The sequence below is a fragment of the Martelella sp. HB161492 genome (assembly GCF_013184775.1).
Taxonomy (GTDB): Bacteria; Pseudomonadota; Alphaproteobacteria; order Rhizobiales; family Rhizobiaceae; genus Martelella.
Genome location: NZ_JAATVV010000005.1, coordinates 288,358 through 396,477, shown reverse-complemented (window position 1 = coordinate 396,477; position 108,120 = coordinate 288,358). Strand labels below are relative to the sequence as shown.

At 59.0% G+C, this 108,120-nt stretch carries 96 protein-coding genes and 3 pseudogenes (1 of these 99 only partly in view); 33 read left to right on the top strand and 66 right to left on the bottom strand.

Annotated elements, in window-relative coordinates; genetic code table 11:
* Nucleotides 1-566 precede the first annotated feature (566 nt).
* Nucleotides 567-914 (top strand): annotated as a pseudogene (locus tag HCK86_RS11150) (integrase core domain-containing protein); the annotation flags it as partial.
* 242 nt (nucleotides 915-1,156) lie between these two features.
* Here HCK86_RS11150 and HCK86_RS11145 read toward each other — a convergent pair.
* From HCK86_RS11145 to HCK86_RS11115, 7 genes are all read right to left on the bottom strand, one after another.
* Complete coding sequence (locus HCK86_RS11145) at nucleotides 1,157-1,978, bottom strand: enoyl-CoA hydratase/isomerase family protein (protein ID WP_176084521.1); 822 nt, start codon at nucleotides 1,976-1,978, stop codon at nucleotides 1,157-1,159.
* A 189-nt stretch (nucleotides 1,979-2,167) separates the two neighbouring features.
* Complete coding sequence (locus HCK86_RS11140) at nucleotides 2,168-2,815, bottom strand: acyl-homoserine-lactone synthase (RefSeq protein WP_176084520.1); 648 nt, start codon at nucleotides 2,813-2,815, stop codon at nucleotides 2,168-2,170.
* Nucleotides 2,816-3,044: 229 nt separating this feature from the next.
* The gene (locus HCK86_RS11135; RefSeq protein ID WP_176084519.1) at nucleotides 3,045-3,776 is read right to left on the bottom strand and encodes a LuxR family transcriptional regulator; all 732 of its coding nucleotides are present in this window, start codon (nucleotides 3,774-3,776) and stop codon (nucleotides 3,045-3,047) included.
* Between the two features lie 930 nt (nucleotides 3,777-4,706).
* On the bottom strand, nucleotides 4,707-5,885 hold the full coding sequence (locus tag HCK86_RS11130) for an aminotransferase (RefSeq protein ID WP_176084518.1): 1,179 nt from the start codon (nucleotides 5,883-5,885) through the stop codon (nucleotides 4,707-4,709).
* A gap of 105 nt (nucleotides 5,886-5,990) precedes the next feature.
* Nucleotides 5,991-6,614, bottom strand: a complete 624-nt coding sequence (locus HCK86_RS11125) for a nuclear transport factor 2 family protein (RefSeq protein ID WP_210259884.1) — start codon at nucleotides 6,612-6,614, stop codon at nucleotides 5,991-5,993.
* 68 nt (nucleotides 6,615-6,682) lie between these two features.
* Nucleotides 6,683-7,534: a bifunctional 5,10-methylenetetrahydrofolate dehydrogenase/5,10-methenyltetrahydrofolate cyclohydrolase gene (locus HCK86_RS11120; protein ID WP_176084517.1), complete on the bottom strand. Its 852-nt coding sequence runs from the start codon at nucleotides 7,532-7,534 to the stop codon at nucleotides 6,683-6,685.
* Nucleotides 7,534-8,298 (bottom strand): IclR family transcriptional regulator C-terminal domain-containing protein, encoded by a 765-nt coding sequence (locus tag HCK86_RS11115; RefSeq protein ID WP_176084516.1) that lies wholly within the window; start codon nucleotides 8,296-8,298, stop codon nucleotides 7,534-7,536. Before HCK86_RS11115 ends, HCK86_RS11120 begins: the two co-directional genes overlap by 1 nt.
* A 119-nt stretch (nucleotides 8,299-8,417) precedes the next feature.
* Here HCK86_RS11115 and HCK86_RS11110 point away from each other — a divergent pair, with 119 nt between their 5' ends.
* Genes HCK86_RS11110 through HCK86_RS11075 form a run of 8 tightly spaced genes read left to right on the top strand, consistent with a single transcriptional unit; the run spans nucleotide 8,418 to nucleotide 16,283 of the window.
* On the top strand, nucleotides 8,418-9,215 hold the full coding sequence (locus HCK86_RS11110) for a creatininase family protein (RefSeq protein WP_176084515.1): 798 nt from the start codon (nucleotides 8,418-8,420) through the stop codon (nucleotides 9,213-9,215).
* Nucleotides 9,215-10,504: an amidohydrolase family protein gene (locus tag HCK86_RS11105; protein WP_176084514.1), complete on the top strand. Its 1,290-nt coding sequence runs from the start codon at nucleotides 9,215-9,217 to the stop codon at nucleotides 10,502-10,504. Before HCK86_RS11110 ends, HCK86_RS11105 begins: the two co-directional genes overlap by 1 nt.
* Complete coding sequence (locus tag HCK86_RS11100) at nucleotides 10,501-11,892, top strand: FAD-binding oxidoreductase (protein ID WP_176084513.1); 1,392 nt, start codon at nucleotides 10,501-10,503, stop codon at nucleotides 11,890-11,892. Before HCK86_RS11105 ends, HCK86_RS11100 begins: the two co-directional genes overlap by 4 nt.
* Before the next feature lie 48 nt (nucleotides 11,893-11,940).
* Nucleotides 11,941-12,522 (top strand): NAD(P)H-dependent oxidoreductase, encoded by a 582-nt coding sequence (locus tag HCK86_RS11095; RefSeq protein WP_176084512.1) that lies wholly within the window; start codon nucleotides 11,941-11,943, stop codon nucleotides 12,520-12,522.
* Between the two features lie 28 nt (nucleotides 12,523-12,550).
* The gene (locus tag HCK86_RS11090) at nucleotides 12,551-13,357 is read left to right on the top strand and encodes an ABC transporter ATP-binding protein (protein WP_210259883.1); all 807 of its coding nucleotides are present in this window, start codon (nucleotides 12,551-12,553) and stop codon (nucleotides 13,355-13,357) included.
* Nucleotides 13,350-14,207, top strand: coding sequence for an ABC transporter permease subunit (locus HCK86_RS11085; RefSeq protein WP_176084511.1), 858 nt, complete (start codon nucleotides 13,350-13,352; stop codon nucleotides 14,205-14,207). Before HCK86_RS11090 ends, HCK86_RS11085 begins: the two co-directional genes overlap by 8 nt.
* A gap of 43 nt (nucleotides 14,208-14,250) precedes the next feature.
* Entirely contained in the window at nucleotides 14,251-15,408 is a 1,158-nt protein-coding gene (locus tag HCK86_RS11080; RefSeq protein WP_210259882.1) for a hypothetical protein, read from the top strand.
* A complete protein-coding gene (locus HCK86_RS11075; RefSeq protein WP_176084510.1) occupies nucleotides 15,405-16,283 on the top strand; it encodes a bifunctional 5,10-methylenetetrahydrofolate dehydrogenase/5,10-methenyltetrahydrofolate cyclohydrolase in 879 nt (292 codons plus the stop codon). The genes HCK86_RS11080 and HCK86_RS11075 overlap by 4 nt, the downstream gene beginning before the upstream one ends.
* On the opposite strand, the pseudogene HCK86_RS11070 reads toward HCK86_RS11075, so the two are convergent.
* Together HCK86_RS11070 and HCK86_RS11065 are read right to left on the bottom strand one after the other, a co-directional pair.
* Nucleotides 16,259-16,534, bottom strand: a pseudogene (locus tag HCK86_RS11070) (tautomerase family protein); the annotation flags it as partial. The gene HCK86_RS11075 and the pseudogene HCK86_RS11070 overlap by 25 nt on opposite strands.
* 54 nt (nucleotides 16,535-16,588) lie before the next feature.
* Nucleotides 16,589-17,332, bottom strand: a complete 744-nt coding sequence (locus HCK86_RS11065; protein WP_176084508.1) for a GntR family transcriptional regulator — start codon at nucleotides 17,330-17,332, stop codon at nucleotides 16,589-16,591.
* Nucleotides 17,333-18,115: 783 nt separating this feature from the next.
* On the opposite strand from HCK86_RS11065, the gene HCK86_RS11060 reads away from it, so the two are divergent.
* Nucleotides 18,116-18,730 carry a response regulator transcription factor gene (locus HCK86_RS11060; protein WP_176084507.1) on the top strand — a complete coding sequence of 205 codons (615 nt, stop codon included), beginning with the start codon at nucleotides 18,116-18,118 and terminating at the stop codon, nucleotides 18,728-18,730.
* 33 nt (nucleotides 18,731-18,763) lie between these two features.
* On the opposite strand, the gene HCK86_RS11055 is transcribed toward HCK86_RS11060, so the two are convergent.
* The 3 genes from HCK86_RS11055 to HCK86_RS11045 all read right to left on the bottom strand — a co-directional run bounded on the left by HCK86_RS11055 (nucleotide 18,764) and on the right by HCK86_RS11045 (nucleotide 23,126).
* Complete coding sequence (locus tag HCK86_RS11055) at nucleotides 18,764-19,717, bottom strand: glycosyltransferase (RefSeq protein ID WP_176084506.1); 954 nt, start codon at nucleotides 19,715-19,717, stop codon at nucleotides 18,764-18,766.
* A gap of 286 nt (nucleotides 19,718-20,003) precedes the next feature.
* Nucleotides 20,004-22,613: an ATP-binding protein gene (locus HCK86_RS11050; RefSeq protein ID WP_176084505.1), complete on the bottom strand. Its 2,610-nt coding sequence runs from the start codon at nucleotides 22,611-22,613 to the stop codon at nucleotides 20,004-20,006.
* Nucleotides 22,614-22,616: 3 nt separating this feature from the next.
* Nucleotides 22,617-23,126, bottom strand: coding sequence for an oxidoreductase (locus HCK86_RS11045; protein ID WP_176084504.1), 510 nt, complete (start codon nucleotides 23,124-23,126; stop codon nucleotides 22,617-22,619).
* Between the two features lie 370 nt (nucleotides 23,127-23,496).
* Between HCK86_RS11045 and HCK86_RS11040 the strand changes: the two genes are divergently transcribed.
* A complete protein-coding gene (locus tag HCK86_RS11040) occupies nucleotides 23,497-24,405 on the top strand; it encodes a MurR/RpiR family transcriptional regulator (protein ID WP_348641067.1) in 909 nt (302 codons plus the stop codon).
* A gap of 21 nt (nucleotides 24,406-24,426) precedes the next feature.
* Here the strand turns inward: HCK86_RS11040 and HCK86_RS11035 are convergent, their stop codons facing one another.
* From HCK86_RS11035 to HCK86_RS10970, 14 genes are all read right to left on the bottom strand, one after another.
* Nucleotides 24,427-25,140: an aspartate/glutamate racemase family protein gene (locus HCK86_RS11035; RefSeq protein WP_176084502.1), complete on the bottom strand. Its 714-nt coding sequence runs from the start codon at nucleotides 25,138-25,140 to the stop codon at nucleotides 24,427-24,429.
* A 29-nt stretch (nucleotides 25,141-25,169) separates the two neighbouring features.
* Nucleotides 25,170-26,063, bottom strand: a complete 894-nt coding sequence (locus HCK86_RS11030; RefSeq protein WP_176084501.1) for an ABC transporter substrate-binding protein — start codon at nucleotides 26,061-26,063, stop codon at nucleotides 25,170-25,172.
* Nucleotides 26,064-26,076: 13 nt separating this feature from the next.
* Nucleotides 26,077-27,225 carry an ATP-binding cassette domain-containing protein gene (locus HCK86_RS11025; RefSeq protein ID WP_176084500.1) on the bottom strand — a complete coding sequence of 383 codons (1,149 nt, stop codon included), beginning with the start codon at nucleotides 27,223-27,225 and terminating at the stop codon, nucleotides 26,077-26,079.
* A gap of 4 nt (nucleotides 27,226-27,229) precedes the next feature.
* Complete coding sequence (locus HCK86_RS11020; RefSeq protein ID WP_176084499.1) at nucleotides 27,230-28,063, bottom strand: carbohydrate ABC transporter permease; 834 nt, start codon at nucleotides 28,061-28,063, stop codon at nucleotides 27,230-27,232.
* Entirely contained in the window at nucleotides 28,063-28,962 is a 900-nt protein-coding gene (locus HCK86_RS11015; protein ID WP_176084498.1) for a sugar ABC transporter permease, read from the bottom strand. The genes HCK86_RS11020 and HCK86_RS11015 overlap by 1 nt, the downstream gene beginning before the upstream one ends.
* A gap of 23 nt (nucleotides 28,963-28,985) precedes the next feature.
* Entirely contained in the window at nucleotides 28,986-30,242 is a 1,257-nt protein-coding gene (locus HCK86_RS11010) for an extracellular solute-binding protein (protein ID WP_176084497.1), read from the bottom strand.
* Between the two features lie 57 nt (nucleotides 30,243-30,299).
* The gene (locus HCK86_RS11005) at nucleotides 30,300-31,736 is read right to left on the bottom strand and encodes a Xaa-Pro peptidase family protein (protein ID WP_176084496.1); all 1,437 of its coding nucleotides are present in this window, start codon (nucleotides 31,734-31,736) and stop codon (nucleotides 30,300-30,302) included.
* A gap of 465 nt (nucleotides 31,737-32,201) precedes the next feature.
* Nucleotides 32,202-34,979, bottom strand: coding sequence for an NHLP bacteriocin export ABC transporter permease/ATPase subunit (locus tag HCK86_RS11000; protein ID WP_176084495.1), 2,778 nt, complete (start codon nucleotides 34,977-34,979; stop codon nucleotides 32,202-32,204).
* A gap of 80 nt (nucleotides 34,980-35,059) precedes the next feature.
* Complete coding sequence (locus HCK86_RS10995) at nucleotides 35,060-37,249, bottom strand: NHLP family bacteriocin export ABC transporter peptidase/permease/ATPase subunit (protein ID WP_176084494.1); 2,190 nt, start codon at nucleotides 37,247-37,249, stop codon at nucleotides 35,060-35,062.
* Between the two features lies 1 nt (nucleotide 37,250).
* Nucleotides 37,251-38,528, bottom strand: a complete 1,278-nt coding sequence (locus HCK86_RS10990; protein ID WP_176084493.1) for an NHLP bacteriocin system secretion protein — start codon at nucleotides 38,526-38,528, stop codon at nucleotides 37,251-37,253.
* Between the two features lie 103 nt (nucleotides 38,529-38,631).
* Nucleotides 38,632-38,847, bottom strand: coding sequence for a hypothetical protein (locus HCK86_RS10985; RefSeq protein WP_176084492.1), 216 nt, complete (start codon nucleotides 38,845-38,847; stop codon nucleotides 38,632-38,634).
* A gap of 91 nt (nucleotides 38,848-38,938) precedes the next feature.
* On the bottom strand, nucleotides 38,939-39,325 hold the full coding sequence (locus HCK86_RS10980) for a hypothetical protein (protein WP_176084491.1): 387 nt from the start codon (nucleotides 39,323-39,325) through the stop codon (nucleotides 38,939-38,941).
* 30 nt (nucleotides 39,326-39,355) lie between these two features.
* Nucleotides 39,356-39,703: a hypothetical protein gene (locus HCK86_RS10975; protein WP_176084490.1), complete on the bottom strand. Its 348-nt coding sequence runs from the start codon at nucleotides 39,701-39,703 to the stop codon at nucleotides 39,356-39,358.
* 343 nt (nucleotides 39,704-40,046) lie between these two features.
* Nucleotides 40,047-41,987: a sensor histidine kinase gene (locus HCK86_RS10970; protein WP_176084489.1), complete on the bottom strand. Its 1,941-nt coding sequence runs from the start codon at nucleotides 41,985-41,987 to the stop codon at nucleotides 40,047-40,049.
* Nucleotides 41,988-42,161: 174 nt separating this feature from the next.
* On the opposite strand from HCK86_RS10970, the gene HCK86_RS10965 reads away from it, so the two are divergent.
* Nucleotides 42,162-42,902, top strand: coding sequence for a response regulator transcription factor (locus HCK86_RS10965; RefSeq protein ID WP_176084488.1), 741 nt, complete (start codon nucleotides 42,162-42,164; stop codon nucleotides 42,900-42,902).
* A gap of 122 nt (nucleotides 42,903-43,024) precedes the next feature.
* On the opposite strand, the gene HCK86_RS10960 is transcribed toward HCK86_RS10965, so the two are convergent.
* Nucleotides 43,025-44,272 (bottom strand): argininosuccinate synthase, encoded by a 1,248-nt coding sequence (locus tag HCK86_RS10960; RefSeq protein ID WP_176084487.1) that lies wholly within the window; start codon nucleotides 44,270-44,272, stop codon nucleotides 43,025-43,027.
* Between the two features lie 128 nt (nucleotides 44,273-44,400).
* Here HCK86_RS10960 and HCK86_RS10955 point away from each other — a divergent pair, with 128 nt between their 5' ends.
* A complete protein-coding gene (locus tag HCK86_RS10955; RefSeq protein ID WP_176084486.1) occupies nucleotides 44,401-44,871 on the top strand; it encodes an Lrp/AsnC family transcriptional regulator in 471 nt (156 codons plus the stop codon).
* A gap of 104 nt (nucleotides 44,872-44,975) precedes the next feature.
* On the opposite strand, the gene HCK86_RS10950 is transcribed toward HCK86_RS10955, so the two are convergent.
* From HCK86_RS10950 to HCK86_RS10905, 10 genes are all read right to left on the bottom strand, one after another.
* Entirely contained in the window at nucleotides 44,976-45,305 is a 330-nt protein-coding gene (locus tag HCK86_RS10950) for a hypothetical protein (protein WP_176084485.1), read from the bottom strand.
* Nucleotides 45,306-45,498: 193 nt separating this feature from the next.
* A complete protein-coding gene (locus HCK86_RS10945) occupies nucleotides 45,499-46,092 on the bottom strand; it encodes a peroxidase-related enzyme (RefSeq protein WP_176084484.1) in 594 nt (197 codons plus the stop codon).
* A gap of 1 nt (nucleotide 46,093) precedes the next feature.
* A complete protein-coding gene (locus HCK86_RS10940; RefSeq protein ID WP_176084483.1) occupies nucleotides 46,094-46,573 on the bottom strand; it encodes a CMD domain protein in 480 nt (159 codons plus the stop codon).
* Between the two features lies 1 nt (nucleotide 46,574).
* A complete protein-coding gene (locus HCK86_RS10935) occupies nucleotides 46,575-47,168 on the bottom strand; it encodes a 2-hydroxychromene-2-carboxylate isomerase (protein WP_176084482.1) in 594 nt (197 codons plus the stop codon).
* 7 nt (nucleotides 47,169-47,175) lie between these two features.
* A complete protein-coding gene (locus HCK86_RS10930) occupies nucleotides 47,176-48,627 on the bottom strand; it encodes an NAD(P)/FAD-dependent oxidoreductase (protein WP_176084481.1) in 1,452 nt (483 codons plus the stop codon).
* A gap of 65 nt (nucleotides 48,628-48,692) precedes the next feature.
* Nucleotides 48,693-49,766, bottom strand: a complete 1,074-nt coding sequence (locus HCK86_RS10925; RefSeq protein WP_176084480.1) for an ABC transporter ATP-binding protein — start codon at nucleotides 49,764-49,766, stop codon at nucleotides 48,693-48,695.
* Between the two features lies 1 nt (nucleotide 49,767).
* Nucleotides 49,768-50,553, bottom strand: a complete 786-nt coding sequence (locus HCK86_RS10920) for an ABC transporter permease (protein WP_176084479.1) — start codon at nucleotides 50,551-50,553, stop codon at nucleotides 49,768-49,770.
* Nucleotides 50,554-50,564: 11 nt separating this feature from the next.
* Nucleotides 50,565-51,551, bottom strand: a complete 987-nt coding sequence (locus HCK86_RS10915; protein WP_246739549.1) for an ABC transporter permease — start codon at nucleotides 51,549-51,551, stop codon at nucleotides 50,565-50,567.
* A gap of 68 nt (nucleotides 51,552-51,619) precedes the next feature.
* A complete protein-coding gene (locus HCK86_RS10910; RefSeq protein ID WP_176084478.1) occupies nucleotides 51,620-52,720 on the bottom strand; it encodes an extracellular solute-binding protein in 1,101 nt (366 codons plus the stop codon).
* Between the two features lie 135 nt (nucleotides 52,721-52,855).
* Nucleotides 52,856-53,611 (bottom strand): aspartate/glutamate racemase family protein, encoded by a 756-nt coding sequence (locus HCK86_RS10905; protein ID WP_176084477.1) that lies wholly within the window; start codon nucleotides 53,609-53,611, stop codon nucleotides 52,856-52,858.
* A gap of 386 nt (nucleotides 53,612-53,997) precedes the next feature.
* Between HCK86_RS10905 and HCK86_RS10900 the strand changes: the two genes are divergently transcribed.
* Together HCK86_RS10900 and HCK86_RS10895 are read left to right on the top strand one after the other, a co-directional pair.
* Nucleotides 53,998-54,459: an Lrp/AsnC family transcriptional regulator gene (locus HCK86_RS10900; protein ID WP_176084476.1), complete on the top strand. Its 462-nt coding sequence runs from the start codon at nucleotides 53,998-54,000 to the stop codon at nucleotides 54,457-54,459.
* A 10-nt stretch (nucleotides 54,460-54,469) separates the two neighbouring features.
* Nucleotides 54,470-55,540, top strand: a complete 1,071-nt coding sequence (locus HCK86_RS10895) for an NAD/NADP-dependent octopine/nopaline dehydrogenase family protein (RefSeq protein ID WP_176084475.1) — start codon at nucleotides 54,470-54,472, stop codon at nucleotides 55,538-55,540.
* Here the strand turns inward: HCK86_RS10895 and HCK86_RS10890 are convergent.
* The 7 genes from HCK86_RS10890 to hutI all read right to left on the bottom strand — a co-directional run bounded on the left by HCK86_RS10890 (nucleotide 55,537) and on the right by hutI (nucleotide 62,119).
* On the bottom strand, nucleotides 55,537-55,953 hold the full coding sequence (locus tag HCK86_RS10890) for a type II toxin-antitoxin system VapC family toxin (protein ID WP_176084474.1): 417 nt from the start codon (nucleotides 55,951-55,953) through the stop codon (nucleotides 55,537-55,539). The two genes, HCK86_RS10895 and HCK86_RS10890, sit on opposite strands and share 4 nt — an antisense overlap.
* Complete coding sequence (locus HCK86_RS10885; protein ID WP_141149801.1) at nucleotides 55,950-56,198, bottom strand: type II toxin-antitoxin system VapB family antitoxin; 249 nt, start codon at nucleotides 56,196-56,198, stop codon at nucleotides 55,950-55,952. Before HCK86_RS10885 ends, HCK86_RS10890 begins: the two co-directional genes overlap by 4 nt.
* A gap of 84 nt (nucleotides 56,199-56,282) precedes the next feature.
* Nucleotides 56,283-56,840, bottom strand: coding sequence for a HutD family protein (locus HCK86_RS10880; RefSeq protein WP_176084473.1), 558 nt, complete (start codon nucleotides 56,838-56,840; stop codon nucleotides 56,283-56,285).
* Between the two features lie 3 nt (nucleotides 56,841-56,843).
* Entirely contained in the window at nucleotides 56,844-58,517 is a 1,674-nt protein-coding gene (gene hutU, locus HCK86_RS10875) for a urocanate hydratase (protein WP_176084472.1), read from the bottom strand.
* 17 nt (nucleotides 58,518-58,534) lie between these two features.
* Entirely contained in the window at nucleotides 58,535-59,335 is an 801-nt protein-coding gene (gene hutG / locus HCK86_RS10870) for an N-formylglutamate deformylase (RefSeq protein ID WP_176084471.1), read from the bottom strand.
* Nucleotides 59,336-59,345: 10 nt separating this feature from the next.
* On the bottom strand, nucleotides 59,346-60,872 hold the full coding sequence (hutH, locus tag HCK86_RS10865) for a histidine ammonia-lyase (protein ID WP_176084470.1): 1,527 nt from the start codon (nucleotides 60,870-60,872) through the stop codon (nucleotides 59,346-59,348).
* On the bottom strand, nucleotides 60,872-62,119 hold the full coding sequence (gene hutI / locus HCK86_RS10860; RefSeq protein ID WP_176084469.1) for an imidazolonepropionase: 1,248 nt from the start codon (nucleotides 62,117-62,119) through the stop codon (nucleotides 60,872-60,874). The genes hutH and hutI overlap by 1 nt, the downstream gene beginning before the upstream one ends.
* A gap of 444 nt (nucleotides 62,120-62,563) precedes the next feature.
* Here hutI and efeU point away from each other — a divergent pair, with 444 nt between their 5' ends.
* From efeU to HCK86_RS10840, 4 genes are all read left to right on the top strand, one after another.
* Entirely contained in the window at nucleotides 62,564-64,174 is a 1,611-nt protein-coding gene (gene efeU, locus HCK86_RS10855; protein ID WP_176084468.1) for an iron uptake transporter permease EfeU, read from the top strand.
* Nucleotides 64,158-65,363: an iron uptake system protein EfeO gene (gene efeO, locus HCK86_RS10850; RefSeq protein ID WP_176084467.1), complete on the top strand. Its 1,206-nt coding sequence runs from the start codon at nucleotides 64,158-64,160 to the stop codon at nucleotides 65,361-65,363. Before efeU ends, efeO begins: the two co-directional genes overlap by 17 nt.
* 87 nt (nucleotides 65,364-65,450) lie before the next feature.
* The gene (locus HCK86_RS10845; protein WP_176084466.1) at nucleotides 65,451-66,698 is read left to right on the top strand and encodes a Dyp-type peroxidase; all 1,248 of its coding nucleotides are present in this window, start codon (nucleotides 65,451-65,453) and stop codon (nucleotides 66,696-66,698) included.
* Nucleotides 66,699-67,263: 565 nt separating this feature from the next.
* Nucleotides 67,264-68,997 (top strand): hypothetical protein, encoded by a 1,734-nt coding sequence (locus tag HCK86_RS10840; RefSeq protein ID WP_176084465.1) that lies wholly within the window; start codon nucleotides 67,264-67,266, stop codon nucleotides 68,995-68,997.
* Nucleotides 68,998-69,024: 27 nt separating this feature from the next.
* Here HCK86_RS10840 and HCK86_RS10835 read toward each other — a convergent pair whose 3' ends face one another.
* Nucleotides 69,025-70,002, bottom strand: a complete 978-nt coding sequence (locus HCK86_RS10835; RefSeq protein WP_176084464.1) for an oxidoreductase — start codon at nucleotides 70,000-70,002, stop codon at nucleotides 69,025-69,027.
* A gap of 74 nt (nucleotides 70,003-70,076) precedes the next feature.
* Complete coding sequence (locus HCK86_RS10830) at nucleotides 70,077-70,556, bottom strand: MarR family transcriptional regulator (protein ID WP_176084463.1); 480 nt, start codon at nucleotides 70,554-70,556, stop codon at nucleotides 70,077-70,079.
* A 213-nt stretch (nucleotides 70,557-70,769) separates the two neighbouring features.
* Here HCK86_RS10830 and HCK86_RS10825 point away from each other — a divergent pair, with 213 nt between their 5' ends.
* The 8 genes from HCK86_RS10825 (at nucleotide 70,770) to HCK86_RS10790 (ending at nucleotide 77,981) form a co-directional block, all read left to right on the top strand.
* A complete protein-coding gene (locus tag HCK86_RS10825) occupies nucleotides 70,770-71,846 on the top strand; it encodes a cupin domain-containing protein (RefSeq protein ID WP_176084462.1) in 1,077 nt (358 codons plus the stop codon).
* Complete coding sequence (locus tag HCK86_RS10820) at nucleotides 71,843-72,427, top strand: maleylpyruvate isomerase N-terminal domain-containing protein (RefSeq protein WP_176084461.1); 585 nt, start codon at nucleotides 71,843-71,845, stop codon at nucleotides 72,425-72,427. Before HCK86_RS10825 ends, HCK86_RS10820 begins: the two co-directional genes overlap by 4 nt.
* A 33-nt stretch (nucleotides 72,428-72,460) precedes the next feature.
* Nucleotides 72,461-73,162 carry a fumarylacetoacetate hydrolase family protein gene (locus HCK86_RS10815; protein ID WP_176084460.1) on the top strand — a complete coding sequence of 234 codons (702 nt, stop codon included), beginning with the start codon at nucleotides 72,461-72,463 and terminating at the stop codon, nucleotides 73,160-73,162.
* Nucleotides 73,162-73,809, top strand: coding sequence for a maleylacetoacetate isomerase (gene maiA, locus HCK86_RS10810; RefSeq protein WP_176084552.1), 648 nt, complete (start codon nucleotides 73,162-73,164; stop codon nucleotides 73,807-73,809). Before HCK86_RS10815 ends, maiA begins: the two co-directional genes overlap by 1 nt.
* A gap of 69 nt (nucleotides 73,810-73,878) precedes the next feature.
* Nucleotides 73,879-74,865 carry a TRAP transporter substrate-binding protein gene (locus tag HCK86_RS10805; RefSeq protein WP_176084459.1) on the top strand — a complete coding sequence of 329 codons (987 nt, stop codon included), beginning with the start codon at nucleotides 73,879-73,881 and terminating at the stop codon, nucleotides 74,863-74,865.
* Nucleotides 74,862-75,356 (top strand): TRAP transporter small permease subunit, encoded by a 495-nt coding sequence (locus tag HCK86_RS10800; RefSeq protein ID WP_176084458.1) that lies wholly within the window; start codon nucleotides 74,862-74,864, stop codon nucleotides 75,354-75,356. Before HCK86_RS10805 ends, HCK86_RS10800 begins: the two co-directional genes overlap by 4 nt.
* Nucleotides 75,353-76,615: a TRAP transporter large permease gene (locus HCK86_RS10795; RefSeq protein WP_176084457.1), complete on the top strand. Its 1,263-nt coding sequence runs from the start codon at nucleotides 75,353-75,355 to the stop codon at nucleotides 76,613-76,615. The genes HCK86_RS10800 and HCK86_RS10795 overlap by 4 nt, the downstream gene beginning before the upstream one ends.
* Nucleotides 76,616-76,769: 154 nt before the next feature.
* Nucleotides 76,770-77,981: a 3-hydroxybenzoate 6-monooxygenase gene (locus HCK86_RS10790; RefSeq protein ID WP_176084456.1), complete on the top strand. Its 1,212-nt coding sequence runs from the start codon at nucleotides 76,770-76,772 to the stop codon at nucleotides 77,979-77,981.
* A 42-nt stretch (nucleotides 77,982-78,023) separates the two neighbouring features.
* Here HCK86_RS10790 and HCK86_RS10785 read toward each other — a convergent pair whose 3' ends face one another.
* From HCK86_RS10785 to HCK86_RS10770, 4 genes are read right to left on the bottom strand one after another with little or no spacing between them, the layout of a single operon-like run.
* The gene (locus tag HCK86_RS10785) at nucleotides 78,024-79,370 is read right to left on the bottom strand and encodes a hypothetical protein (protein ID WP_176084455.1); all 1,347 of its coding nucleotides are present in this window, start codon (nucleotides 79,368-79,370) and stop codon (nucleotides 78,024-78,026) included.
* Nucleotides 79,360-80,571 (bottom strand): HlyD family efflux transporter periplasmic adaptor subunit, encoded by a 1,212-nt coding sequence (locus tag HCK86_RS10780; RefSeq protein WP_176084454.1) that lies wholly within the window; start codon nucleotides 80,569-80,571, stop codon nucleotides 79,360-79,362. The genes HCK86_RS10785 and HCK86_RS10780 overlap by 11 nt, the downstream gene beginning before the upstream one ends.
* A gap of 10 nt (nucleotides 80,572-80,581) precedes the next feature.
* Entirely contained in the window at nucleotides 80,582-81,778 is a 1,197-nt protein-coding gene (locus HCK86_RS10775) for an FtsX-like permease family protein (RefSeq protein WP_176084453.1), read from the bottom strand.
* Nucleotides 81,762-82,445 carry an ABC transporter ATP-binding protein gene (locus tag HCK86_RS10770; protein WP_176084452.1) on the bottom strand — a complete coding sequence of 228 codons (684 nt, stop codon included), beginning with the start codon at nucleotides 82,443-82,445 and terminating at the stop codon, nucleotides 81,762-81,764. Before HCK86_RS10770 ends, HCK86_RS10775 begins: the two co-directional genes overlap by 17 nt.
* Before the next feature lie 202 nt (nucleotides 82,446-82,647).
* On the opposite strand from HCK86_RS10770, the gene HCK86_RS10765 reads away from it, so the two are divergent.
* Together HCK86_RS10765 and HCK86_RS23940 are read left to right on the top strand one after the other, a co-directional pair.
* Complete coding sequence (locus tag HCK86_RS10765; RefSeq protein WP_176084451.1) at nucleotides 82,648-82,950, top strand: hypothetical protein; 303 nt, start codon at nucleotides 82,648-82,650, stop codon at nucleotides 82,948-82,950.
* Nucleotides 82,951-83,164: 214 nt separating this feature from the next.
* The gene (locus HCK86_RS23940; RefSeq protein WP_210259880.1) at nucleotides 83,165-83,488 is read left to right on the top strand and encodes a transposase; all 324 of its coding nucleotides are present in this window, start codon (nucleotides 83,165-83,167) and stop codon (nucleotides 83,486-83,488) included.
* Here the strand turns inward: HCK86_RS23940 and HCK86_RS10755 are convergent.
* The 6 genes and pseudogenes from HCK86_RS10755 to HCK86_RS10730 all read right to left on the bottom strand — a co-directional run bounded on the left by HCK86_RS10755 (nucleotide 83,481) and on the right by HCK86_RS10730 (nucleotide 90,789).
* Nucleotides 83,481-84,278 (bottom strand): (S)-acetoin forming diacetyl reductase, encoded by a 798-nt coding sequence (locus HCK86_RS10755; RefSeq protein ID WP_176084450.1) that lies wholly within the window; start codon nucleotides 84,276-84,278, stop codon nucleotides 83,481-83,483. The genes HCK86_RS23940 and HCK86_RS10755 overlap by 8 nt on opposite strands.
* 71 nt (nucleotides 84,279-84,349) lie before the next feature.
* Nucleotides 84,350-85,741 (bottom strand): NAD-dependent succinate-semialdehyde dehydrogenase, encoded by a 1,392-nt coding sequence (locus HCK86_RS10750; protein WP_176084449.1) that lies wholly within the window; start codon nucleotides 85,739-85,741, stop codon nucleotides 84,350-84,352.
* A 43-nt stretch (nucleotides 85,742-85,784) separates the two neighbouring features.
* Nucleotides 85,785-85,913: pseudogene (locus HCK86_RS24295) on the bottom strand (hypothetical protein); the annotation flags it as partial.
* A gap of 683 nt (nucleotides 85,914-86,596) precedes the next feature.
* Nucleotides 86,597-88,009, bottom strand: coding sequence for an anaerobic sulfatase maturase (locus tag HCK86_RS10740; RefSeq protein ID WP_210259878.1), 1,413 nt, complete (start codon nucleotides 88,007-88,009; stop codon nucleotides 86,597-86,599).
* A 59-nt stretch (nucleotides 88,010-88,068) separates the two neighbouring features.
* Entirely contained in the window at nucleotides 88,069-89,067 is a 999-nt protein-coding gene (locus HCK86_RS10735; RefSeq protein WP_176084448.1) for an HAD family hydrolase, read from the bottom strand.
* 75 nt (nucleotides 89,068-89,142) lie between these two features.
* Nucleotides 89,143-90,789, bottom strand: a complete 1,647-nt coding sequence (locus tag HCK86_RS10730; protein ID WP_176084447.1) for an arylsulfatase — start codon at nucleotides 90,787-90,789, stop codon at nucleotides 89,143-89,145.
* A gap of 447 nt (nucleotides 90,790-91,236) precedes the next feature.
* Here HCK86_RS10730 and HCK86_RS10725 point away from each other — a divergent pair, with 447 nt between their 5' ends.
* A complete protein-coding gene (locus tag HCK86_RS10725; RefSeq protein ID WP_176084446.1) occupies nucleotides 91,237-93,042 on the top strand; it encodes a hypothetical protein in 1,806 nt (601 codons plus the stop codon).
* Nucleotides 93,043-93,308: 266 nt separating this feature from the next.
* On the opposite strand, the gene HCK86_RS10720 is transcribed toward HCK86_RS10725, so the two are convergent.
* The 10 genes from HCK86_RS10720 to HCK86_RS10675 form a co-directional block, all read right to left on the bottom strand.
* The gene (locus HCK86_RS10720) at nucleotides 93,309-94,274 is read right to left on the bottom strand and encodes an NAD-dependent epimerase/dehydratase family protein (protein WP_176084445.1); all 966 of its coding nucleotides are present in this window, start codon (nucleotides 94,272-94,274) and stop codon (nucleotides 93,309-93,311) included.
* Nucleotides 94,267-94,839 (bottom strand): TetR/AcrR family transcriptional regulator, encoded by a 573-nt coding sequence (locus HCK86_RS10715; RefSeq protein ID WP_176084444.1) that lies wholly within the window; start codon nucleotides 94,837-94,839, stop codon nucleotides 94,267-94,269. Before HCK86_RS10715 ends, HCK86_RS10720 begins: the two co-directional genes overlap by 8 nt.
* A 356-nt stretch (nucleotides 94,840-95,195) precedes the next feature.
* Nucleotides 95,196-95,729: an AAA family ATPase gene (locus HCK86_RS10710; protein ID WP_176084443.1), complete on the bottom strand. Its 534-nt coding sequence runs from the start codon at nucleotides 95,727-95,729 to the stop codon at nucleotides 95,196-95,198.
* A 41-nt stretch (nucleotides 95,730-95,770) separates the two neighbouring features.
* Nucleotides 95,771-96,979 carry a hypothetical protein gene (locus tag HCK86_RS10705; protein WP_176084442.1) on the bottom strand — a complete coding sequence of 403 codons (1,209 nt, stop codon included), beginning with the start codon at nucleotides 96,977-96,979 and terminating at the stop codon, nucleotides 95,771-95,773.
* Nucleotides 96,980-97,096: 117 nt separating this feature from the next.
* Nucleotides 97,097-97,903 (bottom strand): nucleotidyltransferase domain-containing protein, encoded by an 807-nt coding sequence (locus tag HCK86_RS10700; protein WP_176084441.1) that lies wholly within the window; start codon nucleotides 97,901-97,903, stop codon nucleotides 97,097-97,099.
* Nucleotides 97,904-97,964: 61 nt separating this feature from the next.
* Entirely contained in the window at nucleotides 97,965-99,902 is a 1,938-nt protein-coding gene (locus tag HCK86_RS10695; RefSeq protein WP_176084440.1) for a beta-galactosidase, read from the bottom strand.
* A 37-nt stretch (nucleotides 99,903-99,939) separates the two neighbouring features.
* A complete protein-coding gene (locus HCK86_RS10690) occupies nucleotides 99,940-101,046 on the bottom strand; it encodes an ABC transporter ATP-binding protein (protein WP_176084439.1) in 1,107 nt (368 codons plus the stop codon).
* A gap of 18 nt (nucleotides 101,047-101,064) precedes the next feature.
* Nucleotides 101,065-101,919 carry a carbohydrate ABC transporter permease gene (locus HCK86_RS10685; protein WP_176084438.1) on the bottom strand — a complete coding sequence of 285 codons (855 nt, stop codon included), beginning with the start codon at nucleotides 101,917-101,919 and terminating at the stop codon, nucleotides 101,065-101,067.
* A 1-nt stretch (nucleotide 101,920) separates the two neighbouring features.
* Entirely contained in the window at nucleotides 101,921-102,814 is an 894-nt protein-coding gene (locus HCK86_RS10680; RefSeq protein WP_246739548.1) for a sugar ABC transporter permease, read from the bottom strand.
* Between the two features lie 127 nt (nucleotides 102,815-102,941).
* Nucleotides 102,942-104,177 (bottom strand): ABC transporter substrate-binding protein, encoded by a 1,236-nt coding sequence (locus HCK86_RS10675; RefSeq protein WP_176084436.1) that lies wholly within the window; start codon nucleotides 104,175-104,177, stop codon nucleotides 102,942-102,944.
* A gap of 114 nt (nucleotides 104,178-104,291) precedes the next feature.
* Here HCK86_RS10675 and HCK86_RS10670 point away from each other — a divergent pair, with 114 nt between their 5' ends.
* The 3 genes from HCK86_RS10670 to HCK86_RS10660 all read left to right on the top strand — a co-directional run.
* Entirely contained in the window at nucleotides 104,292-105,167 is an 876-nt protein-coding gene (locus HCK86_RS10670; protein WP_176084435.1) for a helix-turn-helix domain-containing protein, read from the top strand.
* A gap of 278 nt (nucleotides 105,168-105,445) precedes the next feature.
* Nucleotides 105,446-106,510 carry a dipeptidase gene (locus HCK86_RS10665; protein ID WP_176084434.1) on the top strand — a complete coding sequence of 355 codons (1,065 nt, stop codon included), beginning with the start codon at nucleotides 105,446-105,448 and terminating at the stop codon, nucleotides 106,508-106,510.
* 77 nt (nucleotides 106,511-106,587) lie between these two features.
* A protein-coding gene (locus tag HCK86_RS10660; protein ID WP_176084433.1) for an ABC transporter substrate-binding protein crosses the window boundary here: on the top strand, nucleotides 106,588-108,120 show its 5' portion. Its footprint extends 69 nt past the window's final position; the window shows 1,533 of its 1,602 coding nt (coding positions 1-1,533); it begins with the start codon at nucleotides 106,588-106,590; the stop codon falls past the right edge of the window.

Sequence of the window (108,120 nt, the reverse complement as noted above, 5' to 3'; positions counted from 1 at the left end):
GAGATCGCGCTTCGACATGCCCGCCCGCGTGGCGATATCGGTGGTCGTCGCCCGGGCGAAGCCCTTTTCGATGAAGACAGTCATGGCGGCGGTCAGCAGCAGCGCCCGCCGGTCATCATCCGCAAGTGTTTTCGGTCGGCCACGGACGGCCGGCGGCTTCGGTGTTGCTGACATGATCGGGAGGGCTCCACTTTGCGGAACCATTTTAGTTTCGTATTTATTGATGACAAGCTCTCCTTCACAGGAAGGCTGGAGCAATGAATATGCAGTGAAACTGGTCGATCTCATAAATGGGCAAGGCCGCACCTGAAGCTTAACCGCCAGGTTACGGTCGTAGATATGGCTCGGGTAATCTGAACAGCTAGGATAAGTGGAATTTCTGCCTGACTTCGGCTTAGATGCCGTTAACAGGAGATACCATGACGAGACGACCACGCCGGAACCATAGCCCGGCTTTCAAGGCCAAGGTGGCGCTTGCCGCTATCCGAGGTGAGCAGACGCTGGTGGAATTGTCCCAGCAGTTCGACGTGCACACCAACCAGATCAAACAGTGGAAAGACCAGCTCCTTGAGGAAGCTCTGGCCCGTTATGGCAAACCAGACATCTTCAATACGGACCAGGTATCGCAGTTTACCTCTGTCGACTTCACGGCGGTGCTGAAGAAGGCGGAAATCGCCATCTCGATGGATGGCAAGGGTTCGTGGCGGGACAATGTCTTCGTCGAGCAGCTCTGGCGTTCGATCAAATACGAGGAAGTCTACCTCCACGCTTACAAGACCGTGTCCGAGGCCCGCGCTGGCATCGGCCTCTATCTGACATTTTATAACACCCGAGGCCCACATTCATCCCTTGGCCGGCAGACGCCGGATCAGGCCTACTTCAACGCGCTGACGCCGAAGATGGTGGCGGCATAATCGAGGCGGAAATCCACTTAGAAAAACGCCCGAAACTGTTCAGACAAACCGAGCCACCTCTGTCAGGAGAACCGGAACCCGGGGACTATCAGAGCCATAATGGCGGCCACAAAGTGGACCACAGTCGGGACCGCCATAGGCTGTCATGGGCATATCCAATTTCCTATTTCGCTAAGTTGACGGTGCATCGGAAACTGTTGCGGTGGCGGCGCGCTGCCGCCACCGCTATGAAAAACAAGTTTTCAGGCGGACTGAAACAACGAAACGTCGCAATTTTCTAGCAACTCGCGTCGATGAGGATCGCTCTGACGGCTCGCCTTGCCTCGTTTCATCACTCGAGCAAGTAACGAAAGTCTCTTTTGGGTAACTTCGTCATGCAAGAGCTGAACAAAGATCTCATTCTCCAGAGCCACCCTTTCATCCACGCTGTTTTTCTGGTGAAGGAGCCATCGTGTCTTTCTCAACGATTGACGTGGAAGCTTCGCCAATCGGGTAGCAATAAGACGTGCTTCTTGCTCAAGATCGCCGTGGTCAACTATCTCAGAGACGATTCCGGCGGACTTGGCATCTTTGGCTGAAAGCGCCTTCCCCAGAGCAAAAATGCTGAATGCGTTTCTGAGCCCGGTCAACTCTGGCAATATCTGGCTTGAAGCAGATTCTGGTACCAACCCCCATTCTACGAAAGGAGATCGGAATTCACTCGCAGGCGATGCTAGCACAACGTCAAAATGAAGAAGCATTGTCATGCCAATTCCGATGGCAGGCCCGTTTACTGCCGCGACCAAAGGTATTTGCGAGTTGATCAATGCGTCAAAATACACCCTCGACGATCGGTTTAGTTCGTCCAGGTCAGCCGGGTTTAAGAAGGAGCGTATGTCGCTTCCATCACAGAATGAGCGCCCACTGCTGGTAAATAACACACAGGCGATTTCTGGGCTTCGATTTGCCTCCTCAAGGATATTCGAGAGCTCTTGAAATGTGGCTGTTTGAAATCCCGGTTCCGTTGTCGTCCATTGAAAAGCAACGACCAAAAAACCATCCGCTTTCTCGATTGTTAATGGCATAGATCTTCCCCCTCATGTTCATTGCAGACGGGGATATCCTGAAGAGTATCATATGCACGATAAACATGCATTGCTGTTTCGGCTTGTCCCAGCCTCACTGAGATCTGCAAGGCAAAGTCTAGAAGGTCTGCCAGATATCTCTGGTCAATTTTCCGGACGGCTAATTCGTTGCCGGTATGTCCTTTCAAATCAGAGCGCTGCTTCATGGAAACCTCCAGTCTCAGCGAGAGAACCAAGAAATTGCACGACTGGCTCGTCAATACCGCGATAGCGTCGAACGGATTTTAGGGTTGCCTCATCAAAGTTAACCAGGCTTGCGACGATTTTTTGATTTCCAATTTGCGTTTCGAGCCCAAGGGGCTGCACGAAGAAGCCAAGTTGCAGTGCCCGTAAAACCCAAATTGTTTCAAATTCGATGATCACTTTTCGAATGCCTGAAGCCAATCCCCATTCGATAAAGCCGACCATCAATTCGCTCCCTACCGAGCCGACTTCCCTTCGGCTCTGCCGATGCGAACGATCAACGCAGTAGCGCGTCAATTCGTAGATATCGGGCCCTCTCGGAAAATCGACCATGCAGAGCTGCGGGAAGATATCAGCCAGAAGATGCGGTTTATCCGTCGGAAGCATCCGTTGATAGCCGACAACACGGCCATCACGAACTGATAGGTGATGTATAGCATCGTCTGTGTCGAATTGATCCATTTCAATATTTTTACTTTCGACAGCGATATCCCACCGTAGTTCGTCTATGAACACTTTGTGACGCAGTTCAAATGCTTGATCCATTAAACTTTTATAGTTGTTCGTGTCTTTCCCAGATATGATGTACATCATGTCGTAATCCCCCATTTGGATGTCTGGACGGACACATAATTGAGGGACCATATGCTAAATATAAATGTGCGATCGCAGGAATTGAATCTAATAGAGAAATGAGATATAAAGAAAGAAATATAAGTTAATACTTACAAAATGAATTTTCAGAATATTTATATTGATTTTGTGGCAATTTTTCATGAGCGGGCTGTATCTGATTGCGCGCGGTTGGGCGAAAGGGGCAGGGTTATGTAATGTAGCCTAATCTAAACGCATTTGCGATCGCTTGAGGGCGTGTAACAGCGCCCAGTTTTCGGTGCACGCTTGCAAGATGGCGATCAGCTGTGTGTTCCGATATGTTCAAGATCATTCCAATTTCCCATTCTGTTTTGCCTGCGGCGACCCATTTGAGACATTCCAGCTCTCGTGGTGATAGCGCTACCCTTTGGCGCTCGTTTCGAATGTTATTCAATGTCATGGCTTTCGTGACAGAGTAAGTACTCGCTAGCGCTACCATTCCACGTTCAGAAGGAGACAGCTCCGCGTGCTCGCCGGCAAGCGAAACGGCTGCTACAAAATCTGTCGTCCAAAGTGGTACCGCGAAGCCTTCATTTAAGCGGAATTCGGTCGCTTCATCCATGACACGTCGGCCGACCGGTCCGACGGGAGAAAAGTCAGAGTTGTGTATCTCTGACCAGAGAAACGGCGTAGAGCTTCGCTTGATCCTTGCAATAACTGGGTCGACCTCCATGTAGCGTTTGTTGATATAGCGTTCCAGCCAGCCAGGATCGAAGCCTGAAAGAAGAAATCTACCTTTCAGATTTTCTCTTGTCTCTCGTCCTCCAGGCATAGTTCCGGCAATCAAACAGGTAAGGCCGAATTTTGAAGTAAAAGCAGTCAGTGCAAACATAAGACTGTCGGATGTCTGGCATCTGTCAATTTGAGCTATGACCTCAAGCGTTTTATCAAAATCGCTCACGATCGCCCCTCCCCCCCCAAAGAAACGTAATCTGCACCCTAATTATTATTAATTTTCTGTAATGTTGCTGTCCGACCGCAAGTTGTAAATAGCCTAATTTAGCAATGGCTGCCAACAATCGTGAAATTTATTCAATTTTGTCGTTTTGTAACAGAAATGTGAATGGTCGAAGACGCTAAACTTGTCGCCAAGATTTCGAGGCTCCGCATTGAGGAGCCGAGTCAAGTTCGTGGTATTGTCGCTTGAACCGGATTTCGGCGAGCCAGACATTCGACATCAACCCAATCAGCATCGGTTTCCGCCACAGATCCTTACGCGTGCGGTCTGGCATTACCAGCGGTGCAATCTGAGCCGGCATTAAGTCGAGGAAATGCCACTTATGAGTGGTATGTTGGCGCGGCTTCCTTTTCGAGGAAATTTTGCAAAACTTCTGCGACAAAGGGGATCAGACGCCCGCTGGCGGCGTTGATGAAGTGCTATTGCTTTGTTCACAAAATTCGTTCTAAGAACAGCGCCTGACCATTCCTAGGACGGGAGTGAGCCATTCAGAGCCAACTATCGCCAGAAGCGTCACAACGATTCGTCTAGATGCACTCAGCTACCCGCAATCGCATTTCAGTTCCTTCGCGCTGCGGCTCAACGCAAACAATTCACCCGATCGCTTCGAAGCGTTCGGTGTCTAGAAAATTGCGTCTGGCATTGCTAGAGAATTCCAACATCGCCGTACGAGTCACGCTGCTTGGACGCCCGCCGCTTGCACCTCACCTGAACTCTGAGATCGAAACCATTACCGTCTCGACCAGTTTTAGCGTGCGGCTGATTTATGAGAAAGTAGGCTATAGTTGCGGCCGCGGCAGTGCTTACGATGTCGTCAAACACCTTCGACCCTCAAACGCGCCGCCAGTATGAGTTATTTACTCGTACGTTCACCTATGACCACTGCGATGGCAGACGCCGGGAAAGGCTATCGATGATAGCGGCGTCCGCATTAGCAAAGGCGGCACGGATATAGGCTTCCTGCCCGGCGCCGAAACAGCTGCCGGGCAGAACCAGGACACCGTAGTCGCCAGCAAGGCGGCGAGCGACATCCATGGCATGTTCATCGCCAAAGGGATGCCTGAGATAGGCAAAATAGGCGCCGATTGAGACGATCTTCCAGTGTCCTTTGGCGGCGATCACCCGTTCGAAGGCCACACGCCGCCGGTCGATTTCATCGCGGTTGCCGTCGCGCCAGGATTTCAGCGCGTCAATGGCGCCAACCAGCGCATGCTGGACCGGGCGCGGTGCACAGATCTGCAGATTATCCATGACCTTGGCGATTTCGGTCATGATCCGTCCGCCAGCGGCAATGGCACCGACGCGATGACCGGGAATGCAATAGGCCTTGGAGAAACTGTAGATGTGGACGAAATTGTCGCGCCAGTCCTGATGGGCGAAGAGACCGTGCGGCGGGCCGCTGCCGGCCGGCAGAAAATCGCGGTAGGTCTCATCGATAACCAGCACGATTCCTGCCTTGACGCAGTGTACGAATAGAGCATCGATAAGGGTTGACGGATAGATGCCACCGCTCGGATTGTTGGGCGTCACGATGAAAATCGCACGGGTCTTCTCATGCGTTGCAGCCTCGATCGCCGCCATGTCGGGGAGAAAGCCGGCTTCAGGATCACCATCAACGACGCGGACAGTGATGCCAAGCATGCGCAGGGTCATGTCGTGGTTGAAATAATGCGGGCCGATCAGGATGACTTCATCGCCGGGCTGCGCCAGCGCAAGCGCCATGACGAAGAAGGCCTGATTGCCGCCAGCAGTGATCTGCAAATCGGCCGCGGCAACATCACCGCCATAAACGCTATTGATATCAGCGGCCAGCGCATCGCGCAGCACGCGTTCCCCCTGAATATCGCCGTAGCCCGCAAGGGCTGCGTCGCCCGCCGTTCTAGCAAGGGCGACCAGCAGATCGCCATGCGGTGCATAGCCGGGCACGGCCTGGCAGAGATCGAGAACCGGACCGTGGCGGCCATCATAGGCTGTAAGCGCCTGACGCACCGCCGGGATCGGCGGCGCATCCATGGTTTCAACGAATGGGTTCAGCTGCGGTTTCGGCGGCATGGGATTTTCCGGGAACAAGAAGAAAGGCCTTTCGGACTTATCCCTTCTTGTCCCTCAGGAAAAGGGGCTGGGTCATCACGCGGTCAATCTGAACCGCCCAATGTTCTAGCCGTTACATTCGTTAACCGGAGCTGCCTTGACGATAGGAAAGCAGGACGCCCATTTCTCTGTCCGCGCCGGCCAGGGCGTCAGCGTTTCGGGGTCCTCTTCCAGTTGCAGCACGCCAAGTGCCTGCAGATCCTTCACCCGGCCATCGAGATATTCCTTGATGACCGTGATCTTGCCATCGGCAACATGGGCGACCCAGACATCGTTGACCACCTGACGGTTGCCGCGCTGAAAGGTGCGGAACTGCAGTTCGGCGGCGATCCGCCCCGTCTCGGTGTCGACGAAAAACGCATCAGCCGGAAGGTAGATGGAGGTGTCCTTGGCTGCATCGCAGAAAGCGGCAAGGTCTGCCAGCATCTTGTCCTTGCCGGTATAGCTCGTGGTTGGATAGGAGAAAGCCACGTCATCGGCGACGGCATTGTCCATGAGCGCCTTGTCGCAGGATGCCCAGGACGAAGCAAGATCGAGGATGAGACCCTCCATCGCGGCGCGTTCGGGATCCGTTGAAACTGTGCCGGCGAAGGTCACGCCCGGGCGGATCTCGTCGGCACTGGCATTGCCGGCATAAAGGCCAGCGGCAACGCTGACCACGCCAAGCATGCGGCGGAAAATGACGTTCATGCTGTTGTCCCCTCGTTTGTTCGTTAAGCGAACATTTGATCGAATAAAGAAATTCAACCTGATTTTTGTCAGCTTGACAAGTCTTTCCGTCGATCGCGCCGCTGCAATGCAGCATCGGCAATATTCGCCATCAGGCAGGCGGTGGTCAGCGGACCGACCCCATCCGGAACATGGGTGACGATGGCCGCCTTACCGCTGACCCCAGCAAGATCAACATCGCCGACAAGCCCCTCGGGGCCGCGATTGATCGAGACATCAATCAAGATTGCGCCATCGGCGATGTCCTTTGCGCCGATCAGCTTCGGCCGGCCGGCAGCCGTGACGATGATCTCGGCCGTACGGGTGTGGGCGGCAAGATCGCGAGTTGCGACATGTGTCAGAGTAACGGTTGCCTCGCGTTCAAGCAGCATCTGTGCGGCCGGCCGGCCGACGACCCGCGAGGCGCCGACCAGGACCACATGGCGGCCGAAAAGCGGCCCGGCCAGATGTTCGGCGATGGCGGTCACTGCCGTGGCCGTTGCCGGAAAGCGACCGCGATAGCCCAGCGCCAGCCGACCGGCATTATCAGGATGCAGCCCGTCAACGTCGCGATCAGCACCGATCAATGCGGCAACGGTCTCAGACGAAAGGCCGACAGGCAGCGGATAGAGCGGTATGATCGCATCAAGTGTCGGATCCTCTGAAAGGGCGCTAACCTGGCGGCAGCAGGCTTCCGGTGTGCTGCCCCATTGTTGAAACAAAAGCGTGATGCCGGTGTCCTCGGCAAAGGCTGACAGCCTTTTGCCATAAGCCTGCATGCCGGCATCACGGGCATCTAGCAGGATCGCTGCCCGGGGCGCGATCCGGTTTCCGGAAAGGCTGTCCCGGGTTGCGGCGATGCGGTCGGCAGCCAGCGTTCCGGCGCGAAAGATCGCCGTCATCAGAAGGTCGATCCGATATTGTCGGCACAACGCTTCAGGTGGCCGACGATGGTCATGCGCGCCAACGGGTCATACTGGCCGGGCTCGTGGATGATCGAAACCGAGCCGACCACGCCTGCTGTGCCGCTCAGCACCGGTACAGCGAGCGAACAGACCCGGTCGACATATTCCCCCTCGGTCCAAGAATAGCCGACGTCGCGGACTGCATCGAGGATCCCGCGCAGGCGGTCATTATCGGTTTCGGTGCGTTGCGTATAGGTCGCGTGATCGCAGGCCGCGAGTGCGGCATCACGCTCCTCGTCCGACAGGAATGCGAGAATGGCGCGACCAATTGCCGTGGGCAGAAGCGGCGCCCGGCTGCCAACTGAAATCCGGTTGAGCGTAAATTTCGACGGTACCACCGAATGGGCGACATAGACGGCCTCATTACCATCGCGCATCGCAAAGGACACCGCTTCGCCAATCGCTTCAGTAGCATTGCGCAGGATTGGCTGAACAATCTGGGCTATGCCGCGTCCCTCGATAAAGCCCTGACTGAGCGTGAGAATATGTGGGGTAAGCTCGTAGCGGCCGCGATCGGCGCTCAAATAGCCCAGCTGCTCCAGCGTGCGCACCAGCCGGCGGGCCACGGCCCGGTTCAGCTTCACCTTTTCGGCGATCTCGGAGATCGTGATGGCGCGGTCACGGCCGTCAAAGGCGCGGATCACAGCCAGCCCCTTGGCAAAGGTCAGCGACACTTCCTTGTCGTTTTCATCGAGTTGCATGTCGTGTCCCCTGTTTTCGGATCTCGCGGGAGAAAATGCGGTCTACCCGGCGAAGCCACTTGACCAGTGTCAGAACTGGATTACTATTTTACGAACATTTGATCGATAAGCGAACACATATGTCATTTTTTATCTGGTCTCAACTCAAAACCACAGATTTTTCCGCGATTAACCCGGAAAGGGCGATTGCGCTTCTGCCGGTCGGGGCAACCGAGCAGCATGGTCCGCATCTGCCGCTCAACACTGACAGTCTGCTGGCCGAGGCGATGGCCGGCGGCGCTGCCGCCAAGGTCCGCAATGCCGATGTCTACATCCTGCCAACCGTCACCTACGCCAAATCGGATGAGCATCTTTCCTTCCCCGGAACGCTGACGCTGGATGCTTCCACACTGGAGGCCACGATCGTCCAGATCGGCCGCAGCGTGGCACGGGCCGGTTTTTCGAAGCTCGTCTTTCTCAATGCCCATGGCGGCAATGTGCCTGTGCTGCAAATCGCCGCGCGACGGCTGCGCAATGAGGAAAAGCTGTTCTGTGTCGCCGCCGGCTGGATGGGGATGGGTTTTCCCGATGGCCTTGTCAGCGCCGAAGAACGCACCAGTGGCATTCACGGTGGCTTCGTCGAAACCGCTGCCATGCTGCATTTCCGTCCCGACCTCGTCGCCTTGGACAAGGCCCGCAATTTTCGGCCAGCATCGGCAGATGTCGCCGAAGCCTATGAGGTTTTGAGGCTTGTCGGCCCGGTGGGTGCTGGCTGGATCGCCGAGGATCTGACAGACGATGGCGTCGCCGGCGATGCTGCGGGCGCAACCGCTGAGGCAGGTCGCGCGCTTGCGGAGCATGCGACTGAGCGTTTCGCCCGTCTGCTGGACGAGACCGCCGCCTATCATCCGCCGTTTCTGCTGCAGGGTGATCGCTGATGGCGCCGCCGCTTCTGTTCCGCAATATCGCTGTTGTGACGGCCCTGACACAGGGGTTTGCCCTGCGCCACGATGAGGCTGAAGGGCTTTCCCGCAGCGACATTGCTTTTGTTGACGGGCGATTTTGCGATCCGCGCGACGTGTCTGACGCTTGCAGCGTTGATGCGGGTGAAATGTTGCTGATGCCGGGCTTCGTTGACTGCCATGTCCATCTCGACAAGGCCTATACGGCACGGCGCACCGGCGTATCGCGGGCAGGGCTCGATGAAGCCGTCCGTCTGGCGATGGCTGATTTCGGCAATCGCAGTGAGGAAGATCTCGATCAGCGGATGGACCGGGCGCTCGCCCGTGCCTTCGCCAATGGCACGATGGCGCTCAGAACCCATCTCGATACGCCGGATCTGCCGTCCCGGAGTGCGGCCTGGAAGGTTTTCGAGACAAAGCGCCGGGCCTGGGCGGACCGGCTTGTCATCCAGCCTGTCGCCTTGATGGCGCTTTCGCGGCTTGATGACGGCGCTGATTTTGACCGGCGCGCCGGCGAGATCGCCGAGCGAAACGGCATTCTCGGTGCGTTCGTCAGTGCCGGCAGCGCCACCTCTGAACGACTCGACCGGCTGTTTGCCGTCGCTGAGCGGCATCGTCTGGATATCGATCTGCATGTGGACGAAACACTGGATGCCGAAGCCGAGGGGCTTTCACTGCTCGCCGATGCGCGTCTCAGAAGCGATTTTTCCGGCCGTGTCACTGCCGGCCACTGCTGCGCGCTTGCACACAAGGATCAAGAAGTGCTCGCCGACACGATCCGCCGTGTCGCCAGCGCTAGGATCGATATTGTCAGCCTGCCGATGACCAACGGTTACCTTCAGGATGCAAGCCTTGAGTGCACACCGCGCCTGCGCGGCATTGCACCGGTAAAAGAGCTTGCAAAAGCAGGCATTCGTATCGCTTTCGCATCCGATAATGTGCAGGACGCCTTCTTTCCGTTCGGCGATTTCGACATGCTGCAGGTGCTGCGGCAGGCCGTCCTTCTCGGGCAGCTCGACTGCATGGCCGGAGACTGGCTCTCTTCCGTCTTCAGCCAGCCCGCTGCCATCATGGGGCTGAACCAGGCGGGCCGCATCGCGCCCAATGCACCGGCGGACGCCGTCATTTTCGAGGCAGGCAGCCTCATTGATCTCTTTTCGAAACCGTGCCTTGCCCGTCGCGTTTTTCGGGCGGGCAGCGAAATTGCCGCGACAACCATTTCCGATCCGACTCAGTTTTCCAAAGAAAGGCTGAAACGCGCATGACAGCCGATATTGCTGCGGCCAAGGCCGCCCTTTCCCATCTCGATAGCGATGATCACCCGCAGACGGTGCGACAGAAGAGCCGTGATTTCTACTGGTACAGCCCAATCCTGAAGCCGATGCTGGATGATGTGGTCGCCGACTTCGTCGTCGCACCGCGCTCGGAAGCCGAGGTGATCGAAGTGCTCGCCACATGTTACCGCTTTGATGTTCCGGTGACGGTGCGCGGTGGCGGAACCGGCAATTACGGTCAAGCGATGCCGCTCGCCGGCGGCTGCGTCCTGCATATGCGCCACATGGACCGCGTGACAGCGATCACCGATGATCATCTGATCTGCGAGACCGGTGCCATCATCGCCGATATCGAGCGTCAGGCGCGGGTCAGAGATCGCGAGATCCGGCTTTTCCCCTCGACGACGGCAACGGCGACGATCGGCGGGTTCATCGCCGGCGGCTCCAGCGGCGTCGGCGCAATCCGATGGGGCGGGCTGCGCACGCCCGGCAATATTCGCCGGGTCCGGCTGGTCACCATGGAGGAAACGCCGCGCATTGTTGAGTTGCAAGGCGAGGACATCTTCAAGGCCGCCCATGCCTACGGCGTTAACGGTGTGATGACCGAGATTGAAATTCCCGTTGATCCGGCCGGTGACTGGGTCGACATGCTGATCGGCACGGAGGATTTTGCCGCAGCGACACGGCTGGCCTTCGAAATCGGCAATGCCGGGCACATCGCGAAGCGGATGCTCTCCACCTTCGAACCAGATATCCCGGCGCGCTATTTCACCCGCCATGCGCCTTTCCTCAAAGAGGGCGAGGCGCTGGTGGCAGTCATGGCGGCGCGGGGCGATCTCAATGCGCTGGCGAAGCTTGCCGCTGACCATGGTGCAAGCGTGCGTTTTCGTGCGGATCGTGACGGCGCGGGCAAAAGGCTGCCGCCAGCCTATGAAATTGCCTGGAACCATACGACGCTTAGGGCGCTGAAGATCGATCCGGACACGACCACCTATCTGCAGATGATGCTGCCCCCAGACAACCTTTACGCCGCGATCGACCGCGTGAAGGCGGCCTTTGGCGACGAACTGCTGCTGCATAGCGAATTCACCCGCTTTTCCGGCCGGGTTTCAGCGGTATTTCTTCCGTTGGTGCGCTATCGCGACAATGCCCGTCTCGAGGAACTCATGCTCACGCTCGAGCGCGATTTCGGCGTCACAGTCTTCAATCCGCATCGCCTCACCCTCGAGGAAGGCGGGATGAAACGGACCGATCTCGGCCAGCTCGCCTTCAAGCGTGAAACCGATCCCAAGGGGTTGATGAATCCCGGCAAGATGATTGCCTGGACCAATCCGGACTGGCGTGCAGAACCCGGCAAGGCCTTTCTCTTCACCCATTGATTACGCGCCGGACGACAAGCCGGCCAGAACCGATATTTCGAGATATTCATGAGAGTTCACGTTATCTACGCCCATCCGCTTCATGACAGTCTGGCGGCCAAACTGCACGAAACCGTGGTCGAAAGCCTGATTGCTGCCGGCCATCAGGTCGATGATCTCGACCTCTATGCGGAAAAGTTTGATCCGGTTCTGTCGGCCGAAGACCGGCGCGGTTACCATGATATCCCGGAAAACCGCTCTCGCATCGATCCCTATGTCGCACGGCTCCAGGCTGCCGATGCGTTGGTTCTGTGCCATCCCGTCTGGAATTTCGGCTGGCCAGCCATCCTCAAGGGCTATTTCGACCGGGTGTTTCTACCCGATGTCTCCTTCAAGCTCACCGATGGCAAGCTTGGGCCGGGGCTGACCAATATCCGCAAGCTTGCGACCGTCACCACCTATGGCTCGAAACGCTGGCGGGCCGCCTTTCTCGGCGACGCACCGCGCAAGAATGCGACCCGATTCCTCCGTGTCGTCTGTGCGCCGGGTGTGAAGGTGGAATATCATGCGCTTTACGACATGAATAATGTCGGTGAACACAAAACGGCCGCTTATATCGAGAAGATCCGCCAGGCCATGCTTCGCTTCTGACCGGGGACTGCAATCAGAAAGACGCACCATGACCACCATGACTGCTAAAGACACTGCGAGCGACAACTTTTTCCCGCAATCGGCAGGCCAGCCGGCGATCGCCTTTGAGCATGTCTCGATGCGCTTTCCTGATGGCACGCTTGCACTTCAGGATGTCAATCTGAAGGTCATGCCCGGCGAGTTCATTTCGCTGATTGGCCCGTCGGGCTGCGGCAAGTCCACGCTTTTGAAGATTGCCAGCGGCCTCGTGACCCATACCGAGGGGGCGGTGCTGGTGGATCGCGAAAATCTTGGCTACACCTTTCAGGATGCAACGCTGATGCCCTGGCGCCGGGTGCGGGAGAATGTCGAGCTGCTGATGGAGCTGCGCGATTATTCGCCGGCCGAGCGTGCACGTATCGCCCGTGAGAAGATCGATCTTGTCGGCCTTTCCGGTTTTGAGGATCACTATCCTGCACGGCTTTCCGGCGGCATGAAGATGCGGGTTTCGCTGGCGCGCTCGCTGGCGCTCGATCCGAATGTCTTCATGTTCGATGAACCGTTCGGCGCGCTGGATGAAATCACCCGCGAGCGGCTGAATGATGAGGTTCTGACCCTTTACGGGCGTGAAAAACTCACCGGCATCTTTGTCACCCATTCGATTGCCGAAGCTGTCTACATGTCTGGCAAGGTCGTGCTGATGTCGCCGCGACCGGGCCGGATTGTCGATGTGTTCGATGTGCCCTTTGTCTATCCGCGCCGTCCGGAACTGCGTTACGATCCCGCATTTTCGGCGCTTTGCGGTACGCTCTCGGCGGCCTTGCGACAGACGATCGAGGACAATCGCGATGACTGACACCAAGGTGGCGAAGATCACCCGCTATGCGGCAAGGCCACTGCCGGGGCCGCCCTCAATCGCCAGGCGCATGACGCGCGAATTGCTGCCGCCGGTGCTGATGGGCATTGTCATCATCATCGCCTATCACGCTTTGCGCTCCACACTCCCCGAACATCGCCTGTTCCTGATGCCGGATTCGCACGGCATGTGGGACCAGGTGCTGACGAAGCCTGATTTCCTGACCGAGCTCTTCACCCGTTCGCTGACGACGATCTCAATCGCACTTGCGGGGCTTTTGATCTCGATCCCGCTCGGCATCGTGCTTGCCATCGTCATGTTCCGCTTCTATGTGATGGAAAAGGCGGTATTTCCCTATCTCGTGGCGCTGCAATCCATCCCTGTCATGGCGATCATTCCGCTGATCCAGAGCGCCATCGGGTTCGGATTTTTCCCGAAAGTGCTGATTGTTGCGCTCTTCACCTTCTTCGCTATTCCGACAACGCTGCTGCTGGGGCTGAAAAGCGTGGACCGCAACATTATCAACCTGTTCAAGCTGCAAAATGCCAGCTGGTGGGTGATGCTGAAAAAGGCCGGACTGCCCTCCTCCGCGCCGACATTGTTTGCGGGGCTGCGCATTTCCGGCTCGCTGGCCGTGATCGCCGCCATCGTCTCGGAGCTGTTTTTCCTGTCAGGGCGCGGTGGGCTGGGACAGCTCTTGATGAATGCCAAGATCGACTTCAAATACGAACAGATGTATGCGGCACTGATCATGTCGTCAGCCTTGTCGATCGCGGTCTATCTTATGTTCAACTGGCTCGGGAACCGGCTGTTCTCGAACTGGCACGAATCCGGCGGTAAACCGCAATAGCGGGCCGGCAACTGAGACCCATAAGGGGAGAAAGGGGAAATTGATGAAGATGTTTCACAAGGCCGCTCTGACTGGCGCGCTGACACTGGCAACGCTTTCCGCTGGCCCTGCCGGTGCAGGTGAATTTGCCGAAAGCCACTACACCACACCGCTGGCCGATGTCTGCCCCAATCCGCTGATCCTGCAGAAGGACTGGCTGGCCGAGGCCGAGCAGGGCATGATCTATCAACTGATCGGCTCCGGCGGGACGATGGAAAGCGGTAAATATACTGGCCCGCTTGGTTCCACCGGAATTGATCTGGAAATTCTCGAAGGCGGCGGCGGCATCGGCCTGGGTGACGGTGAGACCGCCTATTCGGCACTCTATATGGGCAATTCCCGTGCCGGCGTCGTGCCCGATATCGCCTATCAGGAACTCGACAATTCCTTCATCTTCTCCAAGCGTTTCCCGGTCGTCGGCGTATTCGCGCCGCTTGATATCGCGCCGACTGCGCTTTTGTGGGACAAGACGACCTATCCGGATGGTTTCAAGTCCATCGACGATCTCAAGGCCTTTGCCGCATCCGGGAACGGCAAGATTTACGTCTCAACGATCAAACGGACCTTTGGCCGCAATCTCGTTGACGCAGGTGTCCCGGAGGATGCCTTCATCGAAGGCTATCGCGGTGATCTGGAAAACTTCGTCACGCATAACGGTTCTTGGCTCAATCAGGGCTTCGTCACCAATGAAGTCTACAAGCTGGAAAACGGCCAGAACTGGGCCAAGCCGATCGACTATCTGCTGATCAACGATCTCGGCTATCGCAACTATACCGGCATGCTTTCGGTCGCAAAGGGCCGGCTCGACGAGCTGAGCCCCTGCCTTGCCAAGCTGGTGCCGCTGTTCCAGCAGGCTGCCGTCGACTATGCCAGCGATCCGGCCGAGGTCAACGAAGTGATCTATCAGTTCAACGAGGGCGGCAATGCCGTCGGCTGGTGGAAGACGGACAAGGCGCTGCTTGCCTACGCGTCCAAGGCAATGGTCGACAACCATCTGATCGGCAATGGCCCAGACAAGACGATCGGCGATTTCGACATGGATCGCGTCGCTGAAATGCTGGAAATCGTCCGCCCGACTCTGGATGAACGTTCCGACATGAACGTCAAGCCCGAGGATGTGGTGACCAACCGGTTCATCGATCCCGCAATCGGCATGAAATGAGCGGTTCGATAACAACGCTGCTGGATGGCGATGCCTATGCCGCACTGTTGCGGCAGGATATGGCCAAGCGTGTCGCAGTCCTTGCATCTTCGGGACGGACGCCGAAACTTGTGACCCTGCTTGTCGGAGATCATCCGGCAAGCAGGGCCTATATCGCACGGAAACATGCGGACTGTGCGGAGCTTGGCATTCTGTCGGACGATCTGAGATTGGCGTCGACGACCGATCAGCCCCGGCTGATGGCAGAAATTGAACGGCTCAACAGGGATAGCAGCGTCTCCGGCTTTCTCGTGCAGCTGCCGCTTCCGGATCATCTGGATGCCGCAGAAGCACTTGAAGCCGTCAGCCCGGCCAAGGATGTTGACGGGCTGCACCCCGTCAATCTCGGCCACCTGATGGCCGGAACGCCGGGGCTGTTACCCTGTACGCCGCATGCGATCTTGAGGCTGCTCAGCCACCACTGCATCAACGTCGCCGGAAAGCATGTCGCCATCATCGGGCGCGGTGCGCTGGTCGGCCGGCCGCTTGCCATGCTGTTGTCGTTGCGGGGTATTGACGCCACAGTCACTTTGCTGAACAGCGCGACACCGGATCTTGCCGGTTTTACCAAGGCGGCTGACATCGTCATTTCGGCGGCAGGCGTGCCGCGCCTTGTGGAGGCGGCGATGATCCGTCCCGGCACCACCGTGGTGGGAGTCGGTATCAGCTATGATGCGGATGGCACGATGATATCCGATATCGCCGACGATGTTGCTGATATTGCCGGCGCATGCACGCCGCGTCGCGGCTCTGTCGGTGCGGTGACGCGGGCAATGCTGCTGGAAAACCTGATCGCGATTGCCGAGGCCGATCAGGCCTTGTCAAAGGGATTATAGCCCGGCTTCTTGAAGAGCTTATCCTCGCTTTCGAGGATATCCGGACGATAGACTTTCTCCGGCCATTCTTCAGGCGAGAATTCCTCAATCGCGACCGAAACGGCCTTTTCAGAGCAGCCGGCGCCTTCCATCACGGCCTTTGCCAGGAGATCGGCAATTTTCTGCTTCTGTTCATCGGTGCGGCCGGCAAAAAGCTTGAGCTGGACGTGGGGCATAAAAGATCCTCTTTCGGTTTTTGGCGAGACAAGCGCTGAACGCGCATGAAGTCAACCGAAAGCAGCCTTGCTAAGAGAAAATCGTTGCCGTCAGCGGGTGACGAGGCGGAGCCCGGGAACACGCGGCACCAGGGAACGATCCTGTTTCATGACGAAGTCGAGATTGCGGCGGGCGATCTGTGCGTGTTCGCGGCCCAGCGCTTCGGCGCGCGCACCTTCGCGGCGCTCGAGTGCTTCCAGCATGTCATGATGCTGGCGCTGAGCAACGACCAGTGAGCCACGAAAGGCCATGACGTCGTCCTGCGCCTCGAGAAAGGCACTGGGCGCGGCAAAAGGCATGCGGCGGGTGCGTTCAAGCTCTCGCCGCATGGTTTGTGATCCCGGCAGCAATGCGAGCAGGCTGTGAAAGCCGGCATTTAGGGTCACATAGCGGTTATAGTCGAGATCCTCGATCTGATCGGCGAAAGTCTCGTCCATCGCCAGAACCAGCTCACGCATCTGCTCCAGAAGTTCGGGATCAACGCCACGTTCGGCAGCAAGCCGGAGCGCTGTGCCCTCAAGCACGCCGCGCAGCTCGATCGCGTCACAGACATCGGCCAGCGAAAAGCTGCGTACGGCATAGCCGCCGGCCGGCAGACGCTCCAACAGTCCCTCTTCTTCCAAACGGAAAAGAGCGGCTCTCAAGGGGGTTCGCGACACGCCGAGTTCAATCGACAGTGCTACCTCCGAAAGCCGCTCTCCGGGCGCGACTCCTCCTCCCAGAACAAGATTGCGCAGGCCGAGAAGCGCATTCAGCGCCTGTTGATCCCGCACGCTCTTTTGATCCGCGCCCATATGTCTTTCCTCCCGAGCAATGCAACCGGCCAGACTGCCGATCCCTGCTCTCGTTGATTTATCCGTCACGTGACGTGTACCGGTAAATTCTTAGCGTCGGAGAATAGATATTGTATACATGTGGCGTCAAGACCTATCAATACCATTGTCTCATAATGGGTCTGTCAGCGCGATCAATTGAAAATCGCTAAATTAATCGGATTTTTTGGCGCATCGTGTTGCTTTCGGCCATTTGGTCGTGGTGAGGCTGTATACAGAAGAGGCATGTTCAGAGGAGCGGAGCCGCCCGCCCTGAAGCTGACGGCCCCTACCGGCGCACCCGGGTTCCTGATGAAGCACTGCGATTGGGGCGAGGCGGAGGGCATGCATCTTGAGTGCTTCCCCTCCGCCTCGGTTGCATCGCCACAGGGGGGGGGCGCGGCGATGCAATTGGGGGCAGGAGGTCCCGGACCCGTTGTCCGTCTGCCGTCCTGCTATGTCCTGACAATCGCATGCGGCGGGGTATTTGATCCATCGCGCTGAAGCACATGCGGCACCTTCCTTCGGATAGCTGCCGGTCGAACGGCTTGGTCGCCTACATCTTTCGCATCGCTCTCTATCCTTTTGGATAGGAGCCATTTACAAGGCCATGAATAAAATCTGTGACCTGAAGAAACCGGGACGGACTTACCAAGACAAAGACCGTCTGTTACATGATTTCATGGTATCGTTTCTTCACCCGAACGGATTGCCCGGATCTGCTGCGGCGACCGGCAATATGGCGTTCACATTGAGGATGGCCCGATGAAGTTGCTGATTGCAGACGACCATGAGCTGGTTCGCGATACGATCTGTGCTTTTCTCGCTCAGGAGCCGGGTTTTGATATCGCCGTTGCCGCAGATTTCCCCGAGGCCGCGGCCCGGATGCAGCGCGAGGCGCCGTTTGATCTGGTTCTGCTTGATTATTCCATGCCTGGCATGAATGGTTTGGAAGGCCTGACCAAGGCAAGGACGCTGAATTTCGGCAGCCCCGTTGCCATTATTTCGGGTACCGCATCGCGTGCGGTGGCCGAGGAGGCATTGGCGTCAGGGGCCGCCGGGTTTCTTCCCAAGACATTACCGGCCAAGACCCTTGTCCATGCCATCCGGTTCATGGCAGCGGGTGAGCAATATGCGCCGGTGCAGTTTCTGACCGACAAGGAAGAGACCAAGATCCACCCGCTGGCCGAAAAACTGACCAAACGTGAGATGGAAGTGCTCCAGGGGCTGGCTGAAGGCCAGTCAAACAAGGAAATCGCCCGCGGGCTGGATCTCCAGGAGGTCACGGTCAAATTGCATGTGAAAACGCTTTGCCGCAAACTGGAAGCGAAAAACCGCACCATGGCCGCAATGATCGCCAAGGAAGCAGGTCTGTTCTGAACATCATGCCTGGCGGCGCTATCGGGAGGTGCGTCAGCTTCGTTTGGCCACGATGGTAAATTGCGGCGCTTCAGCCTCCGGCATGAGCCTGTGACGGTTCAGCATTGCCGCACCGGCGCGACGCAGGCAAAGCGTTGGCCAATAAAACAGCGTCGGCGGCGACAGGGTGAAGGCTTCCAGCGCCAGGCTAAAGCCGGTGCCAGCACCGGCTCCGCAGCGAAATGCGCGGCAGGACAGCCGGCTCAGATGGGTTGCGAGCAATGCGTCGACCCGGCGACGACGTGGCGTCCAGCCCCTTGCAAGGGCCTTTTCCGCGGCCATGTCCCAGCCTTTACGCAGCGATTCCAGTTCTCCCGGCTCATTGCAGCGTGGAATATACATATGGGCGAGGAAGCGGTCTATCCCGGATATGCGGGCGCCCCTCGCCTCCAGCCGCAGCAGCCAGTCGAGGAAGCTGCCATAGAGCAGGCTCGTGTCGAAACCGCCGGTCTCTTCGAACCAGCTGCGCCTGACGACAAGATTGGACGCTGTCAGGACGGGATTTTCGCCAAGCAGATCCAGCATGTTCAGATCCCGCCGGCGAATACGCGTGACGATGAGAAGGGTTGCAGGATCGCGTCTGAAACAGCTGACCCGGCCATAGACGGCGGCGGTGCCATCCGCCTCTGTCAGCCGCTTGAGGGACAGGGCGAGTTTGTCCGGCGACCATTTGTCACCGGCGTCGATAAAGGCCAGATACTGGCCGGAAGCCCTGGCGCTTCCATAGTTGCGGGCGTGGACGGCACTTCGTTGCGCTTCGGACAGCAATCGCACCCGCCGGTCGCGGGCGGCATATTCTGCGATGATGGCGGGGCTTGCATCCACGGAACCGCCGTCAACGACAAGGAGCTCGAAATCCCGGAACGTCTGGGCCAGAACGGTTTCCAGCGTGTTCACGAGATCACGGGATGCATTCAGACAGGGCATGATGATCGATACGGCGGGCATGGATGCCTTTCAGACCTGAAGTCGTTGTTGGCGCTACGCCCTATGTCTTATCGCACTTGAAGTCCAGCGGCAGGGACGAGCTCGGGTAGCGGCAGTCTCATCAGGTCTGACAGCCTATGCTTTGGTATAGGCGTCCGATCTGGATGCTGCGCGCCGGGCCTGAAGGGGGAAGCATCAATGTCTTGCGGCGGCGTGCCGGCCTTGCACCGCGCGGTGTCGAATGCGCCTCGGCGCTGCTCAGGCCTTTGCTGATCGTCTTCCAGTAATTGCTGTGCATCAGACGATTCTAACCGCGATCGGGAAGCGCCGCCTCAAGGGCTTGCAACGTCTCATCAGCGGCGTCGGATACGGCCAGACGCAGCGATTTTAGCTGCCGCCGGTCTTCGGTCTTGCAGGCTGTTTCAAGCGCCTGCAGCGCCAGACGCAATTTGCAGGCGCCGAAAACGGCAGCCGATCCGGCGAGCTTATGGGCAGCATCCGCCCATTGCGGCAAGCTCCCTCCATCGGCGAGCTCGTTGCCCAGTACAGCCGACAATTCGTGCCGAAAGCGGTCCAGCTGGCGCAAAAGCAAGGGCTCCGGCAAAGCCGCTACCAGTTCGCTGAAGGTCTCCTGGTCAATGAGCTCGATTGTTTCCGCTGGTGCCTTGCCGTTTTCCGGCTGGGCCTGATCATGCTTGGCGGCATGCTGCGCCAGGACTTCCGCAAGCCGCGCTGCACGAAGGGGTTTGAAAATGCAGTCCTGCATGCCGGCGGCAAGCAGCCGCCGCCGCTCCTCCGGCAAAGCATGGGCAGTCAGGCCGATAATGATGCTTTGTCGTGATGCACCATTGCCGGAGCGGATCAGTTCGGTTGCGCGCAGACCGTCCATCCGAGGCATTGATACATCCATGAAAATGAGATCGAAGTGCCTTTTGGCTGCGCATTCGACACCCTCCTGCCCATCAACGGCCTCGATGATGCGGCAACCGTGACGCTTCAGCATCTCACGTGCGACGAAGCGGTTGGTCTCGTTGTCCTCGACCAGAAGGACATTCAGTGGAAATTGCGCCCGCTCCGGTGTGACGCGGGGCGGGGTTTCGTCTTCGGGTTCGGCCTCCACTGCCGGATCGGCAAGCGGCGGCAGGTTGAGCGTGAAGCAGCTGCCCTGCCCGACGACGCTGGCAACGCTGAGCGTGCCGCCCATCAGCGTCGCGATCCGCCGCGCTATTCCAAGGCCCAGTCCTGATCCTGCCGCGCGGCGCCCGTAAGACGAATCGAGCATGACGAAGTCGTCGAAGATCCGCTGTTGATCGCCAGCCCCTATCCCAATTCCGGTATCACGTACTGAGATTTCGAGCCCGTTCTGAACGGCCCGCACGCTGAGCGTGATCGTCCCGTCTTCGGTGAATTTCAAGGCATTACCGATCAGGTTGAGCAGGATCTGACGCAGATTGTGGCGATCCTGAACGAAGCTGTCGACACCATCACCGATGTCGACGAGGATCTGATTGCCGGATTTTGCCGCTGCCGGCGCATTGATGCGCTGCAATTCAGCAAAGAGCCTTGAGACAGAGAAACGCGTCGGGCTGAGGGTTGCCGCACCGGATTCGAACCGCGTGATATCGAGAACCTCATTGATATGCCGTTGCAGAATTTCCCCCGACGTCATGGCGGTCTCAAGATAGGTTCGCTGTTTGGCTGTCAGCCGGGTTTCGCCAAGCATATCCAGCACACCCATCACGCCATTCAGCGGTGTGCGCATTTCATGGCTCATGACGGCCAGAAATTCCGATTTGGCCCGTGCCGTCGCAATCGCCTCGTCACGGGCAGCCGTCAGGGCTTGCTGTACTTTCTTGCGATCGGAGATATCACGGAGATAGACGGTGAAGATCGCACCATCACTGCCCCGGGTAAAGCCGAAGGAGAGTTCGGCGGGGAACCGCGATCCGTCGCTGCGCTGCGCTTCGATCTCGAAGCGCTCCGACACATGCGAATGCTGGCCATGTTCAGCCAGATAGTGCGTACGGCTGTCACGGTGAGCGTCGCGCTGGTCCTGCGGGACAATAAGGTCTTCAACCCTGAGGCCAAGAACAGCATGCCGGTGAAAGCCGAAGACACGCTCAGCGGCAGCATTGCAATCGAGAATGTGTCCGTCCTCGGAAGTCACCAGAATCGGATCGAGGGAAACGCCCACTGCGCTGGAATAGAGCTCATTGCTGGTGCGCAGGGCTTCCGAGCGACGGCGCGAGATCCCTGCCTGCAGCACAAGCAGAAGCAGGGCGACGATCATGGCGACGAGGACAACCGCCGCGACAATACTTGTCTCGATCAGGAGAATGGAAAAGGAGCTGCGTTCGGCATCGGCGCTTTCGGCAAACACGCGCACGCCATCCAGCATCAGGCGGCGCACATCGGGCTGGAGGGCGCTGAAACGTTCGAACAGCGCGGGCAGAGCCGCGATCAGCGTTGCATCATCGGCGTCGATGGCTGGCAGTGAGGCTGTCAGTGCCGCCTGAATGTTTTCAAGCGCGTTGACGGCATGCGGCTGATCGATCAGCGGGGTAAAGACATCGCCCTGGCGCAGCGTGGCGATGCGGCTGTAGAAAATATCGAAGCGCTGGCGCACGTCGGCCAGCGAACTCTCGGTGTGGCGAACCGCTTCCTGGTTATAGTCGTCTATCGCCCCGTCAACCGTCTGGGTCAGGACCAGAAGCTCGACCTGAACCTGGGCCAGCGCCCATTGCACGCTGTCAGCAGGAACGGCCTGCAGGCTTCTGACCTCCCGGACAAGCTGCAGGCCGAGCGACACCAGCAACAGGCTGACCGCCGTCACCATGACGGCAGCGGCGGCATAACGCAGCCGCCGATGTCTTCGCCCTGATGCCGTTTCACGCTGGTTGAACTGGGTGATCGCCAATGGTCAGTTTTCAACCTCGATCTTGGTCAGTTGCCAGATGCTCTGCGAATAGGTCACTTCGGTGCGATAAGAAGGGTTGCTGTCAAAGGGATACATCAGCCAGAGCGGCCCCTTGTCACGCACCGACATCTCCGAACCATCGATGCGCAGAGCGACGATCGGTGCTTTGGGATCAATTGCGGCAAGCGGAATTTCGACGGCGTAGTCATTGAGCGCAACGAGCCTCAGCGTCTTGCCATGTGCGCCGACAAGCTTCAGAAGGTCAGACAGGGCAACCCCGGAAAAGCTGTTCGTCCCGTCGGTCCAGATGGTACCGGTCGTGAAGGTCTGCTGCGGCAGGGCATCCAGCATCGCCCGGTCAAATTCCACAGCGCCGTCCGACGTGTTTGCGGCTGAGATAGCGCCGGAGACCGTCAGCAGGACCGGCCCTTCTGCCGGGGCAATATCGGCTGCGGAAGCAGCTGTAGCGAGCCCGCAGATAAGGATCGCGATGTGCAGCAGTCGATGATACATGGTGATAGCCTCTACGGTCTTGCTTGAATGTCAGGCCAATTATCGACAGTTGCCGGGCACGGTGAAAGAGCGCGTCCGAATGGTCGCGCTATACCGAAGCATAGGACTGACGCGAAAAGGGCCATGTCTGCATGTCAGTATACAACTGTTGATGGCGCGCTAATCCTGTCGATCAACCGGGTTATCAGCAGCAGCGATCGGGCGGATGTCGATGCGCGCATGACGCGCCGCGAGCTTTGGCGAAACCGGGACCATCCGTGTCGCTCGTGGCCACCGGGCTGCTTGCCTCCGCACCATGCAACGCATAGACTCCCGTCGATACTCTGAAATCAGGCTTCTGCAGCAAGCACCTGTCAACAAAGGAATTGTCGTGCGTTCACCAGTCCCCTCCAAGGACGGACAACAGCCCAAACCGTCGCTTGAGGCGCGAATTTATGCAATCTATGCAACACTGACGCCAGCCGAAAAACGCCTCGCCGACATCCTGCTTCAGTTCCAGATGGATCTGCCAAGCTATACGGCCGGAGAGCTGGCCGAAAAGGCCCATGTATCAAAGGCAACCGCGGCCCGACTGATCCGAACACTTGGCTACAAGACCTATCCGGATGCCAAGCGTCAGATCCGGCAGGACCAGCACTGGGGATCGCCGCGCGCAGGACAGGCCGATCCAGGCACACCCTCGCTGGGAAAGCCGTCCATCGCGACAACGGTGCAAATGGATCTGGACAATATCCGGTCAACCGCCGAGGGGTTGCCAGCCAAGACGCTCGAGGACGCCAGTCAGGCGATTGTCGCGGCAAGGCGGGTGTGGATCATGGGGCTTCGCAGCGGTTACGGGCTTGCCCACCAAGCCGCGCATTATTTCTCACTGATGAAAAGCGACGTCCATATGATCTTGACCGGCGGCGCGAGCTATTCGCATGAGTTCGCCTCGGTCAGCAAGGGTGATGTGCTGCTGGTCATTGCATTTCGCCGGCGGCCGAGACTTCTGCCGACGATCTTGAAGGAAGCACGCGCAGCAGGCGCGACAACGATCTTGATTACCGATCTAAGCGCTGCAGCTAGCGCCAAGGCTGCAGAGCATGTCTTGCGCTGTCGCTGTCAGTCGCCCTCGCCCTTCAATTCTTTTGCCGCGGCGCTTACCATTATCAATTATCTGGCCTGGAACGTTGCCACGGCGCTGGGTGAGGAAAGTCTGAAACGCTATGAACGCATCGACTGGCTGGTGAACCGGCTGGATGATGTCTCGACACCACAGTCAAATGGCGGCGCGGTCTGACAGGGCCGTCAGTGCCGGGATCTATCCGGCGGCCAGCAGGTTCGGACGGCTTGGCGCCGCCCAGATTCCGGATTTCGACGTCGCCAGTCCGCAACGCACCAGCATTTCGGCAAGACCGACAGCAGCGGACACACCGTCGACGATCGGAATACCGTGACGGTTCTGGAGATCGCGGGCAAAGCCGGCCATGCCGGCGCAGCCAAGTGCCACCCCTTCTGCACCCGCTTCAATCCCGCGCTCGATAAGGGCAGAGATCTTTTCAAACGCACCGCTTTGCGGGTCTTCCAATGCCAGCACAGGAATGTCGGAGGCGAAAACTTGCCGGCAACGCTGGGCAAAACCGTAGCGCAATAGGTTGTCTTCGATGATCGGCGCAGAGCGTGAGAGCGTTGTGACGACACAGAAACTGTGAGCCAGCAATGTGACGGCATGAAAGGACGCCTCACCGATCCCGATCACCGGACGTGTTGCAATGGCACGTGCGGCATCAAGCCCGGTGTCGTCGAAACAGGCAATCACATGGGCATCGGCTCCGTCTTCTTCCGCGGCGGCGATCGCGCACAGAAGACCGGGAACAGCGCACGCGCCGTCAAACGGCCCTTCAATGGCTGCCGGTCCATGTGGCGACTGGCGTCCGAGGATTTCGGTCCCGGGCATTGCCGCGGCCTTGGCTGCTGCGGCAATCTGCTCCGTCATGGAAGTGGTCGTATTGGGATTGATGACGGCGATACGCATGGTCTGTCACTCTCAATGGGGGCTTTCGTTCAGGCTGCCGTTGGCCTCGTGTCGATCAGCGTTTCATAGGCAATCGGCGCCGACGTCAGATGGCCGTCGCAAATGCCGTTCTGCCAGCGCTGATAGGCGTCCGGATCGATCCGGGGCGTCGTCCACATGCCGTTTTCACGGTAAACATCAGTCAGCCTGACCAGAATATCGGGCGCAAATTTCGGAAAGGTCTCGGCGAGAAATGTCCGATACTCTTCTGCTGGACGGGCATTGATCCAGTCCATTCCCCGGCCGAGAGCCCGCACGAACCGGCAATGAACATCAAGCGCGGCGGCGCTCGCTTCCCCGTCTGTGTAGAAGACGCTCCATGGTATATTGCCGCCGCTGATTGACAGAGGCGCGACCACATGTGCACGACCGCTTGCTTCGAGTGTGGCCGCGGACGGGTAGTCGATGACGAGATAGTCAGCCATGCCGCCGACGAACAGATCTGTCAGCATCTTGCCGTCGAGATCCTGGACAAAATTGACCGTTCTTGGGTCGATACCGTGTTCGCGCAGCAGCATCTTGATGAACAGGCCAACGCTCGCGCCGTTGCTGCCCTTCATTGCAATCACCTTCCCGGGAAGCGCGCCCCAGGCGAAATTCTCCGGCCGCTCGCGGCCGATGACCGCCAGAGGCGCGCGTGCGGCAACCTGCGCGAAGGGGATATAGCGCTTGCCGCGGGTGTGGAACATGGATGGTACCCAGATGCCGCCAAGTGCGGCATTGGCCTTGTCAGAACCAATTTGGTCGAGCACAAGATCCCAGGGGGACGGTACCTCGGTGGTGACCTCAAGCTCTTCCTCGCGGAAAAAACCCTGCCAGACGGCGACATATTCGGGCAGGTAATTGAGGCTGTGGCCAGTGGCGGAGATATGGAAATTCTGCATATTCTTCTTTCTGTCAGACCAGTCGCTGACCGTTCTCAATATCGAAGATCAGGACATCGCCGGCGGCGTAGTCGAGAGCGCACTGCTCGCCGATCTTCATTTTCAGATGGCCGGAGACACGTACGAAAACGAGGTCCGTTTCCAGAAGCCGGCCATCCTGTTCCTCCTCGCCCGTCATCAGGCGGCAACCAATCACGGTTTCGGCGCCGAGACGCTCAACCACCGAGACACGCGCCGGCAACCGCCCGGCGCCGGCGGCGCGGAGCTCAAGTTTTTCCGGCCGGATGCCGAAAATGACTTCGCGCCGTTTGGGCAGCGGCGTGTCGACTGGCGCTGCGAGCTTGCCGGACAGGGCAAGCGTGTCGCCGCGGATCGACGCGGGGATAAGGTTCATCGGCGGCGAACCGACAAACTGGGCCACGAAAGTATTGGCCGGCTGGTCGTAGATTTCGTCCGGAGTTCCAACCTGCTGCACCACGCCCTTGTTCATGATGATGATGCGGGTCGCCATGGTCATGGCCTCGACCTGATCATGCGTCACATAGACAAAGGTCTTGCCGACCTTGTGATGCAGCGCCGAGATTTCTGAGCGCATCTGCGTCCGCAGTTTCGCATCCAGATTGGAAAGCGGTTCATCCAGCAGATAAAGCGATGGATTGCGAACCAGAGCACGGGCCAGAGCGACACGCTGGCGCTGACCGCCCGAGAGGCTCGACGGCCGGCGGTCGAGCAGCGGCTCCAGTTCGAGCTGGCGGGCAATTTTCAGGGTCCGCTCAGCAATATCCTGACGCTTCATCAACCGGGCCCGGGCGATCATGTTGACGATCGGCAGGTGATACCACTTGCGAAACGCATCCATGATCAGCGGAAAGGCAATGTTTTCGCGCACCGTCGCATGCGGATAGAGCGCATAGGTCTGGAACACAAATGCCACGCCGCGCTTCTTTGGCTGCCAGTCATTGGCGACTTCGCCATCGAAAAGGAGATCGCCCGAGGTGATCTCGCTCAGACCGGCAATCATGCGCAGGAGGGTAGATTTGCCGCAGCCGGACGGGCCGAGCAGGACGAGGAACTCGCCGTCATGAATATCGGCGTCGAAGGTCTTGATAACAGTGTTGTCGCCAAAGGCCTTGGAGACATTCCTGAAGGTCAAAGCGGGCATGGATTTATCCTTTGACGGCGCCGGACGTCAGGCCGGCTACGATTTTTCGCTGGATCAGGAGGAAGAAGACGATCGCCGGAATACTGAAGACGAGGGCTGCTCCCATCACGGCGGACATCGGGGTTTCATATTGCCCGACGAAAGAGGCAAGCCCGACGCTTGCCGTCCATTTGTCCCGATCCATCAGGAAGGTCGAGGCGAAAAGGAACTCGTTCCAGCCGGCAAAGAAAGCGACAACAGCTGCGGCAGCAATACTCGGCATGATCAGGGGCAAGATGATCATCGTCAGAATGCTGAAGCGCGGGCAATTATCGATGATCGCCGATTCCTCGATCTCATAGGGAACAGCATCCATGGCGCCCTTGAGCACGAAGCAGGCGACGGGAAGCGAGAAACCGACATTGGCAAGCACCAGGCCGGCGAGGCTGTTCAGCAGGCCAAAGGTGATGAACATCGCGTAGAGCGGCACCAGAATAAGCGCTTCCGGCACAACCTGGGTTACGAAGAGAAAGAAGCCGACCAGCCCCTTTCCATGAAAACGGAACCGGCTGAGCGCATAGCCGGCCAGCGAGCCAAGCGTCAGGGAAAGCACCGTGCCGCCTGCGGCAACCAGAAGCGTGTTGAACAGCCATAACCCGATTGGAACCTGCTTGAGGTCCTGAAAGAGTTGCGGAAAATGACGCAGCTGCAGCCAGGCGGACTGCCCCGAACCGTAAAGCTCGGAATTGTCTGAAAGCGCCGTAGCCGCCATCCAGTAGACGGGGAAGCCAGCAAGCACCACAAGGACACCGATCATAAGGTAGCGCAGAAGCCTCAGTATGATTTTTTTCGTCGTCATCAGCGGGACATCCACTTCATGCGGCGTTGTTCGAAATAATAATGAATACCGGCAATCGCGAGCGCCAGAACAAGGCCGACGGCGCCGTAGGCGCTGGCAAGGCCAAGCTGATGGTTCTCAAAGGCCACCTGACGGATCTTGACCACCAGAGTACTGGTTGAGCCGACCGGTCCACCTCCGGTCAGAAGGTAGATGATGTCGAAGCGGCGGATCGACCAGACACAGACCAGCAGGGCCGAAAGCTGGATGGCCGGCCGGATATGCGGCAAGGTAACCATTCTGAATGTACTGAGACCATCCGCGCCATCGATGGCGGCAGCCTCACGCACTTCGTCTGGAACCGACTGCAATGCAGCAAGCACGACCAGCATGACGAAGGGCGCGACCTGCCAGACCGTGACCGCCAGAACGGAGGCAAGCGCCAGGTCGGTGCTGGTCAGCCAGGCAAAACGGCCAAGCCCTAGCGCTTCGGTGATGCGGTTGAGAATGCCGGAGCGATCATTATACATCCACAGCCAGATCAGCGAGGCAGCCACATTGGGAACCGCCCAGCCGAACAGGAGAATCCCCCGGGCAATGGCGCGGCCCCTGAAGGGCCGGTCGATTGCAAGCGCCGAGATCACACCCAGTGACACACCGAACACCACTGCCAGCGCTGCATAAAGCAGCGTGACCCGGACCGAGAGAAAGAATGACGGATCGCTGAAAAGCCGTTCGTAGTTACCAAGGCCGATGAATCGGCCGTGGTTGGGATTGATGATCCGGGTGTTGGTCAGGCTCATATACATCTGCCGCGCTAGCGGCCAGAACATGAAGACCACAAGATAGATCATGGGCGGAAGAATGAAGCCATAGGCTGCTAAGCGTGTCGCCCGTCTTCTTAAGTTCAGGCCAGTCATGACCACTCCTTCGCCTCGCTGTCTCAGAACTGCTGGTCGACCGCCGTCTGGGCTTCGGCAAGAGCCTGTTCGGGTGTCGTATCGGTCAGAATAGACTTCTCGACAGCCTGCATCACGAAGCGCATGATCTGCGGTGTATCAACCTCATAGCCCGGGATGAGCGTGCTGCGCGAGTGCTCCGCAAGCTTAGCGAATTCAGGTGCCCAGGGGTTGGCTGCAGCAAATTCCGCGGTAACAGGAACGTCCGTCGCCAGTGCATCCGGACCGGATGCTGCGCGCAGCGCCTGCTGTCCTTCCGGGCTGACGAGCCAGGTCAGGAACTTGATCGCTTCTTCCTGTTTCTCGCTGTGTGCGCTGACGCCGAGGAAGATCTGCTGATGCGCACCGGGATGGGCAAATGGCATGGCCGCTGCACCGATATCGGCGCTGGGAAGCGCCCCACCGGACGCGATATTAAGCGTGCCACCGGAATTGTCGATCGAGAAGGCAACCTGCTTTTCCTTAAAGCGAGTGCGCTGCGTCGGCATGCTGTCACCGACGGGAATAATGCCCGAAGCATAGGTATCCTTGAACGCCTGAACAGCGGCGACAGCTTCGGGTGTATTGATGGTCAGCTTGCCGCTGTCATCAACCCAGTTAACCCCGTAACCATAGGCCCAGTTCTGGAAATCCATCGACCAGCCGCTGAAATCATTGATCTGATGACGGGCGGTAAAGCCAATGACGCCGGGCGTTTTGTCTGTCGCTTCCTTGGCCGAGGTGATCAGTTCCTGAACCGTCGTCGGGATCTTGACGCCGAGGTCCGCCGTCACACTCTTGTTGAAGATCAACGCATAGGCGGCACGCTGCCATGCAATGCCATAGCGCACATCGTCAATCACGCCGTTATCATTGGTGCTGTTGAGATCGACGCCTTTTACGGCGTCGCTGAGATCAACCAGAAAGCCGGCATCGGCCATGGTGTAGAACAGGCCTTCCTGCATGATGGCAATGTCCGGGCCCTGGCCTGCACCCATTTCAGTGGTCAGCTTGTCGGCAAATTCAGCAGACGGAATAGCCTCCTGCTCCAGTGTCACATCGGGATTGACCGTCTCATACTGCTTGACGGCGGCCCAGAGGTTCTGACCACGCAGGGCATCGAGCCACTGCGAGTTGGCAATCGTCAGGGTAACTTTTTCGCCCGACTGGGCAAAGCTCGGCGCAGCACCTGCCAATGTGGCAGCAAAGCCGATGAAAACAGCGGAGGCCAGAAGCCTGCGTCGGCGGATATTCTCGAACATCTTGTTCTCCTTCTGAGGGTTCTTTTTCTTGGTCTTATACTGAGTTTTGAGGGGGGATCAGTCCGCCTTCACCCGGTGGGGTGCAAGCGGGGTATGGCAGCTTAAGTTTTCCGCACCATCTGCCGTCACCAGATAGCAATCACCGACATTGCAACCGGCCACTTCCGGTTCGAGCCACTGCGCGTGGAGAACGAAGGTCATCCCCTCCTCCAGCGTGTCGTGATTGTTGGACTGGATATTGTAATTTTTGAATTTCTGCATCGAAACCGAATGGCCGACATTGGGATTATGGGGTCCAAGTGTTGCCGGATAGACATGCATGAGCCGTCGGCCCTGACGTTCCCAGTCCTCGTCAGGCACATGCTTGCGCGGAACGAGACGCGGTCTGCCGTCATCCTCGGAGACCCAGTTATACGGCATGATCCGACTATCTGCCGATGTCAGGTATCCGCGGTCAAGATAGGGTTCGAACGAGGCATCGGCCACTTCAGAAACCAGCCTGCCGGGACGAACCAGCGCGGCGGCCTTTTCCACACCCTCGACACACATGGCAAGAACATCTTCCTGCTTGTCCGTGATATCGCCCACGGCAATCATCCGGGCAATCTGTGCCGTATAGCCCTGATAGATCACCGCGGAAATATAGAGGTTGATCAGGTCGCCATTGCGCACGACATGGCCGTAGGGTTTGCCGCAATGAGTGCCGTAGCGGTTGATGCCGATCTGGTAGCCGTCGCCGGTTTCACCACCGCGCGCCATCTGCGCATAGGTGAATGCCGCGTAGATTTCGTAGTCGGTCACACCCGGTTTGATGACGTGATATGCTGCCTGGATACCGATATCGGCCAGCTGCGCTGCCGCCCGCACGACGGCCTGCTCCCGCGGCGATCGGATTTTCTGCATCCGGTCGACAATCGGCTCGGAGGCCCGAAAGACACTCTTCGGCAGACGTGTCTTCAGCGCGTCCCAGTAAGGCTGCGAGGTTGCGTCACCAATCAGGCCGATCTGCGCGACGGAGAAGCCCTGCTTCTCAAGAAATGAGGATAGCGCATCCGCAACCTTGTCAACGGTGTTTCCCGGGCGGTTATAGGTCTCGCGCCCCCATGTGCCGACCTGCCAGATATCCTCGACAAGAACCGGCTCGCCGGCCGGCGGCAGCAGAACGGAACTGCTGAAGATGGAAAAGAGCGTCAGCGGCCTGTCGTCATCAGTGGGAATGACAAGAACGCCTTCACGGGCCCAGTCACAGATGTAACGCAGATAGGAGTTGGAGACTTTGTAAGAGCCGATGGAATCGGCATGGACGAGTATGACATCATGACCGGCAACAACAGCTTCACGGCGGATCCGACGGAGGCGATCAACGAATTCGCTTTCCGGCAGCGGTCCGACAGGCTCGAATTCAAATGAGGGCTCAAAGCCGTCGAGCAGGCGTTCAAACCGTGCGTCGGTCCGAGCACCTGAGGGAAGACGGGAAGCGTTGATGGCGGTCATGGCATGTCTCATGAATACTAAGGATGAGACTAGACTACATCTGAAACTTTTTTTGCAAAGGCTTGCCGAGCATGCGCTTTAGGCGTTCTGCCTATGGAATATGCATTGGCGAGAATTTCGGGTTCATTTCATGAATAAATCAACAAAACCGCTTGCTGTAAGGCCATTCAGTCCATTGTAAAGAAACGTCTATTTGCCGATATCAGCTCTGTGGCGCTGAAATATTTATTTCAAATTCTTGCGAAAAATCGTCACCGGACAAAATCCCACCTGCTCAATTCTCGGGCATCGGACAGGGATGCGGGCCGGTTTCCGCGCGGGTCGCCACGGCAGGAAAGCCCATAGGTGCGGGTTTGGTCGTGCTTTTGTGCGGCAGGCCATGCAGTCCCATATACCGGGCTGCTGGTCATGATGCCGCGCATTCGCTGGAACGGTGGCAGACAAGCGCCTGCGGCACGAGAGTGCTTATGACAGCTGACGTTTCGCCAGCACCGCAAAGACGCCGTCCTGCTTGATCAAAGCATCATAGCTGCCCTGCTCCACGATCCGGCCGTGTTCCAGGACATAGATCCGGTCAGCATGGCGGATCGTGGACAGGCGATGTGCGATGACGATGCGCGTCGCTTTCATGCGCTCAAGGGCGGTGCTGACCTGTGCCTGGGTGATGTTGTCGAGCGCACTCGTCGCCTCGTCAAAGAGAACGATGCGCGGTTTGCGGACCAGTGCCCGCGCGATGAGGAGGCGCTGCTTCTGCCCGCCGGAGAATGTGGCCGCCCCTTCGCCGACAGGTGTCTGCAGTCCCATCGGCATTGCCCTGATATCCGCCTCAAGCCCGGAATCGATGACAGCCTGCCAGACCTCTGCCTCGCTATAGGCTCCGTTGGCAGTAATGTTGTCATGGATACTGCCGGTCAGCAGCTTTCCGTCCTGCAGAACTACGCCGAGCTGGCGGCGCAGTGACGATGGGTCGAGCTTTGCCAGATCATGATCGTCATAGGTGAGCGTTCCCTTTTGCGGCGTGAGGAAGCCGAGGAGGAGCCGCATCAGGGTCGACTTTCCGCTTCCCGACGGGCCGACAATGGCGATAAATTCACCGGCGTGGATCTCCATCGTAATATCGTCGAGGATAGCCCGCTCAGTGTTTTCGAAGGCAAAGCTTGCATGGCTGATGGCAATCCGCCCGGTCAGGTCGCCCGGCTGTGTTCTTGTGCCGGAAACCTCCGGCTCGCCAGCCAGAATGGGTTCCGTGCGCTCATAGAGCGGCTTCAGCGACATGAGCGTGACGAGCGCGCCGGCAAGCCCGGAAAAGCCGGCATAGAACTGTCCAAAGGCGGTGTTGAATGCGATAAAGGTTCCGGTCGAAACATTGTCCACATAAAAGGCAAAGAAGGCCAGCGTCAGAATCTGAAAGACAATCAGCACCCCGCCTGTCAGCAATCCCTCGCTATAGGTCAGGATATTCGAGCGCAGGCGAAAATGCATGTCGCGGGCAAAACGCTCGGTCCAGTCGGCATAGGCCAGCCGTTCGGCGCCGTTGACCTTGAGGGTCGAAATTCCGGAAACGAATTGAAAGGTGCGGGCCGCCAGCTTGCCGCTCAGCGCATACTGATCACGCTGATACAAGAGCTGAAGATAGGCAAAGACGCAGCTAATCAGGATAACCAGAACCACGAAGCCGACGGCGATCAGCGCCAGCATGGGCTGGTAATAGAGCATCATGGCGAGGCTTGCGACGGAAAACAGGCCGCTGAACACGGCCGAGAGGGTTGATCCGTTCAGCGCCCGACTGAGCGCATTGATCCCTGCCGCGCGGCTGGCCAGATCGCCGACCTCATATTGCTGGAAAAAACTGGCCGGCAGTCGCAAAAGCCGGTCCCAGACCGCGCTCTGCACCACGGCATCAACCCGGCCGCGCAGTCTGAGTTGCGTGAGCGTGCGGGCCATGCCAAATCCAAGAGTGGCGAAAGCGGCCGCCACCAGCACGATCGTCACCTGACCGAGCTGACCATATTCCGCCTTCGGGATGATCGTATCGAAGATATGCCCGGACACCAGCGGCGTCAGAAGCGCCAGCAAGGCCATGCAGGCCGATGCAATCAGAATTGTCGCGAAAGTGCGGATGTTGTTCTTGAACACGAAGCCGAGCAGAATGCGGGCGGTGATCCTGGTGTCCGGCATCGGGCGATAGAAAATATAGGCTTCCGGCGCGAGGCTGGCGGCAAGAGCGCCATCCACCCGACGCGCGTTGCCGTCACTATCGATGGCGTGATATCCGAAACGGGCCGGAAGCAGGCAGACCGGTTCGCCGGCGTCACTAAACCCGACAAATGCGCCGTGATCGCCGCGCCACCAGCCCGCAGGCAGGCGCGCGCGTCGGGCGCGAACGTGGTTCACACGGGCGATCGCGGCAATGGCTTCGCCGCGCTGTTGCGGTCGTGATGGCGCGACAGCGCGCAGCTCGATCCCATCCGCCGCAGCCACACGGGCTGCACAGCGCATCAGCGCATCGGGTTCCAGTGTACCAGCGGGCTGCCTGGCCTTGCGGTGGAGAAGCGCTGCGACAGCGCCGGTCGTGGCTTCGAGCCGCCGGTTTGTCGCGGTTTCACGGCGATGAAGAACCTCATCGGCGTGACGGTCAATCCGCTCAAGGCAGGCACCTATGCTGGCAAGGGCCAGGATCATGGCTGCGTTGCGGGCGGTTTGCAGCACCCCTGCTTCGAAGAGGTCACGGCTACCAAGGACCCGTGCCGTCACGCCGTCCGGCGCCTGCATCCAGAATTCGGGCGTGATCGGTACGAGCCCGGCCGCCACTCTGCCGCCGCTGCAGCTTACAAGCGTGCCATTGGTTTCAAGCCAGAGAAGCGGAGCCGACGCACACACGGCCGCCCCTGCCTGCATGACGACCTGATGTCCGGCATCGATGAGCGAAATGCCGCGTGGCGGCAATGCGGTATTGCCTGCTGCAAGCAGGCGTGCCGTCCAGAGATCCAGTCCGTCCGACTGCGTCAGCGCTTCGCACGACAAAATAGTGCAACCGGGCGCAGGAATGACAAGAATATCGGGACTGTCCTCGCCTTCCTCGACGTCTGCAAGGCCAGCAAACACTGCGCCCTCGGAAAGACGGAAGAGGTGGTTGAGCGGGCCGTAGATCGCCTGCCTTGGATCAACCGCGAAGACATCGGCCTGACCGGCGGCGAGGCAGAAGACGCCTTCCACCTTGCCAAGCGGTATTGCCCGCGGCATCCGGGCTCCCGCCTGGGCTCGAAGGAGCGGAACAGGCAGATGATGTTGCTGGTCTTCGATCTGGTCCATTAGCCTGGCTCTCACAGCGCCGCAACAAGCCGCGCATAGGGGCCGTCCTGCTCAGCAATAAGGGTGTCGTGGGTTCCGCGTTGGGCAATCCGTCCACGATCGAGGACGATGATCTCGTCGCTGTCGCGAATGGTGGATAGCCGCTGGGCGATGATGAGACAGGCGCAACCGCGCTGTCTGAGGTTCATGTCCACGGCTTGTTCCGTGACGGGATCGAGCGCCGAGGTCGCTTCATCCATGACCAGCAATGAGGGAGCCCTGCAAAGCGCCCGTGCGATCTCGAGCCGCTGGCGCTCGCCGCCGCTCAGGTTTCGTCCGGCTTCCGACAATGTGGCATCGAGCCCGGCATCACGCACGATCGGCAGCATGTCGAGGCAGGCATCACTGACGGCACGATGCAGGGCCTGATCGGAAATCGATGTGTCCCAGAGGGTGATATTGTCGCGCAGGCTGCCGCTGAAGATGTGGATATCCTGGCTGACAACACCCAGAGACGATGTCAGACTCGATCTGTCGATCCTGTCCGCAGCGATGCCGTCAAACAGGATGGTCCCTTCCCAGGGCTGATAAAGGCCCGACACCAGCTTGCCGATTGTCGATTTGCCTGACCCGCTTGCGCCAACGAGCGCGACACGCATACCGGGCTGCACGGTCAGCGAAAAATCCTTGAGCAGCGGCTCTTCGCGACGGCTGTAGCCGAAGGTGACATTGCGAAGCTCGAGAGAACCGACAAGCTTGCGCTGCGGGCCCGCCGGTGTTTCCCTTGTAGCGCCGGCAGCGGTCCCGTAATTGAGAACGTCGTCCAGGCGGCTGAGATCGACCTGCGTGGTCTGCAGTGATGAACCGAGCCCGACCAGGCCGGACACGGGACCGTTGAAACTTCCGGCCAGAACCTGAAAGGCCACGAGGTCGCCAACGGTAAGCTGGCCGTCGAGAACGAATAGCGCGCCGAGACCCAGAATGGCGATGTTGCCAAGCGATGAACAGATGCCGGGCAAAAGGCCAAGAAGCTGGGTTTGGCGGCCGATTGTCTGAGACAACGAGACAAGCTGTGCCTGAAGACCGCCCCAGCGGGCGAAAAGATCGTCTTCGAGACCTGCCGCCTTTACCGTTTCGATCGCCGACAGCCCGCTCATGATCGATGACGCCTGTTCGGCACCATTCTTGGCCAGCAGATGCCGCGCATTCTCAAGCCGCAGCCAGACGATGCGTGCCATCAGCAGGTTCACGAGTGCCATGCCGACCACCAGTGAAGCGAGTGGCACACTGTAGGAAAGCAGCAACGCCCCGTAGACGACAATGGAGATCAGCCCGACAATGCTGAAGGCCAGCGGCCCCGACACCATCGAGGCAGCCCGCGCGGCCGAACCGAGGCGGCCCGAAATGTCACCGGCGAAACGCTGGTTGAAAAAGTCCATCGGCAGATGCAGAAGCCGCCAGAGCACCTGACGGGTCATGCCGATACTGACCTTGGCAGAAAAACGCATCAGGAAGTGTTTCTGCAGGAAGCTGAGCAGCATGCTCAGACTGCCCGCGACCACAAAGGCCGTCAGCAGCGGTCTGACCCAATCCCGCTGCCCACCGACAAGAAAATCATCGACATAGATCTTGCTGAGCGCCGGAATGACAATACCCGGAATGACCAGAAGCAGGGTGACGAGCAGTATGAAGGCGAAGGGGGCGGCAGTTCCGCGTGAGAACTGACGCAATTCGCGGAGAACCGAGGGTCTTTCACCGCCAGTGGTGAAATCCTGCGCGGGTACAATGGTCACTGCGACGCCGGTGAAATCGCGGTCCATCTCGTCCCAGCCGATCCGCCTCCGGCCCTGAGCCGGGTCATTGATGACAGCGCCCTTGCGATCGACCTTTTCCAGGACGATGAAGTGATTGAACCGCCAGAAGATGATCGCCGGCAGGGTCAGCTCACGCAGTTTTTCCAGCCCGACCTTGAAGCCCCTGGCCTCGCAGCCGAAACGTCGGGCCGCCTCGATCAGGTCCCATGCATTGGAGCCGTTGCGCGAAACGCCGCATTCCATCCGCAGCTGTTCCAGCGCGACCCAGCGCCCGTGATAGGCCAGCACCATCGCCAGGCAGGCGGCGCCGCATTCCACCGCCTCCATCTGCAGGATTGTGGGGGTCTGATGGCGCCGAAACAGCCCGCGCTGCGCAAAACCGTTACCCTTCTTGCTTGCTGCCTGCATGTTACTGATCCAGGCCGAGCAGGTGTCGGATCGCGGGGATCACCAGAACGATCGGCGGCACGGATTCGACGGCCACATCGGCATCAGCAAGCGTACCGGGCGGAATCTGCATGTCGGGACCATGGCCTGACGTCCACTGAAAACCGGAAGGCGCCTGCTTGTCCCGGTCGAGGATCACGCCGAAGGCAATCGGCGCGACGTCGCCAGTCAGCGACTTGGCCAGTGTCGCATTGCCGATCTGTCGTTCGACAGCCGTGTCGCTTTGCGGATCCTGGCTGACCCAAACCACCTTGCCGCGGATCGTGCCAAACCGTGCCGCCTCCACGGTCGAGGGCGCAACATTGACTTCCATGCCCGCGGTGATCTTCTTGCCGTTGAGCGGATTGGCAAAAAACACGCCGTCAATGCTTTCATCGACCGGCTGAACCGTCAACAGCGGCGAGCCGGGTTCCACATAGGCCCCGGGGCTGCCCTCGACGTCGATGACCTTGCCGTCAATATCGGAATAGACCTTGCCGCCACTCTGCAGCGTATCCTCAAGGTCGGAAATGTTTTCTTCGGCCTGCAAAAGCCGGTCATTCATGCTCTGGAAGGCGGTTGTCTTCCGATTATCCAGCTCAAGCCGCTGGGCTGCGATCTGGTCCAGATCGAGCTTTGTCTGTGCAAGGGTCGTCGAAGCCTGGATGAGGGAATCCCGGGCTTCATCGAGACGAAGTGCCGTAATTGCACCGGTCGCACTGGCTTTTTCGAAGCCATCCAGAATCTTCTGGCGGCTGTCCACCTGCTTCTGTTCCCACTCGGCCTGTTTGCTAAGGTCCGCTTCCTTCTTCTTCAGATCAGAAAGCTGCTGCGGAAGAAGCGTATTCCAATAGGACTGGAGCAGCGCCTGTTCGTCCTTCAGCGAGCGCAGTGTGCGGTCAGCCTCGCGTTTGTCCTGGGCAACGGAAATGATTTCGACCGCGGCGATGAGATCGCCTTTCTTAATCGTATCACCGAGTTTCGGCGGCAGGCTCTGCAGGATGCCCGAATGGGTGACGACGAAATCCCTGGTTTCACCAAAGGCCGGACCAAGAATACCCTTGCCCTGCACAAAGGTCGTCACCGTGCCGAAGAACCCCCAATAGATGGCACCGCCAATGACAATGGCGATCGCCACCAGAACCACCCAGCCGCTCGGGCCGACGACGCGCATCAGACTGTCTGCACTCTCCGGGGTCTGGAGATGCTTGAGCGCGGATTGACGATAGACCTTCCGCGCCGGCGCCGGAGAACTGGACATGACGTTGCAGCACTTTCATTCTTCAAATGCGGATATGCGCCTGCGATCCGAGCTGGCAGGCAAGATTGCTAAATATCGATGGACGCCGTGTTTGGGACCGGCATCAGAGGTCGAGATCGACCGCTTTGCGGGTCCCGTTCGGCTCCGCCCCGGCCGGATTGCCGGTGTCTCGGCCAGTGCTCGGCCTGTGTTGCAGGCTGCCGACCCAAACATTATCGAGAAAGCCGCCGTCAAAGGCGCCTCTCGGCGGTTGCCGGTCATCTTCAGGCGTGCCCTCTGCCCCAGCCCCTTTATCGGCTTTCCCCTTCGCCGCTTCCATTCTCTGCTCCTCTGGTTAAGGTTCACCCTGTCCTGTCCATAGGCGGACCGTCAGCCGATCGCGGCTGGCGGTCATCGGGTTCTGTTCAGCGTCAGGAGCCGCTCAGCTTATCCTTGATGACCTGACCAGCAGCATCGATGGTGCCGGAAACGGCCCCGCTGGAGACGATCGCGGAGGCTGTCTTGCCGACCGCACCGCTGACCAGATCGCCCGTGCTCACCCCAAGGATGGCAGCCGCATCACTGCCCGCCACGGCAACCACATCGGCAATTGCACCAATCCCGGTCACTGCACCGACAACAGCGGTTACAGCGGCGACGGGATGTTCCTCGACCTCATGACCAACCCATTCACCGGCGCCCTTGATATCGCCCCACAGGCTGCCGCCCGCAGCGTTCTGCAGATCCCCGGCATCCAGCTCGCTGATTTCTGTTTCATCTGCCTTTGCGGCCGCAGACTTCTTGTTGTCATCCATCATGACTATTCGCTCCATCGGGTCTTGAAGAGGTCAGAAGATCTTCTTGAGTTCATCAACGGCATCCTCGGCACCATGAACTGCCGCATCGGCCGCATCCGCAACCCCTGCGCCAATCACCGCTCCGGTCGCAACGACCGCTGCACCGGCTGCCAGAGTGGCAGCGCCAGCCGCTGCGGCCGGGGCGATGAAGATACCGCCAGCAACTGCACCGATCGTCGCCCCAACGGCACTGTGATGGTCATCCACCCAGCCGGCCGCGTCCTTCAGATCGCTCCCGACACTGCCACCGGATGCGGCCTGCAATGCGTCCGGTCCCAGCTCGCTGATTTCGGTTTCGTCAGCTTTTGCGGTTCCGGTCACTTGGTCTTTGCTGGTCATGAGAATCTCCATCTGATTGTGCTTTGCAGCCTGATCTTGCAATCGCAAACATCCCGTGCGGATGCGTGTCTGATCACGGCACCTGCGGAAAGACATTCCACTTGCCGCGTGAAGGGCATTCTGACGAAAATGGCGCCCTGCTTATTATCAAGTAAACGTAATATTGATTTTTGGAAAATTCAAACAAAAAACATATCAGTCAACTAATTTTTACATGTTACAAAGTAATGCTGTGTAACGCAATGTAACAATCCGATCGCAAAATAGCGATTCTACATGGATATGTCCGGAACAGGGCAATCAGGTCCGTGCCGTCAAAGACCAACGCAAAGGACGAAGGCGGCTAATGGCGCGGCAGCTGCACGGTGACCGTCGTCCCGTGTCCCTCGACACTTTCAAGATCCAGTTTACCGCCATGCGCGGCTATGATCCGGGACACCAGCGAAAGGCCGAGCCCGGTTCCGCCGATCTCGTCAATATTGGAGCCGCGCACTTTCGCAGCCAGCACCGTCTCGATTTCATCCGGTGGGATGCCGATCCCATGATCCACGACGGAAAAGAGTACCGCGTCATCACGGGCAGCGACGACCAGCGTGACGGGTCTGCCGCCAGCCGGCGCTGAATATTTCACAGCATTCTCCAGAAGATTGATCAGAACGAGGCCGAACATATGTCCGTCAACCTCGATCTTCAGCTGCTCGACCGGCGGCTGCAGCGAAATGACGATGTCGGCATCCGGCATCAGATCGCGCGCGCGCCGCACGATGTCGAGCGTCAATGGTTTGATCGCAACCCTCGATTTCTGCGGCTCGAGCGCCGATCCCTGAATACGGCTGCGGTCCAGATTCACGTCCAGCACTTCCACCAGACGGGAAATTCCGCGCCGAATGCGGGCAATCCTCTGCCGGTTGACGTCGTCATCGGCCCCAAGGCTCAGCTCGATCGTATCAACATTGGAACGCACCGTGGCCAGCGGGGTGCGATATTGATGGGAAATAACCTCCATGAAGCGAACCTGCTCCTTCTTCTGCTCCATTTCTGCAGCCAGCGCTGCCTCGGCAGTCTGTTTGGCAGCCGCCAGTTCCTGCGTCCGCTCCTGCACCAGATCGACGGCCTTTTGTTCCGCATCGCGTGCGACCTCAAGCGCTTGCGTCTGCAGGGCGGTATTCAGATGCGAGGCAAGGCGCAGGCGCCAGCTCAGCATGATGGTCAGAAGCAGAGCCTCGACCAGGCAGGCAACGGCATAGCCCTTGGATGCCACCTCCGGCAGCCAGGGAACATTCCAGTAATAGAGCAGGGTGGCGGTCAATCCGAGAAACAGGACAAGATAGGCCGCAGTCCTGATAAAGGACGAACTATCGCCGCGCTTGAGCGTGAAAAGGCTGTAGCAAGCCGTCACCGCGACAAAAATCTGCACCGTCAGGTTTCGGATCGGCGCGAAATAGAGGTTCAGCCCGACAAAGACAGCAAGCGTGCATGCCACACCGATCGCCAGACTGACCATGCAAAACCAGTACATCCAGTGCTTTCGATCCCACAATTCGAACACTTGCCGTGTCGTGAGCGCGCCGACAATCAGGCCGAATGAGGAGAAGAAGGCAAGAAAGATGTCGTTGCCTGTCCCTCCAGAGGGAAACAGCAGCAGCCTGGAATAACCGAGATTGCTGAAATGATAGCCCGCCGCGCTGACAGTGCTGAGCGCAAGATATAGGTAGAGCGGATCACGATTGAGCCGGAACAGCAAAAGCTGAGTAACAAACAGCAGAAACATGCTGCCCAGAACCATGCCGCCGCTGGTGGTGACATAGGCGGTATGGATGACATGGGCGACAGGCTGGAACAGCTTGAGATTGAGAAGCAGCGTCACGCCGCTGGCCTGAGCCCGGATAAAGATGACTTTCGTCGCGCCGGCATCAAGGTCAAGCGGAACAACCTCATCGAGCCCGGAATAGCCGCTTTGCGCCAGAGGTCGCCGCGCGCCAAGCGCGCTGTGACTGAAATCGGCTGCTGTCAGACCGGGGGCCTCATCCGCCACATAGACATCGATCAGATCGATGAAGCTCGGCGTCAGCGACATCAGAACATGCATCGGATCCTGGGACGTGATCCGGACCTTCATCCAGACGGGATCGGGGCTGAAACGGGCCGGAATGCGATTGCGCGCCGTTTGGACAAACCGGTATTGGTTGGGATCTGCCAGCAGGTCTTGCAGGGTGAGATCTGCCGATGCGCCGGTAAGAATGGAAACCTCGGGATCTGGCAGAGATGGTTCGGCAGCGGCCATCCCTCCCCTTGCAGCTGACAGGATCAACAGCGCCATGAGAATGACAAATGCCCGGACTGCAAAGCGGTAAAAAGCTGCTCCAGCGTGGCTGGCCCCGTTTGACATGAAGTCTGCTCTCCTTGACGATTGCGCTATAGTTCCCCAAAGATATGACTGAAATCAATATTGATAGCGATGACGCAGACGATGCAGCTGCACGAGAATGAAGACAGCGAAGCGACGCCACCGGTCCGCGTCCTGCTGGTGGAAGATGATCGGGATCTCAGGCAGAGCCTTGCCGAATATCTGCGACTGCGCGGCAACGCTGTCACGGAGGCTGCTTCCGGCCTGGAGTTCTACAAGGCGCTGCGCAATGCCAGTTTCGATATTGCCATACTTGATGTGAACCTTCCCGATTGCAGCGGCTTTGATCTGGCGGCCGAGCTGGCTCCCGATGCCCGGCGCACGGGGATCATCATGCTGACTGCCCGCACCGGCCGTGAGGACCGCATTCGCGGCTATGGCGAGGGCGCGGACCTCTACATGACCAAACCGGTCGACGGCAACGAATTGCTTCTGGCCATCCGCAATCTCGCACGGCGGCTGCCAGACATTGCTGCCGTGCCACAGGCTCAGGCGGCCGCCTGGAAACTGGACCTGCGCGGATATCTGCTGATCACCCCGGCGGAACGAAAGATCGATCTGACCGCCCGCGAGATGCAGCTCCTGACACTTCTGGCCGAGGCTGGCGGACAACCGGTCAGCCGCACGACCCTGTCTGAAGCGTTCGGTTTCGAAGACCGCCCCGAAGCACGAGGCATTGATGCCATTACCCAGCGTCTGAAACAGAAGGCCGCCTCGATCGACGTTGATCTGCCGATGAAGACGATCCGCTCCGTCGGCATCAGCTTTGCTGCCGATCTCGAAATTCACTGATGCCGCCACGCCGCCGCCGCCTGCTCTGTCAGAAAAGGTCAGAGCAGCGCCAGCAGGACAAAGGCTGCGGCGAGAACCTTGATCAGCGCCCTGTCTGGAAGGAACGAAAGCAGGGCAAAACCTCAGATAGGTCCTGATCTACCATGGCCCGGCCCTGCTTTGCTGTTGCGGGTAGCCCAGCTTTTCAGACGAAGGCCGTTGAGTCTGATGAAGCCCTCGGCATCATGGTGATCGTATGCTCCGGATCCCTCTTCGAAGGTGACCAGATCCATCGCATAGAGCGAAGCAGAGGACGAGCGGGCGACCACATTGGCCGAGCCCTTGTAGAGTCTGAGCGTCACTTCGCCGCTGACATGGGTCTGGCTCCGGTCGATCAGCGCCTGTAGCATCTGCCGCTCCGGGGAAAACCAGAAACCGCCGTAGATGAGCGCCGCATAGCGTGGCATGAGTTCATCCTTCAGATGTGCAGCCGCGCGATCAAGCGTGATCGATTCGATACCGCGATGCGCGGCAAGCAGGATGGTACCGCCAGGCGTCTCGTAGACGCCGCGGGATTTCATGCCGACGAACCGGTTCTCGACCAGATCAACTCTGCCGATGCCATGCTTGCCGCCCAGTCTGTTGAGTTCTGTCAGAAGCTCAGCCGGCGTCAGCACTATGCCATTTACGGAAACGGCATCGCCCTCCGCAAAGCCGATCACGACCGTTTCCGGCTCGTCCGGTGCATCGAACGGATCAACCGTTCGCTGATAGATATAGGAAGGTGCGATCACCGAGGGATCCTCCAGGATATTTCCTTCCGTTGAGGTATGCAGCAGGTTCGCGTCAATCGAGAAAGGAGCTTCGCCGCGCTTGTCCTTTGCAATCGCTATCTGATGCCGCTCGGCATAGTCGATCAGCTGCTTGCGCGACTGAATATCCCAAGTGCGCCATGGGGCGATGACCTTGATCGACGGATCGAGCGCGTTGGCCGCCAGTTCGAAGCGCAGCTGATCATTGCCCTTGCCGGTGGCGCCGTGGGAGATGGCAACAGCGCCAACCTCTTTTGCAATTTCCACGAGATGTCTGGCGATCAACGGTCGCGCAATGGAGGAGCCGAGCAGATATTGCCCTTCATAAAGCGTATTGGCCCGAAACATCGGAAAGACGAAATCACGAACGAATTCCTCTCGGACGTCGACAATGCGGATATCCCTGACGCCAAGCCGCTCGGCCTTCTCGCGTATGGGTCCCAGCGCTTCGTCCTGGCCGAGATCCGCGGTAAAAGTGACCACCTCGCATCGGTAAGTATCCTGCAACCACTTGAGAATGACGGAGGTGTCCAGGCCTCCCGAATAGGACAGCACAATTTTCTCTTTCGCTTTCGTCATCATCTTCGCCTCGGGTTGGAGCCTGACAAAACGATAAGCCAACCGATGCGCAATGAGATTGCAAAGAGTTCACAGGAATAAGATAATTTGGCATAATATGCTGAAATATAGAAATCTGAGGCACTATCATGCCATTCAAACTTGACGCGATTGACCGGCGGATCCTGAAAGCGCTGCAACGCGACGGACGCATATCCAACATCGATCTGGCGAAAGAAGTCGGATTATCGCCTTCGCCATGCCTGCGCCGCGTCCGGCTGTTGGAAGAAGTCGGCATCATTGATCGCTATGTCGCCGTTCTCGATCCGGCGAAGGTGGGGGCGGGCCTGACAGTGTTTGCCCGTGTCTGGTTCAAAACCCAGGATGCACAGGTCACGCTTCAATTCGCGGAGGCGGTCAGACGGTTGCCGGAAGTCATGGAATGCTACCTGACGACCGGCGAATGCGACGCGATCCTGCGCATTGTCACCGCCGACCTTCACAGCTATTGGCGTTTCCAGGCAGACCAGCTGACGCGCATTCCAAGCGTCCTCAACGTGAAGACAGATGTTCCGATGGAAACGCTCAAGCGAAGCTTCGAAGTGCCACTGGCGCTGTAACCCCCATCCAACAAGCCTCGCGTAGGATTTCGCCACCTCTCGCAAACTACCCTTCATTCAGCGATCGGGTACAACATCCCGATCGCACTGCAGTCTGGCATCCGTTAATCCTTCTTTCCGTCGTTATTTTTGGAGGCCTCCAGCGACTGGCTGTTGTGCGTCTTTTCATTATCTTCCAGCCAGGAAAAAACCTCCGGTTGGTTCTCCCTCTTGATCTGCTCCCAGCGCAAAGCGGTCTGTTTGTCGTGTTCAAGCATCGCGGCGAAATCAGCGTCGCGTTGCGATTGGGTCCGCGCCCGCTCCGCACGGATCTGTTCTTCCGCCTCTTTTTGAGCCTGGGCCTGTTGTTTAGCCCACTGCGCCTCCCGCTCCCGGCGTTCGGCTTCCTTACTGCTGGACACGCCAGGGTCAGACCCGACTGATTTACTGAACATGACATCCGTCCTCCCTCGTTGACTTTATTCATGTAATTAAGAACGGCGCCATATTATGAAAAATTCGCTTTTTCTTCATTCGGTCAGCATCGCCTCCAAATTGGCGCCCGCAATACTCTCCCCGGTCAAGAAAAGACAAGCGAACCGAGCCGTCTGGCGGCGGCGGGAAAACCAGCCCTGTCGCGTTCCGGCGTCAGCCCTTCACATGCGGTTCGCCCAGCGTATGCATCAGCCGGTTTGCCCAGCCGAAAATCGCAACGGAATGGATGAGATCGAGGATTTCGAGATCATCGAGGCCGATCTCGCGCAGATGGTAGAACTGATAGACGCCGACATGATCGGGATGGGCCGTCAGGTCGACGCCGAAATTGAACAGCGCCTGCTCGAAATCCGGCAGATCAGCCTCCAGCCCCTTTTCATACACCGCATCGATCACATCGGGCCGCTTTTCCAGCTGGATATAGCGATTGGCATGAACGGCGGCGCAATAGATGCATCGGTTGACGAAAGAAGCCGCCAGCGCCCCGATCTCCCGCCCGCCGCGTGACAGCCCGTCCGGGGCATACATGATGTCATTAAAAAGCGGGGTGCGTTCGGCAAGCGTTTCCGGCTCCTGTGCCAGTACCAGAACATAATCGGAAACCTTGGTATTGGACGGCGTCACTTTGAGCGCATCGAGCTGTTCCGGTGTTGCCTCAGAAAGCTTCACCGGCGTCACATAGGGATGCCATTCCAGCGGTTCCAGCGTGAAGTCATGGATGGGTTTGGACTGGGTCGTTTCGGACATATCAGTGGTCCCTCAGCATTTTCAGACCGGCAACCACCAGAACCTGGTAATTGACGAAGGCAATCAGGCTCGCCAGCGTGACGATATCCCTATCGCTTAGGCCGACTGCATAAAGCTTTTCGACATTGGCACGGGTCGCCTGCTTCGGCGAAAGCGTGATCAGGTCGACATGGGCGAGAATGGTGGCGAGGCGGGGATCACCTTCAGGGGCAAAACCGGGGTCGGCCAGCGCTTCTAGCCCGTTTTCGCCCGTTTCGGCCAGAAGCGCACGATAATGGACGACAAGGTCTTCGGCCTTCCAGAGACCCGCCATACGCGCAGAAAGCACGGCGCGCAGGCCATAGGAAAAATTGCCGGGATCCTTCGGCCGCAAGGCCGCATCATGGCTGGCCTGCGTGAGCGCCTTGATCTTTTCACGCTTTTGGCGCAGCGCCGTCAGCTCGGCATCGCCCAGCACGGTATCGATGACATCAACGCTCATTTCAGTCCTCACTCAAAGCTTCATCGAGAAAATCGAGACGGTCCTGCCCCCAATAGAGCACGTCCCGGTAGATCCATGTCGGCGTGCCGAAGACACCGCGTGCCTTGGCCTCTTCATGGCTTGCGTGCCAGGCCGCGACAATATCGGCGTCTTCTTCCATCGCCTGCAGCGCCTTGCCATCAAGGCCGATGCGGTTGGCAACGTCAATCCGCACCGTAGGCAAGGTCACATCCAGCTCCTCGCTCCACAATGCGTGCAGCAGCGCATGCGATAATTCGAGCGCCGGCAGGCCCTCGCGATCGGCGGCGATCACCATGCGGGCGGAAAATTCGTTATTGGTCGGGTAGTGTTTCGGCTTCAGCACCAGCGGCATGTTGAGGCGCTTGCGCCAGCGATCAAGCTCGACAGCATGATAGTCCTGCCGCGGCTGCGGACGGGTCCTAAGCGGCACGCCGCCATTGTCGGGGACGATCCGTGTCGGGCGGACAACGACGTCAAGGTCATGCTTTTCGATCAAGGCCTTGAATTGCGGCCAGCCCAGATAGGCCCAGGGCGATGACAAGGCGTGGTAGTAATAGACTGTCTTTTTCATCATGTCCTCATCAGGCTTGCTCAACCGCATCGGCATCGCGCCATTCACTGCCGTCCAGCTCCGGCTTTTCATAGACCTGCAATTCCTGCCAATACTGGTCGATATCCCGGGCAAACAGACTGGCCGCAACGCCCTTGGCGAGCCACACCGCGCCCTCGCTGATGGCCGGGATATCGCCGGACACCTTGCCCAGGCTGAGCGCAGAGCCGTAGTTGAAGCAGTGAATATCGGCAAGGTAGGGCGCATCGCCCTCGCTTTTCGGCGTGAGGGTGAAGTCCTCACCAAGCCAGGGGAACCGGCCGAGCCCGTCGCTTTCCTCGTCCTTCGGCGGCGTGTAGCGATCATCCCAGCAGGCGATCCTGTCGGCGAAGGCGGAAAACTCCGTTCGGGCCAGCGGATCGACCAGAAAGCCGGTCGCCGTGATCAGGAAATCGCAGCGGAAAATGCGGCCGGACGTGGTGGTGATGATCAGATCGCTGCCGTCTCTTTCAACCGAAGCAATCGGGCAATTGAAATGGAAGAAGGCATTGTCATGCCGGCTGACCCGCAATGTCGATCCATGCGGAGCTGGCGTCTGCTGGCGCTCGCCATAGCTCATCAGTCGCCAGCGCCATTCGGGATCGAGCTTCGGAAAGCCTGCCGTCACGCCGTAAGAGCCGATCCCCATCAGCTTGTTGATGGTCGGCATGGTCTTGCGCCGCGCCAGAAGACGAACCTCGCCTGCTCCATGTTCCAGTGCTTCGGCTGCATTGTCCATGGCCGAGGCGCCGACGCCGATGACCACAACCCGCTTGCCCTTCAGCCCATCGAAATCAATCTCGTCTTCCGAATGCGCCCAGCATGTTCCCCGCGGCAGGCCGCTGACAAAATCGGGCACCCGTTCCTTGCCCAGCCCGTCACGTCCCGTCGCCCAGACAAGCTTGCGGGTAATGATCGCAGTCCCGTCGGCCATCTCGAGGGTCAGGAGACCATCGTCACGCGGCGTCACCGACGTCACATCCATGTCGTTTTCAACCGGAATGCCCAGCACGTCGCGATACCAGATCAGATAGTCCTGCCACATCGGCCGCGGAATGCGGTAGAGCGCATTCCAGTCGGCCTCGGAGAACTGTGCCTTGTACCAGGCCTGAAAGGTGAGAGACGCCATGCCCAGCGCCGGGCCGGTAAGGTTGATCGGCGAACGCAGGGTCTCCATACGGGCGAAGGTGAGCCACGGACCCTCAAGCCCCTTCTTCGCCTTATCAATGATGCGGATATTGCCGATGCCAGCCCGTGTCAGCGCCAGCCAGGCCACCAGACCGCACATGCCGCCGCCGACGATGACAACGTCGCTGACCGTTTTTCCATCGATGTCGGCGACCGGCTTCACCCAGTTCTTCGGCGGATAGTTGAGGTAGTCGAGATCCTGCCTGACCCGCGCGTTCAGCGCGTCCAGTCCCTGGCCTTTAGTCGTCATGGTCATCTTCTTCTCATGTCGTTTCGCCGGGCAGCCTCGGCCGCCCCGTTTGTGAAAGCCGGCGTGGCGCTTCAGTCCGCGAGCACCACGGCGTCCTTTTCCCGCCAGCCAATCCAGACGGAGGAGCCATCGATCTGGCCAAGAGCAACCGGATCAAGATCCACCGTCAATTCACGTCCGTCGGAGAGCCGGACAGTCAGCAGCGAATGGCTGCCCTTGAAGATCTCGCCGACAATCTCGCCCGGCAGCACATTGCGCCGGTTGAGCTGCTGCTTGACGGCGAAGATTGCCTCGGGCCGGAGCGACACAGTCACCGTACGTCCGGCCTCCGGGGCCGGGCCGGTAAGGCAGGCATGGACTTCGAGCCCGCCCCAGTTGAGCGTGGCGATACCGTCCTCAGCCGAGACCATGGTGGCATCGAGAAAATTGGATTCGCCGATAAAGGTCGCGACGAAGCGGTTCTTCGGTCGCGCATAAAGCGTCTGCGGATCCCCCATCTGCTCGATGCGACCGTTGTTCATCACCACGATCACATCAGACATGGTGACGGCTTCTTCCTGATCGTGGGTGACGAAGAGGAAGGTCTTGCCGGTCTGTTCCTGGATCGATTTCAGCTCGATCTGCATCTGGTGCCGGAGTTTTGCGTCCAGCGCCGAAAGCGGCTCGTCGAGCAGCAGGACATCCGGATCGGGGGCCAGCGCCCTGACCAGCGCCACGCGCTGGCGCTGGCCGCCGGACAGTGCGCTTGGCATCCGGTCGGCATAGTCTTCGAGCCGGACAAGGGCGAGCAGTTCATCAACCCGCTTCTTGATATCGGCAGATGACATGCCCTTCAGCTCCAGCCCGAAGGCAATATTGCGGGCGACTGTCAGATGCGGGAACAGAGCATAGTCCTGAAAGACGATGTTGACGTTGCGCTTGTGCGGCGGGAGATAGGTCACATCGTTGCCCGACAGCGTGATGGCGCCCGAGGTTGGCGTCTCGAACCCGCCCAGCATTCTGAGCGTTGTCGATTTGCCGCAGCCGGACGGACCGAGAAGCGTGACGAATTTGCCCTTTTCGATGGCAAGATCGAGCGCATCGACAGCCGGCGCACCGCTGCCATAGGATTTGGTGACGTTGGAAAAGTGAACGATAGGCTGCATTTCAGTTCCTCGAACGGCCGGAAAGGCGTTCCGCATAAAGACCGACGACAGCGGTGACGATCAGCACCAGGGTCGCGATTGCGTTGATATCGGGCGACATGCCACTGGAAAGCTTCGCAAAGATCAGCATCGGAAGCGTCAGCTGGTAACCGCCAAGGAAGAAGGTGCGGACAAAATCATCGATCGATGTCAGCACGCAGAAGATCATGCCGCCAACCAGCGCCGGACCGAGATAGGGCAGCGTGACGCGGATGAAAGCGATGAAGTTGTCGGCGCCAAGATCGCGCGCGGCTTCCGTCAGGCTCCTCGGCATGGACCGCAGCCGCGTCATCGCCATGATGACGACGAAGGGAACGGCATGGACGGTATGGCCGAGAATAATGGCCGTCGTACCGGTCGGCATGTCGATCAGCCGGATGAAAATGCGCATCGAGATCGCCTGGATCATGCCCGGTACCACCACAGGAAGACAGGCAAGGGCGAAGATGGCGGCGCGGAACGGCACCTTTTCGTTGGAGGCCAGAAGCGCGATCCAGACACCGACGATGGTTGCGATCGCCGTGGTGACGAAGGCAATCATGATGGAATACAGTACGGCATCAAGGAACTGCTTGCTCGCCAGCACCTCGCCATACCATTTCAGCGTCCAGCTCTGAATCGGGAAGGAAATGAAATTGGCATCCTTGAAGCTCATCGCCATCATCAGCAGCAAAGGCACGAGAAGATAGGCAACAAAGGCCCAGTAAAAGCCGGTCAGCAGCCAGTTTTGCGGTTCTCTACGGGTCATGGCGTGCTCCCTCACATCAGCTTGACGTTCTTGCCGCCGCTGGCGACGCGCATGAACAACCCGACCGTGGTCAGCGAGACAACCAGCATCAGGATCGAAAAGGCGGCACCCGCCGGCCATTTGTCATTGGAACCATGGAACAGCTGGGCAATGATTTCCGGGAAGATCACCGTATTCGGTCCGCCGAGCAGAAGCGGCGCGGAGAAAACGCCGATCGTCGTCAGAAAGACGAGGCTGCAGCCGGAAATGATGCCGTCACGCGAGAGCGGCAGGATCACCCGGCGGAAGCGGGTGAAGGGACCGGCGCCAAGATCGGCGGCCGCGTCCACCAGCGAATTCGGGATCTTCTCGATCGCCGAATAGAGCGGCAGCAGCATATAGAGCGAGATCAGATAGATCACGCCGAAGCTCAGTGAGAAATAGGTATAGAGCATCGGGATCGGCCGGTCGATAAAGCCGAATTCGCGCAAGAACATGTTCACCGCGCCACGATTGGCAAGCAGCATGATCACGGAAAAGGTGCGGATGATCTCACCGGCCCAGAACGGCGTCAGAAGCAGAAGCAGCGCCCGGTTGCGGAAGGATGGCCTGACCACCTTGGCAACATAATAGGCAACCGGGTAGACCACCACCAGCGTGATGGCCGTGACCCCGACCGAGAAGACAACGCTGCGGATAAAGGGCGTAAAATAGAGGCTGTCCTCGAAGAAGAGGCGATATTGCGCCAGCGAATAGCTGGCCGACTGCCCATCCATCAGCGGATAGTTTTCCATCAGCGAGATGTTCACCATCTGCAGGATGGGGCCGATATTGAAAAAGAAGATCCAGGCAAGCGGCACGATGACGAGAATGGTCATGCGCAGTTTGGCTGAGTCAGCGACCGCGCCGATGGTCGCGCGGTAGAGAGACGTTTGTATCAGGCGGCCGAACCAACCCGCATAACGGGGGGCACGCGCTGCCTCTTCGGAGGATTTTCCGGCCATTGGGATCGAAGCCATATGTCTGATGCGCCTGTTGGAGAAGCGTAGCAGGGCGAACGGGCCGCCCTGCAACCACAAATTGGCCGTCAGGCCGCTTTGACTTCGGCCGTAGCGCGGTCGATCATCTCGTTCTTCATTTCGCGGTTGGTATCGCCGAAGAAGACGATCCGGGCGATCTGCTCTTCCGGCAAGGCGATTGCCGCGCGTTCCTTGTCCGTCAAAAGCGCGTCGACGCCGGCAAAGGCACTGGAAAAGCCCGACTGGCGCACCATCTGCGCACCCACTTCCGGATTGGCCAGAAGCGCGTTGAAGAAGGTATAGGCTGCATCCGGGTTGGGCGCGTTGTTGACCATATTGAAGGAATAGAGGAAGCCGTACGTGCCTTCCTTCGGGATTGAGAGCTCGATCGGATGACCATCCATGATCAGCTTGGATGCCGGGCCGGACCAGGCCTGGGCGACATAGACATCCTCGTTGATCAGCATCTGCTGAACTTCGGAGCCGGCATCGTAGTATTTGCGCACCATGTCCTTGTGCTCGATCAGGTAGTCACGAGCAGCATCGGTTGCCTTCTGCGCTTCTTCCGGCTTGTCGAGATAGGAGACGAAATCACCGTCATAGCCGAGATATTTCATCGTGATCGACAGGAAATCGGAGATGATATAGGTGGTGAAACCCTTATATTCCGGGTCGAACATCAGTTCCCAGCTGTCAGAAGCCTTGGTGTAGTCGGTGTTGCGGACCATGCCTTCGAAACCGGCCAGAAGCGGCACGCCATAGACCTTGCCGTCAAAGGTCAGCTGCTTGGCGCCCGCATAGGGCTTGGCTAGGTTCTTGAAATTCGGGATCTTGTCGACATCCAGCGGCTGCAGCAGGTTCGATGTCAGAAACTGGCTGATGCGGTGACCGGCAACAGTGACGATGTCAGTCGAGGGCTGATCGCCTTCGGCGGCGACCAGATTATACTGCTTGCCCTGGTCGTCGGTCAGGCGGATGCGGATTTCGATACCGGTTTCCTTCTGGAAATCCTTGACGAAATCTTCCGGCAGAAACTTGTCATAGGTGGTGATGTTCAAAACACTGCCCTGGGCCATGGCCGGGCGAATGATTGAGGGCGCAGCAAGGATGCCGGCACCTGAAGCCATCAACTTCAGCGTCGAACGACGCGTCGGCTTGATAAGGGTCATGTCACTCTCCTTCTTTGATCATTTTACGACCCGCACCGCCCGGCTCTCACTCCGCGCAGCACAGGCTCTTCCCCTTTTGATTGCCGGCCCCGCGCGCGGGACCGGTTTGCTGACATGAACCGCAGACGGTGCATGTCAGCGAATTGAAGCGTTCTGTCCTGTTCCCTCAAGAACAACGCCCGACGCGGCAAACTCCTCCGACAGCGAAAGCGCCACGGCGGCTTCGGCGTGAATGAAGGTGGAATCAAAGGCCGGTATCGCAAAATCCTTCTGATCGACCAAAAGGCCGATCTCGGTGCAGCCGAGGATGACGCTGTCGGCACCCTTTTCGACCGCCCTGCCAACAATCTCGACATAGCGGTCATGGGATGGCTTCGAGATCACGCCGCAGCAGATTTCCTCGAAGATCACATCATGCACCGTGGTGCGGTCGTCCGCCTCCGGCACGATCGGATCGAGCCCATAGGCCAAACGCAGCCGGTCGATGTAGAATTCCTTCTCCATCGTGTAGCGCGTGGCCAGCAGCAGTGGCCGCTTCGCCCCGGCAGAAGCGACGGCCGCACCGGTGACATCTGCAATATGGATCAGCGGAACCGAAATCGCCGCCTGCACCTGATCGGCGAGGATATGCATCGTGTTGGTGCAGATCAGCACCATGTCAGCACCCGCAGCCTCGAGCTCTCTTGCGACCGAAATCAGCAGCTCGGCAGCCTTGTCCCAGAGCCCGGCCTTCTGCAGGGCGACGACATCAGCGAAATTGACCGAGCGCAGGACGATATCAGCCGAGGCCAGCCCGCCGCCCTTCAGGCGCCGGACCTCCTCATTGATATGCCGGTAATATACCGCCGTGCTTTCCCAGCTCATTCCGCCGATCAATCCAATCCGTTTCATGGTTATTCTCTTCATTCTGATTACGGGAAGCGATGAAATCATCCTACCAGTCCCACATGAAGAGAGTGTCCAAATATTTGCGCTCAATATCGCTATTGAGCATATCCATCCTACAAGATGCCATCAATTTAGTCGAAATTTACATCATTGACCTTCTGCTTGAAAAATGATCATAATTGCATAACATTTAGGCTCGGCGCTGCAAAATCTAAAATTTAAGCAAATCATGCGTTATTTTTGCTGTTTGACAAGTGTCTACTTTTGCAATTTTACCACGCCAGAACATTCTGACATGACCTGGAACTGGCGCAACTGATTGAGAAAAGGAAATTATTTCCTACCCGCATCACCCGAATTGAAATCTGCGATCACGGACAAAAAAACTCATGTTTGATGAAATAGACCGCAAGATTGTCGATCTCTTGCAGCGCGACTCTGACAAGACCGTCACCGAAATTGCCGAAGCTGTTGGCCTTTCCCACACGCCGTGCTGGCGGCGGATCAAGCGCATGGAGGAAATGGGCTTCATCCGCAATCGCGTTGCACTGATTGACCGCAAGATGGCCAATGTGCCGATGACGATCTTCATCGCCATCAAGGCGCCGCGTCACACCGCCGACTGGCTGGACGCCTTCCGCGAACAGTTGCGCGGCATTCCCGAAATCACTGAAGCCTATCGGCTGACCGGCGAAACCGACTATCTCGTGCGGGTCGTCGTGCCGGATATCGAAGTCTATGACCAGGTCTACAAGACCATGATCTCGCGACTGGAGTTCTCCGATATTTCCTCCTCCATCGCCATGGAAGAGCTGAAATTCACCACCGCCCTGCCCACCAAATACATGTAAGGACGAGCTGATGAAGATCGCCATTCTCGGCGCCGGATCGATCGCTTTCGGCATGGCCGCCTTTCTGGCCTCGGCCGGCCATGAGCCGGTCTTGTGGTCGCCTTCCGGAACCGGCTGCAAGACACTTGGCCAAGGGACCGATCTGGTCGCCTCGGGCGCCGTGACCTTCACCGGGCCTGTTGCCGCGGCGAAAAGCTGCGCCGATGCGCTGGATGGCGCTGATCTTGCCATCATTGCCATGCCGGTCAACGCGCACCGCATGGCCATCGAAGCCCTGATTCCGGTGATCGATCCGGCCTGCCCAGTGATCATCTCATCGCATGCCTCCTTCGCCGCGCTCTATCTGTCGAAATGCCTGAAGGCTGCCGGCAAGGACAATCTGATCATCGCCTGGGGCACGACATTGCTGACCGGACGGCGCAGGGGCGAAACATCGGTTACGGTCAACACGGTCCGCCAGAAGGTGGATATGGCAACCCTGCCCCAAAGCCGTGCCGAAGAGGGGCTGTCCCTTTGCACGGCGATTTTCGGCGACCGTTTCGTGCCGCGCGACGGATTGATGGCGATCGCACTTTCAAACCTTAACCCGCAAAACCATCTCGGCATTGCGCTGCTGAACCTGACACGGATGGAAAAGGGCGAGATCTGGAGCCAGGGCGAGCATGTGACGCCCGCCGTCGGCGCCTTCATCGAAGCGCTGGACCGAGAGCGCCTGGCGATTGCGGAGGCTTTCGGGCTGAGGACAAAGACCGTGCAGGAACATTTCTCGCTGTCCTTCCACGTCCCGCTTGGCTCGGTCTCGGAGATGAACCAGGAAATGCATGCTGCCGGGCGCGGCGGTCAGGGACCATCAACAGCCGACAGCCGTTATGTCTTCGAGGATGTCCCGTTTGGCTTGCATGCAACCGCTGTTCTCGGCCGGATCACCGGCAGGCCAGCTGTGCTGCACGAAGCGGGCATCGCCATTTTCTCCGCCGCTTTCGAGCGGGATCTCACCGCCGATAATGATCTCCTGCCAGCGCTTTCGCTGGACAGTCTGGACCGGGCAGCACTCGAAGCCTTATGTCTGAAGGGTTATTAGCGATCGGTCCATGGCGAAAGCAGTTTGATGCCGATGGCGGAAAAATCCTTGAGATTGCGTGTGGCAAGGATCCCGCCATTCACCAGCGCAATGGCGGCAATCATGCCATCCGGCACGGACATGGGCCGGCCGTTTCGTATGGACTGGCCCATGATCTCACCATAGGCAATTGCCGCATCTTCGGTAAAGGCAAAGAGCCTGTCATGGAACCGGCCACGCCATGCCGACAGCCCTTCGGCAAGCCGATGCGCGCGTTCATCCGGTCTGATCTTTTCAATGCCAAAGGCAATCTCTGCGATAACAACGCTCGACAAGGCCAGTTCACCATCATGGCGGATCAGCCAGTCCTGAACGTTACGGTCAGGTTCACGGCGCAGCGATTCCGAAACAACATTGGTATCGACAAAAATCACAGGTCGGGACCCTGGTGTGGTGTGCGGCTCTCGCGGATGACAGCATCGAGATCGACGTCACTGCCATAGTCAGTGGCAAGCCTTGTGAAAAACTGACGGGCGGGCTCATGCCCGATTTCACGCTCAGCGTAAGCCTCAAGCGCGCGCTCGACCACATCGGCGATGGAGCGGTTTTCACGCTGGGCAAGCCGATGTGCAAGATCACGCGCGCGCGCGCTGCGAACGGAAAGCTGTGGTTGAGGCATCGCCGAAGTCTCCATCTCTATAGCTCTCTATATGGGAGTATCGCAGTAGATGGCAAGATGGCAGCAGCCATCCAGATGGCTTGCTCAGTTCAGGTCGATGCGGATCTGCAGGACGGTGGTCGCCACATCTGCCGTCAGGGCGCAGGCCTCGTCGCGGCCAAGGATCAGCGTGTCGAATGGCTGAAGCCTGACTTCATCAGCACGGCACGGCATCAGCGGCACCAGCGCCGTGGTATCGTTGTCGCAACGGATCTCCAGTCGGTCCTGAAGCCTCACCGCCTCCACCTGGTGACGGACACGGCCGCGCCGGCTCATGACATTGAAGTCACGGATTGGTCCGGCCGTCAGACGGGCGAAAACCGGCTCATCGCCAGAGAATGCGAAGGGGACGCCAGGCTCAAGCATTGTTGCCGGTAATCTATCACCGCTCAGCTCCATCCCAGCGCCTTCAATGACAGTCAGCGTCCGATCAATGCCGGGAAAGGCCGAAAACGGCCCATCGCCGGCGACATCGGCCATGGAGAGCCGCCAGTCGAAATCCGCCATCGAAGCGCCGTCTGGAGAGACGGCAATCTCCGCCGTCTTTCCACCGCCATTCTTCCACGCCATCACGCGATAGGCACTGACCTTCAGAATCCGCATCAATCAGTTTCCGAGAATGCCGGGAAGCCGAAGACCATGTTCCTTCGCACATTCGACGGCGATCTCGTAGCCGGCATCGGCATGGCGCATGACGCCCGTTGCCGGGTCGTTCCACAAAACGCGCGCCAGTCGCTCATCGGCATCGACCGTACCATCACAGCAGATCACCATGCCGGCATGCTGCGAAAAGCCCATGCCGACGCCGCCGCCATGATGGAGCGATACCCAGGTGGCACCCGATGCTGTATTGAGCAGCGCGTTCAGCAGCGGCCAGTCGGAAACGGCATCAGAGCCGTCCTGCATTGCCTCGGTTTCGCGGTTGGGAGAGGCGACCGAACCGCTGTCGAGATGATCGCGGCCGATGACGATCGGCGCTTTCAGCTCGCCATTGCGCACCATCTCGTTAAAGGCAAGTCCGAGACGGTGGCGATCACCGAGGCCGACCCAGCAAATCCGCGCAGGCAGGCCCTGAAAGTGAATGCGCTCCTTTGCCATATCAAGCCAGTTATGCAGATGCTTGTTGTCCGGCAGTAGCTCCTTGACCTTCTGGTCGGTCTTGTAAATGTCCTCCGGATCGCCGGAAAGGGCGGCCCAGCGGAAGGGGCCTATGCCGCGGCAGAAGAGCGGGCGGATATAGGCCGGAACGAAACCGGGGAAGGCAAAGGCGCGTGTCAGCCCCTCTTCCTTCGCCATCTGACGGATATTGTTGCCGTAATCGACGGTCGGGATGCCCTGGTCGAAAAAGGCCAGCATGGCTTCGACATGGGTGCGCATCGACGCGCGGGCGGCTTTTTCCACCGCTTTCGGATCCCGCTCCGCCTTCTCGCGCCATTCGCCAAGCGTCCAGCCCGCGGGCAGATAGCCATTGACCGGATCATGCGCCGAGGTCTGGTCCGTGACGATATCGGGCCGAACACCGCGCTTCACCAGTTCCGGCAGCACTTCGGCGGTGTTGCCGACGAGACCGACCGATTTTGCCAGCCCCGCCTTGGTCCATTCATCGATCATCGCCAGCGCCTCATCGAGGCTGTCGGTCTTCTCGTCCACATAGCCGGTCCGCAGACGGAAATCGATACGGGAGGGGTCGCATTCAACTGCAAGGCATGAGGCGCCTGCCATGACGGCTGCAAGCGGCTGGGCGCCGCCCATGCCGCCAAGCCCGCCGGTAAGGATCCACTTGCCCTTGAGCTCGCCGCCGAAATGCTGGCGACCAGCCTCGACAAAGGTTTCATAGGTGCCCTGGACGATGCCCTGTGCGCCGATATAGATCCAGGAGCCGGCCGTCATCTGGCCATACATCATCAGGCCCTTCTTATCGAGCTCGTGGAAATGATCCCAGTTGGCCCAGTGGGGCACGAGGTTCGAATTGGCGATCAGCACCCGCGGTGCATGCCTGTGGGTGCGAAACACGCCGACGGGCTTACCGGACTGGACCAGCAGCGTCTCGTCATCTTCCAGCGTCTTCAGCGTCTCGACAATCCTGTCAAAATCGCCCCAGGTGCGGGCCGCGCGGCCGATACCGCCATAGACGACCAGTTCATGCGGCTTTTCGGCGACATCGGGATCGAGATTGTTCATCAGCATGCGCAGCGGCGCTTCGGTGAGCCAGCTCTTGGCGTTGAGCTCTGTCCCGGTCGGTGCGTGGATCACGCGTGAATTCAGGCGCGGATTGGTCATTGTCTCGTTCCCTCTTCTCAAATGCGGGCGGAAAGCGCGATGCGCTCGATCCGCTCCAGAATATCTTTCAGATGCAGCCGCAGCCGCTCCGCCTTTTCCTCATCATAGCCAAAGGGCGGCTCTTCTGATGCCAGATGGGTGGATTGCGCTAGTTCCATCTGGATGGCGTGAACGCCGTTCTCCGGCTGGCCATAATGCCGTGTCGTCCACCCGCCTTTGAAACGGCCGTTCAGCGCATAATCATAGCCTCTTGCGCCTGAAACCAGACTGGCAACTGCTGCCTCGAATTCCGGCGCGCAGGTGATGCCGAGATTGGTGCCAATGTTGAAATCCGGCAGCTTGCCTTCAAAGAGAAAGGGGATGTGCGAACGGATCGAGTGGCAGTCATAGAGCACGGCGATGCCGTGAATGGCCTTCACCCGGGCAATCTCGGCGGCAAGGGCTGCATGATAGGGCCGGTGAAAGGCGTCCAGCCGGGCAGCGATATCGTCTGCATCCGGCGTCTCGCCATCCTTCCAGATGGCCGCACCGTCGAAATCGGTTTCCGGCACCAGCCCGGTCGTGTTCTGGCCGGGATAAAGGCTTACGCCTTCGGGATCACGATTGGCGTCGATCACATAGCGGTGGAACGTCGCCTGAACCATGGTCGCGCCATCGAGAAGGCCGTCATAGAGCCGCTCCACATGCCAGTCGGTATCCGCGAGGATTTTGCCATTGTCGTTCAGCCGCGCGGCGATCGCTTCCGGCACGTTCGTCCCGACATGGGGAAAACCCAGAATGACGGGCGATGTGCCCTGACGAATGATGACGGGTTCCATCTTTCTCTCCTCAAAGTACCGGCAGAACAGCGGCGTCGACCGCTCCGATCAGCGTACCATCCCCGATCAGCCGGGTGGCTTTCTTAAGATCATCGGCCATGTAGCGATCCTCTTCCAGCGCGGGTACGGCAGCGCGGATGGCGGCGAGCGCCTGCAGCAGAGCTGGCGAGGTGACGAGCGGTCCGCGCAGTTCCACGCCCTGCCCGCTGCACAGCGCCTCGATGCCGATGATCGCAAAAAGGTTCTCGGTCATGGCAAGCAGGCGGCGCGCACCATGACAGGCCATCGAAACATGGTCTTCCTGATTGGCCGAGGTGGGAGTGGAATCCACAGACGCCGGATGCGACATCTGCTTGTTCTCGCTCATCAGCGCCGCAGACGTCACTTCCGCAATCATCAGACCGGAATTCAGGCCGGGCTTTTTCGACAGGAAGGCGGGCAGGCCATAGGACAGCGCCGGGTCGACCAGCAGTGCCACGCGGCGCTGGGCAATCGCACCAAGCTCGCAAACCGCGATCGCGATCTGATCTGCGGCAAAAGCGACCGGCTCGGCGTGGAAATTGCCACCGGATACGACGCTGTCATCGCCAAGCACCAGCGGATTGTCGGTCGCCGCATTGGCTTCGACTTCCAGCGTCCGCCCTGCCTGGCGCAGCAGATCGATGCAGGCCCCGTCGACCTGCGGCTGGCAGCGGATGCAATAGGGATCCTGCACGCGTTCATCGCCTTCGATATGGGAGTTGCGGATTTCCGATCCGTCCAGCAGGCCACGCAATGCTGCAGCGGCATCAATCTGTCCCCGATGACCCCGAAGTGTGTGAATATCGGGATGAAATGGCGCGGACGAGCCCATGGCGGCATCGGTGGACAGCGCGCCGGTGATGAGAGCGGCCTTGGCGGCGCGGAAAGCGCGGAACAGGCCGGCAAGGGCAAGCGCGGTTGACACCTGCGTCCCGTTGATCAGCGCTAGCCCTTCCTTGGCCGCAAGCGCGACAGGCTGCAGCCCGGCGGCGGCAAGCGCTTTAGCACCGGCAAGGCGCTTGCCATCATGAAAGGCTTCCCCCTCCCCCATGATCACGGCGGCCATATGGGCAAGCGGCGCCAGATCACCCGAGGCGCCAACCGAGCCCTTTTCCGGGATCATCGGGATCACACCCTTTTCCAGCATCGCTTCGATCAGCCGGATGATGGCGAGCCGGACACCGGATGCACCGCGGCCAAGCGAGATCAGCTTCAGCGTCATGATCAGCCGCACGATGGCCTCGTCCAGCGGCTGGCCGACACCGCAGCAATGCGACAGGATCAGATTGCGCTGCAGCGTGGCCGTGTCAGCGGCATCGATCTTGATCGAGGCAAGCTTGCCGAAGCCGGTATTGATGCCATAGACGGGCGCGTTGCCGCGCGCGATCTCGGCGATACGGGCGGCTGCCTTGTCGATCCCGCTGTCAGCTGCACGATCCAGACAGGCCGCGCTTCTGTTCCAGTAAAGGTCTTCCAGATCCGCAAGGGTGACTAATCCGGGTTTCAGCGTCAGCATCAGATAATCCTCCGGCCCTTGGCATAGAGACTGTTCAGCGGGTTGAAGCCGATCCGATAGACCAGTTCGGCGGGTTCTTCGACGTCCCAGATGGCGATATCGGCGGCCTTGCCCGGCTCCAGCGTGCCGGTCTCATGTTGAAGGCCGAGCGCCCGGGCGGCATTGATCGTCACACCGGCAAGGCATTCCCCGACCGTCAGCCGGAACAGGGTCGCGCCCATATTCATCGTCAGAAGCAGCGATGTCAGCGGCGAGGTGCCAGGATTGCAGTCCGTCGCCAGCGCGATTTTCGTTCCGGCCGCCCTGAGGGCGGCAACCGACGGCGCCTGCGGCTCACGCAGCGTGTAATAGGCGCCCGGCAGCAGCACCGCCACGGTCCCGGCATCGGCCATTGCCCTGGCGCCGGCGGCATCAAGATATTCGAGATGGTCGGAAGACAGCGCCCCGTATGAGGCTGCCATCGCCGCGCCACCAAGATTGGAAAGCTGTTCGGCATGCAGTTTGACCGGAAGGCCAATCGCTTTCGCCTTGTCGAAGACCGGCTTCAGTTCCGCCGGGGAGAAAGCGATGCCCTCGCAAAAGCCATCCACCGCATCGACGAGCCCCTCGCGATGCGCGGCCTCAAGCCCCGGCAACACGACCTCGGCAATATAGGCGGCATTCTGCCCCTTATAGTCAGGCGGCGTCGCATGGGCGGCAAGATAGGTGGTGACGATCCGCACGGGACGAAGCATTGCCAGACGGCGCGCTGCGCGCAGCATCTTCAGTTCAGTCGCGATATTGAGCCCGTAGCCGGACTTGATCTCAAGGGTAGCAACACCTTCAGCAATCAGCGTGTCCAGTCGCGGTAGCGCCGCCTCGACAAGTTCCTCCTCGCTCATGGCATTGGTGGCGGAAACGGTCGAGATAATGCCGCCGCCCGCTCTAGCGATCTCTTCATAGGACGCGCCGTCAAGGCGCATCTCAAATTCCCGGGCGCGGTTACCGCCAAAGACGAGATGGGTGTGACAATCGAGAAGCGCCGGGGTCACCAGACGGTTCGCGCAGTCGATGCGCACGACATCACCGGGTGGAATCGTATCGAGGTCAGCCTGTCTGCCGGCAAAGACGATCCGCCCGTCCGCAACCAGAAGAGCCGCATGTTCTGTGACGGCAAAGTGCGCCTCCGATACTGTCAACAGGCGGGCATTTTCAAAAAGCATCAGCCCCTTGCTGCCCGAATGATCTGCCGGCTTCAATCCGTTCATGTTCATCCCCGCACGTTATTTTCTTTAATGTATATACATAATAATACTGAAGACAAGCGGAGAAGGCGCTCAATGCTGCGCCGAAGCCGCTGCCGGTAAGGGCGTCAGCAATCTGATCACCATCAAATCCGTCAAATTCGCTTCGCACCCGTCAAGCCGCAACGATGAGGCGAAGTTACTGGAATCCCGAGATAAACATGAAACTAAATATCCGGTTTACCCGCGTGGTAGCCGGCTTTTCTGGAATCGCTCTAAACAATTGGTATTGCAATATGATTTCTTCTTGCCTAAGGGTGACGAACGTTAAGTCGATTATTCGTCTCCGGTTTTTTTGATGCTGACTGGGTGGCGACAGCGCTTTCATGCCACCCGCACTGTCCGGCGGCAATCAAGCGACGGCTGCAGACGCTGAAGGACAGAGAGCGCGAGGAAACGGTTTCAACAATGCTTGCCACATTCATCATCGGATTACGTGAGGGACTGGAAGCTGCGCTGATCGTCGGGATCATTGCCGCCTTTCTTGCCCGAAACGGCAAAAGCCTTGCCCCGATGTGGATTGGCGTCGCCATCGCCATCATACTCTCAATTGCCGTTGGCGTGGCGCTGGCACTCGTGGAAAAGGCCCTGCCCCAGGCGGCGCAGGAAGCGATGGAAACCGTGATCGGCGCGATCGCGGTGATCTTTGTCACCGGCATGGTGTTCTGGATGAACAATCATGCGCGCGACCTGAAGCGTTCGCTCGAGGCCGAGGCTGCCGAGGCCATCGGCCAGACCGGCGCGGTCGCGCTCGCCAGCATGGCCTTCCTGGCGGTTCTGCGCGAGGGTTTTGAGACCAGTGTCTTTCTGCTTGCCACCTTCTCGGCGGCGCAGTCAACGGCATATGCGGCTATTGGCGCGGTGTCCGGCATTCTGCTCGCCATCCTCATCGGCTGGGGCATCTATATTGGTGGCGTGAAGCTGAATCTTTCGCGTTTTTTCCGCATCACCGGCGCATTCCTGATTCTGGTTGCCGCTGGTCTGGTGCTGAGTTCGCTGCGCACGGCCCATGAGGCTGGCTGGCTGAATGCCGGTCAGCAGGCAACTGTCAATCTCACCTGGCTGGTCGCGCCCGGAACCATCCGTTCGGCGCTTTTGACCGGGGTGCTCGGCATACCCGCTGATCCGCGCCTGATCGAAGTCATTGGTTGGCTGGCCTATCTTGTGCCTGTCGGCCTGATTGTATACTGGCCTGCCGCGCACCGTCCCAATGCGCGACTTGCGGCGCAGATCAAATGCGTGATCGCGGCCTGTCTTCTACTGATCGCCGCCATTCTGATAGTCGGCACCCCTTACATGCCGCTGCAGACACCAGTGACAGCACCGTTTGTCGCAACGGACAGCAATGCACCCGCTGGCAGCCTGACGCTGATGTCGACGCCTTCCGGCCTTCCCGAAAGCCTGACGCTGGCGCTTGGCGACGCTCAGGAGGAAAGCTTTGCGATCGATCCGGCAACGGCAACGCCCGAAGACTATGACGGCCTTGATACGATCGCCTATGCGCTCACGGATACATTCGAGCCGGCGGACCGCCCGGATACGCTGGATCTGAACGAACTCGTCGCATTGGGCGGCGGACGTCTTCCAACCGGGATTTCACCTGGCCGCAATCCAGGTCCCTTCACCGCCGAATGGTCGGTCCACCGGGCGCTGAAAATCTGGACCGTTGAGGGTCGGCTTCTCGATGCAAGTACCCGCGACGCCATGATCGTCACCCTTTCCGGCGGCGGACTTCAGACCCCGCGCAGCTTTACCGCGCGCAATGCGGGCGCAGCCTTTTCAGCAGATCCGGCCTACCGCGAGACGGTAAAATCAGCGGTTCTGCGTCATGCCGCTCACTTGCATGAATATCGTTTCTGGGCCCGTTTCATGCCGGCTGTTCTGCTACTCGCGGCGGTTTTTCTGGTACTCGCGGGCCTTTCCGGACTTTCGAAGAGCCGCAAAGCCATAGCCTCAGGACAGGACTGTCCCACCAACACCCATCGTGCGAAAGGAACACCCTATGTCACGCATTCATGATCCGAAGTTTCATCTCAAGGCAACCGTTGCCGCTGCGACCCTGCTTGCTGCCGGTTCGGCCTTTGCTGCAGAAGCTCCGGTCGAAAACGGTGCTTCGCAGGTTGCCATCACCATGACCGGTGATGATGGCGGTAGCTGCGCCATCGACTTTGACAGCGCCAAGGCCGGTCCGGTCACCTTCAGCGTGACGAACAAGACTGCAACGGCCCTGACCGAGGTCGAGCTCCTGAGTGAAAACCGCATTCTCGGTGAAAAAGAAAACCTGGCGCCCGGCCTTCCCAAGGTTTCCTTCACCGTCACCCTCGGCGGCGGCGACTACCAGATCTACTGCCCGGGCGCTGCCAATGAGAAGGTCGCCTTCACTGTTACCGGCGCACCGACGCCGAAGCCGACCGGCGGCGTCTCCGCAATTCTGCAGCAGGGGACCGACGGCTATGCCAGCTATGCGACCGGCATCGCCGATGCCATGCTGACGGCTGTCGACAAGCTGAAGGCCGATATCGATGCCGGCAATCTGGACGCCGCCAAGCAGGACTATGCCAAGGCCCGTCCCTTCTATGAACGTATCGAGTCCGACGTCGACGGCTTCATCATGCCGGGCTTTGACGTGACCGATAATCACGGCAATCTCGACTATCTGATCGATATGCGCGCGTCCAATCTCGACCCGGAAGTGGGCTGGCACGGTTTCCACGCCATCGAACGCGATCTGTTCGAAAAGGGTGAGATCACCGACGAGACCAAGACGCTTGCCGCCGAGCTGCAGACCAATGTCGCCATGCTGATCGACGTTGCCAAGGGCCTGCAATATATGCCGGAAGACCTTGCCAATGGCGCTGCTGGCCTGCTCGAGGAAGTCCAGAGCAACAAGATCACCGGTGAAGAAGAAGCCTACAGCCATATCGACCTCGTCGATTTCGCGGGCAATGTCGAGGGTGCAGAACAGGCCTTTGCCTTCCTGCAGCCGGGCATGGAAGAGATCGATCCGGAGCTTACCGCGCAGATCAACGACCAGTTTGCCAAGGTCAATGCGCTTCTCGAAACCTATCGTGATCCCGATGCGCTCGGCGGTTATGTCGTCTATACCGAAGAGCTGAAGGCCTCCGATGCCGCCAAGCTCTCCAAGGCGATCCAGTCGCTGCAGGAGCCGCTGTCGACGATCGCCGAAAAGGTGGCAACGGCACAGTAACTTCTGACATCGTGGCATCCGGTTCCGCCGGGTGCCACTCCCAGCCGGACGATGAACCGGAAACCCTTTCTTTGACGTGATGCTGCCATGACCCAGTCTTCAGACAAGCCGAACATTTCCCGCCGCAATCTCCTGATCGGCGCTGCCGCGAGCCCTATCGGCGCGCTGGCGCTCGCGGAACCCGCAGTGGCTGAAACGCCGCCGGCACCTGAAGATATCATCAACCTGTCGGGCGAAGTGCCATTTTACGGTGATGCGGGCCAGGCCGGAATCGAAACCCCGCCGCAGCGCTACGTGCATTTCATGACATTCGATCTGACCACGGAAAACCCGCGTGATCTGCAAATGCTGCTGGCCCGCTGGTCAGCCGCCATTGCCCAGATGGCCAAGGGTGGCACGATTGGCCAGGTCGAACCGCACCGGCCGAACGGTATCGGCTTTGATACCGGTGAAGCCCTGGATCTTGGTCCTGCCTCGCTGACGGTTACCGTCGGCCTTGGTCCTGGCATCTTTGATGACCGGCTCGGGCTTGCCGCCAAGAAACCTGCGCTCCTACGCGAATTGAAACATCTGCCCAGCGATGCCTTCCTGCCGCAGTTTACCGGCGGCGATCTGTCACTGCAGGCCTGTGCCGATGATCCGCAGGTCGCCTATCACGCCATCCGCGATCTGGCCCGTATTGCCAAGGACACCGGCGCGGCCTCGACACGCTGGACCGTGATGGGCTTTGGCCGGGCATCCGCTGGCAAGAACCAGAAGACCCCGCGCAACCTGCTCGGCTACAAGGATGGTACCCGCAACATCACCGAGCGCGAGGATTTTGAGCGCTTCGTCTGGGTTGAGAATGATCCGGTCTGGGGTCCGAACGGCAGTTATCAGGTGGCACGCAAGATCAAGATGCATATCGAAAACTGGGATGTGGACCGCGTCAGCGACCAGAATGCCATTTTCGGCCGTTTCAAGGTCTCCGGCGCACCGCTTTCCGGCACCCATGAATTCGATACGCCCGACTTCCACAAGAAGGACGCAGCAGGCAATCATGTGATCCCGCAGGACTCCCATATCAGTCTCGCTGCCCATGAAAACAATGACGGGCTGAAGATCCTGCGCCGGTCCTATAATTATACCGAAGGCATCAACGAAGTCGGCCTTTTGTCAGCCGGCCTGCTGTTCATCTCCTATCAGAACGACCCGGCCCATTTCGAACAGCTGCAGCAGCGGCTGGGTGCGGCCGATGCGCTCAACGAATATATCGCCCATATCGGCTCGGCTATCTTCTTCGTGCCGCCCGCGCCGGCCGAGGGAAACTATATCGGGCAGATTCTGTTCGATTGACGCCGTCCCCAGGACATGGCGCATGTGCTGGATATCGCTCCGCTCAAGCCAGCGCGGCGACCGCTATCCAGCCTGTTCCGGCCGATAGATTCGGACGGATCACAACGCATATTTCAATTTTCAGTTTCGAATAAAATTTTTTAACATATTGATTTATTTATAGATAAATCGATTTTCCCGCCTGTTCAGCCAAGGCAAGCTTTACTTTCAAAGCGTTTTGAGATTTAATTGCTCTCGTCATGGATCTTTCGGATCAGTCCCGATATGCCTGACCGCAATGGTCATTTTCGGGAATTGCGGGCTGTCTCATTCAGTCCGTTGGCTGTTTCTTTGATGTGCGATGCGCATCTTTGCTGCGACAGGCAGCAGAACCCTTTGTGGACAGCCATCATCCGTAAAGCAAATTCAACCCAAGGCATTTGCCAGCCGGAAAACAGTCCGGCTGCCGGGCACCCATGACCTTCAGCCTGGCGCATTGTGCCCTGCTTCACGCAGGGCCGACAACCAACGACCAGAGGTATTGATGTCGATTGCAGACAGTTCCAGCCCTTCCCTAAAGCCTTCATTGACGAATTCGCATGAAAAGCACCGCCATCTGAAAGATGCCATCCCGGCAGCGGCCCGCCATGTCCGGGGCTGGCGCTATTTTGCCGGCCTGTTTGGCGGTGAACATATCGCCGCGACGGAGTTCATCATCGGCGTCACCTTCGTCACCATGGGGGTTGGAACCAAGGAAGTGCTGCTGGGTCTTCTGATCGGCAATCTGCTGGCGGTGCTCAGCTGGACACTGGTGACCGCACCGCTTGCCGTCGAAACGAGACGGTCACTGTTTTTCTATCTCGAGCAGATCACCGGGCCCTATTTCAGCAAGATCTATAATTTTGCGATCCTGATATTCTACGGCTCGCTGGCGGCAGCGATGATCACGGTTTCGGCCTATGCGCTGCGCTTCGCTTTCGGTCTTCCCGTCCAGCTTGAATGGTATCCGACCTCGGGCATGTTCATCCTGGTGACATTGCTTCTGGCCGTCGTCGTTGTCGTCGTGGCGGCAAACGGCTTCGAAGCGATGGCGAACTTCGCAACGATCTGCTCGCCCTGGATGCTGGTCTGCTTCATCTGCGGCGCTGCCATCGCCCTTCCCGCTCTGGCGCTGGAAACCCACGGAACCACCAGCTTTGGCAGTTTTTCCGGCTTTCTGGAAACAGCCCACAACACGATCTGGACGGGTACGACACCTGAAGGCGAAAAGGGTATTTCGGTCTGGGAAGTGGCCGCCTTTGCCTGGGCCAATGGCGCCATGGTGCATCTCGGCCTGATTGACATGGCGATCTTCCGCTTTGCCAGGCGCAAATCCTATGGCCTGTTTTCAAGTGTAGGCATGTTTCTCGGCCATTATGTCGGCTGGATCTCCGCCGGCCTGATGGGAGCAGGTGCCGCCTTTCTCGTCGGCAAGCCGCTGACCGGACTCGATTCCGCCGATGTTGCCTTTGCCACGCTTGGATTTGTCGGCATTTTCGTCGTCATCTGCGCCGGCTGGACCACGGCAAATGCCTGCCTTTACCGCGCTGGGCTCGCGGCCAGCACGCTTCTGCCCAACATGTCCCGCCGCAATGTCACCGCCCTTGTCGGGCTCGTGATTGCAATCGCCGCCTGCTTCCCCTTTGTCGCCCGCTCCGTCATGCCACTGACGGTCTATGGTGCCATGCTGCTCTCGCCGATCGGCGCGATCGTCATCGCCGAGCATTATCTTCTGCCGCGTCTCGGCATGACCCGCTACTGGTCAAATTATCATCGTCACAGCATGAATACAGCGGCACTTCTGACTTGGCTGGTCGCTCTTGCCTTCGCCGTTACGATGCTGATGACCAAAGCGGTGAGCTTCTACTTCATCTTCATCCCCGAATATCTGATCTGCCTCGCGCTTTATCCCCTCGCCGCCTCCTGGCTTGGCGCTCGCGAGAAGTGGCCCAAGCAGGAAGCGCAGCAGGCCAAACGGGAGGAAGCCCTGTCTGCCTATGAAGAAAAGCGGGAAATCCGTGAGGAACTGGCCAACGACGAAGACGATCCGTCCAACGAAAGGACGGCCCGGCTTGCCAAGTGGCTGCTCGCCGGTGCTGGCATCACACTGCTGGCCATGCTTGCCGCCTCGTTCAGCATTGCGGGCACCGACACCGACGGCAGTGCGTTGGCGGCCATGCGCTCCGGCTTCCAGACCATCGCCATCGTCTGTACCATCTGCTACTTCATCCTTGCCTTCCTCGCCATGCGTGTCACGGATGGCAATGAAAGCAACGGCTGACCCCGGCGCGGTCTCTTGAGGCGGCGCTCACGCCCCGGACAGCAACTCTTCGCTGATCGTCCAGAGCCGTTCTGCGGCATCGTCATCGGTGGCATGGGCGTTGACGCCGCGATAGCGTGCATAAGGACTGTCAGGATCGGTTGGCAAGGCGATATCGCAATCCTCGCAATAGACGCCGGGCTTGCCGTTAAGCAGTGGCGAGGTCGCCGCAAAGGCGCTCGTCGCCGCGCCCTGCTCCGGCGACTTGAACCCCTGACGGGCCAGTTCCGACGGCTCGCCATCGGTCCCGAGCCAGCCCAGCGCAATCATCTCCTCCTTCGGCAGGTGGCGCTGCAACGGCGTGAATATGCCACCCGGATGCACGGAAAAGGCGAGGCCGCCACTGTCACGGAGTCGGCGCGACAGGGCGTTGGCAAACAGCGCATTGGCTGTCTTTGCCTGGCCGTAAGCAAGCCACTTGTCGTAGGGCGTGTCGCGAAAATTCATGTCATCCCAGCGGATGCCGGAAAGCTTGTGGCCGGTGGATGACAGCGACACCACCCGCACAGCCGGCGAGCGCTGCAACAGCGGCCAAAGCCCCTTGGTGAGCGCAAAGTGGCCCATATGATTGACACCGAACTGCATTTCCCAGCCCGGCCCGACCCGCATTTCAGGGCAGGCCATAATGCCGGCATTGTTGACGAGAAAATCAAGCTTCGGCGTCTCAGCATCCACCTTTTCGGCAAAACGGCGCACCGAAGCAAGATCCGCCAGATCCATCGGCATCGTCACCACATCACCGATGATCCCGCCAAGGGCACCTGCCGCCTTTTCAGGTGAGCGCACCGGGACGATGACGTGAACGCCCCTCGCCGCAAGCGCGCGGACGAGCTCAAGTCCTATGCCGCTATAGCCGCCCGTGACAATCGCCGTATGGCCGGCCAGTTCAATATCCGCCAGAACCTCTGCAGCCGTGCTTTTCGCCGAAAATCCGGAGCCAACCGGAACCTGATCTGATGCACTCATCGAAGCCTCCCGAAAAAGAGGCCCAGTGTTGCCAAGACAGGCAGCACTGTCAACGCACACCGCTGAAGACAGGCTCAACCGCGGGTCGTGTCATCCGGGGCGCGCCGCAGCGGTGCGCGCGACAATTCGTTATTGGCATCCGTCAGCTTGCGCAGGAGCACCAAAAAGGTCTCACGCTCAGCAGCTGAAAGCTCCTTGAGGATGATCTTCTGCGTCTTGAAGACCGACGGCCGGACACTATCAAGAAAACGCTGGCCCTCGTCGGAGAGTTTCAGAGTGCGTGCGCGCCGGTCCGAAGGGCTGATACGCCGCTCGATCAGACCGCGCCCTTCGAGCCGCGAAATCACGCCGCCGATGGTCACCCGATCATAGGCAATCAGTCCGGCCAGCGTCGCCTGGTCGATGCCCGGATGGTTTTCCAGCATCGCCAGCACTGCAAATTGCACGGGCGTCAGCTCGTATCCCGCCGTGCTCGTCTCCGTAATGAAGGCGGACACCGCGATCTGCTGCAGACGGCGGATCAGGTGGCCCGGTAAGTCGTCCAGATTGGTCATGTTTTCCCCTCTAGCCTATCCGGTCGCAAAACGAAATCATTTTCCCTCCGCTCCGCGTCTCAAGGCTGAAAACCTCCGGTCCCTCCCGCAGCACGGCGTGGCCCGCGACTTCGTAGCTTCCCCGCAGAATAGTAAGTATACACATTATTTATTGACAACGATCAAGATGGTAAGTATACGACCCATAATATCGAGCTAAGGAGGAGATGTTCGATGGATATGTCGCAGCCCGAAGATAGCGCCGAGCTCCGCGCGCTTTACCAGGCCTTTCGCCAGAACCACCTTAACCCGCTCTGGACCCAGATCGGCGATCTGATGCCGGTCCATCCGAAGCCGAAAGCTGTGGCACATGTCTGGAAATGGGCAGATCTCTATCCGCTGGCACAGCAGTCGGGTGAACTGGTCCCCGTCGGGCGCGGCGGCGAACGCCGCGCGATCGGTCTTGCCAATCCCGGCCTTGGTGGAGAAGCTTACATCTCACCGACTCTCTGGTGCGCCATCCAGTATCTCGGCGCGAAGGAGACGGCGCCGGAACATCGCCACGCGCAGAATGCCTTCCGTTTCGTCGTCGAGGGCGAAGGCGTTTGGACGGTGGTCAACGGCGATCCGGTGCGCATGAGCCGCGGCGACTTCCTGCTTACCCCCGGCTGGAATTTCCACGGCCATCACAATGAAACCGACCAGCCAATGGCCTGGATCGATGGCCTCGACATTCCTTTTTCCTATCAGAATGATGTCGGTTTCTTCGAATATGGCTCCGACCGGGTGACCGATTATGCGACACCTGAATTCTCGCGCGGCGAGCGGCTCTGGTGCCATCCGGGCCTGCGTCCGCTTTCGGGCCTCGAAAATTCGGTAAGCTCGCCAATCGGCGCCTATCGCTGGGACTATACCGACCGGGCGCTGACCGAACAGCTTCTGCTGGAAGAAGAGGGCCAGCCTGCCACCTATGCCCAGGGTCACGCCGCCATCCGCTATGTCAACCCGACCACCGGCGGCGATGTCATGCCGACAATCAGGGCGGAATTCCACCGTTTGCGGGCCGGTGTTGAAACGGCCACCCGCCGCGAGGTCGGCTCCACCGTGTTTCAGGTCTTTGAAGGCCATGGCGCGGTCGTCATGAATGGCGAACGCAAGACGCTCGAAAAGGGTGACATCTTCGTCATTCCCTCCTGGGTGCCCTGGGCGCTGGAAGCGGAAACGCAATTCGACCTGTTCCGCTTTTCCGATGCGCCGATCATGGAGCGGCTGAATTTCGCCCGCACGCTGATCGAAGACACCGCGGCATGACAGGCCTTGATGACGCCCGACGCGCATTGATCGAGCGGCAGGGGCCCGGTGCGCGCTATGATGCGCCGGAAGCCCCTGCGGAGATGCTGCATCTTGCCCGCACAGGCACGGCCTATTTCGCGCGGTTTCTGAACCGTCTTTCCGATCGAAATCTCTATCAGCCGCTGCGTGCTGATGGACTGACGCCCGCTCATGTGGTCTGCGCCGTTTCCTATCAGGCCCGCGCCATCGCCCGACAAGCAGAAGCCATTACGGCGGCAGAACCCGTTCCGCCGCTTCACGACACCCTGGCCGAGCATAAGGCAATGATTGATTTCGGCGCCACCCTGCCCGCCCGGGCGCTCAGACATCTGTTCGATCATGCAAGCGTGCATCTGAACGTGGTCTGGCGCGATCTTCCAGGCCATGGCTGGCAGGCTGCCGTTCCCGGCATTGATGGAGCCATGCACCCGTTTGCCGATACGGTGCGCGCCAGAGCCTGTTTCATCTGGGCGGCGGCCTTCGAGCTCAACAATGGCGCGCGCAAGCGCGATCTGCCGGCAGCGCTGCTTGCTGCCGGATGCAATGAATTTGCCGCGTGAAAGGCGGCATGACGACGTGAAAGGAATTTACCGATGACCAAAGAGGCTCTGTTTCCCTCCCCCGCATGGCCGACCATTCCTGTTGAAGGCGAGGCGGCCGAATATCCGGTCCATCGCATTTTCTGCGTTGGCCGGAACTATGCCGCGCATGCTGCAGAAATGGGGGTCGAGGTCGACCGCGAGGCGCCTTTCTATTTCACCAAGTCGGCGCTGGCGACCGAGGACTCGGGCGCCACAATTGCCTATCCGCCGGGCACTGGAAATTTCCACTATGAGATGGAACTCGTCATTTTTATCGGCGCTGCAATCTTCAGGGCAGACCGGGAAGCCGCCCGCACCGCCATTTATGGCTATGCCTGCGGCCTCGATATGACACGACGCGATCTGCAGCTTGTCGCCCGCGCCAAGCAGCGACCGTGGGATCTTGGCAAGGATGTCGAGCAGTCAGCCGTTTTCGCGGCGATCACCAGGGCAGACGCCGTCGGCGAGATCGGCCCGCAGCGGATCCACCTCGAGGTCAATGGCGATGTCAAACAGGATGCCCATCTTTCCGACCTGATCTGGAAGGTTGACGAGATTGTCGCCGATCTTTCGAAATTCTATCACCTCGCACCCGGCGATGTGATTATGACTGGCACGCCCGCCGGCGTCGGCGCGGTCGTTGCCGGCGACGTGATCACTGGCGGCATTGATGGCCTGGCGCCCGTCAGGCTGACAATCGGAGCGGCTGAATGATCCGCTTTTACGGCTATTTCCGCTCGTCCTCGGCCTATCGCTGCCGCATCGCCTTCAATCTGAAGGAGATCGGCTACGACTTCGTTTCGGTGCATCTGCGCAAGGATGGCGGTCAGCAGAAAACGGCGGACTATCGTGCGAAAAACCCGCAGGCGCTTGTGCCGGCGCTGGAAGATGGCGACCTGACCCTGACCCAGTCGCTCGCCATCATCGAATGGCTGGACGAGACCTTCCCGGAGAAGGCGCGCCTGATCCCCGAGGACAAAGACCTTCGCGCCAAAGTCCGGGCCTTCGCCCAGGTGATCGCCTGCGACGTTCACCCGCTCCAGAACCTCCGGGTGCTCGATTATCTCAAGGGCGAATTCAGCGCCGACCAGGCTGCGCTTGACCGTTGGTGCGGCCGCTGGATCGGCGATGGCCTCGCCGCCTGCGAGGCACTTCTGGAAGAGCAGCCCCCGTCGACATTCTGTTTTGGAGAACAGCCGACACTTGCCGATATCTGCCTCATTCCGCAGGTCTTTTCGGCCCATCGCTTTGGCGTTGACATTGCTGCCATGCCACGGCTTCAGGAAATAGCTGCAGCGGCTGATGCCCTGCCGGCCTTTGCCAATGCTCATCCGCGGAACCAGCCAGACGCGGAGGGATGAATAAAACGGCAGATGCAGGGCCGAGGAGGGTCCTGCCTGCCGGCGTCATGAACATCAGGAGGAGAAACCATGACCACTTCGAATTTCGGCCTGAAGGCCCTTCTTGCCACCGCCACCCTGCTCGCGCTCCCCTTTGCCGCCGAAGCGCGCGAACTGCGCATGGGCCTGATCACGCCGCCAAGCCATGTCTGGACCAAGGTCGCGGAGCGCATGGCCGAAAAACTGCCCGAAGCCACCCATGGCGATCTGACACTGGCCATCTTCCCCGCCGGCCAGCTCGGCACGGAACAGGAAATGTTCCAGCAGATGTCGACCGGCCTCCTGGATGCCGGCCTGATGACGGCGGCAATCACCTCGCTGCGCGCGCCTTCGCTTCAGGGCTGGTTCACACCTTATCTGTTTTCCGATGTCTCTGCCGCGATCAGCGCCGCCGATACGCCCGCGGCCCAGGCGATGCTCGGCGAGCTTGACAAAGCGGGGCTCCACGGCATGGGCTACACCTTTGCCGGAATGCGCCATATCCTGATGCGCGACGAACCGGCAACCGATGTTGCGGCGCTGCAGAACAAGAAGATCCGCATCGTGCCTTTTCCGGCGATGAAGGTCTGGTGGCAGGCGGTCGGCGCCGTTCCGACGCCGGTGAACCTGACCGAGGTCTATCAGGCACTTCAGACCGGCCTCCTAGATGGCGTCGACATCGATCTTGATGCACTGGTTGGCCTGAAATTTCAGGAGGTCGCCCACAATCTGACGCTCACCAGCCACATGACTTTCCCGGCCGTGATGATGGTGTCCGACATGACCTGGTCCGGCCTGAGCAAGGACGAACAGGATGCCTTCCAGGCGGTGGCATCCGAGGCGCTTGCCTGGGGCTCGGAGCAGCAGATCGCGGCTGAGGCGGCCAATCTGGCAACGCTGGAAAAGGACATGACCGTCACCAGGCTCACCGACGGCAAGCAGGCCTTCGCCAAAGCCAATGAGGCGGTTGATGCGAGCTTTGCCGCCTATCCGCTGATCGGCGAATTTCAGACCCAGGTCGCGGAGCAGGCCAAGTGAACCCTCTGGGCAAAATCTCGGCCGGCCTGGCCCAGCTTGAACGCTGGGCCAGCAGGATCCTGGTCGTGGGATTTGTCGGACTGATCGTCGCCAATGTCGGCATGCGCTATCTCGCCGGCAGACCGCTCATCTATGCCGAGGAGCTCGCCGCCATCATGCTCGTCTGGCTCGCCTTCATCGCCACCTCGATCTCGATCCATACCCGTGCGCAGATCGGCGTGACACTTCTGGTCGACAGTTTCTCCGAACCCTATCGCAAGATCATCGACCTGATCGTCTGGGCGCTCATCGCCATCATGCTCGCCATCCTGCTGAAGGCCGGCATTGCCTGGGTCCGTTCGCCTGTCGTTGCCTTCGAGCAGGTGATCACCACCGGATGGGCCAAGGCGCCGTTCTTCACCATCTTCCCGATCTTCTGCGCCTCGGCGCTGATCCATGCGAGCGCCCATGTGGCCCGCGCAGCCGCTGCGCTGAGGGAGAAAACAGCATGACCGGCCTTTCCTTCCTCGTTCTGCTTCTGACCGGTATGCCGGTGGCCTTTGTGCTGATCGGCGCGACACTGGTCTTCATCTTCATGTCCGGGCGTGAACAGCTGATCGCGGCGATCCCCCAGATCTCCTTCGGCTCGGTCGAGAATTTCGACCTTCTCGCCATCCCGCTCTTCATCCTTCTGGGCGAGATCATGAATGAAAGCGGTCTGACGCGTCGCATCATCACATCCGTTCGGGTCTGGATCGCGCGGCTTCCGCATAATCTCGTCATCGTCAATTTGATTTCCAACCTGGCTCTGGCGGCGATCATGGGTTCGGCGACCGCGCAGATGGCGGTGATGAGCCGCGTTGTCGTGCCGGAAATGGAGCGCGATGGCTATGATCGCGGCTATGCCGCCAGCCTGACGGCATCGGCGGGCCTACTCGGCCCGATCATTCCGCCGTCGATGCTGTTCATCATCTTCGGTGTGATCGCCCAGGTGTCGATCGCCGACATGTTCATGGCCGGCATCGTCCCGGGAATGGCCCTGTTCGTGCTGATCCTGCTGCTGGCATTCTGGCAGGCAATGCGCAATCACAGGCAGCACGGTACCACCGAGCGGCTGAACCTCAAGCAGAAGATTGCGGCAACCATTCCCGGCCTCGCCGCCATGTCGATCCCGGTTGTTATTGTCGGCGGCATTTCCTTCGGCATTTTCACCCCGACGGAATCGGCAGCCGCCGCCATTGTCGTGGCGCTCTTCTTTGCCGTGCTCGAATTCCGCGGCCAGACGTTGAAGCACCTGATGGCGATCATCGACCGTACCGTCGCCAACTCGGCAATCGTGCTCTTTCTCGTCGTCGCCGCGAAAATCTTCGGCTGGGTGCTGACCTTCAATCAGGTGCCGCAGCATGTCGCCGATTTCATCGTCTCGCTGACGGATAATCCGACCTTGTTCCTGCTGCTGATCGTCGTCTTCTTGTTCATCGTCGGCATGTTCCTGGACGGTATCGCAGCGCTCATTATCCTGACGCCGATCCTGCTGCCGGTGGCGATCAGCCAATATGGGATCGATCCGATCCAGTTCGGCGTGATCCTCGCCATGACACTGGTACTGGGCCTTCTGACCCCGCCGGTGGGAACGGGGCTCTATATCGCCGCGGCCCTGTCGAAAGTGCCGGTGATGCGGCTGTCAAAGCTCGTGCTGCCCTATGTGCTGGCGACGCTCGCCGTCATTCTCGCGGTCGTCTTCATACCCTGGATGGTTCACCCGTTCTGAATGGATGGGGGAAACCGGCGCTCCGACTGTCAAGCGCCAGACTTAGCAACAGCCGGAATACCGAAACGGCCCGATCCGGGCCGCCGGCAACCTAAAACCGAAATCATCGTGACAGTGCGAAGCGTGAGCTTCGGGCAAACGGAGGAGACTTGCCATGTCGAAATTTACAAATGAAACACACCCCATCCTGATCGCTGGCGGGGGGATCGGTGGCCTGGCCGCGGCCATCGGCCTTGCCAATAAGGGACTGAAATCGCTGGTGCTCGAGCGCGCACCGAAACTCGGCGAGATTGGCGCAGGCATCCAGCTTGGCCCCAACGCCTTTCACGCGTTTGATTATCTCGGCGTTGGCGATGCGGCGCGGGCAATTGCCGTCTATATCGACAATCTTCGGCTGATGGATGCCATCGACGGAACCGAGATCACCCGCATTCCGCTTGATGATGCCTTTCGCACCCGGTTCAAAAACCCCTATGCGGTCATCCATCGCGGCGATCTGCATGGCGTGTTCCTGAAGGCCTGCGAAGATCATCCGCTGGTCACGTTGCGCACCAATGCCGAAGTCGTCGACTACGAACAGGATGGCAGTTCGGTCACTGCGATCCTAAAGGATGGCGAACGGCTGAGCGGGTCTCTGCTGATCGGCGCGGACGGGCTCTGGTCGAATGTCCGCAAGAAGGTCGTCGGAGACGGCGCGCCGCGCGTCTCCGGCCATACGACCTATCGATCGGTGATCCCGACCGAGGACATGCCGGAGGATTTGCGCTGGAATGCCGCCACGCTATGGGCCGGGCCGAAATGTCATATCGTGCATTATCCCTTGCGCGGCTGGAAGCTGTTCAATCTTGTCGTCACCTATCACAATCACGCCCCTTCACCGGAGGCCGGCGTACCGGTCAGCCATGAAGAGGTGCGAAAGGGCTTCGAACATGTGGCGCCGGTTGCCCGCCAGATCATCGAGCGCGGTCAGGACTGGAAACGCTGGGTCCTATGTGATCGCGATCCGGTCGACAACTGGGTCGATGGCCGCGTCGTCCTGCTCGGCGATGCAGCCCATCCGATGATGCAGTATTTCGCGCAAGGGGCCTGCATGGCAATGGAAGATGCCGTCGCCATGGCGCATGTGCTTGGCGAGGAAGGCGATGACCAGGATCTGGCGCTGAAGCGGTATCAGGATCTGCGGTATCTGCGCACAGCGCGGGTTCAGCTGCAATCACGCGAGATCGGCCAGCATGTCTACCACCCGGCTGGCGCCCATGCGAGCCTTCGCAATGCTGTAATGCGTTCGAAATCACCCACTGACTGGTACGATATCATCGCCTGGCTTTATGGCTCCACCGGGCTCGAAGGGGCTGTTGCCGCCTGATCGCAACCGCTATGCCGGTCGCGCACCGCGCTGCCGGCACCTTCAGGGTGGATCGGCCTGAAGCGGGGCACAGAGCAATTTCGCCGCCGCCCTGGCCATGCTCATTGCAAAGGCGGCCCTGGCGCGCGCGAGCTTTGCTTCTTCCAGGGCGACCTTGCCGCCGCAGCGGCTGGCCTCTGGAAGGCTCTCAAGTGCCGCTGCGGCGGCACTCACCCGCGGTTCCGCCGCGGCAAGATCACGCTTAAGCGATGCGATCTTGAGGCGGGTATCCTGATAGGTCCCAAGGAAGGTCTGGCGGTTTTCCTTGGCGGCCAGGATAGTCCGCAGAAGCTCCAGCCGGGCCTTTTCGGTCAGCCTGATGCTGTCACCCTGATCAATGATCGGCAGCACATAGCCGACCAGAAACTGGAAGCTCAGACCGCCGGTCTGGCTCATAAAACTCGGCAAGGCCGCCGTCAGCTTGGTGTAGCGCGATTTCTTGGCGAGATCGAGCTGCGCCACGGCCGCCTCCACCAGCAGATCCTCCAGCTGGCTGTTGCCAGAGGCAGAAAAACACATCTGGCCGTCATCCGTTGCAGGATCAGGCAGAAAGTTCAGCGCCGGGTAGACCGGTTTTCCGGCATCAATCGTGTCGCCGCGCCCTTCGAGCCCTGCGAGTGCCAGAACCTTATCCTCCTGGATTTCCATTGCAGCCGCGATGGCACTTGCCTCGCTTCTGGCGGCCGAAAGCTGGACTGAGAGGTCTGACAGTTCGGCAGAAGAAACATTGCCCAGCGCGCTTTCCGCCTTCAGCGCCTCAGCCTTACAGGCCAGGGCATCAGCCTCGAGGCCCGCCTTCTGCCGGGAAAGCTCCATCTCGCTCAGCGCGGCATAGGCCTGCAGCAGCGTCAGAAGCGCCTTGCGCCGGGTCAGCTCGTATTGAACCGGGATCAGCTTCTCCGCAATTTCCACCGCGTGCTTGTCGAGACCGAGCAATGTGTAGGCGATATCCCAATCGACCCCGAGGATTACATTATTGCTCGTCGTCAGACCGCCACTGCGATCATAGGTCACGAAACTGCGAGCTTCGGCCGAGATGCGCGGATAACGCTGGGACTTGCGCGCGTCCAGCGCCAGTTCTGCTCCGGCCTTGGCGATGCGCGCCTTGAGGATATCCTGACCACGAATACGCGCCGTATCGACCAGCAGGACCGGACCGACATCGCTGGCCGGCACTTGCGCCGGTGCGTCAGAAATCGTCTGCTGCAGAACCTCAATATCCACGCGCGTGCTTTTCAGCGCCGGTGACGCGCAGGCGACAAGCGATACGGCGGCCAGAAGCGCTACCACCCTCTGCCCGGCCTGACCCAGCCGCATGCGGCCTATGCTGTGACCTTTGCTATTGCTCAAGGACGCGCTCACCGGGCTTCAGGCCTGAAAGAATGCGGACAAACTGGCCGTCGACTTCGCCGGGAACGACATGAACCAGCGTCTGGCCACCCGCATCCAGCCGCTGCACGTAAGCCTTGCCCGCCTCAAACCGGAGGGCATCGGCCGGAATGGCGGGTTCCGGACCGCCCAAAGGTTTTGAGAACCGGCAGACAGCCTGGCTGTGGAGAAGATCCGCACCATGTTCTGCAGCAAAGACGATATCCACATCATAGGCATAGCGACCACGCCTTTGTTCCAGCGTGTCGTTTACCAGACGGGTGGTGGCGATTTTCGCTTTTCTCGCAGCCTGGTCTGCAGCAAACAGCACCGTGACGTCGGCATTCTCGACGACGGCCATGTCGGCATCATCGATCCGCACCGTCGCCCCCAGCAGATCCGGCTGCACGAGATCGGCGATTTTCGCCCCGGCCCTGACCTGCGCGGCCTCAGCGGCGCCGAAATGCGGGTCGGCAAATACCACCCGGCCGGCGTCCGGCGCACGCAGAACCATAGCCTCAAGACGTTTGTCGATCTCCGCAAGCGCCTGTTCGGAACGGGCGATATTGTAATGCAGCGCGTCAATATCGAGCTTTTCCTGCGCCCGGTCGAAGCTTTGCTGGTGACGAAGCCGCGTCAGCGCCTTGGCGGCGGCATCCCGTTTCAGTTGCGCCTCTTCAACCCTGCTGGGCGCAATCTTGCCCTTTCTCTCGAGATCGGCAATCTCTGAAAGCAGCGTTTCCTGCCGCTTGAGTGTTTCATCCGCGTCCTGCCATTCCAGTTGGCGGATCGCCTCCTTTTCCGTCAGGGCAGGCCCGGTCTTGAACGCCAGCTGCGCTTTCAGGTTGCCGAGATCCAGCCGGGCGAGCTTTTCATCGCTTTGCAGCTTGTCCCGGTCATAGCTGGCAATCACTGTGCCTGCCGGCACAAATGCACCGTCGCTGACATCGGCTGACAGACTGCCATCAACCGGCGCGGAAAGGGCCGCCGGCGCACCGTAGTCGATATGGCAGCGCCGAATGATCGTTTCGGCAAACAGGTGCGTTGTGACATCGAACACCTGGCGCGGCGGCGTGTTGGCAACGGCCTTTCCACGCAGAACGGCCGCGCCGTCTGCAAACGCAAACCAGACGCCGCCGCCAAGACCGCAAAGCGCGGTAACAGCAAGAACAATCCGACGCATCGACATCTCCTCAGCTCTCCCGCAACACGGTCGCAGGATCTGTTCGCGCCGCATTCAGCGCCGGGACAATGCCTGCCGCCAGTGAGACCAGCAGAAAGCCCAGCACAGCCTTGACGATGGCCATGACATTCCGATCCCTGTCACCGTCACTTCCGACCATAATGAGCCGGCTGAGCGGCTGCTCGAGCACATGCGCCAGCACAATGCCGCCAGCGATGCCGACCACAAGCGCAAGGGAAGCGATCAGTATCGTTTCCTCGACGATCTCAACGACGATACGCAGGCGCGTGGCGCCGAGCGTACGACGGATGGCGATCTCACGGCGGCGCTCGGTCACCGAAAAGGACATCAGCGAGGCAATCGATACCGCGCCGATCATCAGGATAATGGCGCTCAGGCCGACCGAAATCGAGGATGCGACGACCTTCAGCCCGCGCGCCTGGTCGACGATCGGCTGCGCCGACCAGATCGTCAGCCTTGAGACATCGAAGATCAGCGAGAGCAATGCTTTGAGCCTGGTCTCGTCAAGGCCTGCCGCCGGCCCTGATATGAGAAAGCTAAAGCCGCTGGTATAGGCTTCCTCGAAGGATGTTTCCTGCAGCGGGATCAGGACCGAATCGGCAATATCGGCAAATGGTGGCCTGACCGGCGCCTCGAACGCGCCCGCAATCCGGCAATAGCGACCATTGATCCAGAGCCCGGAGGAGGTCCCATCGAGACCGAGCCGCCCTGCAAGCCGTGATCCGACCAGACAGTGATCCTGCCGGGTTTGCCAGTCGTCTGACTGCGCTGCCGTTTTCAGCGACAGCCCCGCCCGCGCGGCAAAGCCTTCGCCGACAGAATAGACTTTGGCAATCTGGGTTCCCCCGCCTTCGCCAATGGAAACGGCGAAAGAGCGGAAGGGAATGACGCTGAAACCCGGCCGCAGCAATGGCTGGATAAGCTCTGGACCGCGTGCCGCAAGTGCCAGCGCATCAAGGCGGCCATCGGTGATGTCTGCAACCTCGTCTGCGGCGCCATTGACGATGAAAGTGTCTGCATTATCCAGCTCGAGCAGCAGATCGAAATGCCGCAATGCATTGCCTGACAGGGTGTAATTGGCAATCGTACCGCTCAGCGCCATCGACAGTGTGATAACGGCGAAAACCAAACGCGGCAGGCCGAAGGCGCGAAGCCGGCCCAAAACGGCTTCAAAGCCCGGCGGCATGGCACCTGCCTCCCGCTATCCTGAGCACGGTATCAAAATGGCGGGCATGATCGAGATTATGCGTGACCATGACCAGACCGCAGCCCTCGCCGACGTTCTCCATCAGCAGATCGAGGACAAGGCGCCCCGTCTCCTCATCGAGATTGCCGGTCGGTTCATCCGACAGAATCAGACGCGGTTTCGTAACCAGAGCCCTTGCAATGGCAACGCGCTGCTTTTCGCCGCCGGAGAGGCGGCTCGCACGAACCCGCAGCCGATGGGTGAGACCGACACGCTCAAGCGCATCTGCCGCCCGATGCAGAGCATCCCTTCGTCCAAGCCCGATATAGCGCAGCGGCAATGCGACATTCTCCACTGCGCTGATATGTTCGATGAGATTGAAGCCCTGAAACACGAAACCGATGGTTTCCCGCCGCAGCTGCGTGCGGGCGCGGTCATCAATGGACATGACATCCTGTCCCGTCAGCAGGACCTGACCGGTATCAGGCGTCGACAGGGTTCCGAGGATCTCAAGCAGTGACGACTTGCCCGAACCGGACGCACCGATCACGCAAAGGCGCTCACCCGGTCGAAGCGACAGGTCAACACCCTTCAGAATTTCTATGGCCTGTGAAGACGAACGCACCGTTTTGCCAACGGCCCGCACGTCCAGCAGCAACTGAGACATATGCACTCCGCCCGGAATGCAGGCGGACCTCAAACAAGCCCGCATGCATTGGCTCTTCGCTCAGTAATCGGCCGCGCAGCCGTATGCGGAATACATCTCGTTGGCCAGATCTGCCGCTTGGGAGAAATAGCTCCAATAGGTCGATGACTGAGACGACCCCGAGGCTACGGCAGATTTGTATTCCGAATAATAGGACCGGGCCGTGTCGCATTCGGCGGCGACCTGGATATTCACATTCGAGTTCGAGGTTGTGCAGGAACTCGGGCATTTCAGCGTCGAGGATTTCACCGTTCCCGACGAAGAACTTGAAGATGAGGAACTGGAAGAGGAACCCGACGAGGAGCTTGATGAAGAGCTCGACGAACTGGATGAGTCGGACGAATCGGACGAACCGAAAAGATCAGAACCGCTGCCGGAACAGCCGGCCAGGAAAAGCAGCGCCACAAGCGGCGCGAGAGTTTTGGTTTTCGACATCAAGGTCCCCTCGAAAATCAATCTGAAATAAATGCAGGCGCTAAAAGCTCTTTGGGCTCGCATTCTGGACTTGATGTTAGAGAGGTTTCTCAATGTCTGCTCCCCCCATATGGGGGGGCATGCGATAGAATGGCTGGAAAAACCTTTATGAGGCGTTCTTGAATCTGGACACACGCCGAGAGCTTCGGGACTATCCTGAATTTTGTGCTCCGGCGTGGTAACTGCTCTTTGCAGGAGATCCACGTATGAGCATCGACAAAGATCTTTTGGACCGCTCGATGCAAGAGCGTTCGCCCGGCGATCTGTTCGGCAAGGTGGTTCTCGACATTCTTCGTGACCGCAACGGCACCTTCGAGCCGGCGCTGATCGCCAAATACAAGCGCAGCTTTCCCGAGCCACTTCAGCCTATTCAGTTCGTGGTTCGGCCATTCAAGAAGCGGCCCTTGAAATGGATCGCTTATCTCTCGCGAAAAATGACTTGCGCTGGCGCTTCGGTTGAAGCGCCAGCGCAGCGAGAACACTTTTGCGTCCCCGCTCGCGAGCGCAAGTGCTGTTTCAGCCTTAATTGAAGACCATGCCGCCATCCACGATCATCGCCTGACCGGTGATGTAGTCGGAATCAGGGCCGGACAGGAAAGCAACGCAGGCCGCCACATCTTCGGGTTCGGAAACCCGGCCCAGAAGCACGTTCTTGGCCCATTGTTCGAGGCCCCATTCCAGTGATTTGCCGTTTTCATCGGCCACTTTCTGGGCAATGCCTTCCATCATCGGGGTACGAACAATACCGGGGCAATAGGCATTGGCCGTGATGCCGAGCGGAGCAAGATCCTTCGCCGCAGTCTGGGTAATACCGCGAATGGCGAATTTGGTCGCGCCATAAACAGCAAGATCCGGATTCCCGACCTGACCAGCCTGCGACGATGCCGAAATAATCTTTCCGACCACCTCGCCCTTCTTCGAGGGTTTACGCTTCTTGAAATGTTTGACGGCGGCCTGAATACCCCAATAGGTTCCGCCAACGTTGACATCAAAGACCTTGTGATAGATTTCCGGCGTGATGTCTTCAATCGGCGTTGTCGGGCCAAGACCGGCATTGTTGATCATCACGTCAAGGCGACCATAGGCTTCCACAACGCTGTCCACGGCCTTAAAAACCTGTTCGCGGTCGGCGACATCGACCTTGACGGCCATGGCCTTGCCGCCAGCAGCGGAGATCTGGCTGGCTGTTTCCTTGGCCGTGTCGAGATTGAAGTCCAGGCAGCCAATTGCAAAACCATCCCTGGCGAGACGTGTGGCGATCGCCCGCCCGATACCTTGTCCTGCACCGGTGACAATCGCAACTTTTCCATTCATTGGCATTTTAGATCTCCTTTCAAAACACTCGGCATTACTCTTCCCGCCGTCTGGAACGGCGGGAAGAGGCACTTCATTCAGAATTTTGCGTCGATATCAACGACATCGATGAGCTTGAGGTTGACGAATTCCTTAAGGCCGAGACCCAGCAATTCGCGCCCATAGCCTGAGCGGCGGATGCCACCAAAGGGCAGGTCGGCCTCCACCTTGGTCGGATGGTTCACGAACACCATGCCCGTGGAGATCTTACCCGCGACCTCCGCACCGTGCTTGACGTCGGACGTAAAGACCGAACCACCCAGGCCGAAGGGACTGTCGTTGGCGATGCGGATCGCATCCTCTTCGTCCCTGGCACGGAAAATCATCGAAACAGGACCGAAGAACTCCCAGTAACGTGCAGGGTTGTCTTCTCCGACATCCGTCAGCAGGGTTGGCTGAACGAAAGCACCATGGTTGGGAACGGCAGGACCAACCTGCTCGGCCTTTGCGCCATGGGCCACAGCCTTGCGAATCTGTTCCCTGACATCGTCGGCGGCCTTCTTCGATGAGAGCGGGGCCAGTGTTGTCTTCGGATCCGAGGGGTCACCGGCAACAAGTTTTGCAACACCCTTGCGGTATTGATCGATGAAGATGTCATAGACCTTGTCGACCACGATCATCCGCTTGGACGAAACGCAAACCTGTCCGCCATTCCAGTGCCGCCCGAATACGGCCCAGTCGACCGTCTTCTTCATGTCGGCGTCGGCGAGTACAACGAAGGCATCGGCGCCGCCTAGTTCCATCGTCGATTTCTTCAGCGCCTTGCCCGCCTGCGCGGCGACAACAGCACCCGCGGCCTCCGAACCGGTCAGGGCCACGCCGTGAACACGCGGATCATTAATGATCATTTCGATCTGCGAGCGGGTAGCGTAAAGATTGGTGAAGGCTCCTTCCGGCAAGCCGGCCTCGGCCATCAGCGTGGCAAAGATGGCGGCGCTTTGCGGCACATTCGAAGCATGTTTCAGGATCAGAACATTCCCAGCTGAAAGCTGCGGCGCCAGAATACGGGCGATCTGGTAATAGGGGAAATTCCATGGCTCGATGGCCAGCAGGATCCCCAGCGGCTCGTAAACAAGCTTTGCCTTGCCTTCTGCCGGATCCTTGACCGGAAGCTCTTCCGGCGCCAGCAGTCTTTCGGCATTTTCGACGTAATATTCGAAAATCTTCGCCGACAGCTCCACTTCAGCCTTTGCTTCGGCAGTGAGCTTGCCCATTTCCAGCGTCAGCAGGCGCGCGAACTTGTCGCTGTCGCGGCGCAGGATAACCGCTGCCTTTTGCAGGACACGGGCACGTTCAGCAAAAGAGGTTTCCCGCCATTTCAAAAAAGCCTGATGGGCCCTGTCGAGCGCTTTCTCAACTTGAGCATCGGTCGCATCCGGGAAGGTTGCGACAGTCTCTTCTGTGAATGGGTTTATGGTTGCGTAGGCCATTTTTCTTCCTTCTGCGATATAGATCGCCTCTCTCAGAATGGCTTCAGGCACCGATATCGTTCAGTGACTGGACCATCTGGCTCAGCACAGCCTGCGCGTCACCGTAGACCGTGTTGCAATTTCCCCCGTAGAACAACCGGTTCTCCACGCCGGAATATCCCTCACCATGACCACGTTTGAGGACCTAAACCCGATGGTCTGATCTGCAGTCAGAATAGGCATTCCGCAGATCGGCGAGGATGTGTCGGTACGAGCCGTCAGAGCAACGTCGGTATCGGCGTCGTCAGGGTCGATCTCATACATGTCAAAAATGAGGTCGTGAGCAGACAAGCTTCAGCCAGTGCACATTGATATGACCGGGCAGACGTCCAGCTGCCGGATGGATCGCGAATTTGACATCAACATTCTTGAGATGAGCGGCGGCTACTACAGGCTCGTCCAAAGCTGCGCCCACAGCATCCCGCTGCAACCGCCAGAAAATTGTAGCGCCGCCAAATGGTCGATTTTTCCTACTTCGTTGACATCCGGAGTGCCAGAGCGGTTCGGCGACAGCTAAAAAACTATGCCGCCTCAGATACCCTCTGACTGTCAAAAGAAAATTGATGCGCGTGCGTCGGCGTAACGCGGCTAGCGCCCTCACCAGCCGCTCCTTGACGAGGCATCGGATGAACAGCAGAAGGTGCCTGACCTTGACCAAACGTAGCAATGAACGATGATCCGCTCATCAGCCTTGCCAGCCGCAAGCAGACAACCATCCGGCCCTCTGGGATGAGCCGTGGGCGTCCGCGCTAAACCACGTCATGGGGACGATCCACGGCGAGCGCCGAAGCTACCCCAAGCCGCGGGGCACGATCATTACGTTTCCTCTACGAGCTTATTGCAGGCTCGAATTACATGGCTGTAGAAGTGCTGAAGGCCGTGGCAAAGATAGTGAAGTCCGGCTTCTCCATCTGTGGTCTTGAGGAAGCGGTCTTTGGGGCAATGTCCCCAGCAAAGCTGGAGATAGGGACATTGCTGACACTTCTTCGGAAGGTTCTTCGACTTGTCGATGCCAAATTTCATCTGCTTTTCGCCGAAGGCGAGGTTGCCCTCATGAGTCTTCAGGATATTCCCGATCTTGAACTCCGGATAGACGAAGTGATCGCAGCTATAAAGGTCGCCATTATGTTCAACGGCGACAGCCTTGCCGCAGTAGCGGCTGGTGACGCAGTGCTGTGAGCCGTGCCCCAACAGCATCGACAGGATGTTTTCGAACTGGTCGACAAAGACGCGCCCGAAGTCATTGGCCTGCCATTCGTCAAAGATCGTGGTCAAAAAAACGCCCCACTGCTCGGGATCGACCGACCAGTCGGCAACGGCGGACCGGCGATGCCCCGGTCGCGCGGCTCTTGTGTGTTCATAGGGCAGCAGATCGGGATCCCAGTGTTGCGGCGCGGTCTGGAAAAAGTCCTTCTTCTCCATCCCCGGAATGAACTGTATCAGGCGCGGTCGGATCTCGTCGCGCAGAAAGCGGTAGACCTCAAGCGGGTGTCCGGCATTGGCATTGTTGACAACACAAAGAGCGCTGAAAGGGACTTGATGCTCATGCAGAAGGTGCGCTGCAGCCAGCACACGCTGGAATGTCGGCCGCCCGGCCTTGTTGACACGATAGCGATCATGCAGATGTTCAGGACCGTCGATCGAGAGCCCGATCAGAAAATTCTCGCGCTTCAAAAAGCGCGCCCAGTTCTCGTCGAGCAGAATGCCGTTGGTCTGCAAGTCGTTTTCAATCTTCTGGCCGGGCTTGGCATAACGACGTTGCAGTTCGACGACCTTTTCGAAGAATGCGAGCCCCATCAATGTCGGTTCGCCGCCCTGCCAGCTAAAAATGACCGCATCGCCATCCTGCGCCTCGATATACTGGCGCACATGCTGTTCCAGGACCTCGTCGCTCATCCGCGGGGCCTTGGGCTGATGCAGAAGGCCTTCCTTGTGCAGATAGAAGCAATAGGTGCAGTCCAGATTGCACTGCGCCCCCGAGGGCTTCATCATGGCGTGGAAACGATGGCCTGTTCCCTTCGCTGCGTAACGATCAGGATCCATTTTCGGGAAGGGCGCCGTTTCAGCGTCGCGTGTCTCTACAAGATCCATAAAAGCCTCCGAGCCATATTCCAAAAGAGGAAGACGGCGATTAACGTGTTTAGTACGCCATGCGTCCAACTGGCCGCCTTGTCTGACGGAAATCGATTCCGATTTTCGCACCAATGTGGCAGTTAATTCAGTTTGCATGCTGAAAATCTACGCCAGATCGGTACTCCGCCGTCGTGAATGTCCAGACTGGTGCCGCATCAATGCGGGAACATCGTCGCCCAGTCGTTTTTCATGCTGATAATGTGCCAGCCCTTGGCTGCGGCGTCGTCCAGCCCCTTGTCGAGCTTGCCGAAATGGCTGTCGCGGTCATAGGCATATTCGCGCACGCCGTCGTCATGGTGGACGATCATGCCCAGCCTCTTGCCCGTGGCGCTGCTCGTCCATTCCAGCATCTGATAGTCGCCATCGGAATTCCCGAAGGCGGCGATGGGTCGACGTCCGATATGGCTCAGTATTCCGACAGGCTTGCCGGTCTTGTCGTCGATAAAGTCGATTTTGGCGGTACGTTGAAGGCTCGGCACGCCATCGGTCACGATATATTCGGTCACGATCGATGAGCCGACAACCTGTTCCGGCGGAACGCCGTAGACCTTCTCTGTCCAGGGCCGCATGAATTCGATGCCGCCACCGGAAACGATGAAGGTCTTGAAACCATTGCTGCGCAGATAATCCATCAGTTCCAGCATCGGCGCATAGACAAGTGCTGTGTAAGGCTTGTGGAATCTCGGATCGGTGGCGGTGGTCAGCCAGTCGCTGACAATCGTTTCGAAATCATCCGTGCTCATGCCAGCATGGGTGGCACCAATGATCGTCATCAGCCCCTGCTCGCCAGCCGCAGCAAGTGTGGCCATGTCATCGTCCAGAATCGCCTTAAACGGCTGGGTGGTCTTCCATTCAGGATGATTGGCGGCGAGTGCCTTCACCCGATCAAACGCAAAGGCAAGCTGGGTGTACATCGGCTGTTCGACCCAAAGCGTGCCATCATTGTCAAAGGTTGCGATGCGCTCGGGGACCGGGACGAAATCCACACTCCCCTCGGTGGTTACCGCCTCAACGAAATCGATGATTGCCTGCTTGTTTGCACCATCATTCCACGATGCCAAGGGATCGTCTGTAGCAAAGCCGAACGCCGGCAGGGCAAGCACTGTAATGACGATAGCGGCAAGCCTTTTGACGAATATATTATCGTGTGACATCGGCAACCTCGTTTTATTGGAGCAAAACAGGCAACCGCCGCGCAAGCTGCGCGGCGGTGTTCATTTCGGATGCAATCAGTTGCCGCTTGGCAGGCCGATGCTGAAGCCATTGTCCTTCAACTGCTGCTGAAGATACTGGACGTGCTGATATTCAGGAAGCGTGATCGGTCCGGTATAGCTTTCGCTCTGAACCTTGCGTGGAGGATACTGAAGGTAGCTCTTCATCACTTTCTGCATCACCTCATTGGCCTGCACCATCGTCCAGGTCGTTTCGGTGAAGTTGTTCATGTAGATGTCATACCGTTCCTGCGGATCAGACAGGAGGTCGAAAACCTGCGGCACGGTCGCCACATATTTTTCCGGCCCCTTCCAACCGAGATTGGTATCGACGGCAAGGCCTCCCGTGGTGGCGCCGTCGTCACCGCGAAGGTTGAACACAAACTTGTACTGGCCAACACGAACCGCGCCCGGCGACAGTTCCATCTCGGTGAAGAATTCCCAGTCGTTCCGGCCGGATGAACCTGTGCCTTCGAGAATCGGCGTCATGTCGTAGCTGTCGAAGGTAGTAGGTTTGCCTTCCAGGTCTTCGGTCGGCAATGTGATGCCGCCAACGGAGGCAAAGGTCGCCATCAGGTCAAGGCCGCCGGCGATATCGTCGCTGCGCGTGCCGGGCTTGACGTGGCCGGGCCAGCGGACAATTGCCGGAACACGGTTGCCGCCTTCACGAACCGTACCCTTGGTGCCGCGGAAGGGCGTGTAGCCTGCATCCGGGTAGACGTCCTGCCATGCACCATTGTCGACCGTCAGGAAGACCAGCGTGTTGTCGGCGAGGCCGAGTTCGTCAAGCTTGCCAAGCACTTCGCCGATGCGTGCGTCGAGTTCGACGACGGAATCGGCATATTTGCTCTTCGAGATCGATTTGCCGATATAGTCGGGATGCGGCAAGTTCGGCTGATGGTTCTTCATGAAGTTGACGTTGAGGAAGAACGGCTCGCTCTTGTCCTGCGCCGCTTCTTCTAGGAAACCGATTGCAGCCTTTTCAACATAGGCGTCCAGATAGGGAATGCCAACCACGCCCTTGTCCGGCGTATCAACATATTCGCCGTTCACTTTGAAGTCTTCCTTCGCGGACTCGCCGGCATTACCTGAAAGCGAGCCTTTGGTAACCTTGGCGAACATCGCTCGCGTCGCTTCATCCATGGTGGGGGCCCACTTGGGGTCGGCATAGGTGTAAGCGTTGAGATGATAGAGGAAGGCGTTCTTCATCTCGTCATAGCCATGGGCGTTGGGCAATGCGTAATCGGACTCGCCCAGATGCCACTTTCCGGTGAAGTATGTTTTGTAACCGCCCGTCTTGAGAACCGAGCCAAGCGTCCACTCCGCTGCGGGCAGGCCACCGCCCTGCCCCTGGAAGGAGACCGTGGTCATGCCCGAGCGGTTTGGGAAGCGCCCGGTCTGGATCGCCGCACGACCGGGTGTCGAGCTTGGCTGGGCGTAGAAATTGGTGAAGAACATGCCTTCCGAGGCAAATTTGTCTATGTTCGGAGTCGGCATACCGCGGGCGGTGCCACCGAGATATGGCCCAAAATCGCCGTAGCCGGTGTCATCGGTTACAATCAGAAGAATGTTGGGCTTGGCCTGTTCCTGAGCTATCGCCGGGACAGCGAAAAACGTCAGAACCGAGCACGCCAACAGAGCCGTGGTGGACTTTTTGAGTTGCATATTGTTCTCCAGATGGAAACGACAGTGAAGCCCGTCGGGGGATGAGGCACAGGCCCTTTTCGGACCGCCTCGGGATATCGGTCGACACGGGGATCTTGCTTCCCCAGAAAGATATACGCGCTGCCTTTCCGTCTCCCCGATCATCAAATCGCAAAAGAAGGTGATGCCATTCATGGCGGAGGCGGATCCGCCTGACGAAGATCGAGCGGCATCGGGATGCCGCACACCATCAGAGGCGGGACGATGTTGCCCTCCAATCAGGCATTTTCATCTTTTGCAAACAAAGCATGACATCGAGCCATGAGAATGGTTAGGTGCGAACAGGTACGAACAGGTGCGAACCCTTGAAAGGACCAGTAAATGGCGCCGCATGGTTGCTGTGGAAAAGCCAACGCGATCTGAGGTATAAGAAAGTCCAGAGTGAATGAACGCCCCCCTGGGCGCAGCATGTTGGGTACCGAAATGCACAATCAGCCGGCGCAGACTTTGGGTGCGAATTTCCCGCCCGAGCAGGTTCGCGATGAACTTGCGCGGATTCTGGCAAGCAATTCATTCAGGGCAACGCCCCGGCGCAGGCGCCTGCTCGAATACATTGTTGAGGAAGTGCTCGCAGGTCGCGGCCATATGCTAAAAGGATACGCGATCGGACTTGCGGTTTTTGACCGCAAAGCCGATTTCGATCCCCAGGCCGATGCCGTAGTGCGCCTCGAAGCCCGTAGGCTCCGTCATGATCTCGATGGCTATTATGCAGGCGATGGCGCGAAGAACCGTTTACGTATCATGGTTCCCAAGGGACAATACAATCCCCTGTTTTGTCTTCAACATCCGGAAGAAGATGCCGCAGTGGCACCGGAGCCGCCTGACCGCGATGAGGGTTCCATGCAGCCATTGCCACCAGCCCCGAGATGGCATCGGCCACGGATGCTTTTCTGGAGCGTCTTTGTCTTAGCCCTATCCGGTATTCTCGTGTGGAACATGTATTTCATCTACCGTGAAAAGGGGTGGGACACCGGTCTTGCCCAGGCGGGATCACGTCCAGCCGTTGCGGTTCTGCCTTTCGTAGCGATATCTTCAGAGCCGGATCAAGAGCGGGTCGCGATCGGTGTGTCCGACCGGATCGCTACTGCACTGAGCACCTATCCGGATTATGTCGTTTTTCTTTCTCCTTTTGATTCCAGTGCATCGAATGATGATGATTACATCGAGAGGGCAGACAAGCGCGGTATTCGCTATCTCGTCGAAGGCCGCGTCCAGACGGAAGGGCAGAGCTTTGCAGTCAACGCCTTTCTGGTTGACACGAGAACCAAGCAAATTCTTTGGAGCAAGACCTACCTGACTGAGCTGGGGGAAGCGGGACTGATGGAAACTCAGACAGATATTGCCAAAGAAATTGCGACCGAGGTCAGCCAGCCCTATGGCGCCATCCGCACCGAAGTTACCAGAGGCGCAAAGACCGCAGGCCCGAACATTTCCGGCAGCTTTAGATGCGTACTCGAAGGCTATGCCTACCGGCGTGACTTTTCACGCCAGGGGTTCAATGCGCTTTCCCCCTGTCTTGAGAAAGCAGTCGTGCAGGATCCGGGCTATGCCGAAGCATGGGCTATGCTCGCATGGGTTCGACTTGACGGAGGGCGGTTTGGCTATCTGCAGAACCCGGACAAAATGGATATATACGGGAGCGCACTCACAGCCGCCGCCAATGCGCTTGCTCTCGATCGCACCGAAATTCTCGGTCTCAAGGCGATGTCTTCGATCAACCACTACATGGGTAACTTCGCAGAAAGTGAGGACTATGCCCGACAGGCGTTGGCGCTTAACCCATATGATCCGGATTCGCTGGCGCAACTTGGCTGGCGATTATCGACGCGCGGCCGTTTCGATGAAGGTATTCCCTACCTTAACGCCGCAATTGCACGGACCGCCAGCGCGCCCGGTTGGTACTATTACCTGATTGCAGTCGATGACTATCTCGACGGCAACTACAGAGAAATGCTCAATGCGGCCGAACATAGCGCTGTGGACAGGAGCGGTTTTGGCCTTTCCTTACTTGCAACTGCCTATGGAGCGCTTGGCAACCAAAAGCTCGCCACCGACACCTTGTCGAAAATGGCGGTGGTCGATCCCGAGTTCAACCGTGATCCGGCTGGCTTTTATCGCTCCCAGCAGGCAACCGAGGAAATCGTGGAAGCCCTGATGGCGGGCCTTGAGAAAGCGGGCTGGAAGCCGCCTAGCAATAGAGCTGCCGGCGGGTAAAGCAACCCAGGCCGGGATCGACGACGACCTTGCGCAGCGCTAATGTCCACTTCGCTGATCGCCCAACTGAACCTTCATTTTGATAGCTGCCCATGAGCATCAACAAACTGACAGCCTAGCGTGCTCATCTCGGTCGTTCGGCAGACTGCCCCCTTGGCAAATACTGAAGTTCGACGCCAACACAGTAAATATGCAGTTTGGACTGAACCTAGTCCTACGTGAGGCGCGGCGCGGTCCAACGCAAGGCGCAGCCCGTTGCTGATCAGCTACGATCGCAATTCCGCGAGTCCGATTTCCCAGGATATCACGGGCAGATAGCCAAGTTCTCGCTGCGCTTTCGTGATGTCGAGAGTGATTTCGACAGCGCTGGTGGCGTATTCCTGGAAGCTAAGCGGTCCATTCAAGCGCCCGTTGCTCAGGCGATGAAGCCTGTCGCCGATGTGCGCGGTCACGCGCATCATGCCGCGCGGAACGGATTTTTCGGGTGCAGTGAGCCCCTGTGTTGCGAGCAACCCTGTGACCGTCTCCCGGAAGCTGCGGGCTGGACCGTCATTGATGTGGTAAACCTGACCCGTCCTTCCCCGTTCCAATGCCAGATCGATAGCATGGCAAAGATTAACGATATGGGTGGTCGACGACAGATAGGACCCGCCGGAGATCCAGGCAAAACGGCCCGTTTTCACCATTTCGGCCAATCGTGGCAGGGCAGTGCCGTCGTCGCGTCCCCAGACCATGCGCGGGCGCAAGACCATCACACGCATCGTGTCGCTTGCGGTCAGCGCAATGCGTTCAGCTTCGGCCTTTCCTGCAGAATAGGCGCCCGCGGGGCGGGCTGGATAAGGCATGGTCTCGGTGACGCCTCGCAAGGGATTGCCGTCCTGAAGGACAGAATCACTGCTTACATGAACGACCGACAAAACTCCCGCCTCGCGCGCGGCAGCCATGACCCTTTTGGTTCCGTCGCGGTTTTCAGTCAAGGCTCCGCTGCCCGAGCCGTGGTCGAGGTTCGCCGCAGCATGTATCAGGCTCTCGGCACCCGCCATTCGCGACGCAAGGTCTGCGGTCAGCATGTCGCCAATGACCGGTGTGGCGCCAAGGCTGCAGATCAGTTTGGCCGCTCCCTCGCTACGGACCAACCCGATGACGGGGCGGCCTCTGGCAGTGAAGTGACGGATCAGGTTGCGGCCGACATAACCATTGGCCCCGGTAACGAAAATCGACCCATCACGCATTGGAGCCCCCTTCGGTGAGCGTCGCAGTGCACGCGAGCAATTCGATATCGCACAGGATTTCTTCCCGCTCCTCGGCACTCCAGTGCTGGAACTCGAGATGCTGCTGATACTTCAATCCCTCCAGGGCCAGCCAGGCGAGGCGGGCTGCACGGGGATGGCCAGCCCCGGCCAGGATCGTCTGGCCGATCGCCCTTTGGTTGTCGCGAAACCCGGCCCGCAGGGCGGCATCCTGCAAAAGCCCTACGACAAGGCTCAGCACTGCCGCATTTCCGCCCTCGACCGGCGGGCTTCGCCGCGCGGCCTCGATCCGCCCACGCAGCGCTGCGTTCGGTTTACCAGAGAACTCTGCCTGCGCCGCCTCGTTAAAGTCGTTGTCTGCTTTCATCGTACGCGCAACCAACGCGGCGATTAGTTCGCGTTTGTTGGAATGATCGTAAATCACCGTCGCCTTCGACACCCCCGCCTCTCTGGCGACGGCATCAAGAGTTACGATCCCGTCGCGCGCGACGACTCTCTCGACTGCGTCCAGAATTGCATTCTGATCATGTTTCCGGGGGCGTGGCATCTTTCACCTATTTATTTCCGACTGGTCGGAAATAAATGCTGCAGGCCGCGACGTCAACTAACTTCGCTCGTGTGCGCTAGCCCTTACGAACGCGATCATCGGCTAGAAGGCCGGCAACCGTCGCCGAAAAGTGCCATTCGGAAGGAAACACACCCTTTGCACGGTCTTGATCGCCTGCAGAGCCAAGGAACAGGAAAACCAGCTTTCATCCGGCCGCCTTGGTTTGTCACGCTTGACCGGGTTACGCTCGTTACAGTCCTTCGGTGCAGATAGAACGAGCGGCAGCTTCCGGCCAGAATCGACTGCGCGTCAGCAGAGCGAGAGCGCCCGCTTTGCGCTTTGCCCGAAACCAGATTTCACAGCCTCCTTGCAGCCCCGCTTTTAGCGGTCCGGAAGGCGCGCAGCACTTTCCCGACGTTGACATCCAGTTCATCGGCACCATTGATCTCAAGATCATAGATCTTGCCATGATGCACGGTTTCCTGATCCCGGCGCGCACTGCCGACCGGCCGGTCACCGCGGGCGGCTTCGCGACGCTCGAGAACGTCGACCGGACACTGAATCCCCACAAACAGCACATCATGATCCCGCAGGAGATCACTGAGCCGTTCCAGCCAACCTTCGGTATCGAGAATATGTTCGAGGATCAGGTCATTGCCTGCATCCGCATAGGATTTCAGCGACAAATGAAAACCTTCGAAAACAGCAGCCCTGCGCTCGGACCAGTCGAAGCTTCCGTCGCAGAAGCGTTGCATTGGCAACACTCCGGAATCGCGCAGGTGATCAATCGAAATATGCCAGAACGGCCTGTCAATGCGTGCCTGCAAGGCACGCGCCAGCGTGGATTTGCCGCTGCTCGATGCGCCATGGAGAAAGATGATATGCGACATGACAGCTCCACCTTGGTCCTGCAGTCAGAGCGGTTGCAGCTTCAACCTGCTCCGCTCTGAGCCGCTTTGACAACCTGCCCCAGCGTGATGGCGATCACGGCCCCGAAGGCAACAACGCCGGCAGCAGAGAGAAAGACCATCGGCGCGGCGCCGTGGTCGGCAACAAAACCGCCCACCGCCATGCCTCCGGCTCCCCCCGCCGTCAGCACCGCTGCGAGCCAGGACTGGCCTTCAGCCGTGCGACCGCGTGGCAGGGCATGATCAATCATCTGCTGCATCAGAATGAGGCTCGGCGAGACAAAGAGGCCGGCAACATAAAGGAGCGGCATCAGAACGAAGACCGACAGCCCCGCCAGAAGCGCAGTTGCAGCGCCCGCAAGGCCGAGACCATAACCGCCCAGAAACAGCATCAGCAGAATGCGCGGGGTGGTTTTCCATTCACGCGTGCCAAAGGCCAGGCCACCTGAAATCGACCCCGAGGCAGCAACGGCAAAAAGCAGGCCCAGAAGATAGCCCTGAGAGGCATGGGTCTGCGCGGTCGCTGTCATCGCCACATCCATCTGCCCGAAGCCAAGCGAAAGAGCCATCGCGATCAGCAGCACCGGAAGAATGATGATGACGGCGCGACCGCCCCTCGCCCCATGAACGGCCTCATGGTCGCCGGCAAGTCGCCCGGCCGGCGTGAACGCATAAAAAAGCCCGCCAGTGAACAGGAAAACCGCGGATGCAATCACCGGCAGCACCGGTCCGCCGGCGTAAAGCAGGCCAACCAGCATCGGTCCGATGACAAACAGCGCTTCCACCGAGACAGCATCCAGCGCATAGGCTGGTGCAATGAGACCCGGCCGATCCGCCGTCAAATGGCGCCAGGCGAGCCGCATAGCGGGCGTCACCGGTGGAAAGAACAGCCCGACCATAAGCGCTGATCCGGCGATCGGCATGAGACCGAAACCAAGCCTCGCCGCTGCCAGTGCGATCAACAGAAAGAAGGCGGAGACCGTGCCCGTCAACATCATAATACGGCCGTGCGACCGGGCATCAAGCGCGCGGCCCCAGCCGGGGGCGGCGATGGCCGTTCCAACCGCAAAAGCGCCAGAAACCAGCCCGCCGGACGCATAGGAGCCGGTGGCTGCCTCGACCAGGATGAGAAGGCCCAGTGGCGTCATCGCCATCGGCAGCCGGGCGATGAAGGCTGCCAGACAGCACGAACGGATCGGGGCCGAGCTCAAAAGCGTGAGATAAGTCCTCACCCGACAGCGCTCCGCCGATCACACATCAGATTGAAAAACATTGCGATTCCCTCCCCTTGTCCTGGCCGTGAGATTATCCGGCTTTCATGAACGCAACAAGAACGAAAAGAGGCATGGTCAGTCACAGCCTTCCGGTCTCTGAATGCCGAGTTCGCGGTCCAGATGCGCCCAGGTCGCGGCTTCCAGCGCCTCAGGCCAGACAACGCCGGATCGCGCGGCAAGCGCCCGCGCGCGCGGCAGGAAGGCACAGGCAAAAGCCAGATGCGCGTCAATGATGGCATCATGTTCCGGAGCAGGAATGGCGAGGGATGAAAGCAGGACTTGCTGCTCCGCTGTTATCAGCCGGTTCAGATGCAAGGCACCGCCCCGATGGGGTGCCGCCGTTTCAGCGATCAGCAGCCCAACCAGCAGATTGCGCAGATGAAAAGTGCCGGCCGGGGCGTTGCAATAGTCCTTGCGACCGAGCACGACAGGCATCAGACCAAGAATGCGGATGAATTCCTCGATCTGCCACAAAAGGCGGGCCGGATCGGGCGATGGCGGCGAACTCTTCTCGGGCAATCGCACAAACAACCCGTCATGGTCGAACAGAACTTTCAGCCCGTCCTGCGTCCGGCCGGAAAGGCCATCTGCCTGCACGGTCTGGACATCGATACGCAGCCATTCGGCGCTCACCGCATTGATCAGCAGGTTTCTGCCGGGTCTTTCCCGCCAGAGCACGAGATCGCCAACGGTGCGGAGCGCCTCGCGCCACAGCGGCGCGAAGGCTGAATTGTCCTCACCATCAAACACGGCAAGAAAGTCGATATCGCTCAGGTGATCCTCAAACCCGGCGCCATAGCTGCCAGCAAGAAAGAGTGCGCGAACGGACCCCGTTTCGCAAAGCTTCGCCGCAATGGCCTTGATCCGTTCAACATGTTCCATGCCGTCCTCCCCTTCTCAGCAAGGTGAGGTTAGGCCGTTTCACGCCATTGGCAACCGGCGGTTACGCCGTCTCGAAAATTGCCAGATCACAGGCCGCCACGGTTTTGCCGCCGAGCAGGAAACGTTTGGCTGGTGTCTCGATCTCATAGGCGCCGGGGCCGTAATTGAAGACGATCGTCACCGGCCCGCGCGTCATCATACGCACATGCTCGGGAAGTTCGCGACGCGGAATGTCATATTCATCGAGAAGGCGGGCGAAGATCGCATGGAGGAGTTCGGGCTCAGCCCAGGCACCGAGATAATGCGCTTTGTTATTGCCGACCATCACCGGCATCCCGTCCTGCGTCGCAAGTACGACCGCCGCATCGGTCTCGATCCGTTCCAGCCAGCGCGTCACATCACCTGAAAGGCCTTCACCCGACACGGGAATTTTCAGCCCCGGCCGAAGCGAGGACACTTCCGCGACCTTGATCGGCAGAACATCCTGCAACGGCCCCGGCGGCAGGGTTGCTGGTATCTCGAAATTGGCCAGTTTCGAACCGGAGCGCGGCCCGAAAACCAGATGGGCATCGCTTTGACGGAACGCTGCCATCGAAGCTTCAGACACAGCCGGCATCGACGGTATGAAGACGAGATCATAGCCTGCCAGCGCGCGGCCGGGGGTCAGAACATCGACATTGATGCCGTGACGGCGCAGCGCCTCATACCAGCGATGCAGCAGGAGTTTGTAATTGAAGTCGTCGCCCTGCGGCTCGATCGTGGTGATCCAGGCTGCCTCATAGTCGAGCAGGATCGCGACCCGCGCCCGCTCAATCGGCGGCAGATCGCCGACGGCTTCGATCTCATGGCCGAGCTGCGTGACCTCGTGACCGCCGGGGGACAATTGCCTGTCCGGGCGCTGCAGGCCGGCATGCATCTGTTCCTGGGCGAAGGGAACCTGCCGCCAGCGGAAATAGCTCACGACCTCCGCACCATGCGCCAGCGCCTCCCAGCCCCAGAGCCGCACCATGCCGGCTTTCGGCGCCGGGTTCCAGTGGGCCCAGTTCACGGGGCCTGGCTGCTGCTCCATGATCCAGAAGCGATCATTCTTCAGACGGCGATAGAGTTCATGATGGAAGGCGGAGAAATCGGGATGCGAGGTATTGTACCAGCGCGCCCGCTCGTCGTCGGCCATAGGAAAATGCTCGACCTTGCCAAGCGGGTAGGAATCCCAGGAGCAGAAATCGAGGCATTCCGACAGGCGCTGATGGTCGAACTGGTGAAAAAAGCCCATGAAATTGTGGGTGATGAAACGGCCCGGCGAATATCTGCGCAGGATCCCCGCCTGAAGCGCGCAATAGTCGGCAAGACTGTCGGAGGAATAGCGCCAGAAATCGAGCAATGCTGCCGGATTAGCGTCGGAAACCTGCCCCGCCGGTGGAATGACCTCGTCGATCGTGCGAAATTCCATCGACCAGAAGGCATTACCCCAGGCACGGTTCAGCGCCTCGACAGACTGATAGCGTTTTGCGAGCCAGCCGCGAAAGCCGACTGCATCTTCCGGCCCGTAGAGCAGGACCGTATCGTCGCCGCCAAACTCATTATCGATCTGCCAGCCGACAACCGCGTCGTGGTGGCCATAGCGTTTCGCCATTGCCGTGACGATCCGGTCGGTCTCGACGCGGAAGGTTGATGATGCAGCGGTATAGTGGCGGCGCGAGCCGAAACCGCGCGCCCTGCCATCGGCAAAGACCGGCAGGACATCGGGATGGGCGTCAACCAGCCATTTGGGGGCCGCCGCCGTCGGCGTGCCGAGCACGACCTTCAGCCCTTCGGCCGCCAGCACGTCAATGGCGCGATCCAGCCAGGCCCAGTCATAGCGGCCGGGTTCCGGTTCCATCCGGCTCCAGGCAAACTCGGCGATGCGGACATAGCGGATGCCCATTTCGCGCATCTTGCGGGCATCATCGGCCCACCAGTCCTCGTTCCAGTGTTCAGGATAGTAGCAAACGCCGAGCATCAGGCCTTGTCCTTGTCTGTTCTTTTCGACTGACGTCTCATTCGGCCGCGGCGATGGTGCTGAACACCAGTGTTTCGCCGGAGGCGCTGAAAAGCTGACAGGCCTGCGCTGTCAGTCCGAGCCTGATCTGATCGCCCGAGCGCACCCGGCTGACGCCATCGACCTTGACCGTCATCACCGTACCGGCATCGACGCGCACCGTCAGCAGGGTTTCAGAGCCGAGATGCTCGACCAGTTCTACCGTGCCGGCAAGCGCGGCCTCCCCCCCTTCACCAAGGGTAAAGTGCTCCGGCCGGATCGCAAGCGTTACCGCATCGCCGGCCGCGATGGCCGCATCACCGACAGGAAAGGCCATCGCCGTTTCGCCCGGTAGAAGCAGGCTGGCAACGCTATCGGCCAGTGCATGAACAGTGGTTTCGATGCAGTTGATCTTGGGCGAACCGAGAAATTCGGCAACGAAACGATTGGCGGGCCTGAGATAGAGATCAAGCGGCGCGCCGACCTGCTCGATCCTGCCGCCAGACAGAACCACAATCTTGTCAGCCATGGTCATGGCTTCAACCTGATCATGGGTCACATAGATCATGGTCGCGCCGAGATCGCGGTGCAGCTTCAGGATTTCGACCCGCATTTCGTGGCGCAGTGCAGCATCGAGGTTTGACAGCGGTTCATCGAAGAGAAACACGCTCGGATCGCGCACGATGGCGCGGCCAATGGCGACGCGCTGGCGCTGTCCGCCGGAAAGCTGGGCAGGCTTGCGTTCGAGCAGCGGTTCGAGGTGCAGCATGGCCGCAGCACGCGCCAGCCGCTCGGCGATCAGTGTCTTGTCGACCTTGTTCATGCGCATGCCGAAGGTGATGTTTTCGGCCACCGTCATATGCGGATAAAGCGCATAGGATTGAAACACCATGGCGATGCCGCGATTGGCTGAATCGACATGGGTAATATCGGTCCCGTCGATCTGCAGGCTGCCGCCGGAAACCTGTTCCAGCCCGGCAATCAGCCGCAGCAGCGTGGACTTGCCGCAGCCCGACGGGCCGACGAAGACAACGAACTCGCCCTTCTCAATCGACAGTGATAGATCGTCAATCACGCGGGTCGGGCCGAAATCCTTGGCGATATGGTCGAGGGTTACATAGGACATGTTTGAATTTCCGTTTGTTCAGCCCTTGGTGGCACCGAATGTGAGACCGGCGATGAATTGCCGCTGCATCAGAAAGAAGACGGCCACCGGCGGCACGGCGGCAAGCAGCGATCCCGCCGAAATCAGGTGCCAGGTGTTGGTCCATGTCTCCTTCAGCGCCTGAATACCGGCGGTGACGGGGCGGGCGCTGTCGGATTGCACGAGCACCAGCGACCAGAAATAATCATTCCAGACAAAGGTAAAGATCAGCACGAACAGCGCCGCCATGGCAGGCCGCACCAGAGGCAGGATCACATGCAGAAAGATCTTGATCTCGCTGACACCCTCCACCCGTGCGGCCTCGATCAGCTCATTGGGCAGCTCGGCGATGAAATTGCGCATGAACAACGTGCAGAACCCGGTCTGGAAGGCAATATGGAAGATCACCAGCGCCCAGATCGTGTCGTAGACCGGGATCACGTGAAGCGCGATGTCGCGCACCGGGATCATCAGCATCTGGAACGGCACGAAATTGCCGGCAATGAACAGCGCCAGAAGCAGGGTCGCACCGCGAAACCGGTAGCGGCTGAGGGCAAAGCCGGCCATGGCCGACAGCGCGATCGAGCCGACACAGGCCAAAAGCGTGATCACCGTCGAGTTGAACAGGAAACGCAGCATCGGCGAGGAGGTGAAGACCCGGGTGTAATTGGCCACCGCGCTGATCTCCGTCGGCCAGCCCCAGTAATTGCCGGCATTCAGATCCTGAACCGAACGGATCGAGGTGACGGCGATGCCGATGATCGGCAACAGCCAGACAATCATCGCAACCCAGACGGTGGCATAATAGAAGCGGCGGCGCGCTGGCGTCGCATTTTCAATCGGTGCAGGAAACATGTCAGCGGCCTCTCGCACGCGGTAGCGACCGGATCAGATAGATCACGATGCAGATATCCATCAGGAAAAACAGGCAGGAGGCAATCGCCGCGCCGTAGCCGATGCGGAAAGCGCCGAAGGTCTGTTCATACATATAATAGGCAAGCACGGTCGAGGACTGATAGGGTCCGCCATCGGTCATCACCGAAACCAGATCGAAGGATCTAAGTGCGCCGACCACTGAAACAATCAACGCGATCGAGGTTGCGGGTTTGAGCTGCGGCAAAACGATATGCCAGAGCAGTTTGAACCCCTTCACACCCTCCATGCGGGCCGCCTCCAGAAGCTCCGGATTGATCGCGGTCAGCCCGGTCAGATAGAGGATCATGCAATAGGCAACCTGCGGCCACAGGCCCGCGGCGATGATGACGAAAGTCGCGGTATTCTCATTTTCAAGCAGAGCGACCGGCGGCAGGCCAAGTCCTTCGAGAATATGATTGAGCAGGCCGAAATCGGCATTGAAGAACCAGCTGAACATCAGCCCCACCACGACCTGGGAGATGACGAAGGGCATGAAATAGAGTGACTTGACGAAGCGCATGCCGAAGCCGCTCTGATTCAGAAACAGCGCCAGCGCCAGACCGAGAGCCGGTGAAACCAGAAAGGCCACCAGCCAGTAGATATTGTTCCTCAGCGCCGTCCAGAACACCGGATCGTCGCGGAAAAGCTCGACATAATTGCCAAGCCCGATAAAGCGCGGCGTCGACAGGCCGTCCCAGTCATAAAGGCTCAGGCGCAGGCTCTCGATCACCGGGATGATCACGAAGACGAGGAACATGATCACTGCAGGGGCAAGGAACAGGGCCGGTGCCAGCCGGCGCTGATGGCGTCGCCAGAACCCCGGGGATGCGGGCATTGAGCTGTTCATGGTCTGCTCGGACAAGAGGCGAACTCCCTGGCGGGCCGGTCAGCCGGCCTATTTCCGTTGTGAAACGCCCCGCCGCCAAATATGGGCGGCAGGGCATATTTATCCTTCGGCCGGATCAGTTCGGATAAGCGCGCTTTTCAGCCCGTTCGATATTGGCGAGGATCCGGTCAAGCCGTTCCGGGTGGACCAGAAACTCCTGGAAGCCATCCATGGCGACGGTCGCAACCTGGCTGTCCGTATCCCGGTCGATGAACTGGGCATAATATTCCGCGCCGGCAGCGAGCTTGGCACTTTCTTCCAGCAGACGGACATTCGGCGGTGTCGCATCCGGGTTGGCCGGCAGGTTCGGATAGATTTCCGTCATCAGCGACTGGGTATCGGGCTGCATCAGGAAGGCCAGGAACATCTTGGCTTCCGGAATGTTCTTGGCCTTGGCCGGGATATGATAGGTCTCGATCGGCGCATCCTCGGCACGCGGAATATCGGGATTGATCACGGGGAAGTTCATGACTCCGGTGACCGGCTCTGCTTCCGGCGTCAGGCTGGCGATCAGGTAATTGCCCATCAGCATCATTGCCGCCTCGCCCTGGTTCATCTTGGCCAGGCCTTCACGCCAGGCAAGGCTGGTGTGGTTTTCGGCAAAGCAGTCGGCATCGACCAGCTTCTTCCATTCGCCAAACACCGCCTTGACCCTGTCATCGGTCCAGTCGACCTTGCCGTTCATCAGATCCATATGAAACTGATAGCCATTGAGCCTCAGATCGATATAGTCGAACCATCCGGCAAGCGGCCAGGCACCCTTTGAGCCGAGCGCAATCGGAATGATATCATTGGTGCGGAAGGTCTTGCAGGCGGCGACAAGATCGTCAAAGGTTTCGATCGGCGCGGCAACACCGGCCTTTTCAAAAAGATCGGTGCGATAGTAGACCGCCCATGTCGAATAGGATGTCGGCACGCCATATTGCTTGCCGTCGACGCTGACGGCGTCAACCATGCCAGGTCCGAACTCGGTCTTCATGTCGTCGGTCCAGATATCGGAGATATCGGCAAGCAGACCCGGCTCGACCAGCTGGACCATCTTGTTGCCGGCATACCATTTGACGATATCCGGCGGGCTGGTGGTCAGCCAGTTGCGGATCGCGGTCTTGTTGCTTTCCTCGTCGTAGAAATTGACCTCGACATTAACGTCCGGGTGGATCTTTTCGAAGGCAGCAACAGCGGCGTTGACCGACTCACGGTCAGGATCGCTGGCGACGGAGGCGTTGAACACCACCGTGCCCGCCTGCGCCTGAGCGGCGGCAAAAAGGCCGGCGCCGATGAGAGCTGTCGCAATATGCTTGGAAATCGTCATGAAACGGCCTCTGGAGTGCTTGTTATTGAATTTTACCACTTGATTGTATGCAGATTGCGCACAAGAATTCGTCTTGTTTTGATCCGATTTTTTCCCGGAAAGTAAGATTCCAGCATGACCAGAATCCGCAAGGCCCCGTTCGGCATTGCCGAAAACCGGTTCTCCGCCGACAAGCGCGACCGCGTTCTGCCAATGCGGGGGCCCCATGTTCACAACCAGATCGAGCTGAACCTGATCCTGTCCGGTGCGGTGCGGTATATTTTCAATGGCAAGATTGTTGAGCTTTCGGCCGGTGATTTCGTGTTCTTCTGGGGCGCCATCCCGCATCAGGTCATCGAAAGCGTTGATGATGCTCATTTCTCCTGCATTTATGTGCCGATCGAAACCTTCATGTTTTCTCCCCTCTCCCGTGCCCTGAAACTCGCCATTCTGAATGGCGGCTTTGTCCGCCTCGATGAGAAACTGCCGCTTGATGCCGATCTCATGGCCATGATCCAGAAGGATCTGCGCGCCGGCGAGGACGTGCTGTCGAGCCTCAACTACGGCCATCTCGAACTGCGTCTGCGCCGGGCCGACCTGACCGGCTGGAGCGACCTTTTGACCGCAGCGCCGAAGGTTGCCAATGCGCTGAAGGGCAATCATCGCAAGGTGGTGGAAATGACCCGCTATATCAGCGATCACGCCGACACCGATATCCGCATCGATGATGTCGCCCGCGCCGCCGATCTCCATCCGAAATATGCCATGGGACTCTTCCGCCGCTCGACCGGCATGACGATCGCGCAATATCTGCTGCGCTGCCGGCTCGTCACCGCCCAGCGCATGCTGCTTGGATCTGAGAAAAGCGCCGCGGCCGTGGCCTATGAGGCCGGCTTCGGCTCAATCAGCCGATTCTATCAGGTGTTTCGCGAACAGACCGGCATGTCACCAAAGCGCTTCCGCAATATCTACCGGCTCGATACCCCCGATCCCGGCCCCCCGCGTCATTAAGTCTTTCCGGGCTGCACCGCCTTGCTCCAAACGGGATCAAGACCCAGCTGCAGCTCTATCTGCGCCATAAATACTGCAGATTGTATGTAAGCTATTGACAGAATGTAGGCGGCGATATTCATTTATAAAAGATTGTTCAATCGGTAAAAATTGACTTTTTGGCGATTGGATTTCCACCGGCAGCGAGAGTGCTAGTTTAATTTTTTGAATTCAATCATGTTTACGGAAAATATACCTCCTCTGTACCGGATGCCTTCTCCATTGTTGAAAGCACGAAAATGACCACAGACAGTGCGCCGAAGATCTTCGACGGTCACAACGACTTCATGCTGCGCATCTTAAGCGGCTCGGTCTCAACCGACGGTGCTATCGAGGGGCTCGACAGCGGCCAGATCGACCTGCCGCGCGCGCATCAAGGCGGCTTCGGCGGCGGGTTCTTTGCCATGTGGGTGCCGAGCCGCCATGAAAGTGGCCGGTCCAGCGACGAGGAAATGCGGCGTGACCACTATGATGTACCGCTGCCGCCAATGGTCGACCAGCGCGAGGCGCTCAAAGTGGTGGAAGCTGAAGTCGCGATTTTCCGCGATCTGGAGAGCGCCGGTTTTCTGACCGGCTGCACCAGTGTCGGCGCGCTTGAAGCAGCCTTCAAGACCGACAGGCTGGCGGCGATCCTGCATCTGGAAGGCGCCGAGGCCATCGATCCCGAATTTCAGATGCTGGAGACGCTTTATGCCCAGGGCCTGCGTTCACTCGGTCCCGTCTGGAGCCGGCCGACGATCTTTGCCCATGGCGTGCCGTTCCGTTTTCCCTCGACCGGCGATATCGGCCCTGGCCTCACCGATCTCGGCAGGGAACTGGTACGTCAGTGCAACCGGCTGAAGATCATGCTCGACGTTTCCCATCTCAATGAGAAGGGCTTCAATGATCTCGCCGCCCTCACCGATGCGCCGATCGTTGCCACCCATTCCAATGCCTATGCGGTTTGCCCGCATGCCCGCAATCTGACGGATCGTCAGCTTGATATCATTGCCGAAAGTGACGGCATGGTCGGGCTGAACTTCGCCACCGCCTTCCTGCGCCCCGATGGCCGCATGGATGCGGATATGTCACTGGACATCATGCTGCGCCACCTCGATCACCTGATTTCGCGTCTCGGCGAAGACAGGGTCGGTTTCGGGTCCGATTTCGACGGCGCGACAATACCGGAAGGCATCCGCGATGTCGCGGGCCTGCCGGCACTGAGACAGCTCATGCGCCGCCATGATTTCGGCGAGGAGCTGATCGCGAAACTTAGCTACGGCAACTGGTTCCGCGTTCTGGCAAAGATCTGGGGCGAGGCTTGAAGGCCCTGCCCCGATGGCGGTGAAAGTCCGCAGAAAATACATAAATTCAGAAGCTTAAAACAAAAGGGGAATAGCTTATGAAGATGATCTCAAAGGCTGCGCTTGCAGCCGGTGTGGCGCTGCTTATCTCGACGTCGGCCCTGCCGGCGCTGGCCAAGACGCCGGACAACATGCTGATCATGGCGCTCAGGATTGATGATCTGATCACGATGGATCCGGCACAGTCTTTCGAATTTTCGGCCGGTGAAATCAGCAACAATATCTATCAGTTCCTGGTCGCCTTCGACCCGCTCGATCTGAAAAAGGGGTTTCAGCCCTCGATCGCTGACAGCTGGGACATTTCCGAGGATGGCAAGACCATTACCTTCAAGATCAAGGACGGGCTGAAATTTGCCTCCGGCAACCCGCTGACGGCCAAAGATGTTGAATTCTCGCTGCGCCGTGCCGTCACGCTCGACAAGACGCCGAGCTTCATCCTGACCCAGTTCGGCTTCACCCCGGACAATGTCGATGAAACGCTGGTCGCCACCGACGATACGACCTTCAAGATGACGACGGACAAGCCTTATGCCGTGTCCTTCGTCCTGAACTGCCTGACCGCCAATATCGCCTCGATCCTCGATTCCAAGGAAGTGATGAGCCATGAGGTTGACGGCGACATGGGCAATGGCTGGCTGCGCGACCATTCCGCCGGTTCCGGCCCCTATGAGCTGACCTCGTGGAAGCCGAATGAAAGCGTCACGCTCAGCTACAACAAGAATTACACCGGCGACAAGCCGGCGATGGAACGCGTCATCATCCGCAATGTGATGGAAAGCGCCAGCCAGCGCCTGATGCTGGAAAAGGGTGACATCGATATCGCCCGAAACCTGACCCCGGAAGATGTCGCCGCCGTCAAGGACGAAGATGGCCTGAAGGTTGATTCCGAACTGCGCGGCCGGCTGATGTATTGGTCAGCCAACCAGAAGGGCGAGGTGCTGTCGAACCCGAAGGTCGTCGAGGCGATGAAATACCTCACCGACTATCAGGGCATGCAGGACAGCTTCCTTCAGGGCCAGTACACCACCCATCAGACCTTCCTTCCGGCCACCTATCTCGGTGCCATCGACGACGCGCCCTATTCGCTTGACGTCGCCAAGGGTAAGGAACTGCTCGCCGAGGCAGGCTATCCTGACGGCTTCCCGCTGACCATCATCGTACGTGACGCGCAGGAGCGTATCGACATCGCCCAGTCGCTGCAGAACACCTGGGGCCAGGCTGGTATCGACGTCAACATTCTCGTCGGCACGGGCGCCCAGACGCTCGACAAATACCGTTCGCGCGATTTTGACGTTTACGTTGGCGCCTGGGGGCCGGATTATGCCGACCCGAACACCAATGCCAGCACCTTTGCCGCCAATCCCGACAACGCGCAGGAAGCCGGCAATACCGGTTATCTGGCGTGGCGCAATGCCTGGGATATCCCGGAATATACCAAGCTGACCGAAGCCGCGACGGTTGAGAACGACACGGCAAAGCGCGCCGCCATGTATGAGGACGAACAGCGCCAGTTCCTCAAGGACAGCCCGTTCGGCATCATGTTCCAGCAGATCGAGCAGGCTGCCATGTCT

Excerpts from the sequence above, each read along its gene's own strand:
- HCK86_RS11145 (WP_176084521.1), bottom strand. The coding sequence starts at position 1,978 with ATGCCATTAACAATCGAGAAAGCGGATGGTTTTTTGGTCGTTGCTTTT.
- HCK86_RS11140 (WP_176084520.1), bottom strand. The coding sequence starts at position 2,815 with ATGATGTACATCATATCTGGGAAAGACACGAACAACTATAAAAGTTTA.
- HCK86_RS11130 (WP_176084518.1), bottom strand. The coding sequence starts at position 5,885 with ATGCCGCCGAAACCGCAGCTGAACCCATTCGTTGAAACCATGGATGCG.
- HCK86_RS11125 (WP_210259884.1), bottom strand. The coding sequence starts at position 6,614 with ATGAACGTCATTTTCCGCCGCATGCTTGGCGTGGTCAGCGTTGCCGCT.
- HCK86_RS11120 (WP_176084517.1), bottom strand. The coding sequence starts at position 7,534 with ATGACGGCGATCTTTCGCGCCGGAACGCTGGCTGCCGACCGCATCGCC.
- HCK86_RS11115 (WP_176084516.1), bottom strand. The coding sequence starts at position 8,298 with ATGCAACTCGATGAAAACGACAAGGAAGTGTCGCTGACCTTTGCCAAG.
- HCK86_RS11110 (WP_176084515.1), top strand. The coding sequence starts at position 8,418 with ATGTCATTTTTTATCTGGTCTCAACTCAAAACCACAGATTTTTCCGCG.
- HCK86_RS11105 (WP_176084514.1), top strand. The coding sequence starts at position 9,215 with ATGGCGCCGCCGCTTCTGTTCCGCAATATCGCTGTTGTGACGGCCCTG.
- HCK86_RS11100 (WP_176084513.1), top strand. The coding sequence starts at position 10,501 with ATGACAGCCGATATTGCTGCGGCCAAGGCCGCCCTTTCCCATCTCGAT.
- HCK86_RS11095 (WP_176084512.1), top strand. The coding sequence starts at position 11,941 with ATGAGAGTTCACGTTATCTACGCCCATCCGCTTCATGACAGTCTGGCG.
- HCK86_RS11090 (WP_210259883.1), top strand. The coding sequence starts at position 12,551 with ATGACCACCATGACTGCTAAAGACACTGCGAGCGACAACTTTTTCCCG.
- HCK86_RS11085 (WP_176084511.1), top strand. The coding sequence starts at position 13,350 with ATGACTGACACCAAGGTGGCGAAGATCACCCGCTATGCGGCAAGGCCA.
- HCK86_RS11080 (WP_210259882.1), top strand. The coding sequence starts at position 14,251 with ATGAAGATGTTTCACAAGGCCGCTCTGACTGGCGCGCTGACACTGGCA.
- HCK86_RS11075 (WP_176084510.1), top strand. The coding sequence starts at position 15,405 with ATGAGCGGTTCGATAACAACGCTGCTGGATGGCGATGCCTATGCCGCA.
- HCK86_RS11065 (WP_176084508.1), bottom strand. The coding sequence starts at position 17,332 with ATGGGCGCGGATCAAAAGAGCGTGCGGGATCAACAGGCGCTGAATGCG.
- HCK86_RS11060 (WP_176084507.1), top strand. The coding sequence starts at position 18,116 with ATGAAGTTGCTGATTGCAGACGACCATGAGCTGGTTCGCGATACGATC.
- HCK86_RS11055 (WP_176084506.1), bottom strand. The coding sequence starts at position 19,717 with ATGCCCGCCGTATCGATCATCATGCCCTGTCTGAATGCATCCCGTGAT.
- HCK86_RS11045 (WP_176084504.1), bottom strand. The coding sequence starts at position 23,126 with ATGTATCATCGACTGCTGCACATCGCGATCCTTATCTGCGGGCTCGCT.
- HCK86_RS11035 (WP_176084502.1), bottom strand. The coding sequence starts at position 25,140 with ATGCGTATCGCCGTCATCAATCCCAATACGACCACTTCCATGACGGAG.
- HCK86_RS11030 (WP_176084501.1), bottom strand. The coding sequence starts at position 26,063 with ATGCAGAATTTCCATATCTCCGCCACTGGCCACAGCCTCAATTACCTG.
- HCK86_RS11025 (WP_176084500.1), bottom strand. The coding sequence starts at position 27,225 with ATGCCCGCTTTGACCTTCAGGAATGTCTCCAAGGCCTTTGGCGACAAC.
- HCK86_RS11020 (WP_176084499.1), bottom strand. The coding sequence starts at position 28,063 with ATGACGACGAAAAAAATCATACTGAGGCTTCTGCGCTACCTTATGATC.
- HCK86_RS11015 (WP_176084498.1), bottom strand. The coding sequence starts at position 28,962 with ATGACTGGCCTGAACTTAAGAAGACGGGCGACACGCTTAGCAGCCTAT.
- HCK86_RS11010 (WP_176084497.1), bottom strand. The coding sequence starts at position 30,242 with ATGTTCGAGAATATCCGCCGACGCAGGCTTCTGGCCTCCGCTGTTTTC.
- HCK86_RS11005 (WP_176084496.1), bottom strand. The coding sequence starts at position 31,736 with ATGACCGCCATCAACGCTTCCCGTCTTCCCTCAGGTGCTCGGACCGAC.
- HCK86_RS11000 (WP_176084495.1), bottom strand. The coding sequence starts at position 34,979 with ATGCCGCGGGCAATACCGCTTGGCAAGGTGGAAGGCGTCTTCTGCCTC.
- HCK86_RS10995 (WP_176084494.1), bottom strand. The coding sequence starts at position 37,249 with ATGCAGGCAGCAAGCAAGAAGGGTAACGGTTTTGCGCAGCGCGGGCTG.
- HCK86_RS10990 (WP_176084493.1), bottom strand. The coding sequence starts at position 38,528 with ATGTCCAGTTCTCCGGCGCCGGCGCGGAAGGTCTATCGTCAATCCGCG.
- HCK86_RS10985 (WP_176084492.1), bottom strand. The coding sequence starts at position 38,847 with ATGGAAGCGGCGAAGGGGAAAGCCGATAAAGGGGCTGGGGCAGAGGGC.
- HCK86_RS10980 (WP_176084491.1), bottom strand. The coding sequence starts at position 39,325 with ATGATGGATGACAACAAGAAGTCTGCGGCCGCAAAGGCAGATGAAACA.
- HCK86_RS10975 (WP_176084490.1), bottom strand. The coding sequence starts at position 39,703 with ATGACCAGCAAAGACCAAGTGACCGGAACCGCAAAAGCTGACGAAACC.
- HCK86_RS10970 (WP_176084489.1), bottom strand. The coding sequence starts at position 41,987 with ATGGCCGCTGCCGAACCATCTCTGCCAGATCCCGAGGTTTCCATTCTT.
- HCK86_RS10965 (WP_176084488.1), top strand. The coding sequence starts at position 42,162 with ATGACGCAGACGATGCAGCTGCACGAGAATGAAGACAGCGAAGCGACG.
- HCK86_RS10960 (WP_176084487.1), bottom strand. The coding sequence starts at position 44,272 with ATGACGAAAGCGAAAGAGAAAATTGTGCTGTCCTATTCGGGAGGCCTG.
- HCK86_RS10955 (WP_176084486.1), top strand. The coding sequence starts at position 44,401 with ATGCCATTCAAACTTGACGCGATTGACCGGCGGATCCTGAAAGCGCTG.
- HCK86_RS10950 (WP_176084485.1), bottom strand. The coding sequence starts at position 45,305 with ATGTTCAGTAAATCAGTCGGGTCTGACCCTGGCGTGTCCAGCAGTAAG.
- HCK86_RS10945 (WP_176084484.1), bottom strand. The coding sequence starts at position 46,092 with ATGTCCGAAACGACCCAGTCCAAACCCATCCATGACTTCACGCTGGAA.
- HCK86_RS10940 (WP_176084483.1), bottom strand. The coding sequence starts at position 46,573 with ATGAGCGTTGATGTCATCGATACCGTGCTGGGCGATGCCGAGCTGACG.
- HCK86_RS10935 (WP_176084482.1), bottom strand. The coding sequence starts at position 47,168 with ATGATGAAAAAGACAGTCTATTACTACCACGCCTTGTCATCGCCCTGG.
- HCK86_RS10930 (WP_176084481.1), bottom strand. The coding sequence starts at position 48,627 with ATGACCATGACGACTAAAGGCCAGGGACTGGACGCGCTGAACGCGCGG.
- HCK86_RS10925 (WP_176084480.1), bottom strand. The coding sequence starts at position 49,766 with ATGCAGCCTATCGTTCACTTTTCCAACGTCACCAAATCCTATGGCAGC.
- HCK86_RS10920 (WP_176084479.1), bottom strand. The coding sequence starts at position 50,553 with ATGACCCGTAGAGAACCGCAAAACTGGCTGCTGACCGGCTTTTACTGG.
- HCK86_RS10915 (WP_246739549.1), bottom strand. The coding sequence starts at position 51,551 with ATGGCTTCGATCCCAATGGCCGGAAAATCCTCCGAAGAGGCAGCGCGT.
- HCK86_RS10910 (WP_176084478.1), bottom strand. The coding sequence starts at position 52,720 with ATGACCCTTATCAAGCCGACGCGTCGTTCGACGCTGAAGTTGATGGCT.
- HCK86_RS10905 (WP_176084477.1), bottom strand. The coding sequence starts at position 53,611 with ATGAAACGGATTGGATTGATCGGCGGAATGAGCTGGGAAAGCACGGCG.
- HCK86_RS10900 (WP_176084476.1), top strand. The coding sequence starts at position 53,998 with ATGTTTGATGAAATAGACCGCAAGATTGTCGATCTCTTGCAGCGCGAC.
- HCK86_RS10895 (WP_176084475.1), top strand. The coding sequence starts at position 54,470 with ATGAAGATCGCCATTCTCGGCGCCGGATCGATCGCTTTCGGCATGGCC.
- HCK86_RS10885 (WP_141149801.1), bottom strand. The coding sequence starts at position 56,198 with ATGCCTCAACCACAGCTTTCCGTTCGCAGCGCGCGCGCGCGTGATCTT.
- HCK86_RS10880 (WP_176084473.1), bottom strand. The coding sequence starts at position 56,840 with ATGCGGATTCTGAAGGTCAGTGCCTATCGCGTGATGGCGTGGAAGAAT.
- hutU (WP_176084472.1), bottom strand. The coding sequence starts at position 58,517 with ATGACCAATCCGCGCCTGAATTCACGCGTGATCCACGCACCGACCGGG.
- hutG (WP_176084471.1), bottom strand. The coding sequence starts at position 59,335 with ATGGAACCCGTCATCATTCGTCAGGGCACATCGCCCGTCATTCTGGGT.
- hutH (WP_176084470.1), bottom strand. The coding sequence starts at position 60,872 with ATGCTGACGCTGAAACCCGGATTAGTCACCCTTGCGGATCTGGAAGAC.
- hutI (WP_176084469.1), bottom strand. The coding sequence starts at position 62,119 with ATGAACGGATTGAAGCCGGCAGATCATTCGGGCAGCAAGGGGCTGATG.
- efeU (WP_176084468.1), top strand. The coding sequence starts at position 62,564 with ATGCTTGCCACATTCATCATCGGATTACGTGAGGGACTGGAAGCTGCG.
- efeO (WP_176084467.1), top strand. The coding sequence starts at position 64,158 with ATGTCACGCATTCATGATCCGAAGTTTCATCTCAAGGCAACCGTTGCC.
- HCK86_RS10845 (WP_176084466.1), top strand. The coding sequence starts at position 65,451 with ATGACCCAGTCTTCAGACAAGCCGAACATTTCCCGCCGCAATCTCCTG.
- HCK86_RS10835 (WP_176084464.1), bottom strand. The coding sequence starts at position 70,002 with ATGAGTGCATCAGATCAGGTTCCGGTTGGCTCCGGATTTTCGGCGAAA.
- HCK86_RS10830 (WP_176084463.1), bottom strand. The coding sequence starts at position 70,556 with ATGACCAATCTGGACGACTTACCGGGCCACCTGATCCGCCGTCTGCAG.
- HCK86_RS10825 (WP_176084462.1), top strand. The coding sequence starts at position 70,770 with ATGGATATGTCGCAGCCCGAAGATAGCGCCGAGCTCCGCGCGCTTTAC.
- HCK86_RS10820 (WP_176084461.1), top strand. The coding sequence starts at position 71,843 with ATGACAGGCCTTGATGACGCCCGACGCGCATTGATCGAGCGGCAGGGG.
- HCK86_RS10815 (WP_176084460.1), top strand. The coding sequence starts at position 72,461 with ATGACCAAAGAGGCTCTGTTTCCCTCCCCCGCATGGCCGACCATTCCT.
- HCK86_RS10805 (WP_176084459.1), top strand. The coding sequence starts at position 73,879 with ATGACCACTTCGAATTTCGGCCTGAAGGCCCTTCTTGCCACCGCCACC.
- HCK86_RS10795 (WP_176084457.1), top strand. The coding sequence starts at position 75,353 with ATGACCGGCCTTTCCTTCCTCGTTCTGCTTCTGACCGGTATGCCGGTG.
- HCK86_RS10790 (WP_176084456.1), top strand. The coding sequence starts at position 76,770 with ATGTCGAAATTTACAAATGAAACACACCCCATCCTGATCGCTGGCGGG.
- HCK86_RS10780 (WP_176084454.1), bottom strand. The coding sequence starts at position 80,571 with ATGCGTCGGATTGTTCTTGCTGTTACCGCGCTTTGCGGTCTTGGCGGC.
- HCK86_RS10775 (WP_176084453.1), bottom strand. The coding sequence starts at position 81,778 with ATGCCGCCGGGCTTTGAAGCCGTTTTGGGCCGGCTTCGCGCCTTCGGC.
- HCK86_RS10770 (WP_176084452.1), bottom strand. The coding sequence starts at position 82,445 with ATGTCTCAGTTGCTGCTGGACGTGCGGGCCGTTGGCAAAACGGTGCGT.
- HCK86_RS23940 (WP_210259880.1), top strand. The coding sequence starts at position 83,165 with ATGAGCATCGACAAAGATCTTTTGGACCGCTCGATGCAAGAGCGTTCG.
- HCK86_RS10755 (WP_176084450.1), bottom strand. The coding sequence starts at position 84,278 with ATGCCAATGAATGGAAAAGTTGCGATTGTCACCGGTGCAGGACAAGGT.
- HCK86_RS10750 (WP_176084449.1), bottom strand. The coding sequence starts at position 85,741 with ATGGCCTACGCAACCATAAACCCATTCACAGAAGAGACTGTCGCAACC.
- HCK86_RS10740 (WP_210259878.1), bottom strand. The coding sequence starts at position 88,009 with ATGCAAACTGAATTAACTGCCACATTGGTGCGAAAATCGGAATCGATT.
- HCK86_RS10735 (WP_176084448.1), bottom strand. The coding sequence starts at position 89,067 with ATGTCACACGATAATATATTCGTCAAAAGGCTTGCCGCTATCGTCATT.
- HCK86_RS10730 (WP_176084447.1), bottom strand. The coding sequence starts at position 90,789 with ATGCAACTCAAAAAGTCCACCACGGCTCTGTTGGCGTGCTCGGTTCTG.
- HCK86_RS10725 (WP_176084446.1), top strand. The coding sequence starts at position 91,237 with ATGTTGGGTACCGAAATGCACAATCAGCCGGCGCAGACTTTGGGTGCG.
- HCK86_RS10720 (WP_176084445.1), bottom strand. The coding sequence starts at position 94,274 with ATGCGTGATGGGTCGATTTTCGTTACCGGGGCCAATGGTTATGTCGGC.
- HCK86_RS10715 (WP_176084444.1), bottom strand. The coding sequence starts at position 94,839 with ATGCCACGCCCCCGGAAACATGATCAGAATGCAATTCTGGACGCAGTC.
- HCK86_RS10710 (WP_176084443.1), bottom strand. The coding sequence starts at position 95,729 with ATGTCGCATATCATCTTTCTCCATGGCGCATCGAGCAGCGGCAAATCC.
- HCK86_RS10700 (WP_176084441.1), bottom strand. The coding sequence starts at position 97,903 with ATGGAACATGTTGAACGGATCAAGGCCATTGCGGCGAAGCTTTGCGAA.
- HCK86_RS10695 (WP_176084440.1), bottom strand. The coding sequence starts at position 99,902 with ATGCTCGGCGTTTGCTACTATCCTGAACACTGGAACGAGGACTGGTGG.
- HCK86_RS10690 (WP_176084439.1), bottom strand. The coding sequence starts at position 101,046 with ATGTCCTATGTAACCCTCGACCATATCGCCAAGGATTTCGGCCCGACC.
- HCK86_RS10685 (WP_176084438.1), bottom strand. The coding sequence starts at position 101,919 with ATGTTTCCTGCACCGATTGAAAATGCGACGCCAGCGCGCCGCCGCTTC.
- HCK86_RS10680 (WP_246739548.1), bottom strand. The coding sequence starts at position 102,814 with ATGCCCGCATCCCCGGGGTTCTGGCGACGCCATCAGCGCCGGCTGGCA.
- HCK86_RS10675 (WP_176084436.1), bottom strand. The coding sequence starts at position 104,177 with ATGACGATTTCCAAGCATATTGCGACAGCTCTCATCGGCGCCGGCCTT.
- HCK86_RS10670 (WP_176084435.1), top strand. The coding sequence starts at position 104,292 with ATGACCAGAATCCGCAAGGCCCCGTTCGGCATTGCCGAAAACCGGTTC.
- HCK86_RS10665 (WP_176084434.1), top strand. The coding sequence starts at position 105,446 with ATGACCACAGACAGTGCGCCGAAGATCTTCGACGGTCACAACGACTTC.